Source organism: Buttiauxella gaviniae ATCC 51604 (genome assembly GCF_001654835.1).
Classification (GTDB): Bacteria; Pseudomonadota; Gammaproteobacteria; order Enterobacterales; family Enterobacteriaceae; genus Buttiauxella; species Buttiauxella gaviniae.
This window is the reverse complement of sequence record NZ_LXEP01000025.1, coordinates 1-115,343: the sequence shown is the minus strand read 5'-3', so window position 1 is coordinate 115,343 and position 115,343 is coordinate 1. Positions and strand designations below refer to the sequence as shown.

The 115,343-nt window shown below is 51.8% G+C and carries 86 protein-coding genes and 1 riboswitch (1 of these 87 running past the window's edge); of the genes, 43 read left to right on the top strand and 43 right to left on the bottom strand.

Translation table 11 applies throughout. The features are described 5' to 3' along the window. From phnF to phnP, 11 genes are all read left to right on the top strand, one after another. Positions 1-95, top strand: partial view of a phosphonate metabolism transcriptional regulator PhnF gene (gene phnF, locus M977_RS12615; RefSeq protein WP_064515479.1) — the 3' end only. It extends 631 nt beyond the left edge of the window; the window shows 95 of its 726 coding nt (coding positions 632-726); its start codon lies off the left edge, out of view; its stop codon occupies positions 93-95. Further along, on the top strand, positions 96-557 hold the full coding sequence (phnG, locus tag M977_RS12610; protein WP_064515476.1) for a phosphonate C-P lyase system protein PhnG: 462 nt from the start codon (positions 96-98) through the stop codon (positions 555-557). It abuts the gene before it with no gap. Next, entirely contained in the window at positions 554-1,138 is a 585-nt protein-coding gene (gene phnH / locus M977_RS12605; protein ID WP_064515474.1) for a phosphonate C-P lyase system protein PhnH, read from the top strand. The genes phnG and phnH overlap by 4 nt, the downstream gene beginning before the upstream one ends. Further along, positions 1,138-2,202: a carbon-phosphorus lyase complex subunit gene (locus M977_RS12600; protein WP_064515471.1), complete on the top strand. Its 1,065-nt coding sequence runs from the start codon at positions 1,138-1,140 to the stop codon at positions 2,200-2,202. The genes phnH and M977_RS12600 overlap by 1 nt, the downstream gene beginning before the upstream one ends. After that, a complete protein-coding gene (locus M977_RS12595) occupies positions 2,195-3,043 on the top strand; it encodes an alpha-D-ribose 1-methylphosphonate 5-phosphate C-P-lyase PhnJ (RefSeq protein WP_064515469.1) in 849 nt (282 codons plus the stop codon). The genes M977_RS12600 and M977_RS12595 overlap by 8 nt, the downstream gene beginning before the upstream one ends. Next, the gene (gene phnK / locus M977_RS12590; protein WP_064515467.1) at positions 3,040-3,798 is read left to right on the top strand and encodes a phosphonate C-P lyase system protein PhnK; all 759 of its coding nucleotides are present in this window, start codon (positions 3,040-3,042) and stop codon (positions 3,796-3,798) included. Before M977_RS12595 ends, phnK begins: the two co-directional genes overlap by 4 nt. 9 nt (positions 3,799-3,807) lie before the next feature. Beyond that, positions 3,808-4,509, top strand: a complete 702-nt coding sequence (phnL, locus tag M977_RS12585; RefSeq protein WP_064515465.1) for a phosphonate C-P lyase system protein PhnL — start codon at positions 3,808-3,810, stop codon at positions 4,507-4,509. Next, positions 4,499-5,635 (top strand): alpha-D-ribose 1-methylphosphonate 5-triphosphate diphosphatase, encoded by a 1,137-nt coding sequence (gene phnM / locus M977_RS12580; protein WP_064515463.1) that lies wholly within the window; start codon positions 4,499-4,501, stop codon positions 5,633-5,635. Before phnL ends, phnM begins: the two co-directional genes overlap by 11 nt. Beyond that, on the top strand, positions 5,635-6,174 hold the full coding sequence (gene phnN, locus M977_RS12575) for a ribose 1,5-bisphosphokinase (RefSeq protein WP_064515461.1): 540 nt from the start codon (positions 5,635-5,637) through the stop codon (positions 6,172-6,174). Before phnM ends, phnN begins: the two co-directional genes overlap by 1 nt. Before the next feature lie 95 nt (positions 6,175-6,269). Next, a complete protein-coding gene (phnO, locus tag M977_RS12570) occupies positions 6,270-6,737 on the top strand; it encodes an aminoalkylphosphonate N-acetyltransferase (RefSeq protein ID WP_064515459.1) in 468 nt (155 codons plus the stop codon). Then, positions 6,715-7,473 carry a phosphonate metabolism protein PhnP gene (gene phnP, locus M977_RS12565; protein WP_064515457.1) on the top strand — a complete coding sequence of 253 codons (759 nt, stop codon included), beginning with the start codon at positions 6,715-6,717 and terminating at the stop codon, positions 7,471-7,473. The genes phnO and phnP overlap by 23 nt, the downstream gene beginning before the upstream one ends. A gap of 103 nt (positions 7,474-7,576) precedes the next feature. On the opposite strand, the gene M977_RS12560 is transcribed toward phnP, so the two are convergent. Together M977_RS12560 and yjdP are read right to left on the bottom strand one after the other, a co-directional pair. Beyond that, positions 7,577-8,086 carry an REP-associated tyrosine transposase gene (locus M977_RS12560; RefSeq protein ID WP_064515455.1) on the bottom strand — a complete coding sequence of 170 codons (510 nt, stop codon included), beginning with the start codon at positions 8,084-8,086 and terminating at the stop codon, positions 7,577-7,579. Positions 8,087-8,246: 160 nt separating this feature from the next. Beyond that, complete coding sequence (gene yjdP / locus M977_RS12555) at positions 8,247-8,588, bottom strand: DDRRRQL repeat protein YjdP (protein WP_064515453.1); 342 nt, start codon at positions 8,586-8,588, stop codon at positions 8,247-8,249. A gap of 422 nt (positions 8,589-9,010) precedes the next feature. Here yjdP and M977_RS12550 point away from each other — a divergent pair, with 422 nt between their 5' ends. The 6 genes from M977_RS12550 (at position 9,011) to M977_RS12525 (ending at position 30,228) form a co-directional block, all read left to right on the top strand. Continuing rightward, positions 9,011-10,789 carry a sodium:solute symporter family protein gene (locus M977_RS12550; protein ID WP_064515451.1) on the top strand — a complete coding sequence of 593 codons (1,779 nt, stop codon included), beginning with the start codon at positions 9,011-9,013 and terminating at the stop codon, positions 10,787-10,789. A gap of 479 nt (positions 10,790-11,268) precedes the next feature. Further along, entirely contained in the window at positions 11,269-23,997 is a 12,729-nt protein-coding gene (locus M977_RS12545) for an Ig-like domain-containing protein (protein WP_064515449.1), read from the top strand. 36 nt (positions 23,998-24,033) lie between these two features. Beyond that, positions 24,034-25,941, top strand: coding sequence for a TolC family protein (locus M977_RS12540; RefSeq protein ID WP_157092070.1), 1,908 nt, complete (start codon positions 24,034-24,036; stop codon positions 25,939-25,941). Positions 25,942-25,949: 8 nt separating this feature from the next. Beyond that, positions 25,950-26,777 (top strand): efflux RND transporter periplasmic adaptor subunit, encoded by an 828-nt coding sequence (locus M977_RS12535; RefSeq protein WP_243839635.1) that lies wholly within the window; start codon positions 25,950-25,952, stop codon positions 26,775-26,777. Next, positions 26,777-28,126 (top strand): efflux RND transporter periplasmic adaptor subunit, encoded by a 1,350-nt coding sequence (locus M977_RS12530; RefSeq protein WP_064515444.1) that lies wholly within the window; start codon positions 26,777-26,779, stop codon positions 28,124-28,126. Before M977_RS12535 ends, M977_RS12530 begins: the two co-directional genes overlap by 1 nt. Next, entirely contained in the window at positions 28,123-30,228 is a 2,106-nt protein-coding gene (locus M977_RS12525; protein ID WP_245163507.1) for a site-2 protease family protein, read from the top strand. The genes M977_RS12530 and M977_RS12525 overlap by 4 nt, the downstream gene beginning before the upstream one ends. A gap of 235 nt (positions 30,229-30,463) precedes the next feature. On the opposite strand, the gene M977_RS12520 is transcribed toward M977_RS12525, so the two are convergent. Next, positions 30,464-33,028 carry an ATP-binding protein gene (locus M977_RS12520; protein ID WP_064515442.1) on the bottom strand — a complete coding sequence of 855 codons (2,565 nt, stop codon included), beginning with the start codon at positions 33,026-33,028 and terminating at the stop codon, positions 30,464-30,466. A gap of 211 nt (positions 33,029-33,239) precedes the next feature. On the opposite strand from M977_RS12520, the gene M977_RS12515 reads away from it, so the two are divergent. The 6 genes from M977_RS12515 (at position 33,240) to M977_RS12490 (ending at position 39,637) form a co-directional block, all read left to right on the top strand. Further along, the gene (locus tag M977_RS12515; RefSeq protein WP_064515440.1) at positions 33,240-34,766 is read left to right on the top strand and encodes a sugar ABC transporter ATP-binding protein; all 1,527 of its coding nucleotides are present in this window, start codon (positions 33,240-33,242) and stop codon (positions 34,764-34,766) included. A gap of 22 nt (positions 34,767-34,788) precedes the next feature. After that, complete coding sequence (locus tag M977_RS12510) at positions 34,789-35,778, top strand: ABC transporter permease subunit (RefSeq protein WP_064515491.1); 990 nt, start codon at positions 34,789-34,791, stop codon at positions 35,776-35,778. A gap of 33 nt (positions 35,779-35,811) precedes the next feature. Further along, positions 35,812-36,744 carry an ABC transporter substrate-binding protein gene (locus M977_RS12505; RefSeq protein WP_064515438.1) on the top strand — a complete coding sequence of 311 codons (933 nt, stop codon included), beginning with the start codon at positions 35,812-35,814 and terminating at the stop codon, positions 36,742-36,744. Positions 36,745-36,932: 188 nt separating this feature from the next. Then, complete coding sequence (locus M977_RS12500) at positions 36,933-37,658, top strand: D-lyxose/D-mannose isomerase (RefSeq protein WP_064515436.1); 726 nt, start codon at positions 36,933-36,935, stop codon at positions 37,656-37,658. A 101-nt stretch (positions 37,659-37,759) separates the two neighbouring features. Then, the gene (locus M977_RS12495) at positions 37,760-38,620 is read left to right on the top strand and encodes a ketose 1,6-bisphosphate aldolase (protein WP_064515434.1); all 861 of its coding nucleotides are present in this window, start codon (positions 37,760-37,762) and stop codon (positions 38,618-38,620) included. 9 nt (positions 38,621-38,629) lie between these two features. Next, complete coding sequence (locus tag M977_RS12490; RefSeq protein WP_064515432.1) at positions 38,630-39,637, top strand: carbohydrate kinase family protein; 1,008 nt, start codon at positions 38,630-38,632, stop codon at positions 39,635-39,637. 764 nt (positions 39,638-40,401) lie between these two features. Here the strand turns inward: M977_RS12490 and M977_RS12485 are convergent. Further along, complete coding sequence (locus tag M977_RS12485) at positions 40,402-41,136, bottom strand: response regulator transcription factor (RefSeq protein WP_064515430.1); 735 nt, start codon at positions 41,134-41,136, stop codon at positions 40,402-40,404. A 350-nt stretch (positions 41,137-41,486) separates the two neighbouring features. On the opposite strand from M977_RS12485, the gene fdhF reads away from it, so the two are divergent. The 5 genes from fdhF (at position 41,487) to M977_RS12455 (ending at position 49,431) form a co-directional block, all read left to right on the top strand. Further along, positions 41,487-43,634, top strand: coding sequence for a formate dehydrogenase subunit alpha (gene fdhF / locus M977_RS12475; protein WP_083962939.1), 2,148 nt, complete (start codon positions 41,487-41,489; stop codon positions 43,632-43,634). Positions 43,635-43,864: 230 nt separating this feature from the next. Further along, a complete protein-coding gene (gene acs / locus M977_RS12470; RefSeq protein ID WP_064515426.1) occupies positions 43,865-45,823 on the top strand; it encodes an acetate--CoA ligase in 1,959 nt (652 codons plus the stop codon). Between the two features lie 208 nt (positions 45,824-46,031). Further along, positions 46,032-46,346 (top strand): DUF485 domain-containing protein, encoded by a 315-nt coding sequence (locus M977_RS12465; protein ID WP_064515424.1) that lies wholly within the window; start codon positions 46,032-46,034, stop codon positions 46,344-46,346. Beyond that, positions 46,343-48,001 (top strand): cation/acetate symporter ActP, encoded by a 1,659-nt coding sequence (gene actP / locus M977_RS12460; protein ID WP_064515422.1) that lies wholly within the window; start codon positions 46,343-46,345, stop codon positions 47,999-48,001. The genes M977_RS12465 and actP overlap by 4 nt, the downstream gene beginning before the upstream one ends. Before the next feature lie 134 nt (positions 48,002-48,135). Next, a complete protein-coding gene (locus tag M977_RS12455) occupies positions 48,136-49,431 on the top strand; it encodes a Gfo/Idh/MocA family protein (protein ID WP_064515420.1) in 1,296 nt (431 codons plus the stop codon). 30 nt (positions 49,432-49,461) lie between these two features. Here M977_RS12455 and M977_RS12450 read toward each other — a convergent pair whose 3' ends face one another. Together M977_RS12450 and M977_RS12445 are read right to left on the bottom strand one after the other, a co-directional pair. Next, entirely contained in the window at positions 49,462-50,151 is a 690-nt protein-coding gene (locus tag M977_RS12450) for an LrgB family protein (RefSeq protein ID WP_064515418.1), read from the bottom strand. After that, complete coding sequence (locus tag M977_RS12445) at positions 50,144-50,569, bottom strand: CidA/LrgA family protein (protein WP_064515416.1); 426 nt, start codon at positions 50,567-50,569, stop codon at positions 50,144-50,146. The genes M977_RS12450 and M977_RS12445 overlap by 8 nt, the downstream gene beginning before the upstream one ends. A gap of 102 nt (positions 50,570-50,671) precedes the next feature. On the opposite strand from M977_RS12445, the gene M977_RS12440 reads away from it, so the two are divergent. Then, the gene (locus tag M977_RS12440; protein ID WP_064515414.1) at positions 50,672-51,562 is read left to right on the top strand and encodes a LysR family transcriptional regulator; all 891 of its coding nucleotides are present in this window, start codon (positions 50,672-50,674) and stop codon (positions 51,560-51,562) included. A gap of 36 nt (positions 51,563-51,598) precedes the next feature. On the opposite strand, the gene M977_RS12435 is transcribed toward M977_RS12440, so the two are convergent. From M977_RS12435 to soxR, 4 genes are all read right to left on the bottom strand, one after another. Beyond that, the gene (locus M977_RS12435) at positions 51,599-53,245 is read right to left on the bottom strand and encodes a Na+/H+ antiporter (protein WP_064515412.1); all 1,647 of its coding nucleotides are present in this window, start codon (positions 53,243-53,245) and stop codon (positions 51,599-51,601) included. Positions 53,246-53,504: 259 nt separating this feature from the next. Then, a complete protein-coding gene (locus M977_RS12430) occupies positions 53,505-54,854 on the bottom strand; it encodes an NCS2 family permease (RefSeq protein ID WP_064515410.1) in 1,350 nt (449 codons plus the stop codon). A gap of 411 nt (positions 54,855-55,265) precedes the next feature. Beyond that, complete coding sequence (locus M977_RS12425; RefSeq protein WP_064515408.1) at positions 55,266-55,928, bottom strand: glutathione S-transferase family protein; 663 nt, start codon at positions 55,926-55,928, stop codon at positions 55,266-55,268. A gap of 283 nt (positions 55,929-56,211) precedes the next feature. Continuing rightward, entirely contained in the window at positions 56,212-56,670 is a 459-nt protein-coding gene (gene soxR / locus M977_RS12420) for a redox-sensitive transcriptional activator SoxR (RefSeq protein WP_064515406.1), read from the bottom strand. A 78-nt stretch (positions 56,671-56,748) separates the two neighbouring features. Here soxR and soxS point away from each other — a divergent pair, with 78 nt between their 5' ends. Next, positions 56,749-57,072 carry a superoxide response transcriptional regulator SoxS gene (gene soxS / locus M977_RS12415; RefSeq protein WP_064515404.1) on the top strand — a complete coding sequence of 108 codons (324 nt, stop codon included), beginning with the start codon at positions 56,749-56,751 and terminating at the stop codon, positions 57,070-57,072. A 236-nt stretch (positions 57,073-57,308) separates the two neighbouring features. After that, positions 57,309-57,590, top strand: coding sequence for a YjcB family protein (locus M977_RS12410; RefSeq protein ID WP_064515401.1), 282 nt, complete (start codon positions 57,309-57,311; stop codon positions 57,588-57,590). Positions 57,591-57,661: 71 nt separating this feature from the next. Here M977_RS12410 and M977_RS12405 read toward each other — a convergent pair whose 3' ends face one another. The 3 genes from M977_RS12405 to ssb1 all read right to left on the bottom strand — a co-directional run bounded on the left by M977_RS12405 (position 57,662) and on the right by ssb1 (position 60,371). Then, positions 57,662-58,438 carry an ABC transporter substrate-binding protein gene (locus M977_RS12405; RefSeq protein WP_064515399.1) on the bottom strand — a complete coding sequence of 259 codons (777 nt, stop codon included), beginning with the start codon at positions 58,436-58,438 and terminating at the stop codon, positions 57,662-57,664. 14 nt (positions 58,439-58,452) lie between these two features. Then, positions 58,453-59,631 (bottom strand): M20 aminoacylase family protein, encoded by a 1,179-nt coding sequence (locus tag M977_RS12400; protein WP_064515397.1) that lies wholly within the window; start codon positions 59,629-59,631, stop codon positions 58,453-58,455. A 200-nt stretch (positions 59,632-59,831) separates the two neighbouring features. Further along, positions 59,832-60,371 (bottom strand): single-stranded DNA-binding protein SSB1, encoded by a 540-nt coding sequence (gene ssb1 / locus M977_RS12395; protein ID WP_064515395.1) that lies wholly within the window; start codon positions 60,369-60,371, stop codon positions 59,832-59,834. A gap of 228 nt (positions 60,372-60,599) precedes the next feature. Between ssb1 and uvrA the strand changes: the two genes are divergently transcribed. Continuing rightward, positions 60,600-63,425, top strand: coding sequence for an excinuclease ABC subunit UvrA (uvrA, locus tag M977_RS12390; RefSeq protein ID WP_064515393.1), 2,826 nt, complete (start codon positions 60,600-60,602; stop codon positions 63,423-63,425). 5 nt (positions 63,426-63,430) lie between these two features. Here the strand turns inward: uvrA and M977_RS12385 are convergent, their stop codons facing one another. From M977_RS12385 to dnaB, 5 genes are all read right to left on the bottom strand, one after another. Further along, on the bottom strand, positions 63,431-63,784 hold the full coding sequence (locus M977_RS12385; protein WP_064515391.1) for an MmcQ/YjbR family DNA-binding protein: 354 nt from the start codon (positions 63,782-63,784) through the stop codon (positions 63,431-63,433). 354 nt (positions 63,785-64,138) lie between these two features. Then, positions 64,139-64,852 carry an acid phosphatase AphA gene (gene aphA / locus M977_RS12380; protein WP_064515388.1) on the bottom strand — a complete coding sequence of 238 codons (714 nt, stop codon included), beginning with the start codon at positions 64,850-64,852 and terminating at the stop codon, positions 64,139-64,141. A 170-nt stretch (positions 64,853-65,022) separates the two neighbouring features. Further along, on the bottom strand, positions 65,023-66,216 hold the full coding sequence (gene tyrB / locus M977_RS12375) for an aromatic amino acid transaminase (protein ID WP_064515386.1): 1,194 nt from the start codon (positions 66,214-66,216) through the stop codon (positions 65,023-65,025). 480 nt (positions 66,217-66,696) lie between these two features. Next, positions 66,697-67,776: an alanine racemase gene (alr, locus tag M977_RS12370; RefSeq protein ID WP_064515384.1), complete on the bottom strand. Its 1,080-nt coding sequence runs from the start codon at positions 67,774-67,776 to the stop codon at positions 66,697-66,699. A gap of 165 nt (positions 67,777-67,941) precedes the next feature. Continuing rightward, positions 67,942-69,348, bottom strand: a complete 1,407-nt coding sequence (gene dnaB / locus M977_RS12365) for a replicative DNA helicase (RefSeq protein ID WP_034492420.1) — start codon at positions 69,346-69,348, stop codon at positions 67,942-67,944. A 78-nt stretch (positions 69,349-69,426) separates the two neighbouring features. Between dnaB and M977_RS12360 the strand changes: the two genes are divergently transcribed. Beyond that, complete coding sequence (locus tag M977_RS12360; protein ID WP_064515382.1) at positions 69,427-70,410, top strand: quinone oxidoreductase; 984 nt, start codon at positions 69,427-69,429, stop codon at positions 70,408-70,410. Positions 70,411-70,624: 214 nt separating this feature from the next. Here M977_RS12360 and dusA read toward each other — a convergent pair whose 3' ends face one another. The 3 genes from dusA to M977_RS12345 all read right to left on the bottom strand — a co-directional run bounded on the left by dusA (position 70,625) and on the right by M977_RS12345 (position 73,701). Continuing rightward, positions 70,625-71,623, bottom strand: coding sequence for a tRNA dihydrouridine(20/20a) synthase DusA (gene dusA / locus M977_RS12355; protein WP_064515380.1), 999 nt, complete (start codon positions 71,621-71,623; stop codon positions 70,625-70,627). Positions 71,624-71,718: 95 nt separating this feature from the next. Beyond that, the gene (locus tag M977_RS12350; RefSeq protein WP_064515378.1) at positions 71,719-73,026 is read right to left on the bottom strand and encodes a conjugal transfer protein TraF; all 1,308 of its coding nucleotides are present in this window, start codon (positions 73,024-73,026) and stop codon (positions 71,719-71,721) included. Between the two features lie 171 nt (positions 73,027-73,197). Further along, positions 73,198-73,701: a cupin domain-containing protein gene (locus tag M977_RS12345; protein WP_064515376.1), complete on the bottom strand. Its 504-nt coding sequence runs from the start codon at positions 73,699-73,701 to the stop codon at positions 73,198-73,200. 105 nt (positions 73,702-73,806) lie between these two features. Between M977_RS12345 and zur the strand changes: the two genes are divergently transcribed. Next, on the top strand, positions 73,807-74,322 hold the full coding sequence (gene zur, locus M977_RS12340; RefSeq protein WP_064515375.1) for a zinc uptake transcriptional repressor Zur: 516 nt from the start codon (positions 73,807-73,809) through the stop codon (positions 74,320-74,322). 82 nt (positions 74,323-74,404) lie between these two features. Here zur and M977_RS12335 read toward each other — a convergent pair whose 3' ends face one another. The 4 genes from M977_RS12335 to M977_RS12320 all read right to left on the bottom strand — a co-directional run bounded on the left by M977_RS12335 (position 74,405) and on the right by M977_RS12320 (position 77,265). Further along, on the bottom strand, positions 74,405-74,614 hold the full coding sequence (locus tag M977_RS12335; RefSeq protein WP_034492637.1) for a CsbD family protein: 210 nt from the start codon (positions 74,612-74,614) through the stop codon (positions 74,405-74,407). Positions 74,615-74,773: 159 nt separating this feature from the next. Beyond that, positions 74,774-76,105, bottom strand: a complete 1,332-nt coding sequence (gene dinF, locus M977_RS12330) for an MATE family efflux transporter DinF (RefSeq protein ID WP_064515373.1) — start codon at positions 76,103-76,105, stop codon at positions 74,774-74,776. Positions 76,106-76,179: 74 nt separating this feature from the next. After that, the gene (gene lexA / locus M977_RS12325; protein ID WP_064515371.1) at positions 76,180-76,788 is read right to left on the bottom strand and encodes a transcriptional repressor LexA; all 609 of its coding nucleotides are present in this window, start codon (positions 76,786-76,788) and stop codon (positions 76,180-76,182) included. 108 nt (positions 76,789-76,896) lie between these two features. Next, positions 76,897-77,265 carry a diacylglycerol kinase gene (locus tag M977_RS12320; protein WP_064515369.1) on the bottom strand — a complete coding sequence of 123 codons (369 nt, stop codon included), beginning with the start codon at positions 77,263-77,265 and terminating at the stop codon, positions 76,897-76,899. A gap of 126 nt (positions 77,266-77,391) precedes the next feature. On the opposite strand from M977_RS12320, the gene plsB reads away from it, so the two are divergent. Continuing rightward, positions 77,392-79,821 (top strand): glycerol-3-phosphate 1-O-acyltransferase PlsB, encoded by a 2,430-nt coding sequence (plsB, locus tag M977_RS12315; RefSeq protein ID WP_064515367.1) that lies wholly within the window; start codon positions 77,392-77,394, stop codon positions 79,819-79,821. Positions 79,822-79,993: 172 nt separating this feature from the next. On the opposite strand, the gene ubiA is transcribed toward plsB, so the two are convergent. From ubiA to malK, 5 genes are all read right to left on the bottom strand, one after another. Beyond that, complete coding sequence (gene ubiA, locus M977_RS12310) at positions 79,994-80,866, bottom strand: 4-hydroxybenzoate octaprenyltransferase (RefSeq protein WP_064515365.1); 873 nt, start codon at positions 80,864-80,866, stop codon at positions 79,994-79,996. Beyond that, positions 80,866-81,375, bottom strand: a complete 510-nt coding sequence (ubiC, locus tag M977_RS12305) for a chorismate lyase (RefSeq protein ID WP_064515363.1) — start codon at positions 81,373-81,375, stop codon at positions 80,866-80,868. The genes ubiA and ubiC overlap by 1 nt, the downstream gene beginning before the upstream one ends. A 277-nt stretch (positions 81,376-81,652) precedes the next feature. Then, positions 81,653-82,606 (bottom strand): maltose operon protein MalM, encoded by a 954-nt coding sequence (malM, locus tag M977_RS12300; RefSeq protein WP_064515361.1) that lies wholly within the window; start codon positions 82,604-82,606, stop codon positions 81,653-81,655. 147 nt (positions 82,607-82,753) lie between these two features. Then, complete coding sequence (locus M977_RS12295; protein ID WP_245163506.1) at positions 82,754-84,070, bottom strand: maltoporin; 1,317 nt, start codon at positions 84,068-84,070, stop codon at positions 82,754-82,756. Between the two features lie 45 nt (positions 84,071-84,115). Beyond that, positions 84,116-85,225: a maltose/maltodextrin ABC transporter ATP-binding protein MalK gene (gene malK / locus M977_RS12290; RefSeq protein ID WP_064515357.1), complete on the bottom strand. Its 1,110-nt coding sequence runs from the start codon at positions 85,223-85,225 to the stop codon at positions 84,116-84,118. Positions 85,226-85,618: 393 nt separating this feature from the next. Here malK and malE point away from each other — a divergent pair, with 393 nt between their 5' ends. From malE to malG, 3 genes are all read left to right on the top strand, one after another. Further along, positions 85,619-86,809, top strand: coding sequence for a maltose/maltodextrin ABC transporter substrate-binding protein MalE (gene malE / locus M977_RS12285; RefSeq protein ID WP_064515355.1), 1,191 nt, complete (start codon positions 85,619-85,621; stop codon positions 86,807-86,809). Positions 86,810-87,000: 191 nt separating this feature from the next. Beyond that, positions 87,001-88,545, top strand: a complete 1,545-nt coding sequence (malF, locus tag M977_RS12280) for a maltose ABC transporter permease MalF (RefSeq protein WP_064515353.1) — start codon at positions 87,001-87,003, stop codon at positions 88,543-88,545. Positions 88,546-88,703: 158 nt separating this feature from the next. Then, on the top strand, positions 88,704-89,594 hold the full coding sequence (gene malG / locus M977_RS12275; protein ID WP_064515351.1) for a maltose ABC transporter permease MalG: 891 nt from the start codon (positions 88,704-88,706) through the stop codon (positions 89,592-89,594). A 97-nt stretch (positions 89,595-89,691) separates the two neighbouring features. On the opposite strand, the gene psiE is transcribed toward malG, so the two are convergent. The 6 genes from psiE to pgi all read right to left on the bottom strand — a co-directional run bounded on the left by psiE (position 89,692) and on the right by pgi (position 96,262). Beyond that, the gene (gene psiE, locus M977_RS12270) at positions 89,692-90,099 is read right to left on the bottom strand and encodes a phosphate-starvation-inducible protein PsiE (protein ID WP_064515349.1); all 408 of its coding nucleotides are present in this window, start codon (positions 90,097-90,099) and stop codon (positions 89,692-89,694) included. Between the two features lie 237 nt (positions 90,100-90,336). Further along, complete coding sequence (locus M977_RS12265; protein WP_064515347.1) at positions 90,337-92,433, bottom strand: YjbH domain-containing protein; 2,097 nt, start codon at positions 92,431-92,433, stop codon at positions 90,337-90,339. After that, on the bottom strand, positions 92,433-93,173 hold the full coding sequence (locus M977_RS12260) for a capsule biosynthesis GfcC D2 domain-containing protein (protein WP_064515345.1): 741 nt from the start codon (positions 93,171-93,173) through the stop codon (positions 92,433-92,435). The genes M977_RS12265 and M977_RS12260 overlap by 1 nt, the downstream gene beginning before the upstream one ends. Beyond that, positions 93,170-93,808 carry a YjbF family lipoprotein gene (locus M977_RS12255; RefSeq protein ID WP_064515343.1) on the bottom strand — a complete coding sequence of 213 codons (639 nt, stop codon included), beginning with the start codon at positions 93,806-93,808 and terminating at the stop codon, positions 93,170-93,172. Before M977_RS12255 ends, M977_RS12260 begins: the two co-directional genes overlap by 4 nt. Before the next feature lie 63 nt (positions 93,809-93,871). Further along, positions 93,872-94,117, bottom strand: a complete 246-nt coding sequence (gene yjbE / locus M977_RS12250; RefSeq protein WP_064515341.1) for an exopolysaccharide production protein YjbE — start codon at positions 94,115-94,117, stop codon at positions 93,872-93,874. A 495-nt stretch (positions 94,118-94,612) separates the two neighbouring features. After that, on the bottom strand, positions 94,613-96,262 hold the full coding sequence (gene pgi / locus M977_RS12245) for a glucose-6-phosphate isomerase (RefSeq protein WP_064515339.1): 1,650 nt from the start codon (positions 96,260-96,262) through the stop codon (positions 94,613-94,615). A 211-nt stretch (positions 96,263-96,473) separates the two neighbouring features. Here pgi and M977_RS12240 point away from each other — a divergent pair, with 211 nt between their 5' ends. From M977_RS12240 to M977_RS12225, 4 genes are all read left to right on the top strand, one after another. After that, positions 96,474-98,279: a cation:proton antiporter gene (locus M977_RS12240; RefSeq protein WP_064515337.1), complete on the top strand. Its 1,806-nt coding sequence runs from the start codon at positions 96,474-96,476 to the stop codon at positions 98,277-98,279. A gap of 51 nt (positions 98,280-98,330) precedes the next feature. After that, positions 98,331-98,507, top strand: a riboswitch (Lysine riboswitch). Positions 98,508-98,698: 191 nt separating this feature from the next. Continuing rightward, positions 98,699-100,054 (top strand): lysine-sensitive aspartokinase 3, encoded by a 1,356-nt coding sequence (gene lysC / locus M977_RS12235; RefSeq protein WP_064515335.1) that lies wholly within the window; start codon positions 98,699-98,701, stop codon positions 100,052-100,054. Positions 100,055-100,146: 92 nt separating this feature from the next. Then, positions 100,147-101,094: a ketopantoate/pantoate/pantothenate transporter PanS gene (gene panS / locus M977_RS12230; RefSeq protein ID WP_064515332.1), complete on the top strand. Its 948-nt coding sequence runs from the start codon at positions 100,147-100,149 to the stop codon at positions 101,092-101,094. A 197-nt stretch (positions 101,095-101,291) separates the two neighbouring features. Continuing rightward, positions 101,292-101,564 carry a YjbD family protein gene (locus M977_RS12225; protein WP_064515331.1) on the top strand — a complete coding sequence of 91 codons (273 nt, stop codon included), beginning with the start codon at positions 101,292-101,294 and terminating at the stop codon, positions 101,562-101,564. 1 nt (position 101,565) lies between these two features. On the opposite strand, the gene rluF is transcribed toward M977_RS12225, so the two are convergent. The 3 genes from rluF to metH all read right to left on the bottom strand — a co-directional run bounded on the left by rluF (position 101,566) and on the right by metH (position 108,138). Next, on the bottom strand, positions 101,566-102,444 hold the full coding sequence (gene rluF / locus M977_RS12220) for a 23S rRNA pseudouridine(2604) synthase RluF (protein ID WP_064515328.1): 879 nt from the start codon (positions 102,442-102,444) through the stop codon (positions 101,566-101,568). A gap of 144 nt (positions 102,445-102,588) precedes the next feature. Continuing rightward, complete coding sequence (locus tag M977_RS12215; protein WP_064515325.1) at positions 102,589-104,217, bottom strand: Na/Pi cotransporter family protein; 1,629 nt, start codon at positions 104,215-104,217, stop codon at positions 102,589-102,591. Positions 104,218-104,454: 237 nt separating this feature from the next. Continuing rightward, complete coding sequence (metH, locus tag M977_RS12210; protein WP_064515323.1) at positions 104,455-108,138, bottom strand: methionine synthase; 3,684 nt, start codon at positions 108,136-108,138, stop codon at positions 104,455-104,457. Between the two features lie 184 nt (positions 108,139-108,322). On the opposite strand from metH, the gene iclR reads away from it, so the two are divergent. Further along, complete coding sequence (gene iclR, locus M977_RS12205; protein WP_064515489.1) at positions 108,323-109,156, top strand: glyoxylate bypass operon transcriptional repressor IclR; 834 nt, start codon at positions 108,323-108,325, stop codon at positions 109,154-109,156. Here iclR and aceK read toward each other — a convergent pair. The 4 genes from aceK to metA all read right to left on the bottom strand — a co-directional run bounded on the left by aceK (position 109,153) and on the right by metA (position 115,126). Next, entirely contained in the window at positions 109,153-110,895 is a 1,743-nt protein-coding gene (gene aceK, locus M977_RS12200) for a bifunctional isocitrate dehydrogenase kinase/phosphatase (protein ID WP_064515321.1), read from the bottom strand. The genes iclR and aceK overlap by 4 nt on opposite strands. Positions 110,896-110,996: 101 nt before the next feature. Further along, positions 110,997-112,307 carry an isocitrate lyase gene (aceA, locus tag M977_RS12195; RefSeq protein WP_064515319.1) on the bottom strand — a complete coding sequence of 437 codons (1,311 nt, stop codon included), beginning with the start codon at positions 112,305-112,307 and terminating at the stop codon, positions 110,997-110,999. Positions 112,308-112,338: 31 nt separating this feature from the next. Next, entirely contained in the window at positions 112,339-113,937 is a 1,599-nt protein-coding gene (gene aceB / locus M977_RS12190; protein WP_064515317.1) for a malate synthase A, read from the bottom strand. Between the two features lie 259 nt (positions 113,938-114,196). Continuing rightward, a complete protein-coding gene (gene metA / locus M977_RS12185) occupies positions 114,197-115,126 on the bottom strand; it encodes a homoserine O-acetyltransferase MetA (protein WP_064515315.1) in 930 nt (309 codons plus the stop codon). Positions 115,127-115,343 lie beyond the last annotated feature (217 nt).

The following is a 115,343-nucleotide window of genomic DNA, read 5'->3' as shown; positions in this document are numbered from 1 at the left end:
GCACTCTCAACCACCATGAGGGTGACGCCTCGCCTGCGGAATACTCCGTCAGTTTGACCCGCGCCGACATGATTGAATTCACCATGGAGCACTAAATGGACGCAACGCATTTTGATACAGCACAGCGCCAGCAGTGGATGGCCGTGCTCGCCCACAGCCTGCCTCAAGAACTGGCAGCACTTTGGGCAGAACAAAAACTCAATCCCGAATATCAGGTAATACGCCAGCCAGAAACAGGCCTGGTACAAATTCAGGCGCGAATGGGCGCCACCGGGCAACGTTTTTTTGCCGGTGACGCCACGCTGACCCGTGCGGTCGTACAACTCGCCAACGGGACTTACGGCTACAGCTACATATCAGGGCGCGATAAAGCCCACGCCGAACGCTGTGCCGTGATCGATGCGCTGATGCAGGAACAAGTTCAGTTCCGGACATTGCAAGAAACCTTAATTGCTCCGCTGGCCGCCAACCGTGAACAACGCCTGGCCGCCCGTCGCACCCAAATTAACAGCAGCCGAGTCGACTTCTTCACTCTGGTTCGCGGAGATAACGCATGACCCTGATGACCGCTTTTAACCTGCCCGTGCAGGATGCACAACAGAGCTTCCGTCGCCTGCTCAAAGCGATGAGCGAGCCGGGCGTTATCGTGGCGCTCCATTCACTGCAACATGGCTGGAAACCACTGAATATCGCCTCCACCAGCGTGCTGCTGACGCTGGCCGATAACGACACGCCGGTGTGGATTAGTGACGCGCTGACTAACGATGTGGCGCTGCAAAATGTCCGATTCCATACAAATTCTTCAATTTCCTTGACGCCTGAGCACGCGCAGTTTGCCGTTGCCGACAGCGCGATTACCGCCGACCAGCTCAACGCACTGGCGCAGGGAACAGACGTCGCCCCCGACACCAGCGCGACACTGATTTTACAGGTACCGAGCCTGAGTGGCGGTCGCATGCTGCGCTTAACCGGCGCGGGCATTCGTGAAGAACGCATGATTGCTCCACAACTGCCTGATTGTGTCATTCATGAACTCACCGAGCGCCCGCACCCGTTCCCGTTGGGCATCGACCTGATTCTGACCTGTGGCGAGCGCCTGCTGGCGATCCCTCGCACCACTCATGTGGAGGTGTGCTGATGTACGTCGCCGTCAAAGGGGGCGAGAAGGCGATAGCCGCCGCCCATCAACTTCAGGAACACAACCGCCGTGGTGACCAAAATCTCGCGGAACTGGATGTGGCACAAATCGAGCAGCAGCTAGGGCTGGCCGTTGATCGCGTGATGACTGAAGGCGGCATTGCCGACCGCGAACTGGCGGCACTCGCCATCAAGCAGGCCAGCGGAGACATGGTTGAAGCCATCTTCCTGCTGCGCGCTTACCGCACCACGCTGCCGCGCCTGGCGGTGAGTGAACCGATGAATACTGCCCAGATGCGTATCGAGCGCCGTATTTCGGCGGTTTATAAAGATGTGCCGGGCGGCCAGTTACTTGGCCCGACTTACGATTACACCCATCGCCTGCTGGATTTCACCCTACTTGCCAACGGCGAAACGCCAACGCTTAAAACGGCTGACGAGCACAGCGAACCCGCTCCGCACGTGTTCAGTCTGCTGGCAAATCAGGGGCTGGCAAAAGCGGAAGAAGATAACGGCGAAAAGCCTGACGACATTACCCGCCAGCCGCCGGTTTACCCATGTTCACGCTCCTCACGCCTGCAACAACTGGTGCGCGGTGACGAAGGCTATTTACTGGCACTCGCCTACTCCACACAGCGTGGTTACGGGCGCAATCACCCGTTTGCGGCAGAAATTCGCAGTGGCTATATCGATCTGGAAATTGTGCCGGAAGAGCTGGGTTTTGCAGTCAATATCGGCGAACTACTGCTAACCGAGTGCGAAATGGTTAACGGCTTTGTGGCCCCTGCTGATGAAGACCCGCACTTCACGCGTGGCTACGGGCTGGTGTTCGGCATGAGCGAACGCAAAGCGATGGCGATGGCGCTGGTTGACCGTGCACTGCAAGCCCCGGACTACGACGAAACAGTAGCAGGCCCGGCACAGGACGAAGAGTTCGTACTGGCCCACGCTGATAACGTCGAAGCAGCCGGGTTTGTCTCACACCTGAAACTGCCGCACTACGTCGATTTCCAGGCCGAACTGGAACTGCTTAAACGTCTGCAAAAGGAACGTAATCGTGACTAAGGCACTCTCCGGCTACAACTTTGCTTATCTGGATGAACAAACCAAGCGCACCCTGCGTCGCGCCATTCTGAAAGCGGTCGCCATTCCGGGTTATCAGGTGCCGTTTGGCGGCCGTGAAATGCCGATGCCATATGGCTGGGGCACAGGCGGCATTCAGATCACCGCCAGCGTGATTGGCGAAAACGACGTGCTGAAGGTGATTGACCAGGGCGCAGACGACACCACCAACGCCGTGTCGATTCGCAACTTCTTCAAGCGTGTGACTAACGTGGCAACCACGGAATCCACCGCCGACGCAACGCTAATTCAGACGCGCCACCGCATTCCGGAAACGCCGCTCACCGAAGACCAGATTTTGATTTTCCAGGTACCGATTCCTGAGCCGCTGCGCTTTATCGAACCACGCGAAACCGAAACCCGCACCATGCACGCGCTTGAAGAATACGGCGTGATGCAGGTGAAATTGTACGAAGACATCGCCCGTTTTGGCCACATCGCCACCACTTACGCCTACCCGGTGAAAGTGAACGAACGCTACGTGATGGACCCGTCGCCGATTCCGAAATTCGATAACCCGAAAATGGACATGATGCCCGCGCTGCAACTGTTCGGTGCCGGGCGTGAAAAACGCATTTACGCGGTGCCGCCGTATACCCGCGTCGAAAGTCTCGATTTTGACGACCATCCGTTTACCGTCCAGGAGTGGGAAGAACCGTGCGCGATTTGCGGCTCGCACCACAGCTACCTCGACGAAGTGGTGCTCGACGATGCGGGCAACCGCATGTTCGTCTGCTCCGATACCGATTTCTGCCGCCAGAACAGCGAGGCTGCGACCAAATGACTCGACCGTTACTTTCCGTCAATAACCTGACCCACCTTTATGCACCCGGTAAAGGCTTTAGCGATGTGTCATTCGAGCTTTATCCTGGCGAAGTGCTGGGGATTGTTGGCGAATCTGGCTCTGGGAAAACCACGTTGCTGAAGTCGATTTCTGCCCGTCTCGCTCCGCAAAACGGCGAAGTGGTTTATCTCGACTCGTCGCTGTACGACATGAGCGAAGGCGAACGCCGCCGCCTGCTGCGCACCGAATGGGGCGTAGTTCATCAACATGCGATGGACGGCCTGCGCCGCCACGTTTCTGCGGGCGGCAACATTGGCGAGCGTTTAATGGCAACCGGCGCGCGCCATTACGGTGATATCCGTGCCATCGCCGAGCGCTGGTTAGAAGAGGTGGAAATCCCTGCCTCGCGTATCGACGACCTGCCAACCACATTTTCCGGCGGCATGCAGCAGCGCCTGCAAATTGCCCGCAACCTGGTGACGCACCCGAAACTGGTGTTTATGGATGAGCCAACCGGCGGGCTGGATGTTTCCGTGCAGGCGCGTTTGCTCGACCTGCTGCGTGGACTGGTGCGCGAACTGAATCTGGCCGTGGTGATCGTCACCCACGATTTGGGCGTCGCCCGTTTGCTGGCGGACCGCCTGCTGGTCATGAAGCAAGGACACGTGGTGGAAAGCGGCCTGACTGACCGCGTGCTGGACGACCCGCACCACCCGTATACCCAACTGCTTGTTTCTTCCGTCCTTCAGAATTAGGTGCGCACGATGACCAGATTACGGGTTGAAAACCTGAGCAAAACCTTTGTGTTACACCATCAGCACGGTATCCGTTTGCCGGTACTGGCCAATGCCTCACTGGAAGTGGAATCGGGCGAATGCGTGGTGCTACACGGCCATTCCGGTAGTGGGAAATCGACACTGTTACGTTCGTTGTACGCCAACTATTTGCCCGACGAAGGGCATATCTGGGTCAAACATAACGACGAGTGGCTCGATATTGTGCAGGCTCCGGCCCGTGACGTGCTGGCGGTGCGCCGCCAGACCATCGGCTGGGTAAGCCAGTTTTTGCGCGTTATCCCGCGTATTTCTGCGCTCGAAGTGGTGATGCAGCCGCTGCTCGATTTGGGTGTGTCGCGTGATGTCTGCGAAGACAAGGCGTCAATGTTACTGACACGTCTGAACGTGCCGGAACGCCTGTGGAACCTGGCACCTTCGACTTTTTCCGGTGGCGAGCAACAGCGCGTAAACATCGCCCGCGGCTTTATCGTCGATTATCCGATTTTGCTGCTTGATGAACCGACCGCCTCGCTGGATGCAAAAAACAGTGCGGCAGTGGTGGATTTGATTCTGGAAGCCAAAGCACGCGGTGCCGCTGTGGTTGGGATCTTCCACGATGAAGCGGTACGCAATCAGGTAGCAGACAGGCTGCATTCTATGGCGACAGTCGAGGCAAAAAATGATCATTAATAACGTCAAACTGGTGCTGGAAAATGAAGTGGTGAGTGGTTCACTGGAGGTGGCCGATGGGGTGATTCGTAATTTTGCCGATAGCCAAAGCCAGTTGCCACAAGCGCACGATGGCGCAGGTGGTTGGTTGCTGCCGGGGCTTATCGAGCTGCATACCGACAACCTCGACAAATTCTTTACCCCACGCCCGAAAGTGGACTGGCCCGCGCATTCCGCGATGAGCAGCCACGATGCATTAATGGTAGCAAGCGGCATAACGACCGTGCTGGACGCCGTAGCACTCGGCGATGTGCGTGACGGCGGTGACCGCCTGGAAAATCTCGAAAAAATGATTAACGCGGTGATGGACAGCCAGGCGCGTGGCGTAAACCGTGCCGAGCACCGCCTGCACCTGCGCTGCGAACTGCCACATCACACCACACTGCCACTATTCCAGCAGTTGATCGAACGCAGCGGCGTGTCGCTGGTGTCATTAATGGACCACTCACCAGGCCAGCGCCAGTTCTCCAATCTGGTGAAGTATCGTGAATATTACCAGGGCAAATATTCGCTTAACGATGCGGATATGAACAGCTATGAAGCCGAGCAACTGGCCCTTGCTGAGCGCTGGTCACAGCCCAATCGTCTGGCGATTGCCGCTGAATGCCGCGCGCGCAATATCGCGCTCGCCAGCCATGATGACGCGACTGCGGCGCACGTGGTGGAATCACATGAGTTGGGTAGCGTAATCGCTGAATTCCCGACTACGCTTGAAGCCGCGCAAGCCTCACGCCAGCATGGTTTAAGCGTGCTGATGGGCGCGCCGAATATCGTGCGCGGTGGCTCGCATTCCAGCAATGTGGCGGCGCATGAACTCGCACAAGTCGGCCTGCTCGATATTCTCTCGTCCGACTACTACCCGGCGAGTTTGCTGGATGCTGCGTTCCGCGTCGCCCAGGACGAATCGAACAGTTTCACCCTGCCACAAGCGGTGGCGCTGGTGACACGCAACCCAGCCAAAGCATTGAATCTCAATGACCGGGGCGTGCTCGCAGAAGGCAAGCGTGCCGATATGGTGCTGGCGCATCTTCACGGTGATCATGTCCACGTCGGCCATGTCTGGCGTCAGGGAATACGGGTGTTCTGATGAGCAAAATAGTCTGGTTGATGGGGCCGTCAGGCTCCGGGAAAGACAGCCTGCTGACGGCACTGCGCCAGCAGGAGAATAATCAACTACTGGTGGCGCACCGCTACATTACCCGCGCCGCCGACGCCGGGTGTGAAAACCATATCGCTTTGAGTGAAAAGGAGTTCGTTCAGCGCCAGCAACAGGGGCTATTCGCCCTGTGCTGGCAGGCGCATCACCAAAGTTATGGCGTGGGCATCGAGCTGGATATCTGGCTTGATTCCGGGTTCGACGTGGTGGTGAACGGCTCGCGCCAGCATCTGGCGCAGGCTCGTGCGCGTTACGCCGAAGCGCTGGTGCCAATTTGTCTGCATGTTTCGAGCGATGTTTTGCGTAAGCGCCTTGAGGCGCGCGGGCGTGAAACCGCGCAGCAAATCGAACAACGCCTGCAACGTGCGGCATTCTATGCGCCAGATTTGGACGATTGCATGATACTCAATAACGACGGTAGTCTTGATGAGTCTGTCTCGTCGTTTATACGTCTTACGCTTAAGCGCTAATGTCGGATGTCGCTACGCTAATCCGACCTACGAAACGCCGTTGTAGGGTGGATTAGCGTAGCGACATCCACCAAAAATTCACAAGGAACCGCGTAATGTCTGGAACCGTTGCACTGCGCCCCGCCACACTTGCTGACAGCAATACCGTTTATGGTTTGATTTGCGAATTGAAACAGGCGGAATTTGACCGCCAGGCCTTTAACGTTGGATTTGCGGCAAACCTCGCAGAACGTAATTTGCATTACCATTTGGCTCTGCTGGATGGCGAAGTGATAGGCATGATTGGTTTGCATATGCAGTTTCATCTGCACCATGTGAACTGGGTAGGTGAAATTCAGGAACTGGTGGTGATGCCGCAAGCGCGTGGTTTTGGTGTGGGCAGCAAGTTGCTGAGCTGGGCCGAAGAATATGCCCGGCTCGCTGGCGCTGAGCTGACCGAGCTTTCCACCAGCACCAAACGATATGACGCCCACCGTTTTTATGAGCGAGAGGGTTATCAAAAGACTCATTTCCGGTTTACTAAGCCGATGGAGAGTTTGAGTGACTCTGACGTTAACCCTTAGCGGAACCGGCGGCGCACAGCTAGTGCCCGCCTTTGGCTGTTTCTGTGCCGCCTGCGAGCGAGCTCGCAATAATCCGCAACACCGCCGTAAACCCTGTAGCGCCGTGGTGAAGTTCAACGATGCAGTGACGCTGCTGGATGCGGGTATTCCCGATTTAATGGACCTCTGGCAGCCCGGGGAATTTAAGCAGTTTTTGCTCACCCATTACCATATGGACCACGTGCAGGGTTTATTCCCACTGCGCTGGGGTGTGGGCGATAAAATCCCCGTTTACGGTCCGGCCGATGAGCAGGGCTGCGACGATCTGTTTAAACACCCCGGTATTCTCGATTTCAGTCACACGCTTGAACCCTTCGTCTGGTTTACCTTGCAGGCGCTGCGCGTAACTCCCTTACCGCTCAACCATTCAAAATTGACGCTGGGCTATTTTTTTGAAACCCCGCACAGTCGTGTGGCGTGGCTCAGCGACACCGCCGGGTTGCCTGAGAAAACGCTGAAGTATCTGGCAAATAATAAACCTGATGTCATCGTGATTGATTGCAGCCATGAACCGCGTCCCGAAACACCAAAAAACCATTGCGATTTGAATACCGTTATCGAGCTTAATAAACAGATTGGCTGCCCGCGCGTTGTTCTCACACATATCAGCCACCAGTTTGATTGTTGGCTGTTGGAGAATGAACTCCCCAAAGGGTTTGAGGCCGGGTTTGACGGGATGGTTATTCGGGTGGAATAGCGTTTAGTTCCGCGTGTTTAATGCCGGATGTCGCTGCGCTAATCCGACCTACAAACCACGCTCTTTCGTAGGGGGGATTAGCGCAGCGACATCCACCACTGTATCAATCGCGAAAAAACCTTCGTTCACCAACATTTAAATCTCCCACCACGCCTGCCCAATCCACCGGATAAAGTCCTTTTCTTACATCGCGGTGAAAAGAAGAATATGGCCATTCGCAAACCTTATTCACCCGCCCGTGTTTAACCGGGTTGATGTAAACGTAATCGACATGCGTTGTGTAATCGCGCTCGTCCCTGATGCAATGCTCCCAAAAACGTTTTTGCCAGACGGTGCCTCGCCGCACAGCCAGAGATGAAGTGAATGTCTTTTTAATCTCCTGCCAGCGCTGTGGGAAATCGCTTTCATTAGGAGGAAGTGTCCAGATGCAATGCATATGATCGGGTAAAACCACCCAGGCATTTATCTCGAATGGATGACGTTGTTTCACTTTTAGAATGGATTGTCTTAACTCAGCAATATACCTGGTGAGCAAGTCAGCCTGCCGGTTTTGCAGATTTACGGTGAAGAACCATGTTCCACCAGAAACACGCATACGACGGTAACTCGACATTGAAGCATCCTTGTTTCATATCGGATGTCGCTGCGCTAATCCGACATGTGGTGGGATTAGCATTGCGACATCCACCAATAATTATCACAACCTAACACAACAAAATCGAAATACTTCCGGTTAACAGTCATTCCAGAACCCGGCTCGCAGAATGCAAAACTTACCGAAAATCATCATCCAAACGGCGTTCGTCTTCTTCGAGCTGGCGGCGTTGTTGATCCAACTGGCGTTGCTGGTCGTCAAGCTGGCGTCGACGGTCTTCGAGCTGACGGTGCCGGTCTTCATACTGGCGGCGATCGTCATCATCTCGACGCTGGCTTTCGTCCCAACGGCGGTCGTCGTTGTCGTCATTACGGCTGTCACTCGGTTTGTAGGCGTCGTTAATCGCCTGCGAAATAGACCCCACAATGGAGTTATCAAACAGGCCATCCAACGCATCGGCGTGGGCAAGAGTTGTCATGGTCAGGGTGCTGAGTAGCACTAAGGTGGAATATCGATTCATAAGCCCATCTCATGAAAATAGAGTTTATGGACGATAAAAAAAATGCCAGAACCCTGACAGAGGAGAATTCCCAATTTTTACGTTACTTATATTTATAAGTAATTTTTATATTTAACCGATTCCAAAATTTTCATGCCATATTTTGGTGCAGGGGAAATTAGAGAAATAGCCATCACTCACCCTGAGTAACAACTCGAGAATTCCGAAGATTTTATTTTCTCTTAACAAAATTTCAATGAGTTAGCGTAAAAAATAAACAATATAAAAATAATCACTCGGCAAAACCTCATTTTCATAACGACAAAAAATTCAAAAACATGATCGTTATCTGCTATTTAAAATAAATAATGAAACGATATTTCAAGTTATGTGATTCGCGTGTTTTAATCTTTCCAATTCAAACTAACTCATAGGGAACTACAATGTCTTACGATTACATTGTAATAGCGGGTTATTTCTTATTAATGGTAGCCATTAGCCTACTGTTCAAAAAAATGGCCAATAACAGTACCAGCGACTACTTCCGCGGAGGCGGCAAGATGTTGTGGTGGATGGTTGGGGCAACCGCGTTTATGACGCAGTTCTCTGCCTGGACCTTCACCGGGGCAGCTGGTAAAGCCTTTACCGATGGCTTCGCAGTTCTTGCAGTATTTATCGGCAACATGTTTGCTTATCTTCTGGCGTGGGCTTACTTCGCTCGTCGCTTCCGTCAAATGCGTGTTGATACGCCAACTGAAGCGGTACGTCGCCGTTTTGGCCCGGTCAACGAGCAGTTCTTTACCTGGGTGATTATCCCGCTGAGCGTGATTAACGCTGGTGTATGGCTAAATGGCCTTGGCGTGTTCGCCTCTGCTGTATTTAACGCTGACATCATCACTACTATCTGGATTACCGGCCTTGCGGTTCTGGCCATTTCAATGCTGAGCGGCGCATGGGGCGTGGTGGCATCTGACTTTATTCAGACGCTGGTTATTGCAGTTATCTCCGTAGCTTGTGCGGTGGTTGCCCTATGGGCAGTCGGCGGCCCGGCAAATATCGTGACTGAGTTCCCGTCTGGCTTCTTTACTGGCCCGGACATGAACTACCCGTTACTGATGGTTGGCACCTTCCTGTTCTTCGTTGTGAAGCAGTTGCAAAGTATCAACAACATGCAGGAATCCTACCGTTTCCTGAATGCTAAAGACTCCAAAAACGCCAGCAAAGCCGCTCTGATGGCGCTGCTGATGATGCTGGTTGGCGCGGTGATTTGGTTCATCCCACCATGGGCAACGGCGATTTTGTACCCGAATGCCGGTGCACAATATCCAGAGCTGGGCGCTAAAGCGCGTGATGCGGTTTACCTGGTGTTCGCTCGTGAAGCCATGCCATTGGGTACTGTAGGGCTGCTGATGGCAGGCCTGTTTGCTGCAACCATGTCTTCAATGGACTCCGCGCTAAACCGTAACTCCGGTATCTTCGTACGTAGCTTCTACGCAACGATTGTGCGTAAAGGTAAAGCGAACGATAAAGAGCAACTGCGTGCGGGACAAATCGCCTGCCTGGTTAACGGCTTGCTGGTTATCTTTATGGCGCAGTTCTTTAACTCGCTCAAGCACCTCAGCCTGTTCGACCTAATGATGCAAGTAGCAACACTGCTGCAATCACCGATTCTGGTTCCATTGTTCTTCGGTATGCTGATTCGCAGAACGCCTTCCTGGGCACCATGGGCGACTGTAATCTTCGGTCTGGGCGTCTCCTGGATGGTGGTTGATGTGTTCACGCCACAGTATGTAATGTCCTGGTTCGGTGTTGAGAAACTGACTGGCCGTGAAGTTAGTGAACTGAAAACCATCATTCCAATCGTTGCACATCTGGTGCTGACCGGTGGCTTCTTCTGCCTCAGCGCGCTGTTCTATAAGCCGCAAGCAGATACAAACGTCGAAGCGACTAATGCGTTCTTTAAAGATGTTGAAACCGAGTGTGTTGAAGACGACGCGCAGGACATCGTTGACCGCATGCAGCGTAACAAGCTGGGCGACCTGACTATCTACATGGCAATTGGTCTGTCGGCGATGATGCTTATTCCAAACCCAATGTGGGGCCGCCTGTTGTTCCTGGCCTGTGCCGCGGCGGTGTTTGCTGTCGGGTATGCATTAAAACGCAGTGCGAAGATCGACAAAGCAGCGGTGGTGTTCAAGCCCGCAACACAAACTAATCAATAACACTATTCACTAAACTCAAAAGCCACCGAATCTTCGGTGGCTTTTTTTATTTCCCGAACAACGCGAATTGTTAACATTGTTTCGTAACCAACTATTTCTTTTATAATAGTTCACATAAGCAACGCGCAAGAATTGCTTATTATTTAACCCAAAACAATTTCATCAATTAAACCAGGCGGCTAAAAAAAACCGAATCCGGCCATTGATTAAGAAGCATCTTAGCCATGAAAATTAAAAGAAAATAATAACCGAACGGTTATTTATTACCTTCTACTGCAATAATTTAGCAATTTCTGCTGCTATTATCTTTTCACCACCTCAGCACCCCCTTCTACACAAACCCTGTAAAACACACCAGGAATAATCTCAGATACATTCGTAAATATTATGTAATAAGGCGATCTAATACATTCATACTATGTAAATCAGATGTATCATTACCGTTAATGCTACCGAAGCCGCTAACAGAGTGATGCGCTATGTCCAGACAAAGAAACGACAATCCTACCCGTCCACGCCATCATCGTTTCGCCCTGGAGCCACGGCAGCTATTCGATGGCGCAGCCGTCACTGAGGCTGCTCATCATGCGGATAACCCGCTTGATACCCAGCACCACGATAATGCGCCAGACGCCTCCAAAGCGGTTTTTGTCCCATCGGCACCGGTGCCTGCGCCAGCATCAATAACGGCACCAGCTCCCGCAGATGCGACTGCGCCACATGAAGTTTATGTCGTCGATAGTCACGTCCAGAATTGGCAATCGCTGGTCAGCCAGTTGCCAGAAGGCAGCCGCGTGCTGGTGCTGGACTCTCAGCACTCCGGGCTCGAGCAGATTAATGAAGCGCTAAAGAACGATAAAAATATCACTGCGATTCATATCATCAGCCATGGCGCCAGCGATGAGATAACGCTCGGTAGCGACAAACTTAATGACAAAACGATTGCTCAATATCAGCAGCAATTAGAAACCCTTGGCGAAAAGCTCACCACAGACGGCGATATATTGCTGTATGGCTGCAACGTCACGTCAAAAGACACCATCCTGATTACCCGGATGGCGGACTATACCCATGCGGATATTGCGGCTTCAAATGACGAAACGGGCAGTGCGGCAAAAGCCGCCGACTGGACGCTCGAATCACACACTGGCGTTATCGAAACTCGCTCGCTGGAGTTGGCTTACGATGGCGTATTGCAGGCTCCGGAACTCACAACCAGCACACCGGACATGGTGGTTTCTGAGCCAAGCTCACTGCACCCAGGTGCCGAAACCGGCAGTTTTAGCGGCATAACGATTAATGCCAGTGATGCAAATGTCGCGATCAGCGTGACATTGACCAACGGTGCCGTAGGTGATTTGGTTAATGGTGCTAAATCAGGGAAGACACTCGAGTTCATCGGCTCAGTTGCAGATGCACAAGCTTGGTTAAACTCACTTAAATTCACCGCAAGTGATACTGAGCTTGGCAACCAGTCAGCCTCAACGGATGTGCAGTTTTATATCTTAAGTTTTTCAGGCAACGATAGTCTGGTCACGCATGTCACCATCACTCCATCTAACGACCCGGTAACTGTGCCAAACAAAACCTTAATCGTGCAGGAAAGGAACGGTTCGGGCACTGTGATTAGCGATCAGATACTGACCGCTGTCGACCCTGACGTCGCGGCCGGTGCGCAAAGTGCCTCACAAATTGTCTACAGCCTGACGGCGATGCCGCAATACGGTTACCTCACGTTAAACGGTAATCGTCTGGGTGTTGGCTCGGTATACACTCAGCAAGATGTGCAAAATGGTGCACTGAAATATGTCCACACCGCGACGGGTGCGACGCAAAACACCGATGATAGTTTTTCTGCCAATGTGAACGACGGTGCCACGCCAATCAACCTTTCCGATTCCGTCACGGTCACGCTTCAGATTGCGCCAGAAAACCAGCTGCCAACCATATCGGGTGGCGGTATTGTCTTTGAAGGCCAGCCCGCAAACGCGGCTAATACCGGGAGTGTCGGGCAATACATTGTGGCCGACAGCGGTGGTGACACACAGGACACCAATCTCACTCTCACCCTGACCATTACTTCGCTACCAACCCACGGCACACTCTATTTTAATGGTTTGCCAGTCGTTAAAGATCAGCAAATTAGCTATGCCGACCGTAATAAATTGACCTATGAAAACGACGGTGCAGAAGGCAATACACAGGACAATTTTGGCGTGCGCGTTACTGACCAGGGCGGCGGTACAGGCGTTCCTGCCAGCAGCGATGCTGTGATTACACTGACGATTCAACCCGTTGATGATGACCCGTACCTCAATCCAGATTCGACATTGCATGCGCAAGTCACAACAGGCCCAAATAACGTCGTGCTGCAACCAGAAATGTTGGCAGCACTCGACAGCGACTCGTCAGCCGACCGCGTGAGTTTTATCGTTGATACCCAAGGGTTAACACACGGTTATCTGACCCTGAACGGTCTACTGATGAAAAGTGGTGATACCTTTACGATGGAAGATGTCGCCGAAGGTCGGGTTGTTTACACCCAGTACCTGGCTTCCAACGTCGGTGGAGTAGACGTATTTAATTTTCGCGTCATCGACCACTCCACTGCATTGCGCTGGAACGCGGATGGCACAACGTTCACACGCCAGGGCGGGATATGGGATGGTGAGACAGCTAACGACCAGCTTACCCACATGCAATTCACCATCGATCTGGCTACCACTGATAACCCGAACAACCCTGATCCAGGCGGCCTGCCGGTGTTAAATGTCCCGGCAACCACTACAAACTCGGGGTATATCGGCACAGACGTGCAAAACCCAGGCAATGCACCGCATGGCGTACTCAACGAGGGCGGGACATTAACACTTTCCGGTACCGGGAAAATCACCGACAACACGCCTGGCCTGAGTTACGTCGTGCAGGGTGCGACGCCTGAGCAAATCGTTTATACCTTCCTCGGCAGCGCCTCCGGGCAAACCGGCCTGACTATCCTGAAAAGTGATGGTCAGGGCGGTTATCAGGTTATCAACGCGTTCGGTACGTTTACGCAGGCTGATTTGAACCAGGGGTTAATCAGCGTTCGTCACGACGGCGGTGAAAACTTCATGTTTGACGGCAGATTCTCGGTTTCTGCAGGCCAGGTGATGCTGGATGAACGTGGCAACCCGGTTGCGGTGACCTGGAACCCGACAATGGTCGTTTTCGTCACCCCGATTAACGATGCGCCTGTAATTGCCGGTTCTTCAAATACGGTTTTAGCTGAAGGTGAAACGGTCGTTATCACCAACTCGCAGTTGCAGTTGAGCGACCAGGATGATGCTAACAGTGGCTCGTCGTGGGAAGGATCGGCTTTACGGCCCGATGGAAGCAATAACTACGCTTACAACAACGATGCCATCGGAAAGGACGCGCTGAAATTTGGCTTCCTGACGCTGCCTGCTGGCGGTGTACTGCAATATTATAATGGCAGTGCTTGGGTCACCATCACCAATGCAGATATCGGTACATTGCAGCTTGATGCCAGCATTTTAAAGGAAGATAGCACCAGCGGTCTGCGTTTTGTCAGCAACGGTTCTGAAGTCCGTAGCACCAGCTTTACGACCTATGCGGTAGACCGCTGGGGTTTGCAGTCGGCCAACAATGCCACCGTGGGCATTACCATCACCAACGTGAATGATGGCCCGAAAATCCCGCAGACGCCGGACAGCCCGGATATTGTCGTTCCGCCAGATTCGCCAAACCTTGTGGGTGGTGTTGAAGCCCGGCCTCCGGCTAACAACCCGGCGACCGTGGTCGAAGGCGGCTATGAGCAAATTAATAGCTCACAGCTTCAGGCTTACGACCCGGACAGCACTCCCGAGCAGGTGCAATTTACCGTTACCACCACGCCGACGCATGGCCGCCTCGCGTACTCAACCGATGGTGTTAACTTTAGCGTCCTTGGTGACGGTTCGACCTTCACGCAGGCTGACATTAATAACGGTCGTATCTATTACCTGAATAACGGTGATGAAGTCACCGGCAACGGCCTGAACACCGACGGCTTTAATTTCACGCTGTCTGATGGTGACAAGGAACAAGCCAACAACCACTTTGCCATTAACGTCACGCCAACCAACGACAAACCCACCGTCACAGCGCCTTCCGGCCCGATTGATATCGGGATTTCTCAGTCGGTGACAGGGTTTAAGGTCGCCGACTCGGATATTACGGGCACGAACAGTTCGGTAAACATCCTCCAGACCACCGTACGCCTGCTGCACAGTGATGGCAGTGCCTTTAGCCAGGCTGAATATAACAACATCGTCATTTTTGCCAATGACGCAAGCGGCGCAACGATTGTGGGCGGTTCAGGCGGTTATCTGGTGCTGACCGGCACCGTGGCGCAGATTAACAGCGCACTAACCGGTTTAGGCGTGCGTTTTCTCAGCGATCGTAACGAAGTTTACCAGGTTCAAGTTATTACTGACGACCGCCTACGGACTGCAGATGGCCAGTTAACCGGTGAAGCGAACGGCGGCCCGGTTAACCAACCAGCTAACCCGGCGTTTGGTACATCGCCTGGCCTGGTCGATACCCAAAATTATGACTGGTATCAGAATGCTGTCCCGGTGGCGAACGGCAATATCACGGCCAACCAGGTCGTGATTAACGCCTCGTCAATTAACGACCCTGGGCATCTGGTCGTTAATAATCCCAATAAATCGACCTTTGAAGATCAGCCGACGTTTATCGGCGGTGATTTTGTTATTACCGACGTGGAATCAACAGCCTTTGGTAAGCCAGTCACCGTGACGTTAACCGTCGCGCAAGGGCAACTGGGGATTGGTGGCTTAACCAATGACAGCAGCACCGTGATAAACGGCGTCTCGATTCAGGGCGATAACTCGGGAACGCTGGTTCTTACCGGCACCGCCGACGCGATTCAGAAATTGATTAATGACCCGGCAAACGGGCTGACCTACCAAAGTGCCGTCAATGCTAACCATGACCAAAATGGTACAGCAGCAGGCGATGTTACGCTCAAAGTACATCTGGATACGTCGGCGGCTACCGTCGGTGATACTTCCGGCTTCCCACCTGCTGATGTACAAGTTGCGTTAACCATTATCCCGGTAAACGATCCACCGACTGTAACTGCACCTTCCGATATGTTGTTGCTCGACAACAATGCGCCGGGAGGCAACAACGTTGGCGGTTTTGTGATTGGCGATCCTGACATTTCAGATGCAGGCGGTGTCGCAACTGGTGAACAAGACATTGTGCAGGTTACGGTGCGCATCACAGATGAAAACGGTAACCCGCTATCAGTGTCGCAATATCGCGATCAGCAAAACTCGACGATCAATATTTCTTCGTTAAACACCACTTCCGGTGTGATTGTCCAAACCGGCAGCCCGGATGGTGTTAATCCGCCATCAAATGGACAAAATGCTCCGTTGGTGATCACCGGTACAGTCGCTCAAATCAATGCCTACCTCGCGCAATTGCAAGTCAGCATGCGTGGCTTAATCCTTGATGATGCCGACCAGTATTTCCGCGTCGAAGTGATTGTTGACGACCGCTTACGCGATACCAGCGGCAACCTGACTGGTGGTGCCAACGGTGGTGATAACGTTGCCGCCAATGGCGTGGGCACCACACCACCACTCAACACGGTGATCAGCCCTTACGCGGCGATCCCTGCCGGGCTTGAGCAAAACGTCGCATCAACTTACCGCACCGTGTTCCAGAGCAGTATTAACGACCCGGCGCAGATTGTCTTGGGCGGTAACCCAGCACTCAGCACTAATGAAAACAGCGCCACCGTAACGCTGCCACCCATCACTATCAGTGATACGGATGCCGGTAGTCAGACCATGACGGTCACCGTCAAATTGCCAAATGGCTTTGTCTTTGTTGCGCCAACCGGCAGCGGTGGCTCATTTACCGGCACAGGTACCGACACACTCACTTTTACCGGCTCCTACGCGCAGGTGAATACTTATCTGGCAGGACTGCGAGTTACGCTGCCTGATGCGCCAGGCAGTGCGAACCGTTCTGACTGGAACGGCAGTTTCGGCGTGACTGTAACAGTCAATGATGGCGGAAATTCTGGCTCTCGCCCTGACACGCTCCCCGGCAGCGCTAACAACCCGCAACAAGACCCAGGGCAAGTTTCTTACGAGGATGGAGTGGGCGGCTCTTCATCGGCACTTATCACCACGCGCGCATTTACCTTCACGGTCAATGCGGTGAACGATGCGCCGGTAGTGGTCGGCACGCCAACGGTCACCATCCCGACTCTTGAAGAAGATACGCTAAGCGGTTCAGTGACGGGCAAAACCGTGGGTGAGCTGTTTACCAACTTCTTCAATGACGATCTCGACACCATCAATAACAGCGCAAATGGCGGAACGGGTGGCAGCAGTGCCGATGCATTTTATGGCGTCGCGATTACCGACCACACGACGAATGCCGCGCAGGGTGAATGGCAATATTCACTCGATGGCACCAACTGGCTGGCGGTGGGCGATCGCAGCGACAACAATGCGCTGGTACTCACGGCCAACTCATCGCTGCGTTTTGTCCCGGCTCCGGACTATTTTGGTAATCCTTCAACGCTTGGCGTGCGCCTGGTCGAAACCAACAATAACGGCGATGTTTCAACTACGCCTGCGGTTCCGGCCAATGGTGCGGTGACAAATATCAGCGGCGCTGGTGGGCACGGCGGCACGTCAATTTACAGTGAAGCCCTCGTCACGCTCAGCACGGTGGTCACTAACATTAACGACCGGCCAACGCTAGGCGATAAAACGATTACCATCGCTGAAGATACCAACGGTACGCAAACCATCGGGAACATCTTCCAGTCGGTTTACAGTGATGCCACCGATAACCAGACCGCTATCGCAGGTGGCGGCAACGCCAGCGCCCCTCTGGGTTATATCGCGATTTACGGCGACACCACCGATGCAAGCAAAGGCCACTGGGAATACTTCAATGGCACAACGTGGGCTGCAATCCCGACGGATGTCACTGCAAGCAATGCCTTTGTACTGGCAAGCGACACGCAGATGCGATTTGTTCCGCTGCCTGATTACAACGGGCCTGTGAACGGTGGCTTGCAGTTACGCGCCTCAGATACCACGGACACAGGGCTTGCAGGTATCACTAACGGGCGGGTGAATTTCTTCGACTTTGCCAAAGACAGCGACCCGACTTCGCACTGGTCAAATACCGCCATGCTTTCGGTCACTATCACGGCGGTAGCTGATGCACGTGAAGACAGCTTCTCCACTCACTCCAATGTACCGCTGGTGATTCAGGGCACAGACCTGCTGGCTAACGACACATTCTCCAACGGAGATAAAGCCGTCACGACGGTGACTGCGCCGACCAACGGCACCCTGTCGTATGTTAATGGCGTACTGACCTACACGCCGAACCCTGGTTTTGTGGGTAGCGACAGTTACATCTACACCGTCGTAAGTGGTGGAGTGGAGGAAACCGCGAAGGTGACTATTAACGTCACCAACCTTGCGCCAGTTGTGGGCGACGAAATTAAGAGCATTGATGAAGACACCACAGCCTTGGGCAATGTTTTAACCAACGACAGCGACCCCGATGGCGACGCGCTCACGGTGAAAACCTTCACTATTGATGGAAGAACGTACAATGCGGGCGATACCGCAACACTTGCCAATAACCACGGCACGCTGACCATGAATGCCGATGGGTCTTATACTTACAAGCCTGGCGGCGACTGGCATGGTGATATCGCCGTAAGTTATGTCGTTACCGATGGTAATCAAAATGGTGATACCACCGGGCAGTTGGGTGTGCATGTGGCCTCGGTTGTTGATGCTCGCGATAATATCGAAATCGAGCATACCGGTACGGTTATCACCACTGATGTGATGGCAAACGACACGTTCGTTAACCCGGACAGAACCGTCACCAGCTTTACCCAGCCAGAAAACGGCGTGGTCACTCTGGGGCCGAACAACACCCTGATTTACACCCCGAACCTTGGTTTTATCGGTACAGACAAATACACCTATACCGTGACCAGCGGCGGAATCGAGGAAACCGCAAACGTGTTTATCTTTATGACAAACACGCCGCCAACTGCCAGCAACCAGTTTGCTGTGACGGACGAAGACAAGCCGGTGAGCGGCGATGTTTTACGTTTGCTGAGTGACCCAGACGGTGACCCGATACATGTGGTCGATTTCCAGATTGAAGGTTCGGCTGAGAACCATTCGGCGGGTGACACGGTGACGATTGCCGGGAGTGGGACTTTCGTTCTCAATGCCAACGGCAGCTATACCTTTACGCCTGTTAAAGACTGGAACGGTATCGTCCCGACCATCACGTTTAACGTTTCCGATGGCACTGCCACCCCGCCAACACAAAGCTCGCTGGATATCACCGTGCGCCCAATCGATGATATCGCCAACGATTCTGTCTCCACCCATGCGGGCAAGCCGATAACCATCGATCCGTTTATCAATGACCTCTTTAGCAACCCTGACAAAAAGATTACTGGCGTCACTGCACCTGCGCACGGCACGGTAACCATCAGCACCGACGGCAAAACGGTGCTCTACACACCGAACGCCGGTTATGTCGGTAACGATGTATTTAATTACACCGTGACCAGTGGCGGCATTGAAGAAACCGCCGCGATTACCGTCACCATGAACAATGCCGTGCCGGTGTTACGCAGCACGGCCGACAGCACACTTGAAGACACTCGACTGGATGGCAATCTGCTCACCACGGCAAGAGATGCCGACGTAGGTGACACTATTACGGTTACCGATTTCACTATTGACGGCACGACGTATGCGACGGGCACTCCGGTGGTTCTCGATGGCAAAGGGACGCTGACCATCAACAGTAACGGAACTTACAGCTTTGAACCGGTGGCGGACTGGAATGGCATAGTGCCACTGATTTCCTTCACCATCAGCGATGGCAATAACGGAGGCCAGGCGACCAGTACTCTGGTGATTCAAGTGCGGTCAGTGGTGGATATTGCCCCAGATACCGCGACGACTCATGCGGATAACTTTGTCGCCATTAACGTGCTGGGTAACGACACCTTCAGCAACGATACGCAAATCGTCACCGCTATTCGCGACAACACCACGCTTGGGCAAGTGTTTGTGCTATCTGATAACACGATTCGCTACTCCCCACCGCCAGGATTTGTGGGCAGAGATACATTTACGTATACCGTTACCAGCGGCGGCATTACCGAAACCAGCACCGTAACGGTCATCGTCACCAACACCGCACCAGTCACCACCGATATGAACCTGTCGATGGATGAAGATGGTGCGCAGCTTAGCGGCAGACTGACGGTCACAGACCCGGACTCAGATGTAGTGCGCGTGACCTCCTTCCAGGTTGATGGCGTTAATGGTGTGTTCGCGATTAACCGCTTCGGAACTGGCACCGCCGTGATTCCGGGCGTCGGCACCTTTACGCTCTCTTATGACCGCAGTTACACCTTCACGCCTGTCGCTGACTGGAATGGCAACGTCCCGCAGATAACCTACGTGGTGACTGATGACAACGGCGACACCCAGGTTTCCGGCAAGGTGATTATTGTCGTGAATCCTGTCGTGGATATCGCTAATGACACCATCACGCTTCAGGCGGGAACGTCGTCATCGGACAACCTGCTGACTAACGACAGCTTCGAAAATAGCGACAGAACGATTACCGGCGTCACCCAAGGCACTCACGGTACCGTTAGTATCGGCAGCAACGGAATTGTTACCTACACGCCGCAGCCAGATTACGTCGGTACTGATTCCTACCAATACACCGTCACCAGCGGCGGCAGAACGGAAATCGCCACCGTAAACGTAACGGTAACAAACACCGTGCCAGTGGCGGCACCCGACACACAGACCAATGTGGAAGACACGACGCTTGTCGGGAACGTGTTAAATAACGATACCGACAGTAACGCCACTGACACTCTTAGCGTCACAAGCTTTACCTTGCCGGGTGAAACGGTGCCGCATCTGGCCGGGGAAACTGTCACCATTACGGGTATCGGCGCTCTAACGCTCAATGCTGACGGCAGCTATAAATTTGTACCGGTCGCTGACTGGAACGGGGCAGTACCCGTGGTCACCTACAACATTAGCGACGGTCATATCGGCGGCACCGCCAGCAGCACGCTGACCCTTGTGGTGACCGAAGTTGCGGACATTGTTGACGATTCAAGCTCCACCCATGCCGGGGTGCCAGTGACCATCGACGTTCTGGCAAACGATAATTTCGAAAATGGCGACAGACAAATTACTGCCACCAGCAACGGCGCATTTGGCACCACCACCATCGTTAATGGCAAGGTGGTTTACACCCCTACAACTGGTTATGTAGGCCGCGATAGCTTTACCTATACGGTGACAAGCGGTGGCATAAACGAAACAGCTACCGTAACCGTGGATATGACCAACACGCCACCTGTGGCGAACCCGGACACCAGCACCACACCTGAAGACAGCACCGCCTCCGGCAATGTGCTGGGCAACGACACCGATGCGGATAATGCAGATAAAAATGCCCTCACCGTCACCGGATTTACCGTCAACGGCACACTGTACACACCAGGCACTGCGCTCACTCTCACCGGGATGGGTGTATTGACCATGCAAGCCGATGGCCGCTGGAATTTCGTGCCGGTTGCAGACTGGAACGGCACCTTGCCAGTGGTGATTTACCAAATCAGCGATGGCAATACGGGTGGCGTTTCCAGTGCTGCACTGAGCATCACCATCTCCCCAGTACAGGATGCCTTTAACGATACGGTTTCGGTCCACGGCAACAGTTCAGTCACCACTGATGTATTCGCCAACGACACCTTCACCAACGGCGATAAAATTATCCAGACCGTGACTCAAGGCAGCCACGGTACGGTCACTATCGAAAACGGCAAAATTACCTACAAGCCAAACGTGGGTTATGTCGGAACAGACAGCTACACCTATACGGTGCTGAGCGGCGGGATTCAGGAAACGGCCACGGTCAGTGTCACCGTGGAAAACACCCTGCCGATGACACGGCCTGATATCAACATCACGCCGGAAGATAATGTCATCACCGGTAATGTGCTGTTGAACGATTCCGATCCTGATGGTGATCCACTGACCATCACGCAGTTCAATGTCGATGGGCAGACCGCTCCGGCAGGGTATCCGGTGATCATCGCAGGCGTGGGTGAGTTCACGTTACGTGCCGATGGCAGTTACACGCTGACTCCGGTCGCAGACTGGAACGGCAGAGTGCCGACCATTACCTACACGGTTAACGATGCGCTGATCGGCGGGAATGCCACCAGCACGCTGAATATTATTGTGTCACCAGTAGTCGATGTTAATGCCGATAGCGCCACGACTCACGCAGGCAATTCGGTAACGACCGACGTGCTGGCTAACGACACCTTCAGCAATCCCGATGCCACTATCACCGCTGTTACCAACGGGACAAATGGCACTGCTACGCTGCAAAACGGCCAGATTATCTACACCCCTCGTAGCGGCTTTGTCGGCACGGATACTTACACTTACACCGTGACCAGCGGCGGCGTCACAGAAACCTCCACCGTGACTGTTTTTGTCACCAACGACGTGCCAGTGGTTAACCCGGAAGGGGTTATCACGCCACAAGGCGAGCCTATCTCTGGCAACGTGTTAACCAACGATCGCGACCCGAACGGCGACCCAATCCATCTTTCTGGTTTCCAGGTTGGCGGCAACAGTTACAACGCGGGCGAAACAGCCGTGTTAGCGGGTGTTGGTAGCCTGACAGTTCTCAGAGACGGTAGCTATCGCTTTACCCCACTTGCCAGCTGGCGTGGCTTTGTGCCTCCGGTGACCTATACGGTGAGTGACGGCAACGAAGGCGGCGAAACCAACGGCAAACTGCGTATTCTGGTTGCACCATCGGTGGAAATTTCGGTGCGCGAAGATGGCCTGACGCCGCTTGATCCTGGTGCTCAGGAAGTTAACGGCACGCTAGATATTCTGTCGCTCGACAGGCTGCAAACGTTGACCTTCCAGGGGCGCGTCATCACCGCAGAACAGCTTCTGCGCCTGAACCCTTTGTCACCAATTACTATCGAAACCGTGACGGGCACCATCAAGCTGCTGGCTTACTACAGTAGCGCAGACGGTGTTGCGCGCCTCGATTACAACTTCACCTTGCGTGAAGCGGTGTCGCAACCGGGGCTGGCCAGTACGCACAACGACTACGCAGTCCAGGTGAACGGCACCACCATAGGGCAGCTACGCATTACCGTCTTCAACGACAACCCGACTGCCACCGATGACAGCGCGGAAATCTTGCAGGACCAGAACCAGAAATCGGCCAGCGGTAACCTGTTTAACGATGATCGCATTGGTGCAGATGGTGCGGCGAGCAATGGTCCTGTCACGGGCGTCGTGTCAGAAAACACCGGTAATGCAGGCACCATTAGCGGCTCAAGCGGTGGCCAATACGGCACGCTAACTCTCGATAGCCAAGGCAACTGGCGCTATGAAGTCAACAGCAGCGACCCTCGTGTGGCGGCACTTGAAGCGAACGCAACACTCACTGAGGTATTTGTTTACACCATCACCGACAGCGACGGTGGCGTAAGCGAAGCACGTCTCACGATTTTGATTCATGGCGTCACGGCGATGCCAAACGTCGATGACCGTAATGGCGACCAGATATTTGGCCGTGAGGAAGAAGAAACACTACCCGCCTACAGCCAAAGTTACGAGCCGGGCTTGTTTATTCTGCCGCTCGTCTATGATTTACAAAGTGACGCAGTGGGTCTGCAAACCCGACTAAACAGCCAATTTGCAGCCTATGGCTACGGTATTGAACAAGCAAATGCGCCGGTCATGCAACAAGCTGTGCTGTTCTCCCGCTGGTACAGCGACAGCCGTGAGCAGCGCACTTTACCTGGCTTAGAAAGTAACGCCCTTGGGCAAAATTCGCTTGGGAACTCATTTGGCCCGTTTGGTATTGGACAAGCCGATGAGCGCAGCTCATTTGCTCAAACGTCGGTCACGCAGGAAGCGACGCAGGTTGAACAACCGACTGTTATCGCATCGGGAGCACAACCTTTATCCATGCAGCTTGCTGCCCTGGAAAAACAAACTTTGGCGTCTGGAAAGCACATTACAGTCCCGACAATCACTCGCCGGTAAAGGCTAAAGCAACTGTTTAAGATGGAAATAACAACAATGAACGCATACGTGGTGGCTGAAGTGAAAAAACGTGGCGTACCGTTAGTCAAACCTGTTGCTGGGTTGATTGCGGTACTGATTTTGGCTGGCTGTGGCACCATTAAACCGGAACCGTTAACTCAGGATGAGATCACCACACGAGTGAATCGTGACCGGGCAGAAATGTACCGTGGGCAAGAATCCCTAAGCGGCCCGATGACGTTATCCGATGCCATGGCGCGCGCGTTAAAATATAACCTCGACTACCGTCTGAAAATGATGGAAACCGCGTTGTCGCGCAGTTTGTTGGATGTCTCGCAACAAGACATGTTGCCAAAGCTGATGGCAGATGCAGGTTATCGCTGGCGTGATAATGATTCGGGCGGCACCAGTATCGGTATTGATGACGGGCTCGTCAGCTTGCGCCCTTCCACGTCGGAGGAACGCGAACATTATCTTTCCAGCGCGACTTTCTCCTGGGATCTTCTCGACTTCGGTATGAGCTATTACCGCGCCAAACAACAAGCCGATGAAGTTAATATTGCGGAAGAACGCCGCCGTAAAGTGCTGCAAAATATTGTCCAGGAAGTGCGTGATGCCTACTGGCGTGCATTAGGCGCGCAGCGTTTGCTCGACGAAACCCAACCACTGGCCGAGCAAATTGCCCAGGCGCTGGATAAAACCCGTGAAGCAGAACAGGCCGGGATCTTGCCGCCAATTGAAGGGCTGGAATACCAGCGCGCCCTGCTTGATGCCATGACCTTGCTGAACCAAAAACGCCAGCAAATGGAATTGGCAAAAAGCGAGCTGACGGCGCTTATCAACCTGCCGCCGGGCACACCGCTGGTGTTGCAAGACACACCAACGCCGCTGGCACCACCTCCGACCAACATTGATAATCTTGAGCAAATGGCACTTGAGCGTCGCCCGGAACTGCGTGAGGAAGATTACAAAACGCGCATCGACAGCTATGAAACCAAGCGCCAAATCGCCTCGTTATTCCCGAGTCTGAATCTGTTCGCCGGGTTGAATTACGACTCCAATGAATATCTCTACAACAACAACTGGATTGAAGGCGGCGTCGGTGTCTCGATGAACCTGTTTAAGCTGCTGAGTATTCCGGCAATCAGTACCGCCAACGATGCCCGCGCACAAACCGATGATGCACGCCGTATGGCGCTGAGCATGGCGGTTCTGACGCAAGTTCGTGTCGCCACTGAACGCTACAAGCTCGCCTCCTATGACTTCCAGATTGCCGAACAATCGGCGCAAGTCGACCAGCGCCTGGCGAGCATTTCCCGCGCAGGTTCTGATAACTCACTGACCAGTGATCTGGAAACATTGCGTACTCAGGCACGCTCGATTGTTTCGCGCTTCCAGGAAGCTTCATCGTATGCCGAAGCGCAGGCCGCCTATGGCCGAGTGCTGAACTCTGTGGGTATCGATTTGCTACCAGATCAGGTTAATCAAACCGACGTTGCCAGCTTATCGCGACAAATTGCCACCAGTTTGCGCCAACAAGAGAGCAGCGTATTTGCTCGTACTGCTGGTATTGTGGTGGAAAAACACCCGATATCTGTGCAGATCACGCGCCTGCCATCTGGCGTTTCACGCTCCACCGTTTCGCAATCCGTTGGTCGGGTGATTGAAGCAAACCACCTGTCTCTTGAGCCGTCACCGAAAAGCCTCACCTTGCAAATGGGCTTCAACATTGGTGCCAGCAACGGCACACGTAAAGGTGTTTGGACAATGCGTGTGCTGGATGCAGACGGTTCTGAAGTGCTGACTCGCCAGTACACAAGCTACCTGCCAAACGAAACCAGTACGCGTTCCATCAGCGCACTTGCCGAAGCAGCAACATTATCCATTACTACTGATTTACAAAGACTTGCAGGGGCAACCCCTGTTCTGACTGCGACGCCATGAGGCTGTGTATGAATAACAATAAAAAGAGCACATCTGCTCTACTACTCTCGCTAGCCTGTTTTTCTGTGCCAGCCTTTGCCGCCAATCCTGTTTTTGCGGCTCCTGCTGAGGTAAAAACACCCACCGCGCAAGGCAGTACCACGGTGCGCTTCCTGGTACTCGCCAACCGCGAAAGCCCGCTTTCAAGCGTAGTGCCTGGGCGCATGGCGAAAATCAATGTGCAACTCGGCGACCCCGTAACCCAAGGCAAAGTGCTGGCAAGCATGGATTGTAGCGATTTAGTGGCACGTAAAAATGCCGCCGAAGCGGAGTTTCACGCCGCTCAACTGCGCTATGAAGCCAAAGCAAAACTGCAGGGATTACAATCAGCTGCTGCACTTGAGGTGGGTTTAGCCGCCTCTGAAGTCAACCGTACCAAAGGTCAGGTCGGCATTTTTGACGCCCAACTGGCGCAGTGTCGCTTTGTGGCACCGTTCAATGGTCGCGTAGCCAAAATCTATGTCAAAGAAGGCCAGGGGATTGGTGCTGGTGCGCCTGTGATTGATTTGGTCGGAAGCGGCACGTTGCGTGCGCGTTTAAACGTCCCTTCAAACTGGGTGGCATGGCTGAAAATTGGTTCGCAGCTTAATGCCTCCGTGGGTGAAACCGGCAAGCAGTACCCGCTCACCGTGACGAATATCAGCGGCAAAGTCGATGCGGTCAGCCAGACTATCGAAATTGAAACTCGCTTCCCGGAAAAAACCGATGACGTGTTGCCGGGCATGAGCGGACAAGCCGTTGCTATCTGCCCTCCTGATGAAAACCGTTGCCTGAAAAGCGGAGCTGCAAATTCGTGATGTCCAGTACAGCCTTCTACCAGCTAGCAGCCCGGGTAGAAGCGATAAGCAACTCCGCCGAGTTAGGCTTCGCTATATGTAACGAAACACGCCAACTGGTGGATTACCGCCAGGCGGCGCTGTTGTCTCTCACCTCATCCAACCGTGCAAAACTGGTCGCTCATTCAGGACTTAGTGATACCGACAACAATACACCGTATGCCTTATGGCTCTCTGACGTAGCAAAAGAGATTGCGCCACATTGCCGCGCACTGCCGCCAGAAGCCCGTGTGCTGGCACTTTCACCCGCGCAACTCAGTGAGCCCCTTGCTCCGCAGTGGGATGAATGGCTGCCTGCAAATGTCTGGGTGTTGCCATTAACCGGTGCCGACGGAGAGATTCACGCGCTATGGTTTTTGGGCCGTGACGACCCGTGGCCAACAACGCTCGCACCGACATCCCCGGAGTTTACCCTGCTGCAACTGAGCGGGTTGTACGGTTATGCATGGTGGGCCTTAACGGCACGACCTTCACGTTTCAAGCAGTTCTGGCAGCGCAATACCGGGCGTCGTCTCGGTTATATCGTGCTGGCGGTGCTGTTGGTGTTATGCATTCCGGTGCGCGAATACACACTGGTGCCTGCCGAAATTATCTCGCTACACAGTGAAGTGATTGCCGCTCCTGACTCCGGCGTGATTAAACGCATGGTCGTGCTGCCAAACAGCGATGTGGTGAAAGGCCAGGTGCTGGCAACGCTCGATGACACGACATTGCATAACCGCCTTGCTGTGGCACAGGCGGAGTTGGAAACCACTGAAACCACGTTGCATCAGGCTTCACAACAGGCGATTGAAGACCAACAGGCTAAGTCAGAACTGGCAATGGCTGAAGGCAAATGGCGCGAGAAAAAAGTTGAAGTTGAATCGATAACACGCGACCTCGAAAAGCTGACCATTCGTGCTCCTGATAACGGCGTATTTGTCTATTCTGACCCGGACGACTGGGCTGGTCGTCCGGTTCAAACCGGTGAGCGAATTGGTTTGCTGGCAGACCCTGATAACCTCGGCGTTCGCGCCTGGGCCCCGGTAAGTGAATCCACTAACCTGAAGCATGGGGCACCGATGAAAATCTTTTTGAAAGTCGCCCCTCTTGATTCACTGGACGCAAAACTGGGATACGCGGGTTATCAAACGGTGGAAGCACCCAACGGTGTCGCCAGTTATATGCTGCGCGGCACGCTGGAAGGTAAACCTGCGGTTGCGCGTATTGGCTTGCAGGGAACCGCGCGCGTAACGGGTGATTGGGCAATGCTCGGTTACTTATTGCTACGTCGCCCTATTGCCACATTACGTGCCGGGAGCGGGTGGTGATACCTGGTGCTGCAACGGCCCCAGCGTGGCCTGCGCTACGTGATGAACTGCGACTGAACAGCGCAGGTACCAACCGCGACGGCTCTCCGGCCTGGCACTTGGCTGATCCTGTGCGTAATCTTTTTTTTCGCCTTGGCTGGCTGGAAATTGAAATTCTTAAACGCTGGCAACTGGCGGATGCCGGGAAAATAGCGCAGACGATTAATCAGCAAACTACGCTGAATGTTGATGAAGAAGATATCAAAGCTTTTGTGCTGTTTTTACAGCAACAACAGTTGCTACGTAGCGCTCGCTATCGCCCGGCATCCTCTGCGTGGAAGTGGTTGTTACACAGCTATTTGTTTATCCGCATTCCGCTGGTTCACCCGGAAAAAGCCCTGCGTAAAGCGCTGCCGTGGTTAAAGCCGCTGTTTAGCAAAACCTTCATGTGGTTAACGTTGTTTGTTGCGATTACCGGTATTGTGCTCGCCGCTCGCCAGTGGGACACCGTGGTTGCCACGTTGCATAACTCGGTGAACTGGCATGGCGCGGTGGCGTTTGCTATCGCTCTGGTTTTTTCCAAATGTTGGCATGAAATGGGCCATGCGCTTACCGCTACCAGGCACGGTGTACGGGTTGGGCACATGGGTGTTGCGTTACTGGTGATGTTGCCGATGGCCTACACCGACACCGGTGAAAGCTGGAAGCTCATCCGTTCGCGCGACCGTTTAAAAATTGCCGTCGCCGGGATTGCCTCTGAATTAGTTCTGGCAGCATGGGCTACCTTGCTGTGGTCGTTTGCACCTGAAGGCAGCGTCAAAAACGCGTTATTTTTCCTTGCGACCACCGCCTGGGTTATGACAGTCGTGGTTAACGCCAGCCCGTTTATGCGTTTCGACGGTTATTACATTCTGAGCGACATGCTGGATTTTCCAGGGCTGCACGAGCGCGCAGGAAACTGGGCGAAGCGGGCGATGCGCTGGCATCTATTTGGTATCAACGATCCAAAACCCGACAACGTCACCCCGGCCTTTGCCCGTTTTCTGACGGTATTTGCCTTCGCCACCTGGATTTATCGCCTGCTGCTGTTTATCGGTATTGCGGTCGTTATCTATCACGCCTTTTTTAAGGCGTTGGGCGTGATTCTGTTTTTGATAGAGATTGTGACTTTTGTGGTGCAACCGATGATCCGAGAAATCAAACACTGTTGGGCACGGCGCGCGGAAAGCCAGCCTTTCCAGCGCCGAAGATTGCTGCTGATTGCTATCGCCGCGTTGCTGGTTATTTTTGTGCCGTGGTCGAATAAAGTGAATCTGCCTGGGGTGATTGAAGCCGGTTTTGTACAGCCAATTTATACGCCGTACAGTGCGCGCCTCGAGAAGATCCTCGTCACCGATGGGCAGGAAGTGAAAGCCGGGCAGCCGCTGTTCGAGCTGATTGCACCACTACCGGAAACCTCGCAGCGAAAAGCTGAGGAGATGCGCCGCGCATGGGAGTTCAGCGCGCGCGGTGCGTTAGGGCTTGATAAAGATGGCCCGGCAAAACAGGTTCTGGCAGAGCAAATGGCGCGCCAGTACTCGCTCCAGCAAAGCGCTGGGAATAATGAATTGCTGCGTCTGAGGCTGGTCGCGGCTTCCAGTGGCCGTATTGAAGATAGCGATATTTCGCTGCAACCGGGTAGCTGGGTTTCCCCTTCTACACACATTGCCACACTGGTGAATGCCGATCGCTGGCGGGTGAAAGCGCTGGTGGGTGAAGAAGATTTGGGGCGCTTACGCGTAGGGGCTCAGGCAAAAATTTATCAGCATGATGAGTGGCAGCCGCTTATCGGGCGCGTGGTTTCTATCGACCATAATGTCGTCACTCGCCTGCCATCTTTGTTGCTGGCTAAAGATCACGGTGGCCCAGTGCAATTAAACCCAACCGCGCAGGCAAAAGATTTGCGTCCACAGGGCGTTTGGTATCGCGTATCAATTGAAGGTGACGGAAAAGCTGCAGCCCTCAACCGGGAAAATCTCGCTGATATTTCTGTTGAGAGTAAACGCCAGAGTCTCGCACATCGCTGGTTTAATAGCGTGTCATTGATGCTGATTCAGCAGACGGGCATGGGGAAAGATGGGTAAAGTCTAATGGGATTGGCTTCAAAGTCAGCCCCTCTTTGCAGAGGGGCTAAGTCCTTGCTACAGGATGATCAATGAGGTGCATATCAATTGATGAGGCGGCTAAGTTGCATTCCTAAACCCACCCACTTCCTCCTGGGATACTGGAAGGGGTCTTTCTATTAATGTCTGTTTCAGGACCCGGAGTCAATTGTTTGACGATGACCTTTTCATTGATTTGCAAACCTGACACAAAATTTTATTGATGCCGTGCTCGCCGCAAAGCCTGGGCCAGTTTTTGCTGATTAAACGGTTTACGCAACAGCTCGACTTGCGGCAATTGCTGCCCGCTGCGGCGCAAATCCTGGCCGCTAATTAACAAGCACGTCAGATGCGGATAATGCTCAAATGCATGCTGTACCACATCGGCGCCACTCATTGGCCCTGGTAGCATTAAATCGCTGATAAGTATTTGAATATCCGGTACCTCTTTCAGCAATTGTATTGCCTGCTGGCTATCACTGGTTTCTAACGTCAAATACCCCAACTGATGCAACTGCTCGCACAACGTCTGGCGCACATCGTGTTCATCTTCAAGTACCAGAACCAGTTGGTCTTCATCAGAATTTACTGCCAGCGGCTCGGGTAACGTTTCACTCACCGCCTGTGCTGGTGCGCGCGGCAATTGTAAACGCACTAACGTCCCCTGCCCCGGCGCACTTTCAATTTGCACTCGCCCGCCGGACTGGCGCACAAAACCATACACCATTGATAAACCCAACCCACTGCCACTGCCCGTCTGCTTGGTGGTGAAGAACGGTTCAAATACTTGAGCTTTTACTTCCGCCGACATGCCATGACCACTGTCGATAACTTCCAGCGCTACCATATCCTGCTTGCGCCCGCTCGAGCGCACCACGCGCTGATTCCAGGTGCGGATTTTGATAGTACCGCTTTGCCCTTCCATCGCGTCGCGGGCATTCATCACCAGGTTAATAATCGCGTTCTCCAACTGGTTAACGTCAATCCATGCGGGCCACGCTGGGTGCTGCGCTTCAATTTCAAGCGTCAGCGCTGCCGGGAGCGAATGGCGGATCAGCGGGTCGAGGTTTTCCAGCAGATTTTTCATCAACACCGCATGGGGGTGCAGCGATTGTTTGCGCGAGAACGCCAGTAAACGTTGAGTCAGTTGCGCCCCGCGTTCGGCGGCCTTTAAGGCACGTTGAATACGTATGGCATCCGGTGAATCGGAAGATGTCAGCTCAAGACTGCCAATAATCACCGCCAGCAGATTATTAAAATCATGCGCGAGGCCACCGGTTAACTGCCCCACCGCTTTCATTTTTTGGCTGTGAACCAGCGCTTCTTCCAGCGCTTTACGCTCACTGCGCTCAAGCACCACGTTCACCATGCCGCGCCCCGGCACCGGGCTAAAACGCAGCTCAATGGTGCGGTTATCTGCCAGCCTGAGTTCCTGCGGTTTGGGTAACGGGCGCGAGAGATTTTCAAGGATATGTTCCTGAAGCGGCGTGACCTGTTTGAGCAGGCTCATATAATGCTGCCCGCGCTGCAATCGTTCCGGTGCCAGCCCCAACAGCAGCGGGTATTGCGGGTTCCACACCACCAAAATCCCGTCGTTATCAAACAGGGCAAAACCGTCGCGCATCGCGTGGAAGGTGGTTTCCAGTTGAGTGCTCTTTTCTTTGAGAAGTTTCGAGGTGTGTTCCAGGGATGCAGTGTTGCGCGCAAAAACGTTAAACGCTCGCGCCAGTTCGCCCAGCTCATCACGCCGCTGTAAGGCAGGCACGCTAACATCGCGCTCGCCCCGTGCCAGCCGCGTCATAGCGTGGGAGATTGCCGTCAAATTCGAGCCAAGGTTGCGGTAAATATACCAGCCTGCAAACCCGGTAATCACCAGCGCCAGCAAGGCAAACAAGCCAATAAAGGCAATCATTGATTGAAGCTCTTTATGGCTTTGATCGGTGCGACTAAGGGACTCTTGCGCCACTTTTTGTACGTACTGGTTAATGTCCTGGTTCAAAAACGCCACCAGCGCTTTGATATGGTACATGTACCAGGAAATCCCTAAATCGCTGTTTTCAAGCAGCTGGGAAAGTGGCAGCAATTGCTGCAAATGGGTAGTGAACTCCCGCAATATCCCATCGACTAAGGGCGAATCATCATGTGCCGGAAGCTGCGCCATCACTTCGGTAAGCTGTATGACGGTGGCTTTCGGGGAAGGCGTCTGGATAGCAATCAGAATCAGCCTGTCCATTTCGGTTAACAGCCGTGCTTCCGGGGTCACTCGCCCGTCGCGAGCATTAATTTCCTGAATATGATGCAAGTAACTTTGGTTTTGATACAACGCACTGAGCAGCGAGTTGCGTTCCAGGTGGCGACGATGGCCCAACTCCAACATCCGTGTGACGCTGCTTTCCAGTTCATTGCTGCGTTCGGTAATACGCTTTACCAATTCCGGTTCACGGCTGGCAAGTGGTGCATGCGCCAGGTGGTTAAGCGAATTCTGTAGTGCCTGCTGTGTTTGCTGCAAACGCTGCGCTTCGCTCTGATATTCCAGCGCACCCACCACCTGCGTGAGGCGCACTGCTGCTGTCGCCACATTCGCGGTATCTCGCGCCAACTCCATGCTGCCGGACATATCGCTCAGCGTTTGCCCCTGCACCTGCTCCTGCAAACGGCTGGCGTGATTAAAGCCGAGAATGGCCACGCCGCACACCATCAACGTCACCGCCACCACCAGCAGGTTAAAGGAGAGCAGGCGGCCACGGGCGCTGGTGAGGAAGGGCGTGCGGGGTGCAGGCATGGTTTAGCTCCATTCAGGGTTTGTTTCAATGAGTTAAGCAGTCATATGAATTGTTCACCAACATACGCAGCATAATTCGAGGTGCAGCCAACGCACCTGCAACTTGAAGAATGCTGTGTATGTGACAAATGTGAATAGCCCCTGACATTTTGCATTTACATAGACATGCTCAACTGGCAGCAATCGAAACCTTACCCGCAGGAGTCGCGCTATGAGTAGCGTTCCCATTCTGGAGATGCGCAATATTGCCAAGTCATTTGGCAAGTTTTATGCGTTGAAAGGTGTCGACTTAACGGTGTTTCCTGGCGAAATACACGCCTTGATGGGGGAAAACGGCGCGGGAAAAAGCACGCTGATGAAAATCCTCGCCGGAGCCTATACCGCAACCAGCGGTGAGATTTTAATTAACGGCGATCCCTACAGCATCAAAGGCCCGAAAGACGCACTCAATGCGGGCATCACGCTGATTTACCAGGAGATGCAACTTGCCCCGAATCTTACCGTTGCTGAAAACATCTTCCTTGGCAGCGAACTGTCACGCGGTGGTTTAGTAAAACGCAAAGAGATGGTGATGCAGGCCCAGACGGTTATCGACCGCCTCGGCGCACAGTTTAAGGCCAGCGATTTAGTATCGCGCCTGACGATTGCCGAGCAGCAGCAGGTGGAAATCGCCCGCGCGCTGCACCGCAACAGCCGCATCTTAGTGATGGATGAACCTACCGCCGCACTTTCTTCACGTGAAACGCACCGCCTGTTCGAGTTGATTATGCGGCTGCGCGATGAAGGGATGGCAATTATCTATATCAGCCACCGCATGGCGGAAGTGTACGAGCTTTCTGACCGCGTGAGTGTGCTGCGCGACGGGCAATACGTCGGCAGCCTGACGCGTGAACATCTCAATGCCAACGAGCTGGTACGCATGATGGTGGGCCGCCCGCCAAGCGATCTATTCAATAAAGAGCGCGACATTCCACAAGGTGCCGTGCGCCTGAACGTTCACCACCTGACGGACAGTGCAAAAGTGCAGCCGGTCAGCCTGCAGGTAAAATCTGGCGAGATAGTCGGCCTTGCGGGACTGGTCGGTGCCGGGCGTTCTGAACTCGCACAGCTGATTTTTGGCGTGCGTAAATCCACCGGCGGCACGATAGAAATCGACGGGCTGCCCGTAAAGATTCACTCCCCTCGTGAAGCAATTAGCCACGGTATCGGTTTCCTGACCGAGAACCGCAAAGAGCAAGGCTTGTTCCTCGAACTGGCAGCGCAAGACAACATCACCATGGCAACACTTGAGCGCGACGCGCACTACGGCTGGCTGGATCGCAAAAAAGCCCAGACCATTTCTGATGATGCCATCAACCTGCTCAATATCCGCGTGCCGCATGCACAAGTGCGCGCAGGCGGCTTATCCGGCGGTAACCAGCAAAAGCTTTTGATCTCGCGCTGGGTGGCGATCGGCCCGCGAATTTTGATCCTCGATGAGCCAACGCGCGGTGTGGATGTCGGCGCAAAAAGTGAGATCTACCGGATCATGAGTCAGATGGCGAAACAGGGTGTGGCGATCCTGATGATCTCCAGCGAATTGCCCGAAGTGGTCGGAATGAGCGATCGGGTGTATGTGATGCGCGAAGGCAGTATTGCCGGGGAATTGCACGCCGCTGATATCACGCAAGAGAACATTATGACGCTGGCAACCGGCGTTGAAGATGCCCACAAAAAGGTGGTTCAACATGGCAACTAATCAACCTAAAGAAACGCCGCTTATGCACACAACTCCCCAGCAAGTCGCCAAATCCGCCTCGCTGAAAAAGGCGCTGTTTGGCGATCTGATGCAAACCGTCGGGATTTTGCCAATTTTGATCCTGATCGTCGCCGTTTTTGGGTTTATCACGCCGAACTTTTTTACTGAATCTAACTTGCTGAATATCGCCCGTCAGTCGTCTATTAACATCGTTCTGGCTGCGGGGATGACGTTCATTATTTTGACTGGTGGGATCGACCTTTCCGTGGGCTCGATTCTGGGCACTACGGCTGTAACAGCGATGGTGGTTTCTCTGATGCCAGGCTGGGAGTCGCTTTCGATTCCTGCCGCGCTGATGATGGGCACCGGGCTTGGGTTGTTTAACGGCATGCTTGTCGCCTGGGCCGGACTACCGCCGTTTATCGTCACGCTCGGCACCTATACCGCGCTACGTGGGGCGGCATATTTGCTGGCTGACGGCACGACGGTGATCAACTCCAATATCAATTTTGAATGGATAGGCAACTCGTATCTTGGCCCGATTCCGTGGCTTGTAGTGATAGCGCTGGCGGTGATTGTGGTCTGCTGGTTCATTCTGCGACGCACCACGCTTGGTGTTCATATTTACGCGGTTGGCGGCAATATGCAGGCCGCACGCCTGACAGGCATCAAAGTGTGGCTGGTTTTGCTGTTCGTGTATGGCATGAGCGGTTTGCTGTCCGGGCTTGGCGGGGTTATGAGTGCTTCGCGGCTATATAGCGCGAACGGCAACCTTGGGATGGGTTATGAGCTGGACGCCATCGCTGCGGTGATTCTTGGCGGCACCAGTTTCGTCGGCGGTATCGGCACGATCACCGGTACGCTGGTCGGCGCGCTGATTATCGCCACATTAAACAATGGCATGACGCTGATGGGCGTCTCGTATTTCTGGCAACTGGTGATCAAGGGTGCGGTGATCATCATTGCGGTGCTGATCGATAAATACCGTACCCGTCATCATCAAAGTGCATAACAACAAAACTCTACCCTATGTGAGGAAAACACCATGCGTTTAAAGCTACTCGCTGCTGCACTCATGATTGCCGCTGTGCCTTTTGTTCAGGCAAAAGAACTGAAATCCATCGGGGTGACGGTGGGTGACCTAGCCAACCCCTTCTTCGTGCAGATAACCAAAGGTGCGGAACTTGAAGCCCGTAAACTTGCCGGTGATAACGTGAAAGTGACGCTGGTTTCCAGCGGTTACGATCTTGGCCAGCAAGTATCGCAAATCGATAACTTTATTGCCGCCAAAGTGGACATGATCATTCTGAACGCGGCGGATTCTAAAGGGATCGGCCCGGCTGTGAAACGTGCGAAAGATGCCGGGATCGTGGTGGTGGCGGTTGACGTGGCAGCAGAAGGTGCCGATGCGACGATCACCTCGAACAACACCCAGGCGGGTGAGATGGCCTGTAAATACATTTCGGATCGCCTGAAAAACAAAGGCAACGTGGTGATCATTAACGGACCTCCTGTTTCTGCGGTGCAGAACCGTGTGGAAGGCTGCGAAACTGAGTTTAAAAAGCACCCGGATATCAAGGTGCTGTCTTCTAACCAGAACGCCAAAGGCAGCCGTGAGGGTGGCCTTGAGGTGATGACATCCTTACTTGCCGCAAACCCGAAGATCGACGGCGTGTTTGCGATCAACGATCCAACAGCGATCGGTGCCGATCTGGCAGCGAAACAAGCCCAACGTAACGAGTTCTTTATCGTCGGTGTGGATGGAAGCCCGGATGCGGAAGAAGCGCTTAAACGCGGCGGAAAAACACTGTTTGTGGCAACACCTGCGCAAGACCCGCAAGTAATGGCGGCAAAAGCGGTCGAGATTGGCTACGACATTCTGCAAGGCAAACCGGCGCCTAAAGAGCCAGTGCTGATTCCAGTGACCATGATCGATAAAAACAATATCGGCACGTATAAGGGCTGGACGGTGAAATAACCGATTTTCCAAACTCGTAGGTGAATAATCCTTCGGGTTATGGAATGCATATTTACCCTAAATAATTCGAGTTGCAGGTAGGCGGCAAGCGAGCTTATCCCCAGGAGCTTACATAAGTAAGTGACTGGGGTAAGTGAACGTAGCCAACACCCCTGCAACTTGAAGTATGACGGGTAAAAGGAGGGAAAATGAAACGTTCTGAAGTAAATAACATTCTGTCTCAAACGCGTCATTTCTTTATGCAGCACGATATCCACTTGCCGCCGTTTGCCTCTTTTGACCAGGCAAAATGGCAGCAAATCGATAAACAAATCTGGCAGGAAGTGCTTGATTTAAAACTCGGGTGGGATGTTACCGCATTCGGTGGCAATGATTTTCTCACTCAGGGGCTAACACTCTTCACGCTGCGTAACGGCTCCCCCGACGGCACACTGTATGCCAAAACTTATGCCGAAAAAATCATGCATGTCCGCGAAGGGCAGCTCACGCCGATGCATTTTCACTGGCGCAAACGCGAAGACATTATCAATCGTGGCGGCGGTAATTTGATTGTCGAGTTGTGGAATTCTGACCAGTTCGAACAGACTGAAGAGAGCGATGTCACGGTGACCATTGATGGCTGTCGCCAGACTCATGCGGCGGGCAGCCAGCTGCGTTTATCTCCAGGCGAGAGCATTTGTCTGGTACCGGGCATTTACCACAGTTTTTGGGGCGAGCCAGGTTATGGAGACGTGCTAGTTGGGGAAGTGTCGATGGTCAACGATGACGACCGCGACAACCGTTTCCTCAAACCGCTTGAGCGCTTCAACTCCATTATTGAAGACGAACCTGCGCGGCAATTGCTGTGCAACGAGTATCACCAATTTCTTTTTACCCAAAATAGTTCGAGTTGCAGGAAGGCGGCAAGTGAGTGAATCCCCTGGAGATTACTTGAGTAAGTGACTGGGGTGAATGAACGCAGCAAACGCACAAGCAGCTTGAAGTATGAGGGGTAACAACACCAGGGGAAACTATTATGGCTTTGATATCACTCGCACACGGACTGGCTCATGCACGCGCCAATGGTTACGCATTAGGGGCATTTAACGTTCTCGACAGCCACTTTCTGCGCGCCATTTTTGCCGCTGCAAGGCAGGAAAACTCACCGTTTATCATCAATATTGCCGAAGTCCATTTTAAGTATGTCTCGCTGGATTCTCTGGTTGAAGCCGTCAAATTCGAAGCGGCTCGCCACGATATTCCGGTGGTGCTCAATCTTGACCACGGCCTGCACTTTGAAGCGGTAGTTCGCGCTTTACGCCTCGGTTTTAGCTCAGTCATGTTCGATGGTTCTACACTTGAATATGAAGAGAACATTCTCCAGACCCGCGAAGTGGTGAAGATGTGCCATGCGGTGGGTGTCTCGGTTGAAGCTGAGTTGGGAGCAGTGGGCGGTGATGAAGGCGGCGCATTGTATGGCGAAGCCGACAGCAACAAGTTTACCGACCCGGCAGTGGCACGCGATTTTGTCGACAGAACAGGTATAGACACGCTGGCCGTCGCCATCGGTAACGCGCACGGGAAATACAAAGGCGAACCAAAACTCGATTTCGACCGCCTGGCCGCGATTCGTAGCCAAACGGGCATACCGCTGGTTCTACATGGCGGTTCCGGCATTAGTGACGAAGATTTCAGAAAAGCGATCACGCTTGGTATCCACAAAATCAATTTCTATACCGGCATGTCGCAGGCCGCGTTGGGTGCAGTCGAACAACGCATGAATCAACGCCATGCCATTTATGACGAATTCGCCGAGTTATTGCTGGGTATTGAAGAGGCGATTACGGATGTCGTCGCACAACAGATGCAGATTTTTGGCAGTTCGGGTAAGGCGTAAGGAAAAATTATGACAGAACGCAGCGGAATAATCGCCGCAGGGAACATGTTGGTCGACCATGTGCATCAAATTGTGCAGTGGCCACAGCGCGGTTGGCTTGCGGAAATCGTTCACAGTGAACGCTCGACTGGTGGTGCGCCGCTTAACGTTCTGCTCACCCTGGCAAAAATGCACGTCGGGCTGCCGCTTCAGGCAGTAGGCCTGGTGGGTGACGACCACGACGGTGATTACATTATGGCTATGCTGGATCAGTATCATGTCAATCGCCAGCACGTGCACCGTACCACTTTCGCGCCAACATCAATGTCTCAGGTGATGACTGACCCTAGCGGGCAGCGCACGTTTTTCCACTCACCGGGTGCTAATCGCTTACTCGACTTACCCGCCTTTGACCGCCTTGAATCGTCATTCAAAATCTTCCATCTCGGTTACTTATTGCTGCTCGATAGCCTCGATATGGAAGATGCAGAATACGGTACGCGCAGCGCACGGCTACTGGCGCAGATGGCGCAACAGGGCTATGAAACCTCACTTGATTTAGTCTCTCGCCAGGGCGACCCACGCTATCGTCCTATGGTACTCCCTGCCCTGCGTTGGCTGGATTACCTGGTTATCAATGAACTGGAAGCCGGTGAGTTTAGTGGGCTGGAAATCCGCCGTTCCAATGGCGATCCACATATCGAAAATATCGCCCAGGCAGCGGCTTTGCTGCTGGATTCTGGCGTTAGGCAACGAGTGGTAATCCACTGCCCGGAAGGTGCCTGGGGCGTTGAACCAAGCATGGAAGGCGTGTGGGTGCCGTCATTCAGATTAACTCAAACTGAAATTATCGGCAGCGTCGGTGCGGGTGATGCTTTCTGTGCCGGAATATTATATGGCTGCCATGAAAAATGGTCGTTGGTCGATAGCCTGAAATTAGCTCACGCCTGTGCGCGCGCAAATTTATTATGTGCAAATGCAATTGATGGCGCTAAGCCATTGGTGGAATTACAGAGTTTTATTAGTGAGGCGCGGTAGGTTTGTTGTAATGAGTATATTTTTGCGAATAACCGTCCAGATAAATGTAATTCCCACGAGACACTTAACTCATTGATTTTATATAGAATAAATAAAAAATGAGTAAACTATCCAGCGGGTGCTTTAAGGCGTTCTGGTCAATGTCAGGGGCTCAGGAGCCGTAAACGATAAAAGCCCTGACTGTAGTAGTCAGGGCTTTTAAGGTACTGCTAACTTAGGATTTAACATTAAGATACTTCGTGGATTTTACTGCTATTTGGTACTACTTTAAATGCACAAGTTCTTACAGATAATATCGGGCTTCGATCATTCCCCCCTACGTTATCGGTTTAAAACAAGATCAAGGAAAATTTATTTGACCTCGTACATTCCCCATTTCGCGATATATACTTTTGATGCGTGGCTTTACGTCTTTCGCGATATTTAAACTATCTGCAGTTTAATTCCTCGCGAACCCATAACACATGAAAAACAAAGCCTTACATCATCGCGATTTTTACTTACACTTCATGTTTCATTGACGTATTTAATACTCTTAAACCTAACGGCAATATATCTATCACACCGCCGTTAAACTCTAATTTACGTCTTTTTCCTGCTATGTCAACACTGTTTTTTATTACATGTTTATGTAGTCAGTACTTCTGAAACAAGGCGTTGAGAATGAGGGTGTTATCGGGCAGCAGGGGCCCCGGAACGGGCTGAATGGTGCCGAGCGTGAGGGAGCATAGCCAAAAAAGAGGCAACTTGAAGTATGACGAGTATTAAGCCGCATTATTCTCCGCCTGAATAACATCCGCCGAAAATACATATCCCACACCTCGAATAGTCCGGATTAATGCCGGTTGATGCGGGTTCAGCTCTATTTTTTTACGGAGCCGCATAATCAGCACATCAATCGTCCTGTCGAAGACTTCGAGGCTTTCACTGTGGGTCAGTTCTAACAACCTTTCACGCGACAACACTTTGCGCGAGTTCTGCATCAACGCCAGTAGCAGGCCGTATTCCCCTTGCGTGAGATCGACCTGCTCCGATAGTGCGTTAAAGAGCTGGCAGCGCCCTGTATCCAGCCGCCAACCGTTGAAATGCAGGCCGCTGGTTTTTGTCGTCACCGTTTCGACTGCCAGCGCGCCGGTACGACGCAGCACCGCTTTGACACGCGCCACCACCACGCGAGGATTAAAAGGCTTCGCGATGTAATCATCGGCACCCATTTCTAGCCCCACGACAACATCCGATTCACTGCCAAGGCCCGTCAACATAACCACTGGCAAGTCTGGGCGTTGACGCTGAATGTGTTGCAGCACCAGCAGCCCATTAATATCCGGCAAAATCATATCCAGCAGTACCAGCGCAATACCTGGATGTTGAGCAATCGCTGTCAGCGCATCATTCCCGGTGTGGCACACCTTAACTTCAAAGACGTGTTCATTAAGCACATCGCGCAGCACGTCACAAATCGCTGGATCATCATCCACCAGCAAAATTGCAGGCTTCATGGTTTATCTCCGGGGAAGATGCAGGTGTGAATATAAGTGTGAATGATTGTTGATGGACTGCCGCATAAATCCCAACGGCCCATGCTGAAAATTCAACCAGTGTCACAATCCCTGCCTCTCTCGACACGTCACTTTTGACGATGACCTGTTTTTCGTCAGCATTTTGTTGCTTTTATCACCGTAAGATGGCGGTTATTCCCACTCTTTCTATGTGGCATAGATAATGCATTAAAGCGGGGAGATATGATCAGCTGTGTGAGTGTCACACACCTTTAAGTACCCTAAATAGTTCAGGTAGCAGGAAGGCTGCAACTTGAAGTATGACGGGTGCATTGACTGGAGCAACACTGATGAAAAAAGTCGTCACGGTTTGCCCCTATTGTGCCTCGGGTTGCAAAATCAACCTCGTGGTCGATAACGGCAAAGTCGTCAAGGCGGAAGCGGCTCAAGGTAAAACTAACCAGGGCGATCTTTGCCTGAAGGGTTACTACGGTTGGGATTTTATTAACGATACTAAAATCCTCACCCCGCGCCTTAAATCACCGATGATTCGTCGCCAGAAAGGCGGCAAACTCGAAAACGTTTCCTGGGATGAAGCACTGAACTACGTCAGTACTCGTCTGAGTGAAATCAAAGCGAAACACGGCTCCGATGCCATCATGACCACCGGTTCTTCCCGTGGCACAGGCAACGAAACCAACTATGTAATGCAGAAATTTGCGCGCGCCGTTATTGGTACCAATAACGTCGATTGCTGCGCACGCGTTTGACACGGCCCATCGGTTGCAGGTCTGCACCAATCGGTCGGTAACGGCGCAATGAGTAACTCAATCGTTGAGATTGAAGATACCGATTTAGTGTTTGTGTTCGGGTATAACCCGGCAGATTCACACCCTATCGTTGCTAACCGCGTGATTCGCGCGAAGCAAAAAGGGGCACAAATCATTGTTGTCGATCCGCGTAAAATTGAAACCGCGCGCATCGCTGACATGCATTTGCAGTTAAAAAATGGTTCTAACATCGCCCTGCTTAACGCACTTGGGCATGTGATTATCGAAGAAAACCTGTATGACCAGTCATTCGTGGCTTCCCGTACTGAAGGTTTCGACGAGTATCGAAAAATTGTTGCTGGCTACACGCCTGAATCTGTTGAAGAAATTACTGGTGTTACTGCGGCGGAAATTCGCGCTGCAGCACGTATGTACGCGAAGGCAAAAACTGCCACGATCCTGTGGGGCATGGGTGTAACCCAGTTCTATCAAGGCGTGGAAACTGTTCGCTCGCTGACAAGCCTTGCGCTGATGACAGGCAACCTGGGTAAACCGAACGTGGGTGTTAACCCGGTTCGTGGCCAGAACAACGTTCAGGGTGCCTGCGATATGGGCGCATTGCCGGATACTTATCCTGGCTACCAGTACGTGAAAGACGAAGTCAGCCGCGAGAAATTCGCGAAAGCGTGGGGCGTACCCTCACTGCCTGCTCACACCGGCTATCGCATTAGCGAACTGCCACACCGTGTGGCACATGGCGAAGTGTATGCCGCGTACATCATGGGCGAAGATCCACTTCAAACCGATGCGGAGCTTTCAGCCGTACGTAAAGCGTTTGAAGAACTTGAGCTGGTGATTGTACAAGACATCTTCATGACCAAAACCGCGGCTGCGGCCGATGTGATTTTGCCGTCCACCTCATGGGGTGAACATGAAGGCGTTTATACCGCCGCTGACCGTGGCTTCCAGCGCTTCTTTAAAGCAGTGGAACCGAAGTGGGACCTGAAAACGGACTGGCAGATTATCAGTGAAATCGCCACTCGTATGGGTTACCCAATGAGCTACAACAGCACCCAAGAAATTTGGGATGAGTTGCGCGGCCTGTGCCCAGATTTCTACGGTGCTACCTACGAGAAAATGGGTGAATTGGGTTATATCCAGTGGCCTTGCCGCGATGTAGCGGAAAGTGACCAGGGAACCTCGTTCCTGTACGACGGCAAGTTCGACCGTGAAAACGGTTTGGGCGAGTTCTTTACTTGTGACTGGGCGCCGCCAATTGACCGCATCACCGAAGAGTACCCGATGGTACTTTCCACGGTGCGTGAAGTGGGCCACTACTCTTGCCGTTCTATGACCGGCAACTGTGCAGCACTGGCAGCCCTTGCGGATGAACCGGGTTATGCGCAAATCCACATCGATGATGCCGCTCGTTTGGGTATCGAAGATGAAGCGTTAATCTGGGTGAATTCACGTAAAGGTCGAGTCATCACACGTGCGAATGTAAGCGAGCGTCCTAATAAAGGTGCCGTTTATATGACTTACCAGTGGTGGATTGGTGCCTGTAACGAGCTGGTGACTGAAAACCTCAGCCCGATTACTAAAACGCCGGAGTATAAATACTGCGCCGTGCGTGTAGAGCCTATCGCCGATCAGAAAGCTGCCGAGCAGTATGTGATTGACGAGTACAACAAGCTAAAAGCCAGTTTGCGCGAAAGCGCGGCAGGTTAAACCAGAAAGAGCTGCCTCCCGGCGGCTCTTTTTTTATCCCTCTTCATCTCATTGTTATCACAATAAATAACCCGTTCTCTCCCCATTTCCTTGCAGGATTGATTGATTAAATTTTCAACCATTTAATTAATGCGTGATCTGTCGCCCAAATAATAAACAAAGCTTCCCAAGCACTCTGCGATTAACGTTTATGTGACATATTATTAACATCCTAAAAGGAGAAAAAAAGCATGAGCCAAATACATAAACACGCCATTCCCGCCAATATCGCGGACAATTGCCTGATAACCCCGGAGCAGTACCAATCCATGTACCAACACTCGGTACATGACCCCGACGCATTTTGGGGCGAACAAGGTAAGATCCTTGATTGGATCAAGCCTTACCAGAAGGTGAAAAACACCTCTTTCGCACCCGGAAACGTTTCAATCAAATGGTATGAAGACGGCACCCTGAACCTGGCCGCCAACTGCCTCGATCGCCACCTGAAAGATCGTGGCGATCAGACTGCGATCATCTGGGAAGGCGATGACGCCACCCAGAGTAAAACTATTACCTACCGTGAACTGCATCGTGAAGTGTGCCGTTTTGCCAATACCCTGGTAGAACTGGGCATCAAGAAAGGCGATGTGGTAGCGATTTATATGCCGATGGTGCCGGAAGCGGCCGTTGCGATGCTGGCCTGCGCACGCATTGGCGCAGTGCATTCGGTGATTTTTGGTGGTTTCTCACCAGAAGCCGTCGCCGGGCGCATTATCGACTCCAGCTCCAAACTGGTCATTACTGCCGATGAAGGCGTTCGTGCCGGGCGCTCCATTCCGCTGAAGAAAAACGTCGATGAGGCGCTGAAAAACCCAGGCGTTAAAACCGTTGAACACGTGGTTGTGCTCAAACGCACCGGCGGTAAAGTCGAATGGCATGAAGGCCGCGACCTGTGGTGGAACGAACTGGTTGAGAAAGCCAGCGCACACCACCAGCCGGTGGAAGTGAATGCCGAAGATCCGCTATTTATCCTCTACACCTCAGGTTCAACCGGTAAGCCAAAAGGCGTGCTGCACACCACCGGTGGTTACCTGGTTTATGCCGCAACCACCTTTAAATATGTCTTTGATTACCACCAGGGCGACGTTTACTGGTGTACCGCCGATGTGGGTTGGGTCACCGGTCACAGCTACCTGCTTTACGGCCCGCTGGCATGTGGTGCTATCACGCTGATGTTTGAAGGCGTGCCAAACTGGCCAGCACCAAATCGCATGGCTCAGGTAGTTGATAAGCATAAAGTAAATATTCTCTACACCGCACCAACCGCTATTCGCGCATTAATGGCCGAAGGCGATAAAGCGATTGAAAACACTGACCGTTCTTCGTTGCGCATTTTGGGTTCCGTGGGCGAGCCTATCAATCCGGAAGCGTGGGAATGGTACTGGAAGAAAATCGGTAACGAGAAATGCCCGGTAGTGGATACCTGGTGGCAGACCGAAACCGGCGGCTTCATGATCACCCCACTGCCAGGCGCGACCGAGCTGAAAGCCGGTTCCGCCACGCGCCCGTTCTTTGGCGTGCAACCAGCACTGGTGGATAACGAAGGTAACCCGCAACAAGGCGAAACCGAAGGCAACCTGGTGATTACCGACTCATGGCCAGGCCAGGCGCGCACGCTGTTTGGCGACCACGAGCGCTTCGAGCAAACCTATTTCTCGACCTTCAAAAATATGTACTTCAGCGGTGACGGCGCACGTCGTGACGAAGACGGTTACTACTGGATAACCGGACGTGTGGATGACGTGCTGAACGTTTCCGGCCACCGCCTGGGTACAGCTGAAATCGAATCAGCGCTGGTGTCGCATCCAAAAGTCGCCGAAGCCGCAGTCGTCGGCATTCCGCACAATATTAAAGGCCAGGCGATTTACGCGTATGTAACCCTTAATCACGGCGAAGAGCCAACGCCTGAGCTGTATACCGAAGTGCGTAACTGGGTGCGTAAAGAGATTGGCCCGCTTGCTACCCCGGATATTTTGCACTGGACAGATTCACTACCGAAAACCCGTTCTGGCAAGATTATGCGCCGCATTTTGCGCAAAATTGCCGCCGGCGATACCAGCAACTTTGGTGATACTTCAACGCTTGCCGATCCGGGTGTTGTTGAGAAGTTACTGGAAGAAAAACAATCTATTACCATGCCTTCGTAACATCTCTGCCCCTCTCCTTCAAAGAGAGGGGAAAACACAATAAAAAAACCTCAACCTAACCCAAATTCCCAAAGGATTTTGTGTTGCAGGAAGGCGGCAAACGAGCAAATCCCCAGGAGCTTACACAAGTAAGTGACTGGGGTGCGCGAGTGTAGCCAACACCCCTGCGGCGCAAAAGACGAAGGGAATTTCTCTGGAGAGATCTGTGATGAGTGATCAACTTTATCAACGGATAGAAGACAGTGCGCATTTCAGGGAGTTAGTCGCTAAACGGCAACGGTTTGCCACCATTTTGTCCATCATCATGCTGGTGATTTATATCAGCTTTATCCTACTCATTGCCTTCGCGCCTGGCTGGCTGGGCACACCTTTGCACGCAGGCACCACCGTCACCCGCGGCATTCCGATTGGTGTCGGCGTAATTCTGATTTCATTCTTCCTCACGGGCGTTTATGTCTGGCGAGCGAACGGTGAATTTGACCGTCTGAATAACGCTGTGCTGCGCGAGGTGAAGGTATCATGAAACGTCTTCTCGGCCTTGCTGCCGCACCGCTGTTAAGCCTGCCTGCCTCCGCGTTTGCTGCGGATGCGATTACGGGGGCGGTACAACGCCAGCCCACGAACTGGCAGGCAATTATCATGTTCGTGATTTTCGTCGCCTTTACGTTGGGTATTACCTATTGGGCGTCAAAACGCACCCGCACGCGTAGCGATTATTACACCGCGGGCGGCAATATTACGGGCTTCCAGAATGGCCTGGCGATTGCGGGTGACTATATGTCTGCCGCTTCGTTCCTCGGTATTTCGGCGCTGGTATTTACCTCCGGCTACGACGGCCTGATTTACTCGCTGGGCTTTTTGGTCGGCTGGCCAATTATCCTGTTCCTGATTGCTGAACGCCTGCGTAACCTCGGTAAATATACCTTTGCTGACGTGGCATCCTATCGCCTGAAGCAGGGGCCGATTCGCATCCTGTCGGCCTGTGGTTCTTTGGTTGTGGTAGCTCTTTACCTGATTGCCCAGATGGTGGGCGCGGGCAAACTCATTCAATTGTTGTTTGGCCTGAACTACCACGTTGCGGTAGTTCTGGTTGGCGTGCTGATGGTGATGTACGTATTGTTCGGCGGCATGCTGGCGACGACATGGGTGCAAATTATCAAAGCCGTATTGCTGCTGTTCGGCGCAAGTTTCATGGCCTTTATGGTGATGAAACACGTCGGCTTTAGCTTCAACAACCTGTTCGCTGAAGCGATTGCGGTACACCCGAAAGGTGTGGCAATTATGAGCCCAGGCGGGCTTGTGAAAGACCCGATATCAGCGCTTTCGCTGGGGTTAGGTTTGATGTTTGGTACCGCAGGTTTGCCACACATTTTAATGCGCTTCTTCACCGTAAGCGATGCCCGCGAAGCGCGTAAAAGCGTGCTGTATGCCACCGGGTTCATGGGTTATTTCTACATCCTGACCTTTATCATCGGCTTTGGTGCAATCATGTTGGTGGGTGCAAACCCAGCCTTTAAAGATGCCGCTGGCGCACTGATTGGCGGTAACAACATGGCAGCGGTTCACCTGGCTGATGCTGTGGGTGGTAGCTTGTTCTTAGGCTTTATCTCGGCAGTTGCCTTCGCCACCATTCTCGCGGTGGTTGCAGGTTTAACACTGGCAGGAGCATCTGCGGTTTCCCATGACCTCTACGCCAACGTCTTCCGTAAAGGGGCGTCTGAACGTGATGAGCTGAGAGTTTCGAAAATCACCGTTCTGATATTAGGCGTGGTGGCCATCGGGCTGGGGATTTTGTTCGAGAACCAAAACATCGCCTTCATGGTCGGGCTTGCGTTCTCCATTGCGGCGAGCTGTAACTTCCCGATTATTCTACTGTCGATGTACTGGTCGAAACTGACCACACGCGGCGCGATGATTGGTGGCTGGCTCGGCTTGCTGACGGCGGTTATCCTGATGATCCTCGGCCCAACCGTTTGGGTTCAGGTTCTCGGCCACGCCACAGCAATCTTCCCGTACGAATACCCAGCGCTGTTCTCGATTCTGGTCGCGTTTGTTGGTATTTGGGTGTTCTCAGCCACTGATAACAGCCCGGAAGGTAATCTCGAACGTGAGAAATTCCGTGCTCAGTTCATCCGTTCCCAGACCGGGATTGGCATCGAACAAGGCCGTGCGCACTAATTAGTTTCAACTCTCCCCGGCTCGTTCGAGTCGGGGATCACATTTTCCCCCTTCTGGCATTTTATTCCCTACCCAGAGCGCTACAGTAGCTCATAAATGAAACATTGTTTTATTTCATAAAGGGTGAGGATGGAATGAAAAGATATGCATTAGTAGGAACGGGCGGACGCGCTGGTTTATATATCGAAGCCATCAGCGGTAAATGGAAAGAGAATTCGCAACTGGTGGCATTTTGCGACACCAACCAGACGCGCATGAATTACGCCAATAAACTGTTGAGTAACTCAGGTGCAGCGCAGGTATCAACCTGGAAAGCGGCGGATTTTGAAACCATGATCCGCGAGACGCGCCCGGATATTATTATCGTCACCACGATGGACCGCACGCATGACGATTACATAGTGCGTGCACTACATGCCGGTTGCGATGTGATAACCGAAAAACCGATGACTATCGATGAGCAACGCGCTTTGCGCATTCTCGATGCCATCGAAGAAACGGGCCATCAAGTACGCGTTGCCTTCAATTACCGTTACGCGCCGCATCACAGCAAAATCCGCGAATTGCTGATGAATGAAACCATTGGCGAGGTGTTTTCAGTCCACTTCGAATGGCTGCTGAACACCGAGCACGGCGCGGATTATTTCCGCCGCTGGCACCGCGAAAAACGCAATAGCGGCGGTCTGTTGGTGCACAAATCCACCCACCATTTTGACCTGATGAACTTCTGGCTGGGCAGTTATCCGGAACGTGTTTATGCGGAAGGTGGGCTGCGTTTTTACGGTAAAGAGAATGCGCAGATGCGAGGCATCTCGCAGTTTTACCCACGCGCACACGGTTTCGACGCCGCAAAAAATGATCCGTTCGCGTTGCATATGGAAGAGAACGAGCAGCTCAAAGCGCTGTATCTGGACGCCGAACACGAAGATAGCTATTACCGCGACCAGAGTGTTTTCAGCGATGGCATCAACATTGAAGATACGTTATCGGTGCTGGTGAAATACCAAAACCAGGTGCAGATGACCTATTCCCTTAACGCTTATTTGCCGTGGGAAGGGCTGAATGTAGTGTTCAACGGCAGCCGCGGGCGGCTTGAGATGAAACTGGTGGAAATGTCTTATGTGAATGCCGGTGGCGACCGTGAAAACGAAGGCAGCCTGGAAAGCTGCAATATTACGGTGTTCCCGATGTTCGCCGCTCCTTACAAAGCTGATTTCAGTATTGGCGCGGGCGGCCACGGTGGTGGTGATAATGCAATGTTGGCCGATTTGTTTGGTGAGCCGAGTAACGACCCATTAAAGCGCGCGGCTGATCACCGCGCTGGAGCTATGTCCATTTTGACCGGTATCGCCGGGAATATTTCAATGCAGCAACAGCGCCCGGTTTGGTTTAAAGAGTTTGAGTTGGTTTCACGGCTGAAAAGTAAGTAAGCACTTACCGGGTGGTGAATCCCTCCGGTATTAAAACATCAACCAGCTTACCAACGGCGCGATTAACACCATTACGACGCCGGAAAACATCATTACCAAACTGGCGACCACACCTTCCTGCGGGCCAAGTTCGTAGGAACGTGCGGTGCCAGCGCCGTGAGAAGCGGCACCAAAACCCGCGCCTTTTGCCATTCCTTCACGAATGGCGAGGCGCAAAAACAGCACATCACCCACAGCCATACCAAATACACCCGTCACTACCACAAATAATGCCACCAACTCCGGCTGCCCGCCGAGTGGTTTAGCAGCGGCTAAGGCAAAGGGTGTGGTAATCGAACGGACCGCCAGGCTGCGTTGAATTTCATCGGGCAAAGTAAACAAACGCGCCAGCCAAACCGAACTGGTAACCGCAACAACAGTGGCGGTGATAACCCCCGCCGAAAGTGACATCCAGTGGCGTTTGATAACATTCAGATTGTCATAAACCGGCACTGCAAAGGCGATGGTCGCCGGGCCAAGCAGCCACAGTAACCAGTGCGCTTCGCCCATATAATTTTGATAGGAGATATGACCCAAAACCAACATCACCACCAGCAATACCGGCGTTAAAATCAACGGCATCAGAGGCAATTTTCGAAAGCGGCGATAGAGTTTTTTATTGGCAAAATAGAGCCCAAGGGTAATAACCAGGCACAACAGACTCAACTGAAAGTTACTCACCGCGAGCCTGCCTGCGAGCAATTCGCGCCAGCTCATAACGATAAACTTTATCCACCACCAGCGCAGTAGCAGCCAGCACCAGTGAAGTGCTGATAGCAATCACGATGAATATACGCCAGCCATCTACCATCAGTAATTCTGCATAGTTCACCACCGCGACCACAGCGGGCACAAAGAACAGCAGCATTTCAGCTAATAACCAGCGGGAACCCGCACGAACCCAATTCAGCGGTACCACTCGGCAGACAATCAACGCCAGTAATAGCACCATTCCCACAAGGTTTGCAGGAAGCGGTAAATGCCACCAGTCAACTAACTGTTGGGCGAGAATGAACAATCCGGCGTATAGCGCAACTTGCACCGGCACCTGAATGCGGCGGAAAAGAACAGGCGTAAAACCACGTAACGCCAGGGCCATGAGAGTGGCACTCCAGAAAATGTGATGTGGAGATTATAGTTAGCCAACTTCATTGAAAAAAATGAATTAAAATCATCACAGGTATAGTCAACAGGAATAGTTATGGACATCAGGACGCTACGTTATTTTGTTGAAGTGGTTCGCCAGCAAAGTTTTACCCGCGCGGCCCAAAAGATGTTCGTCACCCAGCCGACCATAAGCAAGATGCTGCGCAACCTCGAAGATGAGTTGGGTTGCACTCTGCTGATTCGTGATGGTCGTAAACTATTACTGACTGATACCGGGGAGGTGGTTTATCAACGAGGATTAGCCATTTTGGCGGAATTTCGCCAACTTGAAGCCGAACTTGGTGATATCAACCATCTCAACAAAGGCGTGTTACGCCTCGGTATTCCACCGATGGTCGGCACCATGATGGCAGGGCCAATTAGCCTGTATCGCCAGCGCTATCCAGGTGTTGAATTAAAGATCTCTGAATTTGGTGGTTTAACGGTGCAGCAGGCTGTTCTTAATGGCGAGCTGGATTTAGCCATGACCGCGTTGCCTTTTGAAGATGAGCACCACACTTTCTGCTCGTTACCTTTGCTGCATAATCCGCTGTGTGTGCTGGTTCCGCGCTCCGGGCAGTGGACAACACGAGAAAGCATCGATCCAATCGAGCTTGCGGTCCATCCTCTGCTTATCTACAACGAAGATTTCGCGTTAAGCCGCCAGTTAATTCAGCTCTTCCAGGAGCATGGGTTTACTCCGCGTATTGCGGTACGTAGCGGTCAGTGGGATTTTCTGGCCGCGATGGTGCAGGCCGGTGTAGGGATTGCGATTCTACCGGAGACTATTTGCCAAAAACTGGATAAAAACACGTTGATGTGGCTGCCGTTAAACAGCGACTTAACGTGGCAACTGGCGATGATCTGGCGCGATGGGGTTTATATTTCGCAAAGTGCGCAGGCATGGATTGCCTGCTGTAAGGAGTTTTGGCCGGTCAGTTCATAGCGCCCTCTCCCCCTGCAGAGGGAGAGGAATAGCCGATTAATGCTGTTCGACCAACAACGCTTCCAGCAAATCCAAATCGTGCAGCAGCTTCATCAACGTCTCATTGCTGATTTTCTGCGTGGCACGTAAATGGTAAAGCTCAGCACGCTCGGAGCGTAGTGCGGCCAGGCGGAATCGGCGCTCAAGGTTCTCTTCAAGCTCACTACTTTCTACATCATTACGCCCGTCAGCCCGGCGGCGTAAGTTCCCGATTACCCGCGAACTGACCTCTTTTAACAGTTGGTCATCGATGTTCTCATTGACGTCAGATTGCAGGCGCTCTTCCATTTTCTGAATTGCGACAATCGCCACTTCAGCCGTTGCCGCACGCGCGGTACGCTCTTCCTGCCGCGCCACTGATTTGTCAGGGACTTCTACATTACGCAGCAAAATCGGCAGCATAATCACCCCGACTAACAGCGAGAATAGAATCACACCCGCCGACAGGAAGATAAGCTCGTATCGTGCCGGGAACGGTGAGCCATTACCCAGAAGCAGCGGAATGGAAAGTACACCCGCAAGCGTAATCGCCCCGCGCACACCGGCAAATGATGCAATACACAATTCGCGGGTTGTGTAGTTACCGAACTCCAACGGACGCTTTTTCATAAAACGCAGGCTGATGCGTTTCATGGTCCACAGCCATAAGAAACGCACACCGATCAGCGCGAAATAGATAAGCCCGACATCAACAAATAACATCCAAAGTTCGACGTTCGGATCGGCATTTGCCGCTGCAATAGAGGTTTTCATGATGCCCGGTAATTGCAGACCCAACAGCAAGAACACCATGCCGTTGAACACGAATTCAAGCATCGCCCAGACACTGTTTGCACGTAAACGCATCGCCAATGGCGCACTGCGCAACACGCCAGAACGGGTAATAGTCATACCCGCAGCAACCGCCGCCAAAATGCCGGAAACGCCGATATGTTCGGCGATCAGGTAAGAAGCAAACGGCAACAGCAGAAGCAGCAGGATTTGCGTTGCGGGTTCGTCACCGCTCCAGCGGCTCATCAGGCGCAGCGATTTACCGTACAGCCAGCTGACTGCAATCCCGGCCAACAGGCCGCCAATCGCTACTTTGAAGAACTCGAGGGTGGCACCACCGACGGAAAACACCATCGTTCCCACCGCCACGGCGACCGCCATTTTCAACGATACCAGGCCGGAGGCGTCGTTCATCAACGCTTCACCCTGCAAGATACCCATGATTTTCTTTGGAATACGCCCTTCTCCGACAATACCGGAAAGCGCCACGGCGTCGGTCGGCGAGAGGACGGCTGCCAGTGCAAAAGCCGGAAGCAGCGGAATGCCTGGCACGAGGAAGTAAATCAGGAAGCCAATACCGACCACGGTGACCAGCACCAGAACCAGCGCAAGGCCGATGATTTCCCGCCCGTGGTTGAGAAATTCGTGCGTCGGCGTTTTCCAGCCATCGGCAAACAGCAGCGGCGGAATAAACAGCACCAGGAAGAGTTCCGGGTTGAAGTCGACATGCAAACCAAAGTGCGGCCAGGCGAGCACAGCACCTATCGCGATTTGCATTAACGGAAGCGGGATCTGGAACGGCAGCATGCGTGTGGCCACCCCAGAAAGAGAAACCACAAGGGTCATGATGAGAATGGTAAAGAAGATTTCCATACTGTCCTTAGTCGAGGTGTTTTGTGAAACCCTTTTTGCAGGATGTTGTGTTACCCAATAGTAAAACAACTTTTTATACCGGAAGGAAACAGGAAATAACTTGAAGTGGTTTTGGGAGGAGTACTCAGAGTTTTTACTCTAAATAATTCAAGTTGCAGCCAGGCGGCAAAGCAGCGACCCCCAGGAGCTTACTAAAGTAAGTGACTGGGGGTCGCGAGTGCAGCTAACAACCCTGCAGCTTGAAGTATGACGAGTAAAATTAAATTGCCCAGCCGCCTGCGTAGAATGCGACCAATGCAATAGCAATCACGACTGTACCGATATTCAGCTTACGCCACTCACCAGAGACGATACGGCCAATCACCAGAGTTGCGAAACCAATCATGATGCCGGTAACGATGTTACAGGTCAGCACGATAAATACCGCAGTAATCAGGCCCGCCATGGCATCAACAAAATCTTCAAAATCGATTTTGCCCACGTTGCTCAGCATCAGCAAACCTACATACATCAGCGCCGGAGCGGTAGCGTATGCAGGAACCAGATAAGAGAGTGGTGAGAGGAACAGAATCAACAGGAACAGCACACCAACGGTGATTGCCGTCAGGCCGGTTTTACCACCTGCAGCAGTACCTGCCGCAGATTCGATGTAAACCGCAGCAGGAGCTGCACCAACGAGGCCTGAGAACACTGAGCTCAGGGAGTCGGTAGTCAGCGCTTTACCGCCATCGATAATTTGACCGTCTTTATCCAGCAGATTTGCCTGGCCCGCAACGGCGCGGATAGTGCCGGTTGCATCAAATACCGCAGTCATTACCAACGCCAGAACGCTTGGCAACACCACCGGGTTCAACGCGCCCATGATATCCAGGCTACCGATCAGCGAGTTGCCCGCTTCATCTTTCAGCGAAGGCATAGCGAAAATGCCAGAGAAATGAACGCTTGGGTCAAAAATCAGGCCGAAAACAGAAATACCGATAATAGTCAGCAGAATGCCGCCAGGGACTTTCAGTTTTTCCAGACCGATGATCACCGCAAGACCAATCAGCGACATAATAACCGGGAAGCTGTCGAAATGACCGAGCGCAACTGGCAAGCCATCAAGTGGGTTTTTAATTACCAGGCCGACACCGTTTGCGGCAATCAGCAGCAGGAACAGGCCGATACCGATACCAGTACCATGCGCAACACCCATCGGTAAGTTACGCAAAATCCAGCTACGAATGCCGGTTGCAGAGATGATGGTGAACAACACACCCATCAGGAACACGGCGCCTAAAGCAACCGGAACGCTGATGTGTTGGCCGAGCACCAGGCTGAAAGCGGTAAACGCAGTCAGTGAAATGGCACAACCGATAGCCAGCGGCAGGTTCGCCCAAAGGCCCATGACAAGAGAGCCAACACCGGCTACCAGGCAAGTTGCCACAAAGACCGCCGCAGGAGGGAAACCTGCTTTACCGAGCATGCCCGGTACAACGATCACGGAGTACACCATCGCGAGGAAGGTGGTTAAACCCGCTACAACTTCCTGACGAACGGTGCTGCCACGTGCAGATATTTTGAACCAGGCGTCAATGCCGCTGGTTGCACGCGGAGAATGATTAGACATAGTGAAAAATCCCCTGAGATTTTTATGATTACGTTGGTATGCGTGGTGGACAATCCACTGCTAATTAAACGTTCATACTCTTCATTTTTCGGGTTACGTACTTTCCCGGTAACTCGAATAAGTTGAGTAGATCCCTATACTGCGTTTGTGACAAAAAGGGGCGCCACAAAAAAAGCAAACGTTTAACTCCGCGCATACAAACTAGGCGTCAAAATTAAGGCAAACGATTATCCGGCCTTCTTACATGGATTTTCAACCGAACTTTGCCGCTTTTTGTCGAAAAAGGTATTAGCCGGTCAAAATATCGCCACCTCGTGCGCAAACGTTATCGTCGATGCGCAATTTAGCAACAATGATGCAAGATACTGGTTATATATTTTCCTGACTCATAGGATTTTTAAATAGATAAGATCACGGGATCTCAAAGGGCCCACCTTGCTGAATCGCCCGCTGCCAGGCAGGGCGCATTTGCACTTTGCTGTACCAATTCTGCAGATTCGGTAAGTCGTTAATGCCACCTCGCGAGAGCAACGCGATCACCGGGAAACTCATCTGAATATCTGCCGCGCTAAACGCCTGCCCGGCAAACCACGGATTTTGTTGCAGCGAATCTTCGAGATAGCGCGCATGGGTCATAATCTGTTTATTCAAATAAGCCTTTTGCACTCCCTGCCCTAACACCTTCCCCACCGGGCGCAATAACCACGGAACTGGTGCTTTCCCAAGACTGCCGAACACCAGCTTCATCATTAATAAAGGCATTAACGATCCTTCGGCGTAATGCAGCCAAAAGCGGTAACGGAGTTTGTCTTCATTGGTAATAGGTTTGAGGCGGCTTTCGGCGTCATACGTTTCTTGCAGGTATTCAATGATTGCCCCCGACTCCGCGAGGATATTGCCATTATCTTCCACTACCGGTGACTTCCCTAATGGGTGCACGGCTTTTAACGACGCGGGTGCCAGCATGGTTGGTTCGCGCTCGTAGCGAACAATCTGGTACGGCACCTGTAGCTCTTCGAGCATCCATAAAATGCGCTGCGAGCGGGAGTTATTGAGATGATGGACGATAAGCATAAGGTAACCTTTTGTTTAGCAAGATGAGTTAACTATAGGTAAATGTGCAAAGAGTGGAGCATTAAAATCGTTCAAAAAACATTCAAAACCACCTTGAAACCTGGCTGAGCAGAACTACAATTAAGTTGTCAGTGCAATCCGGAACCTCCTGAGAATGTGTAATTGAGGGACGCTGATGTCGGGGGAAACCCTCCTTGCGAAAAGCGGGATAGATCGAAAGACAAAGACCGGGAATAAACTAAAGCGCCGAAGTTGGGCGCTTTAGTTTTGCCTGCTATTGAGGTTAATCATCTTCCAGTAAACGAGCACCCGTCCCCTCTTCACCGAGTTTATCGCCTGGGTTTCGCAGCGGGCAGTCAGCACCCGATAAACAACCACAGCCAATGCAGCCATCAAGTTCATCGCGCAGTGCGGTCAGCATATTGATGCGCCGGTCCAGTTCTTCGCGCCATTGCGACGACATCTTTTTCCAGTCGTTCTTATTAATTTTGTGCCCGTCTGGCAGCACCCCAAACTCTTCACCGATGGTCGCTAACGGAATGCCGATTCGCTGGGCGATTTTAATAATGGCAACGTTTCGCAGCACATCACGCGTGTAACGACGCTGGTTTCCGCTGTTTCGTCTGCTTTTGATAAGCCCTTTGCTCTCGTAGAAGTGCAAAGCCGAAACGGCCACGCCGCTACGCTTCGCCACTTCGCCAGGACTGAGTAAGGGTTTAAAGCGCGGTAATTTCTTTTCCATAATGCTCTTTACCTCAAGTTAACTTGAGGAATTATACTCGCTGCCAACAAAACCGGCTAATCGTAATCAGGATGGCTTATGGCACACCAGGACATTATTCAAACTTTGACTGAATGGATTGACGATCACATTGATCAGCCGCTGAACATTGATGTTGTGGCAAAAAAATCAGGCTATTCAAAATGGTATCTTCAGCGGATGTTCCGCACCGTGAAGCGCCAGACGTTAGGTGAATACATTCGCCAGCGCCGTTTGTTGATGGCGGCCAGAGAGCTTCGAAATACTCAGCGACCGATTTTTGATATTGCGATGGACTACGGTTATGTCTCTCAGCAGACATTTTCGCGTGTTTTCCGCCGTGAGTTTGACCGTACACCAACCGATTATCGCCACCACGCCTGATAAAGTTCGTGGAAGAGTTGTTGCCTGACAGCCCGATAAGATGGGTCAGAAAATGCGCCGCAGAACTGGCGATTAAAAGAACAAATGTGATATAGTTCACAAATCCTGTGAGACAGGATTCTTCTTACATTTTCTGTACCCACTCATTCCCCCTGACGGTCCCTGAGCTGTATCTGCCGCGCCTTGTGTCGCGCTAACCGTTGAGCGTAATGAGTTATGCTTAAGGAACAGTTTTCATGGCGGCAATTACCACCAGCGTTTTACTGATGCGCTGGCCTTTAGTCAGTGCGGTTTTGATGTTTTTAGCCAGCACGTTGAACATCCAGTTTCGCAAATCCGACTATACGTTTTTGGCAATAGTCAGCAGCTTGCTGGGAATCGCTTCTGCTTTGTGGTTTGCGACCGGTTTATTGGGTTTAAATCTGGCCGACTTCCCGGTGATTTGGGCATCGTTTAAAGACATAATGATCGAGATCTCAAGCCATGCACCGCCAGAATGGCCAATGGTGTTGACCTGATTGCCAGGATTAGAATTGATAACGGCCTCATTGTGAGGCCGTTTTTGTTTTTACGAGCAAGTCGCTACACATTACGTCCCGGAATAAATGTCGAAACTAAAGTATTTCGAGGCGAGTTTTTTATACGTTCCATCCGCAATAATCTGGCTTATCGCTCCATTGAGCGCTTCACGTAATTCGGTATCATCCTTTCGCAAACCAATTGCTGCACCGGCACCGAATAGTTCAGGGTCCTGCAACGCTCCGCCTATCATGGCAAAATCTTTACCCTGGGGTTTATTCAGGAAACTGTATTCCGCCATTACACCAGACAGCACAGCACCATCAATACGCCCGGACTCTAAATCCTGAACGACCAAATCAGCCCCTTGGTAAGCAACGACATTTACGCCAGAATTACGCCAGTTTTTATTGGCATAGGCTTCCTGAGCAGATCCCTGCTCAACACCAATCGTTTTACCTTTTAACAGTTCAAGCTCAGGTTTAATGTTGGTATTTTTATGTGCGACCAGAAATACTGGGCCGTTATAAATTTTATCGGTAAAGGCGACCTGCTCTTTTCGTTTTTCAGTCATATACATCCCGGAAAGAATGGCATCAAACTTTCTGGCTTGCAGCGCAGGAATAATCGCATCGAAATTATTCTCTACCCAAACGCATTTCGCCTGGAGTTTCTCGCAAATAGCATTTCCTAAATCAATATCAAAGCCGACCACCTTGCCATTAGCGTCTTTTGATTCAAAAGGGGCAAATGTTGGGTCCACACCAAAACGGATTTCTTTAAAATTATTTGCCAATGCCGAAGTCGTCGCCAGCAGAGCAATTAATGGCAGTATATATTTTTTCATATTAGCTCCGGCAGTTAACGACAATAAGTTTGGACTAAGCGGGAAAAGAATGAGGCGCCGGTAGAAATAATGTCATCATTAAAATCATACCCCGGGTTATGCACCATACAGCCACCCTTATCGCCCTTCTCTCCATTCCCTAACAGGAAATAACTGCCCGGACGCTCTTGCAGCATAAAAGCAAAATCTTCGCTGCCGGTCGAAGGGAGAACTTTATCGAGCACCGCATCTTTACCAAAGAACTCAACGGCCAGCTCTCTGGCAAACGCCGTTTGCTCATCATCGTTTATCAGCACCGGATAGGAGTCGTAGACTTCCACTTCACAACTTGCACCAAAACTTTTAGCGGTAAAATCCGCCAACTCTTCAATTCGTTTAATCAGCAGATCGCGGATCTCCGGCTTCATCGCGCGCACGGTCAATTCCATCACCGCAGTGTCTGGAATAACGTTGGAAGCAATGCCCGACTGGAATGTTCCCACGGTAACAATCGCGGTTTCACCCGGCGTGGCATTACGAGAAACTATGGTTTGCAGTGCGGTAATTAACGCAGCTCCAGTGACGATTGGATCGACAGTACGATGTGGATAAGCACCGTGGCCGCCGTAACCTTTGATGGTAATTTTTACCGTATCCGCCGAGGCCATAAAATTGCCTGAGTAGAACCCGAGCTTCCCGGTCGGCAAGCCTGGCATATTGTGGAGGGCAAAAACTCGGTCGCAGGGGAAGCGGTCGAATAATCCGTCTTTAATCATTAAATCTGCACCGCCAATCGCTTCTTCGGCAGGCTGGAAAATGAGGTGGACGGTACCATTAAACTCGCAGGCATTTGAGGCAATATATTTCGCTGCAGCTAATAAGATGGTGGTGTGGCCATCATGTCCGCAGGCATGCATTTTGCCAGGAACTGTACTAGCCCAGGGTAAATTGGTTTCTTCAAAAATAGGTAGCGCATCCATATCAGCACGCAGGCCAATAGATTTATTCGAATCCCCTTTTTTCAAAGAACCCACAACACCAGTAGTGCCAATTCCTCGTGTGACTTTATATCCCCAGGATTCAAGTTGCTTTGCTACTAAATCACTGGTTTTAAACTCTTCCAGACTTAATTCTGGGTTTGCATGCAGATAATGACGTATTGCAATCATCTCATCTTCTGATGCTTTTATTTCTGGAATAACGAAATCCGTCATGCTGCGCTCCGGTGGAGTTATAAGTGTTTGTGTTTGCATAAACAACTTAGCTGGATAACGTTTTAATGCAAGCAGGATTACTTATGATGCGGAGTAATACATTCAGATTATTAATAAATCGCCAATGTCATTTTATTCACGTTAAAAACAAAAAACCCCGCAAGCGGGGTTTTTGTTAATTCTAAATGCCAGAACCATTATCAGAATGGAATATCGTCATCGAAATCCATTGGTGGTTCATTGTTAGATGGTGCGGGAGCGCTCTGCTGCGGGCGAGATTGTTGCGCGCCGCCGCTGAACTGGTTACCACCCTGCTGCGGTTGCTGAGGCTGACCCCAACCACCTTGCTGCTGGCCTGGAGCACCGCCGCCGGCAGGAGCACCACCCGCTGCACGTCCACCCAGCATTTGCATGGTGCCGCCAACGTTAACCACGATTTCGGTAGTGTACTTTTCAACACCAGCCTGGTCAGTCCATTTACGAGTTTGCAATGCACCTTCGATATAAACCTGGGAGCCTTTACGCAGGTATTCACCTGCTACTTCTGCCAGTTTGCCAAACAGCACTACACGGTGCCATTCAGTTTTTTCTTTGGTTTCGCCGGTTTGCTTATCGCGCCAGGACTCTGACGTGGCCAGAGTAATGTTGGCAACTGCGCCACCATTTGGCATGTAGCGTACTTCCGGGTCTTGACCCAGATTCCCGACGAGAATCACCTTGTTTACGCCTCTGCTGGCCATGATCGTGTCTCCTGAAACGTTTAATAAGTAGTGTAAACCCTCGATTCTACCACGCCACCCCTAATCTTTATAGCTGCGGGATGCATTCCAGAATGTCGGTAGGATATACATTATTGCATTAAAGCACTGGATATCCATTCAGGTTTTATTGTGTCATAATTAGCCGTTTGTGATCGTCGGCGGCCTCCAGTGCGGCCTGGCAAAGAGCGTTTAAACCGGGAAAGGTGAATGGATAAGATCGAAGTTCGGGGCGCCCGCACCCACAATCTCAAAAATATTAACCTCGATATTCCACGCGACAAGCTGATTGTCGTGACTGGGCTTTCGGGTTCTGGCAAATCCTCACTGGCTTTCGACACCCTATACGCCGAGGGGCAACGTCGTTACGTTGAGTCCCTCTCCGCCTATGCGCGTCAGTTCCTGTCATTGATGGAAAAGCCTGATGTCGACCACATTGAAGGCTTGTCGCCTGCGATTTCTATCGAGCAGAAATCTACCTCGCACAACCCGCGTTCAACCGTCGGCACTATCACTGAAATTCATGACTACCTGCGCCTGCTATATGCCCGCGTAGGCGAGCCGCGTTGCCCTGATCACAATGTTACTCTTGCGGCGCAAACCGTGAGTCAGATGGTCGATAATGTTTTAGCTCAGCCGGAAGGTAGGCGCCTGATGCTGCTTGCGCCAATTATTAAAGATAGAAAAGGCGAGCACAGCAAAACTCTGGAAAATTTGGCAAGCCAGGGTTATATCCGCGCAAGGATCGACGGCGAAGTGTGCGATCTATCCGATCCGCCAAAACTTGAGCTGCAAAAGAAACACACCATCGAAGTGGTGGTTGACCGTTTTAAAGTCCGTGAGGATTTAGCGCAACGTCTGGCCGAATCATTTGAGACAGCGCTGGATTTATCTGGCGGTTCTGCTGTTGTCGCCGATATGGATGACGAAAAAGCCGAAGAATTGCTGTTTTCGGCAAACTTTGCCTGCCCAATTTGTGGCTATAGCATGCGTGAGCTGGAACCGCGTCTGTTCTCGTTCAACAACCCGGCCGGTGCCTGCCCAACCTGTGACGGGCTTGGCGTGCAGCAATATTTCGACCCGGATCGTGTTGTGCAAAACGGCGAGCTTTCCCTTGCTGGCGGCGCAATTCGTGGCTGGGATCGCCGTAACTTCTATTACTTCACGATGATGCGTTCGCTCGCGGAGCATTATAAATTTGATATCGAAACGCCGTGGAACGAACTGACAGCCAGCGTGAAAAACGTGGTGCTTAACGGCTCCGGTAAAGAAAGTATTGAATTCAAATATATAAACGACCGTGGCGATACCTCGGTACGCCGCCATCCGTTTGAAGGCGTTCTGCATAATATGGAACGTCGCTATAAAGAAACCGAATCTTCTGCAGTCCGCGAAGAGCTGGCGAAATTTATCAGCAACCGTTCATGTGCAAGCTGTGAAGGTACACGCCTGCGTCGTGAAGCACGCCATGTGTTTGTCGAAAACACACCGCTGCCTACTATCTCTGATATGAGCATCGGCCATGCGATGGAATTCTTCCAGAACATGAAACTCAGCGGCCAGCGTGCTCAAATCGCTGAGAAAGTGCTGAAAGAGATTGGCGACCGCCTGAAATTCCTGGTGAACGTCGGCCTGAATTATCTGTCGCTATCACGTTCAGCTGAAACGCTGTCCGGTGGTGAAGCGCAACGTATTCGTCTGGCAAGCCAGATTGGTGCGGGTCTTGTCGGCGTGATGTACGTGCTCGATGAACCCTCTATCGGCCTGCACCAGCGTGATAACGAGCGCCTGCTGGAAACGCTGATTCACCTGCGCGATCTCGGTAACACCGTGATTGTGGTTGAGCACGATGAAGATGCTATCCGCGCCGCAGACCATATTATCGATATCGGCCCAGGTGCCGGTGTGCACGGTGGCCAGGTGGTTGCTGAAGGCACCATGCAGGACATTATGGACGTGCCTGAATCCCTGACCGGGCAGTTCCTTAGCGGGAAACGTGGAATTGCGGTGCCGAAAAACCGCGTGCCTGCCGATCCCGAGAAAGTGCTTAAACTGGTTGGAGCGAAAGGCAACAACCTGAAAGATGTGACACTGACGCTGCCGGTAGGTTTGTTTACCTGTGTGACCGGGGTTTCCGGTTCCGGGAAATCGACGCTGATTAACGATACGCTTTTCCCGATTGCTCAAACCCAATTGAACGGTGCGACGCTTGCAGAACCTGCGCCTTATCGTGAAGTTCATGGTCTGGAGCATTTCGACAAAGTTATTGATATCGACCAAAGCCCAATTGGTCGTACGCCTCGTTCAAACCCTGCTACTTACACTGGCGTGTTTACGCCTGTGCGTGAGCTGTTTGCAGGTGTGCCGGAGTCACGTGCGCGAGGTTATACGCCGGGTCGTTTCAGCTTTAACGTGCGTGGTGGGCGTTGTGAAGCCTGTCAGGGCGATGGCGTGATCAAAGTCGAAATGCACTTCTTGCCGGACATTTACGTGCCGTGCGACCAGTGCAAAGGCAAACGCTATAACCGCGAAACGCTGGAAGTTAAGTACAAAGGCAAGAGCATCCACGAAGTACTGGATATGACCATTGAAGATGCTCGTGAGTTCTTTGATGCCGTACCTGCGCTGGCGCGTAAGCTGCAAACGTTAATCGACGTGGGTCTGTCTTACATTCGCTTGGGTCAGTCTGCGACCACGCTGTCTGGTGGTGAAGCACAGCGCGTGAAACTGGCGCGTGAGCTTTCTAAGCGTGGCACCGGGCAAACACTGTATATCCTCGATGAGCCAACGACTGGTCTGCACTTTGCGGACATCCAGCAGTTACTGGAAGTTCTGCATCAGTTGCGCGACCAGGGCAACACCATCGTGGTTATCGAACATAATCTGGACGTGATTAAAACCGCAGACTGGATTGTTGACCTTGGCCCAGAAGGCGGTAGCGGCGGCGGCGAAATTCTCGTTTCCGGTACACCAGAAACTGTCGCGCAGTGCGAAGCGTCACATACCGCTCGTTTCCTTAAGCCTTTGCTGAAATAGTCGAATCAGTCAGAAAGCTGCTGCCTGGTTTGCTGAGGCAGCAGCGATAATGCCTGCTGATAAGAGGCATCAACCAGATAGTAAATCTGCGAATCCGGAAGTGTGCCGTCCAGGTAAAGCGTGCTCCAGTGCGCTTTGTTCAAATGCGCGCTAGGATGCACATCACTATGTTGTTCACGTAACAAGTCGGCAAGTGCCGGGCTTGCCTTTAACGACACTGCCGGGCGTGCTTCCACATCATGCACCATCGCATACATCACATCCGCCACTTTTATTTGTGTGGCCTTCCAGTCGCTATGAACCGTTTGTTCCGCTCCGGGTTTGTTCATGCAGTACTGCAATAGCTCCGAATTGGTCATTTTATTCCCCTTGAGAGACTCCCGTGAAAACGATGTGCTGGCCAGTTTAAGGCGCAGGCATCTCTAAGTGTGCGAGCAACTCGCCAAAAGGTAAAACTCAACGGGGAAATTTTGATGAAAAAAACGGCAGCGGGATTGGTATAGCGTCATTAAAACCGATTCTACCCTAGATAATTCGAGCTGAAGGACAAAAGGCTTTAGCCTTTTGAGCAGCGCTTGCGCTGACCTCGACAGAGGCGAGGCTTTGCCGAGTAACGCGGCAAGTGAACTCATCCCCAGGAGCTTACTAAAGTAAGTGACTGGGGTGAGTGAGTGAACCCAACGCACCTGCGGCTTGAAGTATGACGGGTAAAATTAGTATTCGGAGTTAACGATAACCTCTTCGCCAAATGTCCCTGCTTTTGGCAATGGCTGATAGCTGGAGTTTGAAGCACGTAGCAGGCGAATACCCCTCGCACCTACGTCCTGCGCAGCAGTAATATCGCCGTCTGAGTCACCGTAGAACACTTTGATTTTCTTATCTTTCAGCCATTGTGTCTTGGTATTTTGGCCTGGCTGGTCGCCCGCGAAAATAACCGGATTCACGCTTGCCTGTGGGATTAGAAAATCTTTCTGCAGCGTCTGAGTCACAGTTTCTGTTTTAGTCGGACTGCGGCCGGTGACGAAGTAAATGCTGTCGCCACGCTTGAGGTGCATCGCGATCAGATTCCGGGCAACCTCTTTCGGCATGCTGAAATCATCCCAGCCATTATTCATTTTTTCCCAGAACTCAGGATTTTTCAGGTAATCCTGTTTGCCTGGAGAAAACTCTTTTTGCCCGCGATAGAAGCCAGGGCTTGAGAACAGAACCGTGTCGTCGATATCGAAACCCACCGCCATCGGCGCGCGGCCCAGCAGGCTGTTTTCGATTTGTGCGACAGAAACCCAGTGAATCGGAACTTGCTGCGCCAGTTGCGCGACGGTTACGCCAGGGTTGAGTGGTACGGGTGCAGATTCCTTAGCAACAACAGACTGGTTCAATCCCAATAACAAACAAACGGCACTTAATGCCATAGTTAGCTTACGCATCATTTTCCCTTTAATTATGATTAGTGAGGGTGATAAAGCAGAACAGATGGTCAAAAATCAATTCGACCATACCGATGCGAAAGCGCCATAGGAAGGAATTTTTCAAGATTTATCATAGAAAAAGGCGATGATCACACATCGCCTTTTTAAGATGAAAAGTAAGTGAGTACTTACATTACAGCTGCAAAAGCCTGTGCTACACGCTGTACGTTATTGCTGTTAAGTCCTGCGACACACATGCGCCCGCTGGCGATCAGATACACCCCAAACTCATCACGCAGACGGTCAACCTGTTCTGAGCTCAGACCGGTATAGCTGAACATGCCACGTTGTTGCAGCAGATAGTCAAAGTTACGCTCCGGCATTTCGGCTTTCAGCACAGAAACCAATGCCTGGCGCATATCAAGAATACGGCGACGCATGGTTTCAACTTCTTCCAGCCAGTTGGCTTTCAGCTGCTCGTCATTGAGCACGGCCGATACCACTTGCGCCCCAAAGTTTGGCGGGCTGGAGTAGTTACGGCGCACGGTTGCTTTCAACTGGCCTAATACGCGGCCTGCGGCATCGGCATCTTCACAAACGACAGACAGGCCGCCCACGCGCTCGCCATACATAGAGAAAATCTTCGAGAATGAGTTACTGACCAACGCTGGCAGCCCGGCGCTGGCAATCGCGCGAATCGCATAAGCATCTTCTTCCATGCCCGCACCAAAGCCCTGGTAGGCAATGTCAAGGAATGGAATCAGCTCGCGCGCCTTGAGAATTTCAACCACCACATCCCATTGCGCATCCGTCAGATCAGAACCTGTCGGGTTATGACAGCACGGATGCAACAGTACGATACTTTGCGCAGGCAGCGTTTGCAGGGTTTCCAGCAGCGCTTCGAAGCGCACGCCGTTGGTTTCGGTATCGAACCACGGGTAGGTATTCACTTCAAAACCCGCGCCGCCAAAGATAGCGACGTGGTTTTCCCAGGTAGGATCGCTGACCCACACCTGCGAATTTGGGAAATAGGTTTTCAGGAAGTCCGCGCCTACTTTCAGAGCACCAGAACCGCCAAGTGTTTGAATAGTGGCGATACGCCCTTCAAGTAACGCCGGATGGTTTGCGCCAAACAGCAGCGGAGCTATCGCGCTACGGTAGCTGTTCAGGCCTTCCATCGGCAGGTAAATCGATGCGCCATGCGGCGTAGCATTCAGGCGTTCTTCAGCTTGAGCAACGGCCTGTAACTGCGGGATAACCCCATTTTCGTCGTAATAGAGACCAATGCTGAGGTTTACCTTGTCACTGCGCGGATCAACTTTGAAACGTTCCATCAAGGAAAGGATTGGGTCGCCAGCATAGGCGTCAACTTTTTGAAACACGGTGAGGTTCTCCTGGTTTACAGTGTTGCGAACAACCAATGTAAACCGGAAGTTGGGGAGAGATCGAGAGGTTTGTGCTTAGAAACATCCCTCTCCCTGAGGGCTGTCTCTTAGTCACATATATGTGAGTCGGGAGATTGTTCCCGGTATAAATTGCCCCAGTGTTCCCCATAAGTCAGGCTTGAGCTGTCGGGAGCAGCGAAAGAGAGCGATCGTCGGGAACGAGTCGCGAACGACCCTGATGTTGGGGATAAGCTGGGGTTTACCGCGCAGCGGCAATTTAATGACCGGGCGCCTGGATTATCAAGGAGATGGCGTAATCTCCTTGATACGTTCACCGTGTCCAGGAATGAAAGAGATAACTGAATGCACAGGTGAACGGAAAATCAACGAGGCTTAAAGATCTCACCCTGACAAAATTGCCGGGGCGAGTTATGTATAAGAGATCTCTCCCCGAGTGTGAGGAGGAAGACAAGAAAATTAATCCAGATATTCCATCACAACCCTTGAAGTCAGGCGAGTGATAAGTTCGTAAGCACTCACTTTTGTGATTTCAGCAATACGTTCAACCGGCAGACTATCGCCCCACATCACCACGCCATCACCCACTTTGTCTGCTGACTGCGGGCCAAGATCGACACAAATCATGTCCATAGCAACGCGTCCGACAATTGGTACTTCACGGCCATTCACCAGCACAGGGGTACCAGAAGGCGCAGCACGTGGGTAGCCATCACCATAACCAATAGCAACTACCCCCAGGCGAGTATCACGTTCGGCAATCCAGGTGCCGCCGTAACCGACCGCTTCACCCGCTTTATGCGCACGCACTGCAATCAGGCTGGAAGTCAGTGACATCACCGGCTGACAACCAAAATCTGTGCCGCACGAGTGTTGCTCTAACGGAGAAACGCCATACAAGATAATGCCTGGGCGAACCCAATCCATATGCGAGTCCGGCCATAGCAAGATGCCGCCGGATGCACCAATAGAGCGCTGACCAGGCTTGCCCGCAGTAAACGAATTGAAAGTATCGAGCTGGCGCAGCGTGGCATCAGATTCCGGCTCGTCAGCGCGAGCAAAATGGCTGACGATATTCACCGGCTGGCTGACATTTTTACAGCGGCAAAGACGCTGATAAAACGCCTCCGCCTCTTCAGGCAAGATACCTAAACGGTGCATGCCGGTATCCAGTTTCATCCAAACCGTTACCGGATGGCTTAACTCGGCTTGTTCCAGCGCTTCAAGCTGTTCGATGCAGTGGACGGCTGTCTGGAAATTCTGTTCGGCAATAGTCGGGAGGTCGCAAGCGTTAAAAAAGCCTTCCAGCAGTAAAATAGGCTGAGTGATGCCCCCGGCACGTAAGCGAACACCTTCCTCAAGACGGGCAACACCGAAGGCATCGGCATCAGTCAGTGTTTGGGCCGTCTCGAGCAGACCATGCCCATATGCGTTTGCTTTCACAACCGCCACCATACGGCTGGCAGGAGCCAGTTCGCGCAGGCGTTGCAGGTTGTGTCGCAGAGCGCGGCGGTTAATTTTTACGGTTGCCGCTTGCATGTTCGATCCTTGCTAAAAATTAAATATGGGGACACCACAAATCCTCTAAATCATTCGGGCTGCAAGAAGGCGGCAAACTCGTGAATCCCCATGAGCTTACACAAGTAAGCGATTGGGGTAAGCGAGTGCAGCCAACGCACTTGCAGCGTGAAGGATAACGAGGATTTAGTCTTCGTCGTATTGCGGGCCAGCGTAATTATCGAAACGTGAGAATTGCCCGTTAAACGTCAGGCGCACGGTGCCGATTGGGCCGTTACGCTGCTTACCGAGGATGATTTGCGCGATGCCTTTCTCGTCACTGTTGTCGTTATAAACTTCGTCACGATAGATGAACATGATTAAGTCGGCATCCTGCTCGATGGAGCCTGATTCACGCAAATCCGAGTTAACCGGGCGTTTATCTGCACGTTGTTCCAGGGAGCGGTTAAGCTGCGAAAGCGCAACTACCGGCACCTGCAGCTCTTTTGCCAGCGCTTTTAGCGAGCGCGAAATCTCGGCGATTTCCAGGGTACGGTTGTCCGATAGTGACGGTACGCGCATCAATTGCAGGTAGTCGATCATTATCAGGCTGAGGCCGCCATGCTCACGGTAGATACGGCGCGCACGCGAACGCACTTCCGTTGGCGTAAGGCCGGATGAGTCATCAATGTACATGTTGCGTTTTTCAAGCAAGATGCCCATGGTGCTGGAAATGCGCGCCCAGTCTTCGTCATCAAGCTGGCCGGTACGGATTTTAGTCTGGTCGACGCGTGACAGCGACGCCAGCATACGCATCATGATCTGCTCGCCTGGCATCTCGAGGCTGAAAATCAGCACCGGTTTTTCCTGCAACATCGCGGCGTTTTCGCACAAGTTCATCGCAAAGGTGGTTTTACCCATCGACGGACGCGCCGCCACGATGATCAGATCCGATTTTTGCAGACCAGCCGTTTTCTTGTTCAAGTCCTGGTAGCCGGTGTCGACGCCCGTTACGCCATCGTGTGGCGTCTGGTAAAGCGTTTCGATACGCGAGACTGTCGCTTCAAGGATTTGGTCGATACTTTTCGGGCCTTCGTCTTTATTCGCACGGCTCTCAGCAATCTGGAACACGCGGGACTCGGCGAGGTCGAGCAAGTCTTCGCTGGTGCGCCCTTGAGGATCGTAACCAGCATCCGCGATTTCATTCGCGACGGAAATCATTTCACGCACTACGGCACGTTCGCGCACAATATCAGCATAGGCACTGATGTTCGCAGCACTTGGCGTATTTTTTGATAATTCGGCCAGATAGGCGAAACCACCGACACTTTCCAGATTGCCCTGAAGTTCCAGAGATTCAGAAAGCGTGATCAGGTCGATTGGCTTGCTCATTTCGAGCAAACGCTGCATTTCGGTGAAGATCATGCGGTGTGGACGGCTGAAAAAATCGTTAGCCACGACGCGCTCGGAAACGTTATCCCAGCGTTCGTTGTCCAGCATTAAACCGCCCAACACCGACTGCTCCGCTTCCAGAGAATGTGGCGGCATTTTCAGCCCTTCCATCTGACGATCGCGGGGTTCTTTCGGTTTGTTGAAGGGTTTATTTCCTGCCATAGTGAGGGAGTTACCAAAATCAGATAAGAGAGACGAGAGTTTACTCTATCTCCCTCCGAGGAAACAGAAGGAGTTCTCATGGCAACACGCATTGAATTTGGTCAGCACGGCGGACCAGAAGTCTTAAAAGTTGTTGAATTCACCCCAACCGCTCCCGCAGAAAACGAAGTCCAGGTTGAGAACAAAGCGATTGGTATCAACTACATCGACACCTATATTCGCAGTGGTTTATACCCACCACCGATGCTGCCAAGTGGCCTCGGTACTGAGGCTGCGGGAGTAGTCAGTAAAATTGGCAGCGCGGTAACACATATTAAAGTTGGCGATCGAGTGGTCTACGCACAGTCCGGGCTTGGCGCTTACAGCAGTGTTCACAATGTGCCTGCCGATAAAGCCGCAAAACTTCCTGACGCTATCTCTTTTGAGCAAGCTGCCGCGTCGTTCCTCAAAGGGCTGACGGTTTATTATCTGCTGCGTAAAACCTACGATATCAAAGCTAATGAAGTTTTCTTATTCCATGCTGCTGCCGGTGGCGTGGGGCTAATTGCCTGCCAGTGGGCCAAAGCACTAGGCGCAAAACTGATTGGTACCGTTGGGTCAGCACAAAAGGCGGATCGCGCCAAAAAGGCTGGAGCCTGGCAGACCATTAATTACCGCGAAGAAAACCTTGTCGACCGAGTGAAAGAGATTACTGGCGGCAAAAAAGTGGCCGTAGTTTATGACTCTGTAGGGAAAGATACCTGGGAGGCTTCGCTCGATTGCTTACAGCGCCAGGGGCTGATGGTGAGTTTTGGTAACTCTTCAGGCCCGGTGACGGGTGTGAATCTGGGGATTTTGAACCAGAAAGGCTCACTGTATGTTACTCGTCCGTCACTAAATGGTTACGTGACCACGCGTGAGGAGCTGGAGGAAGCGAGCAACGAGCTGTTCTCGTTGATTGCCAGCGGCGTGATTAAAGTGGATGTAGCTGAAAACCAGAAGTTTGCTTTGAGCGATGCAGCGCTGGCTCATACAACACTGGAGAGCCGCAGTACTCAAGGCTCTAGTTTACTGATTCCATAAAAGAATTTGGGCCTCCCAAGGGAAGCCCATTCTTTTTTTGTTCGCTCTGTATGTAGGGTACAGCGCGATGAATTCGTTTTTTTGCAACCCGGTAATATTGTCAGATTTGGTAAATAATTGATATCCCGCGACCCGCAAACTTAGCCAGAAAGATGCGAGGTTGTGATCAACTCCGCAATACCTGAGCAATTAGATGGGTTATTACAAACAAAACCTAGCGTTTGTCGGCAACCAATGACAACGCATGTTCCACAACGTCGATTCCTGCACCGGCTTTATGGGCGTTTTCACTCAGGTAACGACGCCACTGGCGCGCACCTGGGATCCCCTGGAACAGGCCTAACATATGGCGTGTAACGTGGCCTAAATAAGTGCCATTCGCCAGTTCGCGTTCAATGTACGGATACATCGCACGCACCGCTGCAACGGTGTCGACTTCCTGCGTATCAAGGCCAAAAATCTCCCGATCAACTGCCGTCAGTAAACCTGGGTTCTGGTAGGCTTCGCGCCCGACCATGACGCCATCCATATGTTCCAGATGCGTTTTAGCTTCTTCCAGCGTTTTAATCCCACCGTTAATCGCCATTGTCAGATGCGGGAAATCACGCTTTAACTGATAGACACGAGGGTAATCCAGCGGTGGAATTTCGCGGTTTTCTTTTGGGCTTAAACCAGAAAGCCAGGCTTTACGGGCATGGATGATAAACATCTCGCATTCACCCTTCCCGGCTACCGTGCCAATAAAATCACACAGGAATTCGTAGCTATCCTGGTCATCAATGCCGATACGGGTTTTGACGGTAACCGGAATAGAAACCACATCACGCATCGCTTTAATACAATCCGCAACGCGCTGCGCATCAGCCATAAGACACGCGCCAAACATGCCGTTTTGTACACGGTCAGATGGACAGCCGACATTCAGGTTAATTTCGTCGTAGCCACGCTCTTGCGCCAGTTTCGCGCAAATAGCCAATGCAGCCGGATCGCTACCGCCTAATTGCAGCGCGATAGGATGCTCGTCTTCGCTGTACGCCAGATAGTCCCCTTTGCCATGAATAATCGCACCGGTTGTCACCATTTCGGTGTACAGCAGTGTCTGGCTTGATAACTGACGCAAGAAGTAGCGGCAGTGGCGATCGGTCCAGTCAAGCATCGGCGCAATGGAAAAACGATGTGGCTGGAAAGGAGTCTGGTTGGTTTGTGAGGACATAGGCTGTGGGCGTTTACGGGCTACGGTTAAAAAAGGGTCGCTACTATAGCATAAAGCAGCGTCGGGACACCCGCTCGTCCCGACGGCTATTTTTATTAGAAGGTCACGCTAAGCTGCGCTCCGGCCCCCCATGTCTGGTCTTCGCCGTACAGCCCCATTAAATCAACATGCACACGATTAAATGGTGCAAAACCAATACCGCCGGTAAAGACGTTGCTGTCGTTTGATTTGACGTCAGCACGATAACCCGCTCGCACGGCAAGCCATGGCAACGGCGTAATTTCAGCACCGACGCCAACGTACTGCGAGTCTTCTTCGCTTTTGAAGCCTTTGGTTTCGGTGAGGTCGCCATCGGCGCTGAGGGTGATGAGATCGTTATGCCAGGCTACACCAGCCGTCACCAATGGACGAATCTGGTACGTGTCTTTGTAGTTAGTTGTCTCACCGGTTCTGCCATTGGTGATCAGAATATCTTTGGTATCAATGTCACGCGAAATCAGGTTCTGACCGCTCAGACCAACCGTCCAGTTTTCGCCGAAATCGGCCGCCAGGCCGGCATCCACGTTGAAACCAGTGTCATCATTACGATAGCGGCTGCTATTCCAGTCACTGCTGTCGTAGTTATAAATCGAGGTGGTGTAGTTATAGAGCCAGGTTTTTTGCAACTTCGGTGTGACGCCAAAAGAAACCGGCACTCCACCGAGATCAAACTCCTTCGCAAGCGCCACACCATAGTCAGAGACAATAGCCGCACGGCCAGAAGCAGTAGAATTCAGATTGCTGGTAATAACATCGGAGCCATTAATAGCGGCATCTAATGCAACGCCCCCAGCCACTGCCCGAGAACCTGCGATGCTATTGAGATAATCGATATCTTGCTGATCAATGGAAGAACTAACATGCGCACGTGCATAGGCTTTTGCGACAAAAGCCACTGAAAGCACGTCGTTTGGAATACTGACTGCGATACTGGCCCCCGCCTTCGCGTTTGCCGTTTTACCTTTCAGATCATTCAGCTCTCCAGCCAGATCGCCCGCAGCACCCTGAAACTGGTTGAGCGAACCATTTGGATTCAAAAGGATATCCTGCAGGGTGAGATCGTCGATAACGTTTTTGTATTGATCAACCTTATCGCTAATGTCATCAATCTGATCCTGCAGATTATCTTTATCCGTAATTTGCGCACTCACAGACGGTAGAATAACCGTCACTGTGTCGTCCTGCTTAGCCTTAGCTAGCAACGCGGGATTCGTAAGCACCCCACTTCCGTAGCTCGCAGAAGCGACACCAGTACCACCCATTGCATCACTTCGTGCTTCAGACCATGTGCCTGCCGCATAAGCGTGATTTGCCATAAATAAAGATGCGGCGCTAAACGCCGCCAAAGTTTTCATTTTTTTCATTCACCACACGTCCGTCTGTTGATCAGATGTAATAACTGCCCCTGCCAGTTATGACTGAACAGAGGCGGACTATTGCTGTGAATAAAAGGCTGAAAAGTGGGCTGTTTCGCCCATCGGAATCCCGTTTCTATCCTTCAGGATTATGAGTTCAAAATTTCCATGCAAACTTATTTATAGTTTACCGTTCGGTTTTCGTGAAGGCTGACCGTCGTGCGGGCCGAAAAATTGCGGGGGATGGTCAATCCAGCGATCCTGACGCTGTGCGGCATAGCCTGGATTTAGCGGGTAATAAATTCGGTTCTCAGCTTTGTTTGCCTCCCCCACAATCAGCAGCCGGACTTCATGCTCTGTGTTGTTGATAAAGGTATGGCAGATACCTGTTCCAGCAGGGAAACCAACGCTATCGCCAGGTTCAAGTGGGTAAAGGTGCCCATTAATCCACACCTGTGGATGCCCTTCGAGCACATAAGCAAACTCTTCTTCGCTGCTTTCGGCATGAGGATAAGATGTGCGGCGACCTGGTAGCAGGCGCTCATGATGAATTCCCAGGCGATTAAGACCCAGTTTGCGGGCCAGTGGCGCGCCAATAGAAAACCGTTCTGCGCTGTCTGGATAAGTCGAATCATCGTCACCTTCTATTTCCTTCCAGTGGCGAATGCAATCAGGTTTATTCATAACAAACTCCGGGATAGTCATCTCAAAAGGTTGTGGCTAAGCGCACCACTCGGCGTTTTTTGCGCGTTGTGATAAAGTGTAGGGCTAATCTACAGGGGAATACTGATGGACATCACGACTTCACAAAACGTGTTAGCGCAGGCTGAAAAACTATGCGAGCAGCGTAATGTGCGCCTGACACCACAACGTCTTGAAGTATTGCGTTTGCTGACTCAGCAAGCAGGCGCTATCAGTGCTTATGATTTGCTGGACTTACTGCGAGCCAGCGAACCGCAAGCTAAACCCCCGACAGTGTATCGTGCGCTCGATTTTCTGCTCGAACAAGGTTTTGTACACCGTGTAGAGTCCACTAACAGCTATGTGTTGTGCAATCTTATCGATCAGCCAACTCACTCATCTGCGATGTTTATTTGTGATCGATGTGGTGCGGTGAAGGAGCGTAGTGCGGAAGGTGTGGAAGATATCATGCACCAACTGGCGGCCCAGTTAGGGTTTGCTTTGCATCATAACGTTATTGAGGCGCATGGCTTATGCAGCGCGTGTGCAGAAGTTGAAGCTTGTAGCCACCCGGATGCTTGCGGGCATGACCACTCAGTTCAGTCGAAGAAGAAATCTCGTTAGATTAGTTGGATTTGAGTTGAATGGAACGGTACATCCATGTACCAGGGCAGGGCTGAGAGTTAACACATCTGAGGGAAGCTAATTACCAACGGTATTTGTTGCGAGTTTCCCAATCAACGACTTCTTCCTCTGCCTTATCCTTTTCGTACCCATAACGCTCTTGAATCTTACCGACAAGCTGATCGCGTTTGCCTTCGATGACTGTCATATCATCGTCAGTCAGTTTGCCCCATTTCTCTTTTACTGTGCCTTTAAACTGTTTCCAGTTACCGCCGATTTCGTCTTTATTCATAATAATATCCTCATCGTTCGGGGGGAAGAACTGCTAAAAAATTACCAACGTCCAATGTGCTGCCATTTGGCCAACACCGCTCTATCTGCTGGACGTGATAATAATTGTAGTCAAGGATATGGTGGTGGGGAGAAAACTAAGAATCTTTAACCATACGGCTTAACTTTGTACATTGTTAAACCAGCTATTTTGCTGCCAGTGACGACGCCAAATCCAACCTAACGCCAGCCCCCGCAGAGCAAGGAATACCGCCACAGACAGCCATAACCCATGGTTGCCTAAATACGGAACCGTGAAGAGCGTTAGGCCGAAACCAACAGCGGCAACCGCCATGCTATTACGCATCTCAGCGCCTCTTGTCGCGCCAATAAACATCCCATCCAGCAAGTAGCACCAGACACCAACCACGGGTAACACAATCTGCCAGTGGAGATAACGATCGGCCTGTAGCTGTAATTGGGGAATGGACGTCAGAAGAGAAACAATTTGCTCGCCAAATAGGGCATACACCACGGCAAACATGAGCGCGACTAAACCCGCCTGCCGACAAGCTGCCCCCCAAACCTCGAGCAATTGACCACGATTCTTTGCACCATAAGCTTGCCCGGAGTGAGCTTCAACAGCATAGGCAAAACCATCAAGCGCATAAGCGGTAAACGTCAGGAGAGTCATTAACACCGCATTGACGGCGACAATTTCGCTGCCTAAGCGCGCACCAAAGATGGTCACTGATGCAAAGCACACTTGCAGTAATAACGAGCGCAACATGATGTCCCGATTAAGCGCCAGTAAGCGCCGAACATTGCCACGCCAGGACTGTTTGAGCATCTCAAAGCTGATACCTCGCAAGCCCATAACCTTCTTCACCATCAGCAATCCGATGAAAAATGTCGCGTATTCAGCAGTAACAGTCGCAAGTGCCGCCCCTTGAACATCAAGGTGCAACCCCATCACCAGCCACACATCCAGTACGATATTCAGAAGATTGCCGACTACCAGCAAGATAACCGGAGCTCGTGCGTATTGAACCCCTAGCAACCATCCCAGTAAAACGAGGTTGGCAAGCGAGGCTGGCGCACTCAGCCAGCGGATTTCAAGAAAGCGTTGCGCTTGTACGAGCACATCCTGATTGCCGCCGACAATTTGTAAAGCGAGTGAAATGAGGGGATCGCGCAGTAAGACAATTGCCACCCCTGCCCCTAGTGCCAGTAATAATGGTTGCACCAGTGCACGAGCTAACGCTGAGGGATTATTGGCACCAAAAGCCTGAGCAGTTAAACCTGTGGTACTCATTCGCAAAAACAGCAGCAACATAAACAGGAAGCTGGTTGCTGTCGCACCAATGGCAACACCGCCCAGATAAACAGGACTATCCAGATGACCAATAACAGCCGTATCGACAAGGCCAAGCAGCGGAACGGTAATGTTGGAGAAAATCATGGGTAAAGCGAGGCGCCAAAGCGCACGATCCGCTGTGGAGAATAATTGCATGACATCTCCTGAAGGAGATCAAAGATAATTAAGGCAGTGATGCGCACTTTAAATGCGCATCACCTAAAGAGATTTTACAGCCAGTCGCCGTTGCGGATAACCCCAACAGCCAGCCCTTCAATAGAGAAGTTATGCTCGCGTAGGTCAACCACGATCGGTTCAAACTCACTGTTTTCTGGCAACAGATGAACGGTGTTGCCCTGTTGTTTTAAGCGCTTAACGGTAACTTCATCATCGATACGCGCGACAACAACCTGGCCATTACGCACATCCTGGGTTTTATGAACCGCAAGCAGGTCGCCATCCATAATGCCGATGTCTTTCATCGACATACCGCTGACGCGCAGCAAGAAGTCGGCATTTGGTTTAAACAGTGATGGGTCGACCTGATAATGGCCTTCGATGTGTTGCTGTGCAAGGAGTGGCTCACCTGCAGCAACACGCCCAACCAGTGGAATACCGGTCACTTCTTCCACCAACAGGCGGATACCACGGGATGCGCCAGAAACAATTTCAAGCACACCTTTACGGGCAAGTGCTTTTAAATGCTCTTCAGCGGCGTTCGGAGAACGGAACCCCAGACGTTGAGCAATCTCGGCACGAGTCGGTGGCATGCCGGTCTGGCTGATATGATCCCGAATAAGATCAAACACCTCTTGCTGCCTGGTAGTTAACGCTTTCATTCCGCCCCCTGGGTGTTTATACAGTTATGCTGTGAGTATATACAGTCAAAGGTCAATTTGGAACCACAAATTAAGCAAAAAACCAGGCACTTAACTATTCTGGAAAGATCACCGCAAATGCGACCAAAGCAGCGTGACCCAGGTAATTACCGCGAGGATAATTGAAATTAATACTGCGGCCGAGCCCATGTCTTTGGCTCGCCCGGAAAGTTCGTGATAATCAGTGCCAACACGGTCGACAAGAGCCTCGATAGCGCTGTTGAGGATCTCGACAATCATGACCAACACGACTGAGCCGATAAGTAGAATGCGGGTAATGGGGTCGACATCTAACCAACATGCGATGGCAATGGCGATAACGGCAGAAACGCCTTCCTGGCGGAAAGCTGCTTCATTGATCCAGGCTGCTTTGAGCCCTTTCCATGAGTAGCCTGCGGCTTTGATGATACGGGTAAGTCCAGTGGTACTGCTCGCCATTTTAGGAAACCTTTTCAAATTATTTGCATCAATGCTTGTCAAAATTATAACGCCACAGAAATCTGGGTGAGATTCTGATATTCTTGCGGCGAATTTGCATCATTAACCTGAGGCTTTACATCGTTTATGTCAGGCTGGCCAAGAATCTACTACAAATTACTTAATTTACCATTAGGCGTTCTGGTAAAGAGCAAGTCCATTCCGGCAGATCCACAGGCCGAACTGGGCTTAGATCCCACACGCCCAATAATGTACGTTCTGCCGTATAACTCAAAGGCGGACTTATTAACCCTGCGCGCGCAATGCCTCGCGCACAACTTGCCCGACCCTCTCGAGCCATTAGAGATCGACGGTGCGGTATTGCCGCGCTATGTCTTTATCCATGGCGGCCCGCGCGTGTTCACTTATTACACGCCAAAAGAAGAGTCGATCAAGCTGTTCCATGATTATCTCGACTTGCACCGCAGCAATCCAAATCTGGATGTGCAGATGGTGCCGGTATCGGTGATGTTTGGCCGCTCTCCGGGTCGCGAAAAAGGCGAAGTTAACCCGCCACTGAAGATGCTTAACGGCATTCAGAAATTCTTCGCGGTATCCTGGCTTGGGCGCGACAGTTTTGTGCGGTTCTCCGCACCTGTTTCGCTGCGCCAGATGGCAACCGATCACGGTACAGATAAAAAAATCGCCCAAAAACTGGCACGCGTGGCGCGTATGCACTTTGCTCGCCAGCGTTTAGCGACTGTAGGCCCGCGTCTGCCGGTGCGCCAGGATCTGTTTAACAAACTTCTGGCCTCAAAAGCGATTGCACGCGCAGTAGAAGACGAAGCACGCAGTAAGAAAATCTCCCATGAAAAAGCGCAACAGAATGCTGTTGCCTTGATGGAAGAAATTGCAGCGAACTTCTCCTACGAAGCCGTGCGTTTGACCGACCGCGTATTAGGTCTGACATGGAACCGCCTGTACCAGGGCATTAACGTTCATAATGCAGAACGTGTACGCCAACTGGCTCACGACGGCCACGAGATTGTCTATGTTCCCTGCCACCGCAGCCACATGGACTACATGCTTTTGTCTTACGTGCTTTACCACCAGGGGCTGGTTCCTCCGCACATTGCGGCGGGTATCAACCTGAACTTCTGGCCAGCCGGCCCGATTTTCCGCCGCCTGGGCGCGTTCTTTATTCGCCGTACCTTTAAGGGCAGCAAACTCTACTCCACCGTGTTCCGTGAATATCTTGGCGAGCTGTTTAGCCGTGGCTATTCCGTTGAATACTTTGTGGAAGGTGGCCGTTCTCGTACCGGCCGTTTGCTTGACCCGAAAACCGGCACGCTGTCGATGACCATTCAGGCCATGCTGCGCGGCGGTACTCGTCCGATTACATTGGTGCCGATCTACATTGGCTACGAGCATGTAATGGAAGTGGGGACTTACGCAAAAGAACTGCGCGGTGCGACCAAAGAAAAAGAAAGCTTTATGCAGATGGTTCGTGGGCTGAGCAAGCTGCGTAACCTCGGCCAGGGCTATGTTAACTTCGGCGAACCTATGCCGTTGATGACATTCCTCAACCAGCGAGTGCCTGAGTGGCGTGATTCAATCGACCCGATTGAATCCATTCGCCCGGCATGGTTAACGCCAACGGTTAATGAAATTGCTGCCGAACTGATGGTGCGTATTAACAATGCAGGCGCGGCAAACGCCATGAACCTGTGTTGTACCGCGCTCCTGGCATCGCGCCAGCGTTCACTGACGCGCGAACAACTGACCGAACAGCTCAACTGTTACCTGAGCCTGCTGCGCAATGTGCCGTATTCACCGGACGCGACCGCACCAGATCAGCCAGCAGAAGCGCTTATCGAACATGCGTTGCAGATGAATAAGTTTGAAGTAGAGAAAGATACGATTGGTGACATCATCATTCTGCCGCGTGAGCAGGCAGTGCTGATGACTTACTACCGTAACAACATCCTGCATATGCTGGTATTGCCTTCTCTGCTGGCTGCAATTATCACGCAGCATCGCCACATTTCCCGTAGCGAGCTTCTGCGTCAGGTTGAGCTGCTCTACCCAATGCTGAAGTCTGAGCTGTTCCTGCGTTGGGAAAAAGCTGAACTTGCCAGTGAAATGGATGCGCTGCTTAATGAACTGGTTCGCCAGGATCTTATTACCCTTACGGGTGAAGAAGTGGTGATTAACCCGGCACGCTCACGCACTATGCAGCTTCTCGCGGCAGGTGTTCGTGAAACGCTGCAACGTTACGCCATTACTTTCTGGCTGCTGAGCGCTAATCCGTCAATAAACCGTGGGACACTGGAGCGCGAAAGCCGCACCGTTGCCCAACGTTTGTCGGTATTGCATGGCATTAATGCACCGGAGTTCTTCGATAAAGCTGTGTTCACCTCGCTGGTATTAACCTTGCGTGATGAAGGCTATATCAGCGACACCGGAGATGCAGAACCCGCCGAAACGATGAAGGTCTACCAGATGCTGGCAGAACTGATCATGCCGGATGTGCGTTTGACGATTGAAAGCGCGACGTCGCAGGCTGCGACTGAGTAAAAAATCTGGCGGATAAACAAAGTGTCATCCGCCATTTTGTTTCTTATACCCGAGCTACTTCGAGATGCAGGTAGGCGGCAATCAAATGAATCCCGATGAGCTTACTCAAGTAAGTGATTCGGGTGAATGAGAGCAGCCAACAACCCTGCAACTTGAAGGGCGATGGGTATAATTAGAAGTGTAGGTAACTCAACACCAACCCAATAAACAGCACCAGACCAACGTAATTGTTATTCAGGAAAGCTTTAAAACAAGCATCACGGTCACGATTCGCCGTCAGCCGTTGCTGATGAACAAAGAGCATCCCCGCTAGCGCAATAGACCAGTAGAACGCCCCACCTAATCCGTTTAACCAGCCAATCACCGCCAACAACACCATCACAGTAAACTGCAAAATACCGATAATCAGATTGTCATAGCGGCCAAATAAGATCGCTGTGGATTTAATACCGATTTTCAGATCATCATCGCGGTCAACCATTGCGTACTGCGTGTCATAAGCTACAGCCCAGCAAATATTGGTTAAAAACATCAGCCAACAGCTAAGTGGAACAGACTCACTCACTGCGGCAAATGCCATAGGGATTGACCAGCCAAATGCGGCCCCTAGCACTACTTGCGGCAGATGAGTGTAGCGCTTCATAAACGGGTAAACCCATGCCAGCGCTAACCCCGCCACCGATAATAAAATCGTCATGGTATTTAGCGTCAGAACCAGTAAAAACGAGAGCACTACCAGTACCGCAAATAAGATACGCGCTTCTTTCTCGCTTACAGCCCCGCTCGGCAATGGCCTGTGCGCCGTGCGTTTCACGTGACCATCAAATTTGCGGTCGGCGTAGTCATTCACCACGCAACCCGCAGCGCGCATCATCCACACTCCGGCTATAAACACGCATAAAATAGTTAGCGGAGGCACTCCCGGTGTCGCAAGCCACAGCGCCCATAGGGTGGGCCATAACAACAAAAGCGAGCCAATTGGCTTATCAAGTCGCATCAGACGTTGATACGCCTGCCATTTACCCTGTTTCAGACTCCACTCCATTATTTTTCCTCTCGATACAACGGAGAAGCAGGAAGGAATAACTCGGTAAGCACCAGCGGCTTTCCAGCTAATCTCAGGCGGGAACGACGCCCCCACAGCTCCGAACTACGGCCAATCTCAATAAAATCCCGTGTCAGGGAAGATGAACTAAACAGGTAGCGTCCAAGCGGCGTGGTCCCGAGCTTTTGTAAAGCAAGCTCTGGTCCTTCAAGGGTTGATTCAGGCACCACGGTACGCCCCAAAAGCCAGGGCTCATCGTCACCGCAAAGCACAACTTCACGCAACCAATAACGGCTGGACTTAGGCAACATATCAGCTTCAGGAAGAACGATACGCGATTCGAAAAAACCTTCACGCACAATGCGGGCAGTAACCCTGGAACAATACTGCTCAAAGCGTTTGGTCATTGAGTCTTCAAGCAACAACCAGTCAAGAAGCGATGCACTCAGCTCCTCGGGAATCGTAGCTTCAAAACGTAAGGCGCGCAGTGGCGAAAGCGCGTCAGACATGGGAATTTCTCCGAAACAAAACCGGCAGTCATTGTAACGCAGAATAGGTATAGCGGGGCAGGGAAAAGCTCACAACAATTTAACAGGTCGGAGGCCTTCTAAATCATTCGAGTTGAATCAAGGCGGCAAACGAACGAATCCCTATGAGCTTACCAGGGTAAGTGATTAGGGTGAGTGAGAGCAGTCAACGCCGAGGCCGCTTGAAATATGACGGGCAAAAAAAGGTGCGCATAAGTATGCGCACCAAACTTCAAACATCAGCACTGCGGGGAAACCATCACCCCTTGCCTTTTACACTGCTGATAAAGGTTTTACGGGCGCTAGTCGATCCCAGACGTTCAGCTTCATCCAGCAGTTTCAGGGCTTTATCAACATCGCCTTTCGCTACTGCATCTTTGATTGCCTGGTTGAAGTAGCTCTCTGTATCGCTAAGCACGGGTTCTTTTTTCGCGGCAGGAGCCGGAGCGGCTACAGGCGCTGCGGCTGTTGCTGCAACAGGTGCGGCATAAGCGGTAGCAGGCGCTACGGTGTTACCCACTGTCACAGGATCTGGGCCAGATGAACCAAAGAGTGGCCCTACTAAAATACTTGAACCAGAAGAGGTTTTTACCCGCAATTTCAGCGTGCCCGTCGTGCCGTGGCTGGCAATTGGGTCTGGAATATCTGGGATCGCGTTCCCATTGCCTTTGGCATAGGCTTTGGCCGGATCAATCATCTTCGTGGTTTGTTGTGCATCTTTACTGGTGGTGAAGACCAATAAATAGAGTTTTTGCTGCCCCAGTGCTGGCGTTAATTTAAACGTCCCTTCCAGGCGGTTATCAGACATCACGCCTGGTTCCTGGTAGGCAAAGAAACTGCTTGGGAAGTATGCAGCTGGGCGCAGGTTTTGATCCAAAACCAGTACGTTTGGCGCAAAGACCGTATCTTTTTCAACGACGCTGGTAAGGGTAATAGTCAGTTCACCAATACCCGCCGGGATGCTGTAAGCCGCTACCGGGCCAATAATGTCAGCGACACCGAGGGACTGTCCGCCAGTCGCAAGGTTTGTGGAATGCAGTTTGTTTTGGGTAACCGGCGTCCAGACAAGATTTTGTAATGCAGATTCAGGAATTGACGGCGCGGCAGAAACATCCTGTGGAACAATATTGATATCTGCCAGACTGATTCCGGGAACGCTGGCGAGCAACCCTGCAGAAAGGCAGAGTGCGAGGATACTTTTTTTCATTTTCATTTTTATAGACCTCGAATGGGAAATCGGTGGAAAGTTAGCCAGGCAATAGCACTTTCCATCGAAACAAGCATTGGCATAGAGGGTAATCATGATGGGGAGTTCAGTGGCGAACTCCCCATCATTTCTTCACTTCAGGTTAATGCTGTATTACCACCAGATTTCCATCTGGGCACCGAAAGTGAATTCGTCGTCATCGCCACGGCTGGTAGAGAAGTTGCCGTTACCGGTAGAGTCAGAGATAGCAAAGCGAGTGTTGTCGCCGTTGGCATCTTTCGCGTAACCCCATTTCTCATCCCATTTGGCGTAAGTTGCGAACAGACGCAGTGCCGGACGTGACCAGATGCTGTCGCCTGCCTGCCATTGTTGTGCCAGGGTAATTTTGTACTGACCGTTACGATCGCCAGTTTCCTGGGATTTCACGTTGTCGTAGCCAACTTCCAGCAAGGTGCTCATGATTGGCGTCCATTTGTACATTGGGCGCACACCTACGGTGTACCATTCAGTACCCTGGTTATCATCCATATCCAGGTTCTGGTACATCGCAACGTACATCAGGTCCCATTGGTCAGCCAGAGTGATCGCACCGTGGTCGAGAACACGAATCATGCTGCCGTCGTTGTTTACACTACCGCCCTGCGCCTGGCCTTTGCCCTGCGAAGTCATAGAGTCAGTTGCATACTGCACAACGAATTTGTTGAAACCTTTCATCATACTTTGCGTATGTTCAAGGGTACCCATCCAACCATCTTTCGACGCACCTGGTTGCAGGTAGTAGTCGTCAGGAATGTTGGTGTGGCCGTAGTCAACGCCCAGCTCCAGTGTGCCGCCAGGGTTAGTTTCAATACCAGCCCAACGCACGTCAAATACGTCGTTTGGCACTTTGTTGTTGTAGGTACGTTCGCCAGTTACCGGGTCGCGATCGCCGAACGCTGAAGAACCGCCTGACTCAGAAGAACGAGTTGCTGCGAAGGAAAGTTTACCTGTGCCTACGTCAATGTTTTCCAGACCAGCACCAGGACCAGAAATATCCCAGTAGTAGAAGTCGATCATGTGGACGTCATGACGTTGGTAGAAACGCTTACCAGCCCACATGTTTGCGCCAGGCAACGAGTCGATCAGGTTTTTACCCTGCACGTTGAATTCACGAATCGCCGGGGTGTTGGTGTCTTCCCAGTCATTCAACTGCGGAGAGTTATAGGCAATGTTGGAATCGAAATAGAAGCTCTTATCGCCTTCTTTCCAGACTTCCTGACCTAATTTAATTTCCGCGTACGTTTCGCACTCGTTACCCAGACGATATTTAGACTGAGCACCAGTTGCCTGGAAACATTCTTGCGGGCCGCCGCTACCGGTCCAGCCGATACCAGAACGGGCGTAACCGTGGAAATCCACAGCCAGGGCCTGAACAGACATAACGCCTGCTGCTACGGCGACTGCCAGTGGGAGTTTGCGCAGAGTAATCATCGTTCTATCTCCTGAGATCATTGCTTTTCTTTTTTATGGGAATGCTTAAACACCTGGCTCTTGATGCAACCGACGACATGCGGTGCCATCTTCTCGGAACAGATGGCAACGTTCTGGCGGCAAGCCAATAGCGAATGTGGCACCCTCTTTTACCAACACCACGTCATTCTGGCGGTACACCAGGTTCTGACGGATGGCGGGGATTTGGATATGAATCTGAGTTTCATGACCAAGCTGTTCAACAACCTGTACTTCGCCTTCGAGAGTGACGTCGGCGATGTCGCTTGGCAGTAGGTGTTCTGGGCGAATACCGAGAGACATGTTGGCACCGACCTGCACTTCCTTACTTTCTACCGGCAGCCAGACTTGCTGACGGTTCGGTAATTCAACCTGCACTTGATCAATGGCAGTAGCGGTGACTTTTACTGGCAGGAAGTTCATTTTTGGCGAGCCAATAAAGCCCGCAACAAAACGATCCGCCGGGTAGTGATATAACTCGAGTGGTTTACCCACCTGCGCAACGCGGCCTGCGTCCAGCACCACAATTTTGTCGGCAAGCGTCATCGCTTCGACCTGGTCGTGGGTAACGTAAATCATGGTGCGACCAAGGCGCTTATGCAGTCGGGAAATCTCAATACGCATCTGCACACGCAGTGCCGCATCAAGGTTTGAAAGAGGTTCATCAAGCAGGAATACACGTGGTTCAGCCACCAGCGTACGGCCAATAGCTACGCGCTGCCGCTGGCCACCAGAAAGTGCTTTCGGGCGACGTTCTAATAAATGCCCCAGTTGCAAAGTTTCTGAAACCTGGGTGACACGCTGATTGATATCGCTTTTCTTGGCACCTGCCAGCTTCAGCCCGAAGGACATGTTTTCAGCAACGGAAAGATGGGGATAAAGAGCATAAGACTGGAATACCATGCCGACGCCACGCTCAGCGGGTGGGATGTCGTTCATGCGGGTATCACCGATGAATAAATCACCGCTAGTGATCGTTTCCAGACCTGCAATCATGCGTAACAGAGTGGATTTACCGCAGCCTGACGGTCCAACAAAAACCACGAACTCACCTTCTTGAATGTCGAGGTTGATATCTTTCGATACCACCACATCACCCCAGGCTTTCGTTACGTTCCGTAGCTGTACGCTTGCCATGTACTTCTCCCTTCATTCCGTCACTCTGCTAAACGGCAGGTGATTCAAGATGTGTCGGACTATGACGGATCGATACATTTCGTGAATCCTCCACCCTGCTGTTTTTAATGGGGGAGGAGGCGGGAGGATGAGAAGCGAGTTTCTGCAACCGGTTACAGTGGGCGCGACAGTTTTTCGTGATCTTCGTTTCAATTTTCCGTGGGGTTTTGTGTGCGCCAGAACACATAACTGTCAGTTATGTAATGGCGATCACAGATACCAGGGTGGGGGCGTAGGGCTAAGGAGGATGAGAAGCACTTGCCATCTGCGCAAACTGGCATCCGTAACGCCACTACCTTGACCTTGATGTATCCACGCGCATAGCAAACCACCATTCAAAGGATGGGAATAAATATGAAAATTAAAACTGGCGCCCGCATCCTCGCTCTGTCTGCCCTGACAACGATGATGTTTTCCGCCTCTGCACTGGCTAAAATAGAAGAAGGCAAACTGGTCATCTGGATTAATGGTGACAAAGGCTATAACGGCCTTGCTGAAGTTGGTAAGAAGTTTGAGAAAGACACCGGTATCAAAGTCACCATCGAACACCCGGACAAACTGGAAGAAAAATTCCCACAAGTTGCGGCAACTGGCGATGGCCCGGACATCATCTTCTGGGCACACGACCGTTTCGGTGGTTATGCACAATCTGGCCTGCTGGCCGAAATCACTCCAGACAAAGCTTTCCAGGACAAACTCTATCCATTTACCTGGGACGCAGTTCGTTACAACGGCAAGATCATCGCTTACCCAGTTGCGGTTGAAGCACTCTCTCTGATTTACAACAAAGACCTGTTACCTAATCCGCCGAAAACCTGGGAAGAGATCCCAGCACTCGATAAGCAGCTGAAAGCGAAAGGTAAGAGTGCGTTGATGTTCAACCTGCAAGAACCGTACTTCACCTGGCCGCTTATCGCTGCTGACGGTGGTTATGCGTTCAAACTCGAAAACGGCAAATACGACGTGAAAGATGTTGGCGTGGATAGCGCAGGCGCGAAAGCTGGCCTGAGCTTCTTGGTCAACATGATTAAAAACAAAGAGATGAACGCGGATACCGACTACTCCATCGCAGAAGCGGCCTTTAACAAAGGCGAAACCGCGATGACCATCAACGGCCCGTGGGCATGGTCCAACATCGATAAGAGCAAAATCAATTACGGCGTAACGCTGCTGCCAACCTTCAAAGGTAAAGCATCTAAACCGTTCGTGGGTGTGCTCAGTGCCGGTATTAACGCCGCCAGCCCTAACAAAGAACTGGCGAAAGAGTTCCTGGAAAACTACCTGATGACCGACCAGGGTCTGGCTGAAGTCAACAAAGACAAGCCATTGGGTGCAGTTGCACTCAAATCTTACCAGGATCAACTGGCGAAAGACCCACGTATCGCCGCCACCATGGATAACGCCCAGAAAGGCGAAATCATGCCAAACGTGCCGCAGATGTCTGCGTTCTGGTATGCCGTTCGTACCGCAGTCATCAACGCAGTTAGCGGTCGCCAGACTGTTGATGAAGCGTTGAAAGACGCTCAGGGACGTATCACTAAGTAAGTATCTGGTCAATTCCCTCTCTGAAAAGAGAGGGAAAATAATAATATGATTAGATACCCAAAATAATTCGAGTTGCATCGAGGCGGCAAGAGAATGAGTCCCAATGAGCTTAGTAAACTAAGTGATTCGGGCCAGCTCTCACAGCCAACAAAGAGGCAACTTGAAGTATGAAGGGTATAGAGGAAGACCCCATGGATGTAGTTAAAAAGAACCACTGGTGGCAAAGCGATGCACTGAAATGGTCAGTCATCGGCCTGATGGGACTGCTAGTTGGTTATCTTGTCGTATTAATGTACGCCCAGGGGGAGTACCTGTTCGCCATTATGACGCTGATTTTAAGCTCACTTGGCTTATACATTTATGCAAATCGTAAGGCTTACGCCTGGCGCTATGTTTACCCAGGCCTTGCTGGCATGGGGCTGTTTGTTCTGTTCCCACTGGTTTGTACCATCGCCATTGCTTTCACCAACTACAGCAGCACAAACCAACTGACTCAAGAACGCGCACAGCAGGTGCTGATGGACCGCCAGTATCAGGCGGGAAAAACCTTTAACTTTGGCCTTTACCCGGCGGGCGATGAGTGGCAACTCGCGCTGACTGACGGCGAGTCAGGCAAGAATTTTATCTCCGATACCTTTAAGTTTGGTGGTGCTCAACACCTGAAACTGAAAGACGCCGATGCTCTTCCTGCAGGTGAAAAAGCCAATCTGCGCGTGATTACGCAAAACCGTGCATCGCTGACGCAAATCACAGCTGAAATGCCTGATGAAAGCACCCTGACCATGAGCTCCCTGCGTCAGTTCTCCGGCACACGCCCGCTTTACACTGAAGGTGAAAAGGGTGAACTGACCAACAACCAAAGCGGCGTGAAGTACCGCCCGAATAACGGCACTGGTTTCTATCAGTCTGTAAATGCCGACGGTAACTGGGGCAACGAGCAGTTAAGCCCAGGCTACACGGTGACTATCGGCTGGAAGAACTTCCTGCGTGTATTCCACGATGAAGGCATCCAGAAACCGTTTATGGCGATTTTCGTCTGGACGGTGATCTTCTCAATCCTGACGGTGATTCTCACCGTGGCGGTTGGCATGATTCTGGCCTGCGTTGTGCAGTGGGAATCGCTGAAAGGCAAAGCGATTTATCGCGTGATGTTGATACTGCCATATGCAGTGCCATCGTTTATTTCTATCCTGATTTTCAAAGGCTTGTTCAACCAAAGCTTCGGTGAAATCAACATGATGTTGAGCTCACTGTTTGGTATCAAACCGGCCTGGTTTAGCGACCCGACCACCGCGCGTTCAATGATTATTATCGTGAATACGTGGTTGGGTTATCCGTACATGATGATTCTGTGCATGGGCTTGTTAAAAGCAATTCCAGATGACCTGTACGAAGCCTCGGCAATGGATGGCGCCGGCCCGTTCCAGAACTTCTTTAAGATTACGCTGCCGCTGCTGATTAAGCCGCTGACGCCACTGATGATCGCAAGCTTTGCCTTTAACTTTAACAACTTCGTGCTGATTCAACTGTTAACCAATGGTGGCCCGGACCGCCTGGGAACCACAACGCCTGCGGGTTATACGGACTTGCTGGTGAGCTACACCTACCGCATCGCCTTCGAAGGCGGCGGCGGTCAGGACTTTGGTTTAGCTGCGGCTATTGCAACGCTTATCTTCATTCTGGTTGGCGCATTAGCGATTGTTAACCTGAAAGCCACCCGTATGAAGTTTGATTAAGCCTGAAAAGACCAGGCGCAATTGGCGCAGTCAGTTTGAACACGGACTGCGCGGAAAAACCGGAGCGTACACGTAGTACGTGAGGATTTTGAGCACAGCCCAGGTTCAAAATGGCAAGCAAAATAGCCTGGAGCGGTGTTTAAGGAGTAATAAATATTATGGCTATGGTTCAACCCAAATCTCAAAAGCTGCGACTCTTCACGACGCACTTACTGTTACTGATATTTATCGCCGCGATCATGTTCCCGCTGCTGATGGTCATTGCGATTTCGCTGCGTCCGGGTAACTTCGCGACAGGCAGCCTGATCCCGGACCAAATCTCCTGGGAACACTGGAAATTAGCGCTCGGATTCAGCGTGCAACATGCCGATGGCAGCGTCACGCCACCGCCGTTCCCGGTGCTGTTATGGTTGTGGAACTCGATCAAAATCGCGGTCATTACCGCGCTGGGTATCGTGACGCTTTCCACCACTTGTGCCTACGCTTTTGCCCGTATGCGCTTCCCGGGCAAAGCCACACTGCTGAAAGGGATGCTGATTTTCCAGATGTTCCCGGCGGTACTGTCACTGGTGGCGTTGTACGCCTTGTTTGACCGCCTCGGCCAGTACATTCCGTTTATCGGTTTGAATACACATGGTGGGGTGATCTTTGCCTATCTTGGCGGCATCGCGCTACATGTATGGACGATTAAGGGCTATTTCGAAACGATTGATAACTCACTGGAAGAAGCCGCAGCACTGGATGGCGCAACCCCATGGCAAGCCTTCCGCTTGGTGCTTTTGCCGCTCTCTGTACCGATTCTGGCGGTGGTATTTATTCTGTCGTTTATCGCCGCAATTACCGAAGTGCCAGTGGCCTCATTGTTGCTGCGCGATGTTAACAGCTACACCCTGGCGGTCGGTATGCAGCAATACCTCAACCCACAAAACTACCTGTGGGGCGACTTTGCCGCAGCCGCTGTACTTTCTGCAATCCCGATTACTGTCGTGTTCTTACTGGCGCAGCGCTGGCTGGTGAGCGGTCTGACGGCTGGCGGGGTGAAGGGTTAAGATTTCCTGTTAGTTATTGCTTCACATTACGTAATGCCACTGCAAAACCCTCATTTGACCTTGGATTTACTTATGGCGGCCCTTGGGCCGCCTTTTTTTATTCTCGTTTTAAACGGTTGCTGTTACACAGCCACAGCGTAATCACCAGCACAAGGATTGCTCCTGAGTAAATCAGCACATCGCGCGGATCTTTATGGTCGATGATGATAAGACGCACAATGGCGGTGATACCGATATAGATAAAGTAGCGCAGAGGGAAGTGATAACCCGACTGAAAGTATTTAACGATCAACGCGATAAATTCGAAGTACAGGAAGTAAACCACCAGCCCTTCTATCAGCTGGTATTTGCTGGCTTGATCGGTGGGTGCAAATAACGATGTGGCTAAATGCAGCGTCTCTTTACCCAGGAAGATGATGAGGATCAGGCCAAGCGCAAGCAACGCCAGATTGAGGACCATTTGCATAAGTTTAGCGATGAGCTCAACGCCGGGGGTGGTTGTCATAGGAACGCCTCTTGTTCTGGTATAGAGGTGTTGTTATACGTTAAAAATGTGATGCGGTTCTCAATTATTTACTTATATAACCGTTGGGCTATTACGTATGGGCTGTACGGTGAAGGTTCCGTTCACAGTTTTGGTAACTGCAGAGGTCACTAAATGCTTAGTGACCGAAAAAATGCATTCTTACATACACATATAAACCTAATTATTGGAACCCCATCAGGTTCCAATAAACCCTCGTTACCTAAAATTAATATCCCGATCGCTCGTCATCCCATACAACTCAAACTTACGTCCCACCATCTGCCCACCGTCACGCGTCAACGGTGTCCAGCTCACTTGTGCACGGTTGCGGGTTGGTGACGAGGAGAAGATATCCAGCGGCACATTCACGTAGAAACCTTTGGTGAAGTCCCCTTCCCCGTACTCTTCTTTCGACACGTTGGTTATGGTCGCATAAGTCCCGACAACCACGCCGCTGTCGAAGCGTTTGGAGATCTCCAGCGTACCGCCCTTATCTTTCGCCAGATACTGGCCGATGCTGAGTTTAATCAACACGTCATCGGCAAACGGTGGGGTCCAGTAGCCGGTGATATGGCCGGTTGGCGCGCTGTAATCGGTGAACTTCATCATGTCCTGCGCACTACGCCAGTCACGCTGTTTGACGTAGTTGGCGTTCGCGCCAATGGCCCAATTGCTGTCGACGGGACGATACAAGACCTCGGCACCCACCCCGCCATACATAGTTTCGAGATAGCCACCGTACACCTGCCCATACCAGCTGTTGCCCAAATACTGGAAGTAGTTGGCTTGCAGGTTATTGACGTAAATATCGTTCTCAACGTAGTCACGCACATGGGTACGCACGCGCGGCAGCGTTGAGTCGTTAGGTGGATTGGTGTAGTTAAATTTGTCGTAGTTATTGGCGATATTGGCAAACAGGCTACCGGTGGTTAGCAAGTGATCCGTCACCCACCAGTCAGCGGTTCCCATTACGCCAACCTGGTACATGTAGAAGCTCTCTGGCCCGCCAACAGACTGGTTCAACACCGGGTTAATCGAGAAGTTCACTTTCGATTTATCGATGAAATATCCCTGCTCGGTTTTCTCCGGAATGACCGGCTCAACACGTTTTTGCACCAGTTGTGTTTCGTGCCCAAGCGGCTCACCTTCCAGATGATTTTGCAGGCTGGCGACATCCGTTTGGGTCGTTACTTGCGGCATATTCAGGCGGGTTTCCGTCACACGGATGGTGCGAATATTCTCCGGCAGGTCATTCATGATGATGCGGTTTGCGCGCTCAATCCCTTCACGGGAGTCGCGGTATTTCACCTGCTCACCCGTGACATATAGGGTATCGCCTTTCACCTGAATATTCGGGTTTGCCAGGCCAGCATTGTATTTAAGAAGCGTCAGCTGATTTGCGACAACCGTCGGTTGTAAAATTTCATCTTGCGGCTGCGGTTGGTATTGCGGGCGACGATTGTCGTTATATCCTGGTCGCAAATCGTTGAAGTTAGTTCGCAACGTCACCCCAAACATAAAGGTATTGCCACGTTCATAGCTGACGTTAACGTCGGCCCAATCGGTGACGCGATAGATAGCGCCGACGTTAAAGTTGCTGCGTTGCTCGAGTTTGCCAGCGAAATCCTGAGTGTAATTGTTACCTTCGTATTCCGCTTTCAGGCGCAGCGGCTGCCACGGAGTCTGGTATTCAATACCGCCAAACAGTGATGCCGGGCCATGGAACATGCCGCTAAAGTTGAACGAACCAGCCTGGTTATAACTGTTATCCCGATAGCAGAAGCCATCGCTCACTTCGCAAAACGGGTTTTTCACATTGCCGCTGGTGCCCATGTAACCCCAGCCCATACCGAGCGTGAAATCGAACGGCCCCCAGGCTTTGCTCGCCACAACGTATTCACTGTCGAACAGGCCTGTACCGCCCAAGTCACGAACCCCCACCGCCACCTGCGGCAGGTAATAGCCTTCTTCCCAAAGACGCACTTTCATATCGAAGGCTTTATCTTTGTAAGTCTGGTTTCCCGAGAATGCTTCGACGCTGCTGTACTCTCTGGTGCGGACATCGGTGTAGCGCAATGTGGTTTCCAGCCATGGGAAAAGCTGCACTGAGGCTGAGTAAAAACGGTACTGATCGTTATCGCGATAGTTAAGGCTAAACTCGCCTTCTCGCGCCATGCGTGCAGTCGGTGTTTGCAGCAAACCCACACCGCCGAAATCCGATTGTGACGGCCCTACAGGGTCTGGAAAGGTTTCTGCCTGGCAGGCAGTAGATACGGCCAGCGCGAGCAGGCTGTAGAGATATTTTTTCTTCATCAATCCGGTCTCCGATGAGTCAGAGAGTTAAGGATTTGCTGATTCAAGTCGTTGAAATCAGAATTAAATAGTCGCTCTTTAAAGCCGACAAACAAGATGCTGCCTGGAGTGAGTTCGACATGGTGGTTATTCCAGTAGGCCACTGGCGCTTTTTGCGTTTTGCCGTCCGGGTAAATCACCCATGCGAAACTACGGTCGGCGCCACTGAGTTTGTCGATACCATCGAGATATTCGTCGGCGCTGCGCCCGGCAACGAAAGGTTTTACTCCTGGTGAACTCACCAACCCCATCAGCGTGATAGTTGAAGGCTGCGGCCCGGCCCACAGGCTGTAATCACCTTGCAGTGGAACATTGGCGCGAGGGTGAACACGCACCCAGTCCGGGTCGAGATCGACAAACTGCCGCCCGGTAACGTGAAGGGCCTGCATTTGCTGGCGCACGCCATTGATAGCTGCGGCATCGTCACCGTCTTCTTCGGCAGCAAAGCCCGATAAATTCGCTAACAGTTTCTGGTGCTCTTGTTCTGCAACCGCCGTTGCCTGCCGTTCGCTAATCACCGAGCCAGGCCACCAGGCCCGCACAAGTGAGGGCTGAGAGACTAAATCACCGAGGCGCTCTACGTTGGTGAGTTGCTGATTGCCAGGATAAATAGTCACATTCCCGGCGGCATACGAATAAGCACTGAGTTGCAGGGTGGCCAGGCAAAGCGCCATCCACCCAGAGTTGGCGTTTATTTTCATTCTTTTGCCGCCTTCAACAAAGTCGTGGTGACAGGCCAATAATCCGGGCCAATATATTGTTTTGACTGGCGGACATGGCCTTCGCTATCGATCAAAAAGCGGTTATGCCAGGTTTTGCCGGAAGCGGTAACTTCTTCGTTCAGCACGCGAACGGGCGTGGTGCTTTCAGCAACTTTTAGCGTGTCGGTGCCATCCCAGGTAAAGGTTGAATGCACTGTTGCCATTCGCACCTGCTGGTGTTCGGTCCAGGCCATTTGCCGTATCCAACTCGCGCCATCGGTTATCTGATTTGCGTGTACCAGCGGGTCGTTTGGCGTATTGGTCACTTGCTGGAGGTTGTCGCCAAGGCCGGTGGTTTTTACGATGCGGCCTTGTTCGGTGACGATCATCGCCCGGTCTTGCGTTACCCATTTTTGCTGGCCGTTTTCGTCATATGCCAGAACGACAAATATTTGTGGGCCGTTATTAATGCTCATGTACTGGCTGGCGTAGCGCATATTCTGAATGTCGTCATTGGTCAGTTGTACGCCGTCACTACCGACAATGCTGTGCCAGAGCGATGAACCAAGGCCTTGCGTAGTGGCAGAACAAGCCTGAAGTACAAGGCAAGCAAGAATAATTACGAGTCGCTGCACGAGGTTTCCCCGGAGTCGAAATAACCACACCGAAGTGTGGTTAGAGTTAAATCACCCGCGAAATTAACGGGTGCTGGTCGTTGTAGTTGTTGTGGTCCCAGTATTGGAACCATCACCGCCACCGGTTGCAGCAAGTGCTACACCCACTGCTGACCCGACAGTGCTGGCACTGGCCGCAGTAGAACTCCCTGCGGACTCATAAGTAGCTTGTGCACCAGCGGCTTCACCGACTGCTACCGGATCAGCACTCGCCGCACCAGCTGCTGCCAGCGTGAATATGGCTAAAGCGCCATAAAGAACTTTCTTCATAACAATTTCCCTTCATTGAATGAATGGAGATTTGCCCAAAAGGAATTTCAGGCGTTTTCGAGTATACACAACAAGTAATAGCGTTAGGCCGCGAATGGATATATGAGGGACGCTTTAAGACAAATGGAAATATAACTATATAGGCAAAATTTTTATTCCATTTAGATGATAAAAAACAGACATTTAAAATATAATTAAGAGAAAATATAATCTTATTAATCCGAAAGTAAACCTGCTGAATTATCAGGTTATAGGTTTTTTTAGGATTAACCTCAGCGAGGTAATTCGAGGATATTAAGCGGCAAGGGGAATTATCTTATTTAAATAAATAAGCCGACCATAAGGCCGGCTTATATTTAATGTCTATTACTCATACCCTAAATAATTCGAGTTGTGGCCAGGCGGCAAACTTACGAATCCCAGGAGCTTACAAAGGTAAGTGACTGGGGTGAGTAAGTGCAGCCAACACCGCCACAACTTGAAGTATGACGGGTATTAAGCACGCCATGACTTGTAGCGATTAATTAATCCGTTAGTCGAGCTATCGTGGCTGCCAACTTCTGACGCATCACCCAACTCTGGCAGAATACGGTTAGCCAGTTGCTTACCTAATTCCACGCCCCACTGATCGAAGGTGAAGATGTTCAGGATTGCACCCTGAGTAAAGATCTTGTGCTCATACAGCGCAATCAGTGCACCGAGGCTAAACGGAGTGATTTCACGCAGCAGGATGGAGTTGGTTGGGCGGTTGCCTTCGAACACTTTGAACGGCACAACGTGATCCAGGGTTTTAGGATCCAGACCCTGAGCTGCATATTCCTGCTCAACCACTTCGCGAGCTTTACCAAATGCCAGTGCTTCTGTCTGAGCAAAGAAGTTAGACAGTAGTTTTGGATGATGGTCAGAAAGTGGGTTGTGGCTGGTTGCTGGTGCGATGAAATCACACGGAACCATTTTGGTGCCCTGGTGAATCAGCTGGTAAAACGCGTGCTGACCGTTAGTACCAGGCTCGCCCCAGATGATTGGGCCAGTCTGGTAATCCACAGCGTTGCCGTTACGGTCAACATACTTACCGTTGGATTCCATGTTGCCCTGCTGGAAGTAAGCAGCAAAGCGGTGCATGTACTGGTCGTATGGCAGAATTGCTTCGGTTTCAGCGCCGAAGAAATTGTTATACCAGATACCGATCAGCGCCAGCAGCACTGGCAGGTTCTGTTCTGCTGGAGTGTTTGCGAAATGCTGGTCCATGGCGTGTGCGCCAGACAGCAGTTCTACGAAGTTTTCGTAACCCACAGACAGGATGATGGACAAGCCAATTGCAGACCACAGGGAATAACGACCGCCAACCCAATCCCAGAACTCAAACATGTTGGCCGTGTCGATACCGAATTCGCCAACCGCTTTCGCGTTAGTAGACAGCGCGGCGAAGTGTTTCGCGACGTGTTTGTTATCGCCAGCAGTTGCCAGGAACCAGTCGCGCGCGCTGTGGGCGTTGGTCATGGTTTCTTGCGTGGTGAAGGTTTTAGACGCGACCAGGAACAGCGTGGTTTCCGGGTCAACATTCTTCAGCACTTCAGCAATGTGAGTCCCGTCAACGTTAGACACAAAGTGCATGTTGAGGTGGTTTTTGTAAGGACGCAGCGCTTCGGTCACCATGAATGGGCCGAGGTCTGAACCGCCGATACCGATGTTCACAATGTCAGTAATCGCTTTACCGGTGTAGCCTTTCCAGTTACCGCTGATGATGCTCTCAGAGAAGGTTTTCATCTTCTCAAGCACAGCGTTAACTTCGGGCATCACATCTTTGCCATCAACAATGATTGGGGTGTTGCTGCGGTTACGCAGTGCAACGTGCAGCACAGCACGGTCTTCAGTACGGTTAATCTTCTCGCCAGCGAACATGGATTTGATCGCGCCTTGCAAATCCGTCTCTTTTGCCAACGCTTGCAGCTTGGTCAGGGTTTCTTCGGTGATGCGGTTTTTGGAGTAATCCACCAGCATTAAGTCGTCGAAAGTGGCGGAGAATTTACCAAAGCGGTCGGCATCCTGAGCAAACAGCTCAGCGATTGTGACGTCTTTCATTTCGTCAAAATGCGCCTGTAAAGCCTGCCATGCAGCGGTCTGCGTTGGGTTGATATTTTTCATAGCGTTACCCTTTTGATTTGAGAACTGTGACTGCGGTCAATTGTATATCCACAAAACAGGATTTGTGATGATTTTTCTACCATTGCACCGGGAATACCGTTTCAGATTATGTGCCCGCTAAAAAGTTGCCGGGGTGGACTCAGCCCTCGATGACCCCGTCTACACTGAGAAAAACAGTATGGCTTCGTAAACCAGGTAAGGTAAAAATTTTATGGAACTGTCTGTACCCCTTTTGTTGGTGGTCATCACGATCAGTTCGCTGGCGGCGCAATGGCTGGCGTGGGCAATTCGGCTACCGGCCATTCTGCCTTTGCTGTTATTCGGTTTGATTCTTGGCCCGTTTACTCACGTGCTCAACCCTGATCAATTGTTTGGCGAACTGCTGTTTCCTATTGTCTCCTTATCGGTCGCCATTATTTTGTTCGAGGGTGCCCTTACCCTGCGTTTTGATGAGATTCGCGGATTAGGCGGCGTGGTGCGCAATCTGGTGAGCGTCGGAATGCTGGCGACATTTGGGGTGATTAGCGTCGCCTGTTGGTGGCTACTGGGCTTAGACCCTGCGTTGGCCGCGCTGGTGGGCGCCGTTACGGTTGTTACCGGCCCGACAGTTATCGCACCGCTAATGCGCGTGGTGCGCCCCAATGCTGCAATTAATCAGGTGCTGCGCTGGGAAGGGATTGTTATCGACCCGGTCGGTGCAATCTTCACATTATTAGTTTTCGAATTTATTACGCTACGCCATGAGGCGGGCTCAAACCTGCACCTGGTGATTATCTTCGCGCAAACAGTGGTTGTAGGGTTAGCCTGCGGCGCGCTGTTTGGCTGGCTACTTGGCACGGCATTAAAGCGGGTGTGGCTCCCAGGTTATCTACAAAACTTTGCGGTACTGGCTGTGGTCTTGCTGACCTTTGGGCTATCAAATACGCTGGCCGATGAGTCAGGTTTACTGGCAGTCACGGTACTGGGAATCTGGCTTGCGAATATGCGTGATGTGGATGTCAGCGACATCGTCGCCTTCAAAGAAGAACTCTCAGCAATTCTTATCTCGGCGCTGTTTATTATTCTTGCCGCCCGCCTCGATATTCATGGCGTGCTGGCGATGGGTTGGCCGCTGGTTGCTTTGCTGCTGGTGATTCAGTTTGTCGCCCGCCCATTATGCATTGCAATTTCTACCCTCGGTTCGTCGTTAACCCTGCGCGAAAAGTTGCTGTTAAGTTGGATTTCTCCACGCGGAATTGTCGCGGCAGCAGTCAGTTCATTATTCGCGCTGACGCTACAAAAAAGCGGTTATGAAGGCGCGGATAAACTCGTGAGTGTGGTGTTCGCCATTATTATTGGCACCGTAGTTTTGCAAAGCCTGACCAGCGGACCGCTTGCCAGGTGGCTCGGCGTACAACAACATAAACCTCGTGGCGTACTGATTATTGGGGCGAATACTGTCGCGCGAACGCTCGCCCACGCGCTGGTGAAGCAAAATATACCTGTCATTCTCACCGACAATAGCTGGGAATATTACCGTCTGGCTCGCATGGAAGGGTTACCAGCCTATTACGGCAACGCATGGTCCGAACATGCTGAAAACTTTCTCGATTTAAGCAATACCGCCCAGGTGTTGGCACTTTCGCCAAATCGGCATCAAAACGCGCTGGCGGTTTATCATTTCAGCCACCTTTTTGGTAACGATAAGGTATTCGCTATTCGTTCCGGCACGGTTCTAAAAGGTCGAGCCAGCAACGAAAGCGCGCGCTTTCGCCGCCATGAGAAACTTTTTCCTGAAGATGTCACCTGGAGTAGTTTGAGCAGTCTGTTAGCCAAAGGTGCGACCATAAAAGCGACACGTCTGAATGAAAGTTTTGGCTGGCTGGAATATCTGGAGAAAAATCGCGGTGTCGTGCCACTTTTTGCCCGTCTTGAAGAAGGAAAAACTATTGCGATAAATGGAAAAACTACCCCAACGCTTCCCTGCACGCTGATTGCACTAGTGCAGAATGAAAAATCCATATCTTCCAGAAGTTGACATCTGGCGCATAAAATTTTATTTCTATACGGCTACTTGCTCACTTGTGAGTAAGCCAGAAGAGGCGCGCCGCCCAGGTATCGTGTTTGAGGAGCCAATCCGCAGACGACACAGGAGGGGGAGCGGCGCCGAGGTAGTGTGCGTATGGCAGCGTGCATTATCGGCCACGGGGGCTGAATCCCTTGGGCTGTCACCAGGAGCATCTCATAATCGAATGCTCCAATATATTCTCCGAATTTATTGGCTTTGCAGCAGCGTTGTCTGCGGCGTCAAGAAATCGGGGAAACAAGGTGGGGCGCTTCTGGGTGTATCGTAGTTCAGAACTTCTATTCTACGTCTGCCCCGTATCCCGCTCTTCCCTTGTGCCAAGGCTAATTTATTTTTTTGCCATAACAATGGCTCCCTGACACGAGGCTGTAATGTCCTACCCACAAACCGTTATTGCCAAATTTGGCGGCACCAGCGTTGCAGATTACGACGCGATGAACCGCAGCGCCGACGTGGTGCTGGCTGATGAACACGTTCGCGTTGTCGTCCTTTCCGCATCGGCGGGTATCACCAATTTGCTAGTTGCGCTGGCAAACGGTCTGGAAGCTACAGAGCGTTTTGTTAAGCTCGATGCGATCCGCAAAATTCAATATGACATTGTCGAGCGTCTGGCAAATCCGCAAATCATCCGCGAAGAAGTTGAACGTCTGCTTGAAAACATCACCACGCTAGCTGAAGCGGCATCTCTTGCTACTTCTACCGCGTTAACTGACGAACTGGTTAGCCACGGTGAATTGATGTCTACGCTGCTGTTTGTGGAGATCCTGCGCGAGCGCAAAGTTGATGCCCAGTGGTTCGATATCCGCAAAATCATGCGCACCAATGACCGATTTGGTCGTGCTGAACCAGATGTCGCCACATTAGCAGAACTGGCAAATCAACAGCTTCAGCCTCGCCTGGCTCAATCTCTGGTTATCACTCAAGGTTTTATTGGTAGTGAAGCGAAAGGCCGCACTACCACGCTTGGACGTGGCGGCAGCGACTATACAGCGGCGCTGTTGGGTGAAGCACTGCATGCCAGCCGCGTTGATATCTGGACTGACGTGCCGGGGATTTACACCACCGACCCACGTGTGGTGCCAGCGGCAAAACGCATCGACAAAATTGCTTTTGAAGAAGCAGCTGAAATGGCAACATTCGGCGCAAAAGTATTGCATCCGGCGACATTAATGCCCGCAGTGCGTAGCGATATTCCGGTGTTTGTCGGCTCCAGCAAAGACCCCAAAGCAGGTGGTACACTGGTTTGTAACAAAACAGAAAATCCACCGCTGTTCCGTGCTCTGGCATTACGTCGTAAACAAACCCTGGTGACGCTGAATAGCCTGAGCATGCTGCACTCCCATGGTTTCCTGGCAGAAGTGTTCAACATTCTGGCGCAACATAATGTTTCTGTTGATTTGATTACCACTTCAGAAGTTAGCATTGCGCTGACGCTTGATACCACGGGTTCAACTTCCAATAGTGATAGCCCGCTGACCACGTCGCTGCTGACCGAACTTTCCTCACTGTGTCGTGTAGAAGTGGAAGAAAACCTCGCCCTGATTGCCATCATCGGCAACAAACTTTCCCAGGCCTGCGGCGTGGGCAAAGAGGTGTTTGGCGTTCTCGATCCCTTCAATATCCGCATGATTTGCTATGGCGCATCCAGCTACAACCTCTGTTTCCTGGTACCTGGCGACGACGCAGAACAAGTGGTGCAGACACTTCATCACAATCTGTTTGAATAAAATGCCCATATAAGTAATTAATACCAAATGCCGGGCTCGATCCCGGCATTTTTATAACCATAAAACAACACAACACTTGCAAGGATCTCACTATGCTCGCTTCATTAACCCGGCTGTTTCCGCTGTGGGCGGTGCTGCTGTCTGTACTCGCTTATTACACTCCCGGCACCTTCACGCCTATTGGCCCTTGGGTTAGCACACTTTTAATGCTGATCATGTTTGGGATGGGCGTGCATCTGCGCATTGATGATTTTAAGCGCGTGCTGTCACGCCCGGCACCTGTCGCGGCTGGTACGTTCCTGCATTATCTGGTTATGCCCCTGGCGGCCTGGGTTCTGGCGAAGCTGTTTCATATGCCGCCGGACCTCTCAGCAGGTATGGTTTTGGTCGGCAGCGTAGCGAGCGGAACGGCATCAAATGTCATGATTTATCTGGCAAAAGGGGATGTGGCGCTGTCAGTGACGATTTCTTCGGTGTCCACTCTGGTAGGCGTCTTCGCGACACCGTTGCTTACCCGTCTCTATGTTGATGCAGATATCAAAGTCGACGTGATGGGCATGTTACTGAGCATCCTGCAAATCGTGGTTATTCCTATTGGTTTGGGTTTGATCGTGCACCACCTGTTCCCACGTCTTGTGAAGCGCGTTGAGCCTTATCTGCCTGCATTTTCGATGCTCTGTATTCTGGCAATCATCAGCGCGGTGGTAGCAGGTTCAGCCTCTCATATCGCGTCTGTGGGCTTGATGGTTATTGTTGCCGTGATTTTGCATAACGGAATTGGCTTGTTGAGCGGATATTGGGGCGGGCGCCTGTTTGGCTTCGACGAATCCACATGCCGAACCCTAGCAATTGAAGTCGGTATGCAGAACTCCGGGCTTGCTGCCACGCTCGGCAAAATCTACTTCTCGCCGTTGGCTGCCCTGCCCGGCGCACTGTTCTCGGTGTGGCATAACCTTTCTGGCTCACTGCTGGCAGGTTACTGGTCCGGCAAACCGGTTGATGGGAAAAAAGATAAAAGTTTGAAAAAACGTCGCACCTGAAAAATGAGCGGATACAAAAAAAGCCCGGGGAAACCGGGTTTTTTGCTTTTAACTCAACGAAACGCTGACCAATCTGCCCATGAAACTGAGCATATTTACCAACATTTTAGGGTAACTTTGCGACCAGACGCTGATTTTTACTGAGCCAGGGAGCAGTTTGCTTTACACTGGAGGCCACTTCTTAAGAGGCCGCAATAATGTCCACATCCAGACTGACACAACAAGACATGACCGAAGCCGAGCAGCGCGAATTGAAAACGCGGCTTGACCGCGCACGCATCGCCCATGGTCGCCCCCTGACAAACTCAGAAATCAACCACGTTAAAAAAACTTATATTGACCAACTGATAGCAGCACGTGAACAGGAGGCCAAAAAAGTCCGCCAGATTAAAAAGCAAAAAGCGGCAAAACCAGATACATCTGCAACTTATTCCTGGTCTGCAAACAGCCATTCACGTGGGAAGCGCTAATTTAGCGCCCCTTCTTCTTGCGCCCTGGCTGAGCAAAACGTTTACGTGAAGCCAGCTCTGCCGGGGTTTTAGCAGCACTCTTCGGCCCGCTAACGACAGGTTTTTTCACCGCAACCGCCTTCGGTTTGGCTTTTGCTTTGGCCGCCGGTTTCGCTTCAGAAGACGAATTCTCAATCAGCTTAAACAATTCAACTAACTCATCGTCGGTTAAATCACGCCACTCGCCCAACGGCAGACCTTTCATGCTGACATTCATGATGCGGGTACGCTCAAGCTTCGTCACGTCATAACCAAAGTGTTCGCACATACGGCGAATCTGGCGGTTGAGCCCTTGCACCAGCGTGATACGAAACACAAAGGGAGCTTCTTTCTTCACTTTGCATTTCTTGGTGACAGTTCCTAGCATCGGAACGCCTGCCCCCATACCGCGAATGAACTCATCGGTTACTGGTTTGTTTACCGTAACGACATATTCTTTTTCGTGGTCATTCCCGGCACGCAGGATTTTATTCACCAGATCGCCATGATTGGTGAGGAAAATCAGACCCTGAGAGTCTTTATCTAAGCGCCCAATCGGGAAAACGCGTTTGCTGTGGTTAACGAAATCGACAATGTTGTCTTTCTCACCATCTTCGGTGGTACTTACAATGCCCACTGGCTTATTGAGTGCGATAAGTACCAGATCGTCTTCGTCACGGGGTTCGATTAGCTGACCGTTGACCTTCACCACATCTCCGGCAAATACCTGATCGCCAATCGCGGCGCGTTTGCCGTTAATAAAAACATTTCCCTGTTCGATGTAACGGTCGGCGTCGCGGCGGGAGCAGATACCGCTCTCGCTAATGTATTTGTTCAGACGTATAGATGAGTTGGTCAGCATGGTTCCTCCGTAAAACCTGGAATATACCTTACATGAAGGGCGATGCGAACAGACTCGGGCAACAAACTCGAAGTTCATTGCCCGCAAAGGGGGTTATTTAGCAGGCATCGCCGCAATTACGGCTAACTGAAAGTGCCTTTTCGATTAGTACTCGTCCCTTTCGTCATCGTCAGGCTGTTCAAGTACGCTGTATGCGACCGCGCAAAACAGTGAGTTCAGGCGCTTCATATCACCAAGCAAACCGAGGTGTAGTGAGCTGGTTTCAATGCTCTGCACGTTTTGCTGATGCAGGCGGTCAACGTGTGCGTGTGAGAATCGGCGGTTAAGAATACGGAAGCGATGCTTATTACGGCGCAAACGGCGCGCGCTGTTCACATCGGCGGAGAAAAATACCGACAGGCTGAGCTTCAGGTTGCTGGTTAACTGTTGGAGCAGAATATCCAGTTCTTTCAGGCCATCTGGCGAGAATGCCCGACGAGTGGCCAGCGATTTATCCGCGACTTCACTCCCCATGCGCTCAAGAATATCTGCCGCCTGCTCCAGGTTTAGCGACATTTCAATAATCTCTGCCCAGCGACGGGATTCGACTTCTGCCAGTTCCTCTTTCTGCATTTGCGCCATATACAGTTTGATTGCGGTATAGAGCACATCGACATCATCGGCGAGCTTACGCAGTTCCTTCTCCTGGCGCGGCTCTCCGTGCATCACCTTGCTCCAGGTTTCCAGCATTTGCTCCAGCACATCACCCATACGCAAGGTTTCACGCGCTGCGTTGGATAGGCCTAGTGCTGGGGTATCCAACGCCGTTACATCAAGATGTTTCGGCTTCATACGCGCATCAACTTCAGGAGTTTCACTAATCACGCTACGGCAAAAACGTGCCATTACGCCGGCAAATGGCACCATTGCCAGGCAGCGAATCAGGTTGTAGAACACGTGGAAGTAGATAACCAGTTCGGATTCCGGCTGCGGCAGCTTGTGCATCGTATCCGCCAGGATATGAACAAACGGCAGCACAATCACGCCGCCCACCAGCTTGAATAGCAAACTGCCGAGCGCTACACGGCGCGCCGCAGCATTGGCGGTGCTGTTGTTGATCATCGCCAACAAGCCAGAACCGAGGTTGGCACCAATCACCAGGCACAGCGCGACATCAAACGAAATAACCCCTGTTGAGGTCAGTGTGGCGGTCAGCAAAACGGCGGCAAGGCTGGAATAACTGATGATGGCAAACATTGCGCCAATCAGGGCATCAAGCATGATGTCGCCGGTCAACGAAGCGAAGATAACCTTCACGCCCGAGCCTTGCATCATCGGCGTGACCGCACTAACGATTAGCTCCAGTGCCAGCAAAATCAGCCCAAGGCCAATACCGACGCGCCCGAGTTGCCCGGCACGAGTCTGTTTACGGCTGAGGAAGAAAATAACGCCAAGGAAGATGAGTAACGGCGAAAGCCAGGACAAATCAAAGGTCAGTATTCGCGCCATCAACGCGGTACCAACATCAGCGCCCAGAACTATCACCAGCGCAGGGGTAAGCGCCACCAGGTCCTGTGCCACAAAAGAGGTGACCAACATTGTGGTGGCGTTGCTACTTTGCACCAGTGCGGTTACGCCAATACCTGCGCAAAAGGCGAATGGTTTTTTTTCAACACTGCGGCTAAGTACGCTACGGAGATTTGCACCGTAAACGCGCATGATGCCGGTACGCACAATGTGCGTGCCCCATACCAGTAGCGCCACCGCAGAAAGTAGATGCAGTAATGTCAGCACTCATTCTCCCAGTCAATTGACGTTAAGAAATTCCTTCTCTTTCCAGTATATAACGCCTGGCGAGATTTAAACGTTTCGGGATGTAAGAAGGGGAAAAGGAAGGAATTCATTGTCGATCGTCGGTGTCGCAGCCAGTTTGAACTCGGACAGCGCACAGCCCCCTCACGTACACGTAGTACGTGAGGGGGGCGAGCACTGCCCAGGTTCAAAATGGCAAGTAAACCAAGTCGAAGCGGATTAGTCCGCGTCGTAACCGAGGTTAGGTGCTAACCAACGCTCCACATCCGTAACCGACATCCCTTTACGACGCGCATAATCTTGCACCTGGTCACGCTGAATCTGCGCCACGGCGTAATATTTGCTGTCAGGATGGCTGAAGTACCAGCCAGAAACTGATGCACCTGGCCACATGGCGTAGGATTCGGTGAGTTTCATCCCCACCACATTTTCGACGTCCAGCAGTTCCCAGATAGTCGCTTTTTCAGTGTGTTCCGGGCAGGCCGGGTAACCCGGTGCCGGGCGAATCCCTTGATAGTTTTCGCGGATAAGCTCTTCGTTGCTGAGGTTCTCTGTTGGCGCGTAGCCCCAGTAAACCTTGCGCACACGCTCATGCAAGTATTCCGCAAAAGCTTCAGCCAGACGGTCAGACAACGCTTTCACCATGATTTTATTATAATCATCATGTTGCGCTTCATAACCTTCCGCTAATGCGTCTTCTTCCATGCCACCCGTGACCGCAAACGCACCGATGTAATCCGCTTTGCCACTATGTTTTGGCGCAACAAAGTCGGCCAGGCAGTAGTTGGCAAAACCGACTTTCTCGGTTTGCTGACGCAAGTGATGAGCTACCGTTTGCACGCGAGTCCTGGACTCATCGCGATAGATTTCGATGTCGTCATCCACACGGTTGGCCGGGAACAGGCCGACCACGCCGCGTGGGGTCAGCAGTTTTTCGTTATGCAGTTTGTCGAGCATGTCGTTAGCATCTTTGAACAAGCGTTTGGCTTCTTCACCCACCACTTCATCTTCCAGGATGCGTGGGTATTTCCCGGCCAGCGACCAGGTCATAAAGAACGGCGTCCAGTCGATGTAGTTACGCAGCGTTTCGATGCTTGCCGTTACTTCCTGCACACCAGGGCGATGCGGAACTGGCGGTGTATAGCTTGCCCAATCAAATGCGAGATCGTTTTCACGCGCAGCAGCAAGGGTAACTGGCGGAGTACGAGGCTTTTTACGCGCGTGTTGGGTACGAACAGTGACATATTCTTTGCGTGTGCGTTCCACAAACTCGTCGTGCTGAGTCGGAGAGAGCAGTGCTGCCACGACACCTACGGTACGTGAGGCATTCTGCACATAAACGGTCGGCCCGCTGTAGTTCTGCTCGATCTTAACCGCTGTGTGCGCTTTAGAGGTGGTAGCCCCGCCAATCAGCAGCGGCAGCGTAAAGCCCTGGCGCTCCATCTCTTTGGCAACGTTCACCATCTCATCGAGCGACGGCGTAATCAGGCCAGACAGGCCGATAATATCAGCACCCACTTCACGTGCCGTTTTCAAAATCTTCTCGGTTGGCACCATGACGCCAAGGTCGATGATTTCGTAGTTGTTACATTGCAGCACCACACCCACGATGTTTTTGCCGATGTCATGAACGTCGCCTTTCACCGTGGCGAGCACGATTTTGCCGTTGGTCGAGCCTTTCTCTTTGCTGGCTTCAATGTAAGGTTCGAGATACGCCACCGCCTGTTTCATTACGCGAGCGGACTTCACCACCTGCGGCAGGAACATTTTCCCTTCGCCAAACAGGTCGCCAACCACGTTCATGCCATCCATCAGCGGGCCTTCAATGACCTGGATCGGGCGTTCCGACTGCTGGCGGGCTTCTTCTGTATCGAGTTCAATAAACTCAGTGATACCTTTCACCAGTGAGTATTCAAGACGCTTTTTTACGTCCCAGCTACGCCATTCGGCTTGCTGTGCGGCCGCACCATCGTCACTTTTACTACCGCGATATTTCTCGGCCAGATCCAGCAAACGTTCGGTGCTGTCGTCGCGGCGGTTTAGAATTACGTCTTCTACCGCATCGCGTAATTCCTGCGAGAGATCGTCGTAAATCGCCAGTTGCCCGGCGTTAACAATCCCCATATCCATGCCATTACGGATTGCGTAGTAGAGGAATACCGCGTGAATCGCTTCGCGCACCGGGTCGTTACCACGGAAGGAGAACGACACGTTCGATACGCCGCCTGAAATCATCGCATGAGGCAGTTCGCGCTTGATGTCGGCACACGCGCCGATAAAGTCCTGGGCGTAGTTATTGTGCTCTTCAATGCCGGTCGCAACCGCAAAGATGTTCGGGTCAAAAATAATGTCTTCCGGTGGGAAGCCGACTTCTTCGGTCAGAATTTTGTAGGCGCGGCGGCAAATTTCGATTTTGCGCTCGCGGGTATCCGCCTGGCCGACTTCATCAAACGCCATGACCACCATCGCGGCACCGTAACGGCGCACCAGTTTGGCGTGATGGATAAACGGCTCAACGCCCTCTTTCATGGAGATGGAGTTAACGATGCCTTTGCCCTGAATGCACTTCAGGCCTTTTTCGATGACGTCCCATTTCGAGGAGTCAATCATGATTGGCACACGGGCAATATCTGGCTCGCCAGCAATCAGGTTGAGGAAACGCACCATCGCAGCTTCGGCGTCGAGCATCCCTTCATCCATGTTGATATCGATGATTTGCGCACCGCTTTCAACCTGCTGAAGCGCAACTTCCAGCGCTTCATTATATTTTTCTTCTTTGATCAGGCGCTTAAACTTGGCAGAGCCCGTGACGTTGGTACGCTCACCCACGTTGACAAACAGGCTATCGGCGCCAATGTTTAGCGGCTCAAGGCCCGCCAGACGGCATGCCACTGGCAGGTCGGGTATTTTACGTGGGGCAACACCTTCCACGGCTTTGCTCATGGCCGCAATGTGTGCAGGCGTGGTGCCGCAGCAACCGCCGATAATGTTCAGGAAACCGGCCTGCGCCCATTCGCCAATCTGACGCGCCATCTCAAAAGCATCGAGATCATATTCACCGAAGGCGTTTGGCAGACCTGCGTTCGGGTGCGCGGTAACATAGCAGTCAGCGATACGTGAAAGCTCAGCGACATACTGGCGTAGTTCATCTGGCCCCAACGCGCAGTTCAGACCGAAAGTCAGCGCATCAGCATGACGCAACGAGTTATAGAAGGCCTCGGTAGTTTGGCCGGAAAGAGTACGGCCTGAAGCGTCGGTGATGGTGCCGGAAATCATGATTGGTAGATCAACGCCCAGCGCTTCAAATTCGGTTTTAACCGCAAAAATAGCGGCTTTGGCATTCAGAGTATCGAACACCGTCTCAATCATGATGAGGTCAGATCCACCTTCCACCAGCGCACGAGTAGATTCGCGGTAGGCTTCAACCAGCAGATCAAAGGTCACGTTACGGAATGCCGGATCGTTCACGTCAGGTGAAATAGACGCAGTACGGTTAGTTGGGCCTAACACACCTGCCACGTAGCGTGGTTTTTCTGGTGTGCGTGCTGTCCATTCATCGGCACAGGCCCGGGCGAGTTTAGCCGCCTCAAAGTTGATTTCTGCCGACAGGGATTCCATTTGGTAATCCGCCATCGCGATGGTCGTTGAGTTGAAGGTGTTGGTTTCGACAATGTCGGCACCCGCTTCAAAATAGGCGTAGTGAATAGCGGCAATGATTTCCGGCTTGCTCAGCACCAGCAAGTCGTTGTTCCCTTTCAGATCACAAGGCCAGTCCGCAAAGCGCTCTCCGCGGAAATCGCTCTCATCAAGACGGTAGCTCTGGATCATGGTTCCCATACCACCATCCAGTACCAAAATGCGTTGTTGCAACTGCTGATGCAGTTTTTCTAATTTATTGCTCACTCTAACTCCCACCTGTTTACCCAAGCCTGTCAGCCCACAAGTCATACTGTCATAACTTGTAATAGTCGCAAAGCAATGGAACATGAGACATGTTCACCTGACTGATCCGATGAGTGGGTTGCTGGTTGCATTATCGCCAAATAAAACGAAAATGATTTCCACGATACGAAAATTGGAGTCAGTTATGGTTGCTGCCGTTCCCGCCAAACGTGGAAAAAAACCACGCGCTACCACAGTCGCTGCACCTCAGCCTACCGGGCAAGTTCAGTCACTGACTCGTGGTTTGAAACTGCTTGAATGGATTGCCGAATCGCACGGCAGTGTTGCTCTGACGGAGCTTGCACAACAGGCTGGCCTACCTAACTCCACCACGCATCGTCTGCTAACCACCATGCAGCAGCTGGGTTTTGTACGCCAGATTGGTGATTTAGGGCACTGGACGATTGGCGCACATGCATTTGTGGTTGGCAGTAGCTTCCTGCAAAGCCGTAATCTGCTGGCAATTGTTCACCCGATGCTGCGCAAGCTGATGGAAGATTCCGGTGAAACGGTGAATCTGGCGGTGCTCGACCATAGTGATCATCAGGCGATTATTATCGACCAGGTACAATGCGCGCAGTTGATGCGTATGTCAGCGCCGATTGGCGGCAAACTGCCCATGCATGCATCAGGCGCAGGGAAAGTGTTTCTCGCCAATCTGAGCGACGACCAGGTGGTCAATTTATTGCATCGCAACGGGCTGCATAGCTATACGCCGGCAACGCTCACTTCCCCGCTACACCTGAAAGAAGATTTGGCACAAACCCGTAAGCGTGGTTATTCATTTGATGATGAAGAGCATGCGCTGGGGCTGCGTTGTGTGGCGGCATGTATTTATGACGAGCACCATGAAGCCTTTGCCGCTATTTCGATTTCCGGGCCGATTTCACGCGTGACGGATGACCGCGTAACCGAGCTGGGTGCGCTGGTGATTAAAGCGGCGAAGGAGATTACTCAGGCTTATGGCGGCGGGCGCTAACCCGCCTGCTTTAAATCGCCAAAACGAAGAATAAACCGCTGGCGTTTACGATAAGCAAAAACATCTTCTACGTGGCCATTGCGGATACGTTCCTGCAACGCACGCCAATAATCAGCGCGGAACAAATCGCTGTGCATCTCATCAAATATCGAGCGAATACGCGGGTCGGCACATAAGTAATGGCGAAACTCTTCCGGGAACACATCCCCCGGCGCCACGCTGTACCAGGGCTCGGCTGAGAGTTCATCTTCGGGATAACGCGGCGGCGGTATAGCGCGGAAATTCACCTCAGTCATATAGCAAATTTCATCGTAATCGTAGAACACCACTCGCCCGTGGCGCGTCACGCCAAAGTTTTTAAACAGCATGTCGCCGGGGAATATATTAGCGGCGGCAAGCTGGCGGATAGAGTTACCGTATTCTTCCACCGCATCACGTAATTGCTGCCCTTCCACCTGCTCAAGCCACAAATTCAGTGGCACCATTCTGCGTTCAATATAAAGATGGCTAATGGCGATGCGGTCGCCAAGGTCGGTTAATTTTTCAGGAACTTCCTGCTGTAACAGCTCGAGCAGCGGCTGGCTAACCTGGTGTTTGGACAATACAAAGTTTTCAAACTCCTGGGTATCGGCCATGCGCCCGACACGATCGTGCTCTTTGACCAGCTGATAGCATTCGCGCACACGTTCGGCAGTCACCTCTTTTTGCGGCGCGAACTTGTCTTTAATCACTTTGAATACCCGGTCAAAACCGGGCAACGTAAACACCAACATCACCATGCCACGAATACCTGGCGCTTCAATAAACTGTTCGTCAGTGGCGGAGATGTATGTCAGATATTCGCGGTAACTTTCGGTTTTACCGTGTTTCTGGCAGCCAATTGCCATATACAGCTCGGCAGTAGTTTTACCAGGCAACAGCTCACGCAACCATTCCACCAAAGCCGCGGGCTGTGGTGCATAAACCATGAAATAGGAGCGGGCGAAACCGAAGACAATGCTCGCTTCGGCGGTGCTGGTTAAACAGGTATCAACGACCAGATGACCGTCATCGGTGCGATGAATCGGCAACAAAAAAGGCACTTTTCCGCCCGGCAAGACCAACTTACCCACAAGCCAGGCGGCTTTATTGCGATAAAACAGTTCGTTGGCGACTTCAAGGGAAGCCTGCTGCAAAGCATCAGTTCCGAAGGTTTCCGTCAGATGCGCAATGATGTAGCCCGCATCGCGCGCCAAATCTTGCCACGGCAGGCGCAATGGCAAATCTCTTAGCAAAGATCGCAAAAGTGGCTGCCAGGTTACAGCAGGGTTAAAGGTTTTTGACAGCGGACGAGGGATCTCACGAAAGCGCTTTTCTTCCTGAGAACTAAAAATAAAAAGCCGCTCGGGAGATAACGAGCGGTGATCGAAGAGCCGACAATAAACAGAATTGAAAAAGCTTTCGGCGATTTCAAAACGAGGGTAATCGGGCAATAACTGGGTGTACTGCGCTTTGACCCGCAGTAAAAACTCGTCGTCAGTATTGTGGCTGCCAGTGATGCAACGCAGTTGCTCCACCACCAGACCAACGTGATGATCATAGAGATGGATACGGCTTTTCATCGCCCGCTGAACCGCATGCCAGTCCGCTTGCTCAAACCGCTGCTGCGCACCCGCGGTTATTTCAAGAAAGCGACCATACTGCGCGTCAAAGCCTTGCAGGATGGTATGGGCAATTAACAGTTCCAACTGACGCGTCATGAGTTACTCCATGGTGGGTTTTTACTCTCACCCTCTCCTACAGGGTGAGGGGACTGGATTGGTTTTCTCCTTCTTAGGAGAAGGTCGGAATGAGGGTGGCTTTAGAATTGCTCTTCTTCCGTCGAACCCGTTAACGCAGTCACCGAAGACGCTCCACCTTGAATAATCGTCGTCACGCGGTCGAAATAACCGGTGCCCACTTCCTGCTGATGGGAAACGAAGGTGTAACCTTCAGGTGCTGCGGCAAATTCCGGTTGCTGCACTTTTTCCACGTAATGACGCATCCCTTCACCCTGTGCGTAAGCATGTGCCAGGTCGAACATGTTGAACCACATGCTGTGGATGCCTGCGAGCGTAATAAACTGGTATTTGTAGCCCATCGCGGAGAGCTCTTCCTGGAACGAGGCAATGGTTTTGTCGTCGAGGTTTTTCTTCCAGTTAAACGATGGCGAGCAGTTGTAGGCCAGCAATTTGCCAGGGAAGCGTGCATGAATAGCTTCAGCAAAGCGGCGAGCCTGGTCGAGGTCTGGTTTCGAAGTTTCACACCACACCAGGTCAGCGTATGGCGCATAAGCAAGTCCACGACTGATAGCTTGTTCAATGCCTGCACGCGTGCGGTAGAACCCTTCTTGTGTACGCTCGCCAGTCACAAACTCCCGGTCGTATTCGTCACAATCGGAGGTGATAAGATCCGCCGCATCAGCATCGGTACGCGCAATCACAAGCGTTGGCACGCCCATGACATCTGCCGCCAGACGTGCAGCGACTAATTTCTGAATCGCTTCCTGAGTCGGAACCAGTACTTTGCCGCCCATATGGCCGCATTTCTTCACGGAGGCCAGTTGGTCCTCAAAGTGAACTGCTGCCGCACCGGCCTGAATCATCGACTTCATCAACTCGAATGCATTCAGTACGCCACCAAAACCGGCTTCCGCATCGGCCACGATCGGCAGGTAGTAATCGACATAACGCGGATCGCCCTTTTCAATATTTGATGCCCATTGGATCTGATCAGCGCGGCGGAATGTGTTGTTGATCCGATCAACTACCGCAGGAACGGAGTTCGCCGGGTACAAAGATTGATCCGGGTACATGCTGGAAGCCAGGTTCGCATCAGCCGCCACCTGCCAGCCAGAAAGATAGATAGCTTCGATACCCGCTTTCGCCTGTTGCAATGCCTGCCCACCGGTTAACGCACCAAGGCTGTTGATGTAACCCTTTTTCGATTCACCATGCAGCAAACGCCACATTCTCGCCGCGCCATTTTGCGCCAGCGTGCATTCCGGATTCACCGAACCGCGCAGTTTAACCACCTCTTCTGCGCTGTACGGGCGCTTGATGCCTTCCCAGCGTGGCTGCGTCCAGTCTTGTTGTAATTGTTGGATTTGTTGGGTGCGAGAGATTTTAGTCATGGCAGATGCTCCATATTATTATTGAGTAAGATTAAGCAAGTAAGCGGTAGCCCGGCAGCGTCAGGAAGTCGATAAGCGTATCGGAGGTGGTGATCTGCTCCATCAGGCGAGCCGCTTCATCAAAACGCCCCTGGCTGAAACGTTTGTCACCCAACTCTTCCTGAATAACGAACATCTCCTCGGCCAGCATTTGGCGGAACAGCGCCTTAGTGACCGTTTCGCCGTTACTCAGCGTTTTTTCATGATGAATCCACTGCCAGATGGAGGTACGTGAGATTTCTGCTGTCGCGGCATCTTCCATCAGGCCGTAAATCGGTACGCAACCATTGCCGGAGATCCACGCTTCGATGTACTGCACAGCAACACGGATATTGGCACGCATGCCCGCTTCAGTACGCTCGCCGGGGCACGGCTCCAGTAGCTGCGCTGCGGTAACAGGTGAATCTTCTTCACGTAAAATATGCAGCTGGTTTTTATCGTCGCCCAATGTTTTGCTAAAGACTTCCATCACCGTGTCGGCCAGACCCGGGTGGGCAATCCATGTGCCGTCGTGGCCATTGGTCGCTTCCATTTGCTTATCCGCTTTGACTTTATTGAGCACCCAATCATTACGCTGGCTGTCTTTACTTGGAATAAATGCCGCCATGCCGCCCATAGCAAAAGCTCCACGGCGATGGCAGGTTTTGATAAGCAGACGGGAGTAAGCATTCAGGAAAGGCTTATCCATTGTGACGGACTGGCGATCGGGAAGAACGCGATCCGCATGGTTTTTCAGGGTTTTGATGTAGCTGAAGATGTAATCCCAACGGCCGCAGTTCAGGCCAACGATATGATCGCGCAGGGCATGCAGGATCTCATCCATCTGGAATACTGCTGGCAGTGTTTCAATCAGTAATGTCGCTTTGATGGTGCCACGCGGCAGGGAGAAATGATCTTCGGTGAAGCTGAAGACTTCGCTCCACCAGGCCGCTTCCTGCCAGGATTGGGTTTTCGGCAGGTAGAAATACGGGCCGCTTCCTTTTGCCAGCAGGGCATCTACGTTGTGGAAGAAGTAGAGTGCGAAATCAAACAGGCTGCCCGGAATGGGTTCGTCACGCCAGATGACGTGTTTTTCCGGTAAGTGCAGACCACGAACACGGCACACCAGTACCGCCGGGTCAGGCTTCAACTGGTAAATTTTTCCCGCTTCGTTTGTCCAGCTAATGGTGCCGCTGATGGCATCACGCAAGTTGATCTGACCATCGATAACTTTGCTCCAGCTCGGTGCCAGGGAGTCTTCAAAGTCGGCCATGAATACTTTGACGTTAGCGTTCAAAGCATTAATCACCATTTTGCGTTCAACCGGGCCAGTAATCTCGACACGCCTGTCCAGTAAATCTGCTGGGATCCCACGAACAGACCATTCAGATTCACGAATGGAACTTGTTTCCGAAATAAAGTCCGGAAGTTTACCGGCATCAATTTCCGCCTGCTGTACGGTGCGTGCCGCCAGCAACTTATTACGCTGTGGTGTAAAGCGGGTGACGAGTTCACTGAGAAACTCGACTGCATCAGGCGTCAGTATCTGTCGCTCTGGTTCACCAAACGGCTGGCTAAAGGCCAACTCTGCGCTAACTGTCTGTTGTGTCATTAGATCTCTCCCCTCATCTCATCCCGTCAATAACGCCAATTCTATCTGGTACGTCCAGTGTCTGGTTTTCACCCAACAGGGTTAAGACTACTTCATGATTTTCTAAAATCAAAAACAATTTCCATTTTTGAAATTAAAATCACTTATCATATTGATATTTATGAAATTAAAAATTATTCAGTGCGGGAAGTGATTTTTAGAAAACAAAAAAGGCACCCGAAGGTGCCTTGATCGTAGAGTAGACGGGATGCTGAAACGCTTAATCGAGAGTTGGGTTCATATGGCGTAGATCGAACGGTGTGATCTGGTAGACGTAGTAGTTTAGCCAGTTTGTGAACAGTAAATTCCCGTGGCTACGCCAGGTTGCATGTGGCTTTTTCTGCGGATCATTTCCAGGGAAATAGTTATAAGGCACATCAGGATTCAGACCTGCTTCTACATCGCGGAAATACTCACCTGAGAGCGTGTGCGAATCATATTCCGGATGGCCTGTCACAAACGCAATGCGCTTGTCTTTACTGCCGAAAAGATAAGCATCCCCTTCTTCTGACTCGGCCAGAACTTCGAGATCGGTGTAGTCACGAATCAACGATGCAGGGAAGTCGGCATAACGTGAATGGGGAGCCAGGAAGGAGTCATCAAAACCACGAGTCAGCAGAGCATGCGGGTAAGTGAGGTTATGCTCATATACGCCAGACAGTTTCTCTTTGCGCGTTTGCTTAGGAATACCATAGAGAATATTAAGTGCCGCCTGCACGGCCCAACAGACAAACAGAGTTGAGGTGACGTGATCTTTAGCCCAATGAATGACTTGTTCGATCTGCGGCCAGTAAGCCACATCGTTAAATTCCACCAAGCCTAATGGTGCACCAGTCACGATAAGCCCATCAAAATTTTCATCCTGAATATCGTCGAAATTACAGTAGAAATTATTGAGGTGCTCAGTTGGTGTATTACGGGATTCACGTGAATCAATGCGCAACAGCTGAACGTCAACCTGTAAAGGAGAGTTAGAAAGCAGACGTAAAAACTGGTTCTCCGTCTCAATCTTTTTCGGCATCAGATTAAGTATGAGCACTTTTAGCGGACGGATCTCCTGGTTGCTTGCGCGCGATGTCGTCATAACAAAGACATTCTCATCACGCAGGAAATTGACAGCTGGTAACTCATCCAGTACCCGAATTGGCATAACCTTTTACCCTCACAGCATACGTTTAAACGTTTAGACATCCAGATAGCTGAAGATATCCTGGTGCATGTCAAATGTCGAGTATTCATAAGATAGTTGAAAATGTTTCACTTAAGCACAGAGTTTACAGGTAGTGGAATAGACGGGGTAATCGTTGGTTTTGCAGTGGATTATAGGGTGGGTTGGCTTGCTCAGAGGCGGATAGGAAAGGTGATCG

Bases quoted from the DNA above. Each gene is read 5' to 3' on its own strand.
- M977_RS12550 (WP_064515451.1), top strand. From the start codon at position 9,011: ATGTCTTACGATTACATTGTAATAGCGGGTTATTTCTTATTAATGGTA.
- M977_RS12320 (WP_064515369.1), bottom strand. From the start codon at position 77,265: ATGGCGAGCAGTACCACTGGACTTACCCGTATCATCAAAGCCGCAGGC.
- M977_RS12410 (WP_064515401.1), top strand. From the start codon at position 57,309: ATGGCGGCAATTACCACCAGCGTTTTACTGATGCGCTGGCCTTTAGTC.
- ssb1 (WP_064515395.1), bottom strand. From the start codon at position 60,371: ATGGCCAGCAGAGGCGTAAACAAGGTGATTCTCGTCGGGAATCTGGGT.
- phnO (WP_064515459.1), top strand. From the start codon at position 6,270: ATGTCTGGAACCGTTGCACTGCGCCCCGCCACACTTGCTGACAGCAAT.
- dinF (WP_064515373.1), bottom strand. From the start codon at position 76,105: ATGCAATTATTCTCCACAGCGGATCGTGCGCTTTGGCGCCTCGCTTTA.
- phnH (WP_064515474.1), top strand. From the start codon at position 554: ATGACCCTGATGACCGCTTTTAACCTGCCCGTGCAGGATGCACAACAG.
- malM (WP_064515361.1), bottom strand. From the start codon at position 82,606: ATGAAAATGAAAAAAAGTATCCTCGCACTCTGCCTTTCTGCAGGGTTG.
- M977_RS12260 (WP_064515345.1), bottom strand. From the start codon at position 93,173: ATGAAAATAAACGCCAACTCTGGGTGGATGGCGCTTTGCCTGGCCACC.
- phnK (WP_064515467.1), top strand. From the start codon at position 3,040: ATGACTCGACCGTTACTTTCCGTCAATAACCTGACCCACCTTTATGCA.
- malK (WP_064515357.1), bottom strand. From the start codon at position 85,225: ATGGCAAGCGTACAGCTACGGAACGTAACGAAAGCCTGGGGTGATGTG.
- rluF (WP_064515328.1), bottom strand. From the start codon at position 102,444: ATGCTGACCAACTCATCTATACGTCTGAACAAATACATTAGCGAGAGC.
- dnaB (WP_034492420.1), bottom strand. From the start codon at position 69,348: ATGGCAGGAAATAAACCCTTCAACAAACCGAAAGAACCCCGCGATCGT.
- zur (WP_064515375.1), top strand. From the start codon at position 73,807: ATGGACATCACGACTTCACAAAACGTGTTAGCGCAGGCTGAAAAACTA.
- M977_RS12335 (WP_034492637.1), bottom strand. From the start codon at position 74,614: ATGAATAAAGACGAAATCGGCGGTAACTGGAAACAGTTTAAAGGCACA.
- M977_RS12545 (WP_064515449.1), top strand. From the start codon at position 11,269: ATGTCCAGACAAAGAAACGACAATCCTACCCGTCCACGCCATCATCGT.
- metA (WP_064515315.1), bottom strand. From the start codon at position 115,126: ATGCCAATTCGGGTACTGGATGAGTTACCAGCTGTCAATTTCCTGCGT.
- M977_RS12455 (WP_064515420.1), top strand. From the start codon at position 48,136: ATGAAAAGATATGCATTAGTAGGAACGGGCGGACGCGCTGGTTTATAT.
- M977_RS12465 (WP_064515424.1), top strand. From the start codon at position 46,032: ATGAGTGATCAACTTTATCAACGGATAGAAGACAGTGCGCATTTCAGG.
- M977_RS12520 (WP_064515442.1), bottom strand. From the start codon at position 33,028: ATGCCTGCACCCCGCACGCCCTTCCTCACCAGCGCCCGTGGCCGCCTG.
- M977_RS12515 (WP_064515440.1), top strand. From the start codon at position 33,240: ATGAGTAGCGTTCCCATTCTGGAGATGCGCAATATTGCCAAGTCATTT.
- dusA (WP_064515380.1), bottom strand. From the start codon at position 71,623: ATGTCCTCACAAACCAACCAGACTCCTTTCCAGCCACATCGTTTTTCC.
- malF (WP_064515353.1), top strand. From the start codon at position 87,001: ATGGATGTAGTTAAAAAGAACCACTGGTGGCAAAGCGATGCACTGAAA.
- M977_RS12405 (WP_064515399.1), bottom strand. From the start codon at position 58,438: ATGAAAAAATATATACTGCCATTAATTGCTCTGCTGGCGACGACTTCG.
- M977_RS12495 (WP_064515434.1), top strand. From the start codon at position 37,760: ATGGCTTTGATATCACTCGCACACGGACTGGCTCATGCACGCGCCAAT.
- actP (WP_064515422.1), top strand. From the start codon at position 46,343: ATGAAACGTCTTCTCGGCCTTGCTGCCGCACCGCTGTTAAGCCTGCCT.
- ubiA (WP_064515365.1), bottom strand. From the start codon at position 80,866: ATGGAGTGGAGTCTGAAACAGGGTAAATGGCAGGCGTATCAACGTCTG.
- M977_RS12240 (WP_064515337.1), top strand. From the start codon at position 96,474: ATGGAACTGTCTGTACCCCTTTTGTTGGTGGTCATCACGATCAGTTCG.
- M977_RS12425 (WP_064515408.1), bottom strand. From the start codon at position 55,928: ATGCTTATCGTCCATCATCTCAATAACTCCCGCTCGCAGCGCATTTTA.
- M977_RS12435 (WP_064515412.1), bottom strand. From the start codon at position 53,245: ATGGAAATCTTCTTTACCATTCTCATCATGACCCTTGTGGTTTCTCTT.
- psiE (WP_064515349.1), bottom strand. From the start codon at position 90,099: ATGACAACCACCCCCGGCGTTGAGCTCATCGCTAAACTTATGCAAATG.
- yjdP (WP_064515453.1), bottom strand. From the start codon at position 8,588: ATGAATCGATATTCCACCTTAGTGCTACTCAGCACCCTGACCATGACA.
- lexA (WP_064515371.1), bottom strand. From the start codon at position 76,788: ATGAAAGCGTTAACTACCAGGCAGCAAGAGGTGTTTGATCTTATTCGG.
- M977_RS12385 (WP_064515391.1), bottom strand. From the start codon at position 63,784: ATGACCAATTCGGAGCTATTGCAGTACTGCATGAACAAACCCGGAGCG.
- M977_RS12225 (WP_064515331.1), top strand. From the start codon at position 101,292: ATGTCCACATCCAGACTGACACAACAAGACATGACCGAAGCCGAGCAG.
- malE (WP_064515355.1), top strand. From the start codon at position 85,619: ATGAAAATTAAAACTGGCGCCCGCATCCTCGCTCTGTCTGCCCTGACA.
- ubiC (WP_064515363.1), bottom strand. From the start codon at position 81,375: ATGTCTGACGCGCTTTCGCCACTGCGCGCCTTACGTTTTGAAGCTACG.
- yjbE (WP_064515341.1), bottom strand. From the start codon at position 94,117: ATGAAGAAAGTTCTTTATGGCGCTTTAGCCATATTCACGCTGGCAGCA.
- phnM (WP_064515463.1), top strand. From the start codon at position 4,499: ATGATCATTAATAACGTCAAACTGGTGCTGGAAAATGAAGTGGTGAGT.
- M977_RS12295 (WP_245163506.1), bottom strand. From the start codon at position 84,070: ATGATTACTCTGCGCAAACTCCCACTGGCAGTCGCCGTAGCAGCAGGC.
- iclR (WP_064515489.1), top strand. From the start codon at position 108,323: ATGGTTGCTGCCGTTCCCGCCAAACGTGGAAAAAAACCACGCGCTACC.
- soxR (WP_064515406.1), bottom strand. From the start codon at position 56,670: ATGGAAAAGAAATTACCGCGCTTTAAACCCTTACTCAGTCCTGGCGAA.
- acs (WP_064515426.1), top strand. From the start codon at position 43,865: ATGAGCCAAATACATAAACACGCCATTCCCGCCAATATCGCGGACAAT.
- M977_RS12505 (WP_064515438.1), top strand. From the start codon at position 35,812: ATGCGTTTAAAGCTACTCGCTGCTGCACTCATGATTGCCGCTGTGCCT.
- M977_RS12500 (WP_064515436.1), top strand. From the start codon at position 36,933: ATGAAACGTTCTGAAGTAAATAACATTCTGTCTCAAACGCGTCATTTC.
- alr (WP_064515384.1), bottom strand. From the start codon at position 67,776: ATGCAAGCGGCAACCGTAAAAATTAACCGCCGCGCTCTGCGACACAAC.
- aceA (WP_064515319.1), bottom strand. From the start codon at position 112,307: ATGACTAAAATCTCTCGCACCCAACAAATCCAACAATTACAACAAGAC.
- M977_RS12440 (WP_064515414.1), top strand. From the start codon at position 50,672: ATGGACATCAGGACGCTACGTTATTTTGTTGAAGTGGTTCGCCAGCAA.
- aceB (WP_064515317.1), bottom strand. From the start codon at position 113,937: ATGACACAACAGACAGTTAGCGCAGAGTTGGCCTTTAGCCAGCCGTTT.
- M977_RS12540 (WP_157092070.1), top strand. From the start codon at position 24,034: ATGAACGCATACGTGGTGGCTGAAGTGAAAAAACGTGGCGTACCGTTA.
- M977_RS12485 (WP_064515430.1), bottom strand. From the start codon at position 41,136: ATGAAGCCTGCAATTTTGCTGGTGGATGATGATCCAGCGATTTGTGAC.
- M977_RS12445 (WP_064515416.1), bottom strand. From the start codon at position 50,569: ATGGCCCTGGCGTTACGTGGTTTTACGCCTGTTCTTTTCCGCCGCATT.
- plsB (WP_064515367.1), top strand. From the start codon at position 77,392: ATGTCAGGCTGGCCAAGAATCTACTACAAATTACTTAATTTACCATTA.
- M977_RS12560 (WP_064515455.1), bottom strand. From the start codon at position 8,086: ATGTCGAGTTACCGTCGTATGCGTGTTTCTGGTGGAACATGGTTCTTC.
- M977_RS12600 (WP_064515471.1), top strand. From the start codon at position 1,138: ATGTACGTCGCCGTCAAAGGGGGCGAGAAGGCGATAGCCGCCGCCCAT.
- M977_RS12430 (WP_064515410.1), bottom strand. From the start codon at position 54,854: ATGTCTAATCATTCTCCGCGTGCAACCAGCGGCATTGACGCCTGGTTC.
- pgi (WP_064515339.1), bottom strand. From the start codon at position 96,262: ATGAAAAATATCAACCCAACGCAGACCGCTGCATGGCAGGCTTTACAG.
- M977_RS12350 (WP_064515378.1), bottom strand. From the start codon at position 73,026: ATGAAAAAAATGAAAACTTTGGCGGCGTTTAGCGCCGCATCTTTATTT.
- M977_RS12535 (WP_243839635.1), top strand. From the start codon at position 25,950: ATGAATAACAATAAAAAGAGCACATCTGCTCTACTACTCTCGCTAGCC.
- phnL (WP_064515465.1), top strand. From the start codon at position 3,808: ATGACCAGATTACGGGTTGAAAACCTGAGCAAAACCTTTGTGTTACAC.
- lysC (WP_064515335.1), top strand. From the start codon at position 98,699: ATGTCCTACCCACAAACCGTTATTGCCAAATTTGGCGGCACCAGCGTT.
- M977_RS12360 (WP_064515382.1), top strand. From the start codon at position 69,427: ATGGCAACACGCATTGAATTTGGTCAGCACGGCGGACCAGAAGTCTTA.
- aphA (WP_064515388.1), bottom strand. From the start codon at position 64,852: ATGCGTAAGCTAACTATGGCATTAAGTGCCGTTTGTTTGTTATTGGGA.
- phnG (WP_064515476.1), top strand. From the start codon at position 96: ATGGACGCAACGCATTTTGATACAGCACAGCGCCAGCAGTGGATGGCC.
- panS (WP_064515332.1), top strand. From the start codon at position 100,147: ATGCTCGCTTCATTAACCCGGCTGTTTCCGCTGTGGGCGGTGCTGCTG.
- M977_RS12490 (WP_064515432.1), top strand. From the start codon at position 38,630: ATGACAGAACGCAGCGGAATAATCGCCGCAGGGAACATGTTGGTCGAC.
- uvrA (WP_064515393.1), top strand. From the start codon at position 60,600: ATGGATAAGATCGAAGTTCGGGGCGCCCGCACCCACAATCTCAAAAAT.
- soxS (WP_064515404.1), top strand. From the start codon at position 56,749: ATGGCACACCAGGACATTATTCAAACTTTGACTGAATGGATTGACGAT.
- aceK (WP_064515321.1), bottom strand. From the start codon at position 110,895: ATGACGCGTCAGTTGGAACTGTTAATTGCCCATACCATCCTGCAAGGC.
- M977_RS12530 (WP_064515444.1), top strand. From the start codon at position 26,777: ATGTCCAGTACAGCCTTCTACCAGCTAGCAGCCCGGGTAGAAGCGATA.
- M977_RS12510 (WP_064515491.1), top strand. From the start codon at position 34,789: ATGCACACAACTCCCCAGCAAGTCGCCAAATCCGCCTCGCTGAAAAAG.
- M977_RS12265 (WP_064515347.1), bottom strand. From the start codon at position 92,433: ATGAAGAAAAAATATCTCTACAGCCTGCTCGCGCTGGCCGTATCTACT.
- malG (WP_064515351.1), top strand. From the start codon at position 88,704: ATGGCTATGGTTCAACCCAAATCTCAAAAGCTGCGACTCTTCACGACG.
- M977_RS12400 (WP_064515397.1), bottom strand. From the start codon at position 59,631: ATGACGGATTTCGTTATTCCAGAAATAAAAGCATCAGAAGATGAGATG.
- M977_RS12345 (WP_064515376.1), bottom strand. From the start codon at position 73,701: ATGAATAAACCTGATTGCATTCGCCACTGGAAGGAAATAGAAGGTGAC.
- phnN (WP_064515461.1), top strand. From the start codon at position 5,635: ATGAGCAAAATAGTCTGGTTGATGGGGCCGTCAGGCTCCGGGAAAGAC.